The organism is Nocardia pseudovaccinii, from assembly GCF_050942345.1.
Classification (GTDB): Bacteria; Actinomycetota; Actinomycetes; order Mycobacteriales; family Mycobacteriaceae; genus Nocardia; species Nocardia pseudovaccinii.
The window spans coordinates 6,990,910-7,105,699 of record NZ_CP192074.1 but is presented as its reverse complement, the minus strand read 5'-3'; the positions used below and the strand labels follow the sequence as shown (position 1 = coordinate 7,105,699).

At 65.3% G+C, this 114,790-nt stretch carries 104 protein-coding genes, 1 tRNA gene, 3 rRNA genes and 3 pseudogenes (2 of these 111 running past the window's edge); 72 read left to right on the top strand and 39 right to left on the bottom strand.

The genetic code is table 11. From position 1 onward, the window contains the following. Both ACQPZ2_RS32000 and ACQPZ2_RS31995 read left to right on the top strand, forming a co-directional pair. Positions 1–986: the 3' portion of a penicillin-binding transpeptidase domain-containing protein gene (locus ACQPZ2_RS32000; RefSeq protein WP_433521845.1), read on the top strand. 757 nt of this gene lie to the left of the window's left edge; 986 of the gene's 1,743 nt are visible here — the last part of the coding sequence; its start codon lies beyond the left edge, outside the window; it ends in the stop codon at positions 984–986. A 115-nt stretch (positions 987–1,101) separates the two neighbouring features. Continuing rightward, the gene (locus tag ACQPZ2_RS31995) at positions 1,102–2,754 is read left to right on the top strand and encodes a protein kinase domain-containing protein (protein ID WP_433521844.1); all 1,653 of its coding nucleotides are present in this window, start codon (positions 1,102–1,104) and stop codon (positions 2,752–2,754) included. Positions 2,755–2,776: 22 nt separating this feature from the next. Here the strand turns inward: ACQPZ2_RS31995 and ACQPZ2_RS31990 are convergent. Together ACQPZ2_RS31990 and ACQPZ2_RS31985 are read right to left on the bottom strand one after the other, a co-directional pair. Further along, positions 2,777–3,544, bottom strand: a pseudogene (locus ACQPZ2_RS31990) (helix-turn-helix transcriptional regulator). 65 nt (positions 3,545–3,609) lie between these two features. Further along, positions 3,610–4,740: a PucR family transcriptional regulator gene (locus tag ACQPZ2_RS31985; protein WP_433521843.1), complete on the bottom strand. Its 1,131-nt coding sequence runs from the start codon at positions 4,738–4,740 to the stop codon at positions 3,610–3,612. On the opposite strand from ACQPZ2_RS31985, the gene ACQPZ2_RS31980 reads away from it, so the two are divergent. The 10 genes from ACQPZ2_RS31980 (at position 4,709) to rrf (ending at position 16,727) form a co-directional block, all read left to right on the top strand. Beyond that, positions 4,709–5,560, top strand: a complete 852-nt coding sequence (locus tag ACQPZ2_RS31980; protein WP_433521842.1) for a DUF3556 domain-containing protein — start codon at positions 4,709–4,711, stop codon at positions 5,558–5,560. The two genes, ACQPZ2_RS31985 and ACQPZ2_RS31980, sit on opposite strands and share 32 nt — an antisense overlap. Continuing rightward, complete coding sequence (locus ACQPZ2_RS31975; RefSeq protein WP_433521841.1) at positions 5,557–6,996, top strand: phytoene desaturase family protein; 1,440 nt, start codon at positions 5,557–5,559, stop codon at positions 6,994–6,996. Before ACQPZ2_RS31980 ends, ACQPZ2_RS31975 begins: the two co-directional genes overlap by 4 nt. After that, positions 6,966–7,172, top strand: coding sequence for a putative quinol monooxygenase (locus tag ACQPZ2_RS31970; protein ID WP_433521840.1), 207 nt, complete (start codon positions 6,966–6,968; stop codon positions 7,170–7,172). The genes ACQPZ2_RS31975 and ACQPZ2_RS31970 overlap by 31 nt, the downstream gene beginning before the upstream one ends. Positions 7,173–7,361: 189 nt before the next feature. After that, on the top strand, positions 7,362–8,699 hold the full coding sequence (hisD, locus tag ACQPZ2_RS31965) for a histidinol dehydrogenase (protein ID WP_433521839.1): 1,338 nt from the start codon (positions 7,362–7,364) through the stop codon (positions 8,697–8,699). Then, positions 8,696–9,829, top strand: coding sequence for a histidinol-phosphate transaminase (locus tag ACQPZ2_RS31960; protein WP_433521838.1), 1,134 nt, complete (start codon positions 8,696–8,698; stop codon positions 9,827–9,829). Before hisD ends, ACQPZ2_RS31960 begins: the two co-directional genes overlap by 4 nt. 23 nt (positions 9,830–9,852) lie before the next feature. Continuing rightward, entirely contained in the window at positions 9,853–10,467 is a 615-nt protein-coding gene (gene hisB, locus ACQPZ2_RS31955) for an imidazoleglycerol-phosphate dehydratase HisB (RefSeq protein WP_040688866.1), read from the top strand. Further along, the gene (hisH, locus tag ACQPZ2_RS31950) at positions 10,464–11,099 is read left to right on the top strand and encodes an imidazole glycerol phosphate synthase subunit HisH (RefSeq protein WP_063041819.1); all 636 of its coding nucleotides are present in this window, start codon (positions 10,464–10,466) and stop codon (positions 11,097–11,099) included. The genes hisB and hisH overlap by 4 nt, the downstream gene beginning before the upstream one ends. Positions 11,100–11,509: 410 nt before the next feature. Next, positions 11,510–13,028: ribosomal RNA gene (locus ACQPZ2_RS31945) — 16S ribosomal RNA — on the top strand. A 327-nt stretch (positions 13,029–13,355) separates the two neighbouring features. Next, positions 13,356–16,488 (top strand): 23S ribosomal RNA (locus ACQPZ2_RS31940). A gap of 122 nt (positions 16,489–16,610) precedes the next feature. Beyond that, a 5S ribosomal RNA gene (gene rrf / locus ACQPZ2_RS31935) occupies positions 16,611–16,727 on the top strand. Together the 16S, 23S and 5S rRNA genes form the textbook arrangement of a ribosomal RNA operon. A gap of 97 nt (positions 16,728–16,824) precedes the next feature. On the opposite strand, the gene ACQPZ2_RS31930 is transcribed toward rrf, so the two are convergent. Continuing rightward, positions 16,825–18,120: a DUF2786 domain-containing protein gene (locus ACQPZ2_RS31930; RefSeq protein WP_433521837.1), complete on the bottom strand. Its 1,296-nt coding sequence runs from the start codon at positions 18,118–18,120 to the stop codon at positions 16,825–16,827. A 227-nt stretch (positions 18,121–18,347) separates the two neighbouring features. Between ACQPZ2_RS31930 and ACQPZ2_RS31925 the strand changes: the two genes are divergently transcribed. After that, complete coding sequence (locus ACQPZ2_RS31925) at positions 18,348–18,875, top strand: hypothetical protein (RefSeq protein WP_433521836.1); 528 nt, start codon at positions 18,348–18,350, stop codon at positions 18,873–18,875. Here the strand turns inward: ACQPZ2_RS31925 and ACQPZ2_RS31920 are convergent. Continuing rightward, complete coding sequence (locus tag ACQPZ2_RS31920) at positions 18,872–19,381, bottom strand: nuclear transport factor 2 family protein (protein ID WP_433521835.1); 510 nt, start codon at positions 19,379–19,381, stop codon at positions 18,872–18,874. The two genes, ACQPZ2_RS31925 and ACQPZ2_RS31920, sit on opposite strands and share 4 nt — an antisense overlap. Positions 19,382–19,481: 100 nt before the next feature. On the opposite strand from ACQPZ2_RS31920, the gene ACQPZ2_RS31915 reads away from it, so the two are divergent. From ACQPZ2_RS31915 to hisI, 5 genes are all read left to right on the top strand, one after another. Then, entirely contained in the window at positions 19,482–19,934 is a 453-nt protein-coding gene (locus tag ACQPZ2_RS31915) for a MarR family winged helix-turn-helix transcriptional regulator (RefSeq protein ID WP_357475134.1), read from the top strand. A gap of 62 nt (positions 19,935–19,996) precedes the next feature. Next, positions 19,997–20,728 (top strand): bifunctional 1-(5-phosphoribosyl)-5-((5-phosphoribosylamino)methylideneamino)imidazole-4-carboxamide isomerase/phosphoribosylanthranilate isomerase PriA, encoded by a 732-nt coding sequence (gene priA, locus ACQPZ2_RS31910; RefSeq protein WP_040688875.1) that lies wholly within the window; start codon positions 19,997–19,999, stop codon positions 20,726–20,728. A gap of 7 nt (positions 20,729–20,735) precedes the next feature. Further along, positions 20,736–21,551, top strand: coding sequence for an inositol monophosphatase family protein (locus ACQPZ2_RS31905; protein ID WP_433521834.1), 816 nt, complete (start codon positions 20,736–20,738; stop codon positions 21,549–21,551). Positions 21,552–21,626: 75 nt separating this feature from the next. Further along, the gene (gene hisF / locus ACQPZ2_RS31900) at positions 21,627–22,400 is read left to right on the top strand and encodes an imidazole glycerol phosphate synthase subunit HisF (protein WP_063044172.1); all 774 of its coding nucleotides are present in this window, start codon (positions 21,627–21,629) and stop codon (positions 22,398–22,400) included. Between the two features lie 612 nt (positions 22,401–23,012). Continuing rightward, positions 23,013–23,357 carry a phosphoribosyl-AMP cyclohydrolase gene (hisI, locus tag ACQPZ2_RS31895; RefSeq protein WP_062993581.1) on the top strand — a complete coding sequence of 115 codons (345 nt, stop codon included), beginning with the start codon at positions 23,013–23,015 and terminating at the stop codon, positions 23,355–23,357. A gap of 10 nt (positions 23,358–23,367) precedes the next feature. Here the strand turns inward: hisI and ACQPZ2_RS31890 are convergent, their stop codons facing one another. The 4 genes from ACQPZ2_RS31890 to ACQPZ2_RS31875 form a co-directional block, all read right to left on the bottom strand. Continuing rightward, complete coding sequence (locus ACQPZ2_RS31890) at positions 23,368–23,820, bottom strand: MarR family winged helix-turn-helix transcriptional regulator (RefSeq protein ID WP_433521833.1); 453 nt, start codon at positions 23,818–23,820, stop codon at positions 23,368–23,370. A gap of 234 nt (positions 23,821–24,054) precedes the next feature. Then, positions 24,055–24,627, bottom strand: a complete 573-nt coding sequence (locus ACQPZ2_RS31885; protein ID WP_433521832.1) for a permease — start codon at positions 24,625–24,627, stop codon at positions 24,055–24,057. Positions 24,628–24,714: 87 nt separating this feature from the next. Next, positions 24,715–25,179, bottom strand: a complete 465-nt coding sequence (locus ACQPZ2_RS31880; protein ID WP_433521831.1) for a peroxiredoxin — start codon at positions 25,177–25,179, stop codon at positions 24,715–24,717. A gap of 92 nt (positions 25,180–25,271) precedes the next feature. Continuing rightward, entirely contained in the window at positions 25,272–25,580 is a 309-nt protein-coding gene (locus ACQPZ2_RS31875) for a hypothetical protein (protein WP_433521830.1), read from the bottom strand. Positions 25,581–25,740: 160 nt separating this feature from the next. On the opposite strand from ACQPZ2_RS31875, the gene ACQPZ2_RS31870 reads away from it, so the two are divergent. From ACQPZ2_RS31870 to ACQPZ2_RS31820, 11 genes are all read left to right on the top strand, one after another. Then, entirely contained in the window at positions 25,741–27,291 is a 1,551-nt protein-coding gene (locus tag ACQPZ2_RS31870; protein WP_433521829.1) for an anthranilate synthase component I, read from the top strand. Beyond that, a complete protein-coding gene (locus ACQPZ2_RS31865; protein WP_433521828.1) occupies positions 27,288–28,043 on the top strand; it encodes a TIGR02234 family membrane protein in 756 nt (251 codons plus the stop codon). Before ACQPZ2_RS31870 ends, ACQPZ2_RS31865 begins: the two co-directional genes overlap by 4 nt. 129 nt (positions 28,044–28,172) lie before the next feature. Further along, positions 28,173–28,991 (top strand): indole-3-glycerol phosphate synthase TrpC, encoded by an 819-nt coding sequence (gene trpC / locus ACQPZ2_RS31860; RefSeq protein ID WP_063044178.1) that lies wholly within the window; start codon positions 28,173–28,175, stop codon positions 28,989–28,991. Continuing rightward, complete coding sequence (gene trpB, locus ACQPZ2_RS31855; protein WP_433521827.1) at positions 28,988–30,262, top strand: tryptophan synthase subunit beta; 1,275 nt, start codon at positions 28,988–28,990, stop codon at positions 30,260–30,262. Before trpC ends, trpB begins: the two co-directional genes overlap by 4 nt. Positions 30,263–30,368: 106 nt before the next feature. Beyond that, positions 30,369–31,169: a tryptophan synthase subunit alpha gene (gene trpA / locus ACQPZ2_RS31850; RefSeq protein WP_063044186.1), complete on the top strand. Its 801-nt coding sequence runs from the start codon at positions 30,369–30,371 to the stop codon at positions 31,167–31,169. A gap of 67 nt (positions 31,170–31,236) precedes the next feature. Beyond that, on the top strand, positions 31,237–32,385 hold the full coding sequence (gene lgt, locus ACQPZ2_RS31845; RefSeq protein ID WP_433521826.1) for a prolipoprotein diacylglyceryl transferase: 1,149 nt from the start codon (positions 31,237–31,239) through the stop codon (positions 32,383–32,385). Between the two features lie 151 nt (positions 32,386–32,536). Beyond that, on the top strand, positions 32,537–33,034 hold the full coding sequence (locus tag ACQPZ2_RS31840; protein WP_063044180.1) for a TM2 domain-containing protein: 498 nt from the start codon (positions 32,537–32,539) through the stop codon (positions 33,032–33,034). A gap of 198 nt (positions 33,035–33,232) precedes the next feature. Next, positions 33,233–33,961 carry an amino acid ABC transporter substrate-binding protein gene (locus tag ACQPZ2_RS31835; protein WP_433521825.1) on the top strand — a complete coding sequence of 243 codons (729 nt, stop codon included), beginning with the start codon at positions 33,233–33,235 and terminating at the stop codon, positions 33,959–33,961. A 6-nt stretch (positions 33,962–33,967) separates the two neighbouring features. Next, on the top strand, positions 33,968–34,636 hold the full coding sequence (locus tag ACQPZ2_RS31830) for an amino acid ABC transporter permease (RefSeq protein WP_329406399.1): 669 nt from the start codon (positions 33,968–33,970) through the stop codon (positions 34,634–34,636). Positions 34,637–34,741: 105 nt separating this feature from the next. Then, positions 34,742–36,160: a pyruvate kinase gene (gene pyk, locus ACQPZ2_RS31825; protein ID WP_433521824.1), complete on the top strand. Its 1,419-nt coding sequence runs from the start codon at positions 34,742–34,744 to the stop codon at positions 36,158–36,160. A gap of 2 nt (positions 36,161–36,162) precedes the next feature. Continuing rightward, positions 36,163–37,068 (top strand): acyl-CoA thioesterase, encoded by a 906-nt coding sequence (locus ACQPZ2_RS31820; protein ID WP_433521823.1) that lies wholly within the window; start codon positions 36,163–36,165, stop codon positions 37,066–37,068. A gap of 21 nt (positions 37,069–37,089) precedes the next feature. On the opposite strand, the gene ACQPZ2_RS31815 is transcribed toward ACQPZ2_RS31820, so the two are convergent. The 4 genes from ACQPZ2_RS31815 to ACQPZ2_RS31800 all read right to left on the bottom strand — a co-directional run bounded on the left by ACQPZ2_RS31815 (position 37,090) and on the right by ACQPZ2_RS31800 (position 39,203). After that, positions 37,090–37,500: a hypothetical protein gene (locus ACQPZ2_RS31815; protein WP_387295598.1), complete on the bottom strand. Its 411-nt coding sequence runs from the start codon at positions 37,498–37,500 to the stop codon at positions 37,090–37,092. Positions 37,501–37,598: 98 nt separating this feature from the next. Continuing rightward, entirely contained in the window at positions 37,599–38,219 is a 621-nt protein-coding gene (locus ACQPZ2_RS31810; RefSeq protein WP_433521822.1) for a low molecular weight phosphatase family protein, read from the bottom strand. Positions 38,220–38,463: 244 nt separating this feature from the next. Then, a complete protein-coding gene (locus ACQPZ2_RS31805) occupies positions 38,464–38,976 on the bottom strand; it encodes a monooxygenase family protein (protein ID WP_433521821.1) in 513 nt (170 codons plus the stop codon). A 140-nt stretch (positions 38,977–39,116) separates the two neighbouring features. Then, positions 39,117–39,203 (bottom strand) — tRNA-Leu (locus ACQPZ2_RS31800). Between the two features lie 221 nt (positions 39,204–39,424). On the opposite strand from ACQPZ2_RS31800, the gene ACQPZ2_RS31795 reads away from it, so the two are divergent. The 8 genes and pseudogenes from ACQPZ2_RS31795 (at position 39,425) to ACQPZ2_RS31760 (ending at position 48,763) form a co-directional block, all read left to right on the top strand. After that, complete coding sequence (locus ACQPZ2_RS31795) at positions 39,425–40,042, top strand: ANTAR domain-containing response regulator (protein WP_040688928.1); 618 nt, start codon at positions 39,425–39,427, stop codon at positions 40,040–40,042. A gap of 232 nt (positions 40,043–40,274) precedes the next feature. After that, positions 40,275–41,486, top strand: coding sequence for a branched-chain amino acid ABC transporter substrate-binding protein (locus ACQPZ2_RS31790; RefSeq protein WP_364483917.1), 1,212 nt, complete (start codon positions 40,275–40,277; stop codon positions 41,484–41,486). Between the two features lie 96 nt (positions 41,487–41,582). Beyond that, positions 41,583–42,620 (top strand): branched-chain amino acid ABC transporter permease, encoded by a 1,038-nt coding sequence (locus ACQPZ2_RS31785; RefSeq protein ID WP_040688934.1) that lies wholly within the window; start codon positions 41,583–41,585, stop codon positions 42,618–42,620. Continuing rightward, on the top strand, positions 42,617–44,053 hold the full coding sequence (locus ACQPZ2_RS31780; RefSeq protein ID WP_433521820.1) for a branched-chain amino acid ABC transporter permease: 1,437 nt from the start codon (positions 42,617–42,619) through the stop codon (positions 44,051–44,053). Before ACQPZ2_RS31785 ends, ACQPZ2_RS31780 begins: the two co-directional genes overlap by 4 nt. Next, positions 44,050–45,000, top strand: a pseudogene (locus ACQPZ2_RS31775) (ABC transporter ATP-binding protein); the annotation flags it as partial. The gene ACQPZ2_RS31780 and the pseudogene ACQPZ2_RS31775, both read left to right, overlap by 4 nt. A gap of 147 nt (positions 45,001–45,147) precedes the next feature. Next, a complete protein-coding gene (locus tag ACQPZ2_RS31770; protein ID WP_433527574.1) occupies positions 45,148–45,843 on the top strand; it encodes an ABC transporter ATP-binding protein in 696 nt (231 codons plus the stop codon). A gap of 152 nt (positions 45,844–45,995) precedes the next feature. After that, positions 45,996–47,672, top strand: a complete 1,677-nt coding sequence (locus ACQPZ2_RS31765) for a DUF885 domain-containing protein (RefSeq protein WP_433521819.1) — start codon at positions 45,996–45,998, stop codon at positions 47,670–47,672. An 83-nt stretch (positions 47,673–47,755) separates the two neighbouring features. Further along, the gene (locus ACQPZ2_RS31760; RefSeq protein WP_433521818.1) at positions 47,756–48,763 is read left to right on the top strand and encodes a neutral zinc metallopeptidase; all 1,008 of its coding nucleotides are present in this window, start codon (positions 47,756–47,758) and stop codon (positions 48,761–48,763) included. A 13-nt stretch (positions 48,764–48,776) separates the two neighbouring features. On the opposite strand, the gene ACQPZ2_RS31755 is transcribed toward ACQPZ2_RS31760, so the two are convergent. Next, complete coding sequence (locus tag ACQPZ2_RS31755) at positions 48,777–49,193, bottom strand: nuclear transport factor 2 family protein (RefSeq protein ID WP_433521817.1); 417 nt, start codon at positions 49,191–49,193, stop codon at positions 48,777–48,779. Between the two features lie 121 nt (positions 49,194–49,314). Between ACQPZ2_RS31755 and polA the strand changes: the two genes are divergently transcribed. Then, positions 49,315–52,059 (top strand): DNA polymerase I, encoded by a 2,745-nt coding sequence (gene polA / locus ACQPZ2_RS31750; protein ID WP_433521816.1) that lies wholly within the window; start codon positions 49,315–49,317, stop codon positions 52,057–52,059. 46 nt (positions 52,060–52,105) lie between these two features. On the opposite strand, the gene ACQPZ2_RS31745 is transcribed toward polA, so the two are convergent. From ACQPZ2_RS31745 to ACQPZ2_RS31735, 3 genes are all read right to left on the bottom strand, one after another. Next, positions 52,106–53,293 carry a DUF7373 family lipoprotein gene (locus tag ACQPZ2_RS31745; protein WP_433521815.1) on the bottom strand — a complete coding sequence of 396 codons (1,188 nt, stop codon included), beginning with the start codon at positions 53,291–53,293 and terminating at the stop codon, positions 52,106–52,108. Between the two features lie 7 nt (positions 53,294–53,300). Beyond that, on the bottom strand, positions 53,301–54,527 hold the full coding sequence (locus ACQPZ2_RS31740) for a DUF7373 family lipoprotein (protein WP_433521814.1): 1,227 nt from the start codon (positions 54,525–54,527) through the stop codon (positions 53,301–53,303). 73 nt (positions 54,528–54,600) lie between these two features. Then, positions 54,601–54,912 (bottom strand): DUF6191 domain-containing protein, encoded by a 312-nt coding sequence (locus ACQPZ2_RS31735; RefSeq protein ID WP_433521813.1) that lies wholly within the window; start codon positions 54,910–54,912, stop codon positions 54,601–54,603. A 371-nt stretch (positions 54,913–55,283) separates the two neighbouring features. Between ACQPZ2_RS31735 and ACQPZ2_RS31730 the strand changes: the two genes are divergently transcribed. After that, the gene (locus ACQPZ2_RS31730) at positions 55,284–55,718 is read left to right on the top strand and encodes a 2-keto-3-deoxygluconate kinase (RefSeq protein ID WP_433521812.1); all 435 of its coding nucleotides are present in this window, start codon (positions 55,284–55,286) and stop codon (positions 55,716–55,718) included. A 62-nt stretch (positions 55,719–55,780) separates the two neighbouring features. Here ACQPZ2_RS31730 and trxA read toward each other — a convergent pair whose 3' ends face one another. Together trxA and ACQPZ2_RS31720 are read right to left on the bottom strand one after the other, a co-directional pair. Next, entirely contained in the window at positions 55,781–56,149 is a 369-nt protein-coding gene (gene trxA, locus ACQPZ2_RS31725; protein ID WP_433521811.1) for a thioredoxin, read from the bottom strand. Positions 56,150–56,217: 68 nt separating this feature from the next. Then, on the bottom strand, positions 56,218–56,739 hold the full coding sequence (locus tag ACQPZ2_RS31720) for a 2'-5' RNA ligase family protein (protein WP_433521810.1): 522 nt from the start codon (positions 56,737–56,739) through the stop codon (positions 56,218–56,220). Positions 56,740–56,855: 116 nt separating this feature from the next. On the opposite strand from ACQPZ2_RS31720, the gene ACQPZ2_RS31715 reads away from it, so the two are divergent. The 4 genes from ACQPZ2_RS31715 (at position 56,856) to ACQPZ2_RS31700 (ending at position 60,790) form a co-directional block, all read left to right on the top strand. After that, a complete protein-coding gene (locus tag ACQPZ2_RS31715; RefSeq protein ID WP_433527573.1) occupies positions 56,856–57,914 on the top strand; it encodes an isocitrate/isopropylmalate dehydrogenase family protein in 1,059 nt (352 codons plus the stop codon). A 201-nt stretch (positions 57,915–58,115) separates the two neighbouring features. Continuing rightward, on the top strand, positions 58,116–59,036 hold the full coding sequence (locus ACQPZ2_RS31710; protein WP_084508984.1) for an ABC transporter substrate-binding protein: 921 nt from the start codon (positions 58,116–58,118) through the stop codon (positions 59,034–59,036). 3 nt (positions 59,037–59,039) lie between these two features. Next, positions 59,040–60,002: an amino acid ABC transporter permease gene (locus ACQPZ2_RS31705; RefSeq protein ID WP_084508983.1), complete on the top strand. Its 963-nt coding sequence runs from the start codon at positions 59,040–59,042 to the stop codon at positions 60,000–60,002. Between the two features lie 35 nt (positions 60,003–60,037). Next, the gene (locus ACQPZ2_RS31700; RefSeq protein WP_433527572.1) at positions 60,038–60,790 is read left to right on the top strand and encodes an amino acid ABC transporter ATP-binding protein; all 753 of its coding nucleotides are present in this window, start codon (positions 60,038–60,040) and stop codon (positions 60,788–60,790) included. Between the two features lie 2 nt (positions 60,791–60,792). On the opposite strand, the gene ACQPZ2_RS31695 is transcribed toward ACQPZ2_RS31700, so the two are convergent. Beyond that, positions 60,793–61,686 (bottom strand): LysR family transcriptional regulator, encoded by an 894-nt coding sequence (locus ACQPZ2_RS31695; RefSeq protein ID WP_433521809.1) that lies wholly within the window; start codon positions 61,684–61,686, stop codon positions 60,793–60,795. 71 nt (positions 61,687–61,757) lie between these two features. Between ACQPZ2_RS31695 and ACQPZ2_RS31690 the strand changes: the two genes are divergently transcribed. The 3 genes from ACQPZ2_RS31690 (at position 61,758) to ACQPZ2_RS31680 (ending at position 64,261) form a co-directional block, all read left to right on the top strand. Beyond that, positions 61,758–63,122, top strand: coding sequence for an FAD-binding oxidoreductase (locus ACQPZ2_RS31690; RefSeq protein ID WP_433521808.1), 1,365 nt, complete (start codon positions 61,758–61,760; stop codon positions 63,120–63,122). Positions 63,123–63,197: 75 nt separating this feature from the next. Beyond that, the gene (locus ACQPZ2_RS31685; protein ID WP_433521807.1) at positions 63,198–64,082 is read left to right on the top strand and encodes an SPFH domain-containing protein; all 885 of its coding nucleotides are present in this window, start codon (positions 63,198–63,200) and stop codon (positions 64,080–64,082) included. 8 nt (positions 64,083–64,090) lie between these two features. Beyond that, positions 64,091–64,261 (top strand): toxin-antitoxin system HicB family antitoxin, encoded by a 171-nt coding sequence (locus ACQPZ2_RS31680; RefSeq protein ID WP_157124548.1) that lies wholly within the window; start codon positions 64,091–64,093, stop codon positions 64,259–64,261. 77 nt (positions 64,262–64,338) lie between these two features. Here the strand turns inward: ACQPZ2_RS31680 and ACQPZ2_RS31675 are convergent, their stop codons facing one another. Then, the gene (locus tag ACQPZ2_RS31675) at positions 64,339–65,235 is read right to left on the bottom strand and encodes an SDR family NAD(P)-dependent oxidoreductase (RefSeq protein WP_433521806.1); all 897 of its coding nucleotides are present in this window, start codon (positions 65,233–65,235) and stop codon (positions 64,339–64,341) included. Positions 65,236–65,278: 43 nt separating this feature from the next. Between ACQPZ2_RS31675 and ACQPZ2_RS31670 the strand changes: the two genes are divergently transcribed. Next, positions 65,279–65,866 carry a TetR/AcrR family transcriptional regulator gene (locus ACQPZ2_RS31670; protein WP_433521805.1) on the top strand — a complete coding sequence of 196 codons (588 nt, stop codon included), beginning with the start codon at positions 65,279–65,281 and terminating at the stop codon, positions 65,864–65,866. Positions 65,867–65,909: 43 nt separating this feature from the next. After that, entirely contained in the window at positions 65,910–66,491 is a 582-nt protein-coding gene (locus ACQPZ2_RS31665) for a hypothetical protein (RefSeq protein WP_433521804.1), read from the top strand. 4 nt (positions 66,492–66,495) lie between these two features. Here ACQPZ2_RS31665 and ACQPZ2_RS31660 read toward each other — a convergent pair whose 3' ends face one another. Beyond that, positions 66,496–67,350: a class I SAM-dependent methyltransferase gene (locus ACQPZ2_RS31660; protein WP_433521803.1), complete on the bottom strand. Its 855-nt coding sequence runs from the start codon at positions 67,348–67,350 to the stop codon at positions 66,496–66,498. A gap of 291 nt (positions 67,351–67,641) precedes the next feature. Here ACQPZ2_RS31660 and rpsA point away from each other — a divergent pair, with 291 nt between their 5' ends. The 4 genes from rpsA to ACQPZ2_RS31640 all read left to right on the top strand — a co-directional run bounded on the left by rpsA (position 67,642) and on the right by ACQPZ2_RS31640 (position 73,066). Beyond that, a complete protein-coding gene (gene rpsA / locus ACQPZ2_RS31655; RefSeq protein WP_040689126.1) occupies positions 67,642–69,111 on the top strand; it encodes a 30S ribosomal protein S1 in 1,470 nt (489 codons plus the stop codon). A 78-nt stretch (positions 69,112–69,189) separates the two neighbouring features. After that, complete coding sequence (locus tag ACQPZ2_RS31650) at positions 69,190–70,665, top strand: SPFH domain-containing protein (protein WP_433521802.1); 1,476 nt, start codon at positions 69,190–69,192, stop codon at positions 70,663–70,665. Between the two features lie 130 nt (positions 70,666–70,795). Then, positions 70,796–72,340, top strand: coding sequence for a phospholipase C (locus tag ACQPZ2_RS31645; RefSeq protein WP_433521801.1), 1,545 nt, complete (start codon positions 70,796–70,798; stop codon positions 72,338–72,340). Positions 72,341–72,433: 93 nt separating this feature from the next. Next, positions 72,434–73,066: a TetR/AcrR family transcriptional regulator gene (locus ACQPZ2_RS31640; RefSeq protein ID WP_433521800.1), complete on the top strand. Its 633-nt coding sequence runs from the start codon at positions 72,434–72,436 to the stop codon at positions 73,064–73,066. Here ACQPZ2_RS31640 and ACQPZ2_RS31635 read toward each other — a convergent pair. After that, entirely contained in the window at positions 73,053–74,105 is a 1,053-nt protein-coding gene (locus ACQPZ2_RS31635; protein WP_433521799.1) for an MMPL family transporter, read from the bottom strand. The genes ACQPZ2_RS31640 and ACQPZ2_RS31635 overlap by 14 nt on opposite strands. On the opposite strand from ACQPZ2_RS31635, the gene ACQPZ2_RS31630 reads away from it, so the two are divergent. Continuing rightward, complete coding sequence (locus ACQPZ2_RS31630; protein ID WP_433521798.1) at positions 74,104–74,463, top strand: hypothetical protein; 360 nt, start codon at positions 74,104–74,106, stop codon at positions 74,461–74,463. The two genes, ACQPZ2_RS31635 and ACQPZ2_RS31630, sit on opposite strands and share 2 nt — an antisense overlap. 406 nt (positions 74,464–74,869) lie before the next feature. Here the strand turns inward: ACQPZ2_RS31630 and ACQPZ2_RS31625 are convergent, their stop codons facing one another. After that, on the bottom strand, positions 74,870–75,082 hold the full coding sequence (locus tag ACQPZ2_RS31625; RefSeq protein ID WP_157124550.1) for a hypothetical protein: 213 nt from the start codon (positions 75,080–75,082) through the stop codon (positions 74,870–74,872). Positions 75,083–75,378: 296 nt separating this feature from the next. On the opposite strand from ACQPZ2_RS31625, the pseudogene coaE reads away from it, so the two are divergent. Further along, positions 75,379–76,584 (top strand): annotated as a pseudogene (gene coaE, locus ACQPZ2_RS31620) (dephospho-CoA kinase); the annotation flags it as partial. A 3-nt stretch (positions 76,585–76,587) separates the two neighbouring features. Here coaE and ACQPZ2_RS31615 read toward each other — a convergent pair. Together ACQPZ2_RS31615 and ACQPZ2_RS31610 are read right to left on the bottom strand one after the other, a co-directional pair. Then, complete coding sequence (locus tag ACQPZ2_RS31615; RefSeq protein WP_433521797.1) at positions 76,588–77,112, bottom strand: DUF402 domain-containing protein; 525 nt, start codon at positions 77,110–77,112, stop codon at positions 76,588–76,590. Positions 77,113–77,187: 75 nt separating this feature from the next. Continuing rightward, positions 77,188–77,832: a DUF402 domain-containing protein gene (locus tag ACQPZ2_RS31610; protein ID WP_433521796.1), complete on the bottom strand. Its 645-nt coding sequence runs from the start codon at positions 77,830–77,832 to the stop codon at positions 77,188–77,190. 274 nt (positions 77,833–78,106) lie between these two features. Here ACQPZ2_RS31610 and uvrB point away from each other — a divergent pair, with 274 nt between their 5' ends. Continuing rightward, complete coding sequence (gene uvrB / locus ACQPZ2_RS31605) at positions 78,107–80,290, top strand: excinuclease ABC subunit UvrB (RefSeq protein ID WP_433521795.1); 2,184 nt, start codon at positions 78,107–78,109, stop codon at positions 80,288–80,290. Positions 80,291–80,328: 38 nt separating this feature from the next. Here uvrB and ACQPZ2_RS31600 read toward each other — a convergent pair whose 3' ends face one another. Continuing rightward, on the bottom strand, positions 80,329–80,808 hold the full coding sequence (locus tag ACQPZ2_RS31600; protein WP_433521794.1) for a VOC family protein: 480 nt from the start codon (positions 80,806–80,808) through the stop codon (positions 80,329–80,331). Between the two features lie 53 nt (positions 80,809–80,861). Between ACQPZ2_RS31600 and ACQPZ2_RS31595 the strand changes: the two genes are divergently transcribed. The 3 genes from ACQPZ2_RS31595 (at position 80,862) to ACQPZ2_RS31585 (ending at position 83,158) form a co-directional block, all read left to right on the top strand. After that, positions 80,862–81,743 (top strand): AraC family transcriptional regulator, encoded by an 882-nt coding sequence (locus ACQPZ2_RS31595; protein ID WP_433521793.1) that lies wholly within the window; start codon positions 80,862–80,864, stop codon positions 81,741–81,743. A 79-nt stretch (positions 81,744–81,822) separates the two neighbouring features. Further along, positions 81,823–82,239 (top strand): DoxX family protein, encoded by a 417-nt coding sequence (locus ACQPZ2_RS31590; protein WP_433521792.1) that lies wholly within the window; start codon positions 81,823–81,825, stop codon positions 82,237–82,239. Between the two features lie 466 nt (positions 82,240–82,705). Continuing rightward, on the top strand, positions 82,706–83,158 hold the full coding sequence (locus ACQPZ2_RS31585) for a universal stress protein (RefSeq protein ID WP_433521791.1): 453 nt from the start codon (positions 82,706–82,708) through the stop codon (positions 83,156–83,158). Positions 83,159–83,219: 61 nt separating this feature from the next. On the opposite strand, the gene ACQPZ2_RS31580 is transcribed toward ACQPZ2_RS31585, so the two are convergent. The 3 genes from ACQPZ2_RS31580 to ACQPZ2_RS31570 form a co-directional block, all read right to left on the bottom strand. After that, positions 83,220–85,565 carry a HelD family protein gene (locus ACQPZ2_RS31580; protein ID WP_433521790.1) on the bottom strand — a complete coding sequence of 782 codons (2,346 nt, stop codon included), beginning with the start codon at positions 85,563–85,565 and terminating at the stop codon, positions 83,220–83,222. Positions 85,566–85,649: 84 nt separating this feature from the next. Then, the gene (locus ACQPZ2_RS31575; protein ID WP_433521789.1) at positions 85,650–85,988 is read right to left on the bottom strand and encodes an antibiotic biosynthesis monooxygenase family protein; all 339 of its coding nucleotides are present in this window, start codon (positions 85,986–85,988) and stop codon (positions 85,650–85,652) included. A gap of 7 nt (positions 85,989–85,995) precedes the next feature. Further along, entirely contained in the window at positions 85,996–87,339 is a 1,344-nt protein-coding gene (locus ACQPZ2_RS31570; RefSeq protein ID WP_433521788.1) for a diguanylate cyclase domain-containing protein, read from the bottom strand. A 261-nt stretch (positions 87,340–87,600) separates the two neighbouring features. Between ACQPZ2_RS31570 and ACQPZ2_RS31565 the strand changes: the two genes are divergently transcribed. Further along, entirely contained in the window at positions 87,601–88,746 is a 1,146-nt protein-coding gene (locus ACQPZ2_RS31565; protein ID WP_433521787.1) for a beta-ketoacyl synthase N-terminal-like domain-containing protein, read from the top strand. A 6-nt stretch (positions 88,747–88,752) separates the two neighbouring features. On the opposite strand, the gene ACQPZ2_RS31560 is transcribed toward ACQPZ2_RS31565, so the two are convergent. Next, complete coding sequence (locus ACQPZ2_RS31560) at positions 88,753–90,492, bottom strand: sensor histidine kinase (protein ID WP_433521786.1); 1,740 nt, start codon at positions 90,490–90,492, stop codon at positions 88,753–88,755. 150 nt (positions 90,493–90,642) lie between these two features. Here ACQPZ2_RS31560 and ACQPZ2_RS31555 point away from each other — a divergent pair, with 150 nt between their 5' ends. Next, a complete protein-coding gene (locus ACQPZ2_RS31555) occupies positions 90,643–91,419 on the top strand; it encodes a sigma 54 modulation/S30EA ribosomal C-terminal domain-containing protein (protein ID WP_433521785.1) in 777 nt (258 codons plus the stop codon). On the opposite strand, the gene ACQPZ2_RS31550 is transcribed toward ACQPZ2_RS31555, so the two are convergent. After that, on the bottom strand, positions 91,416–92,048 hold the full coding sequence (locus ACQPZ2_RS31550) for a response regulator (RefSeq protein WP_387295502.1): 633 nt from the start codon (positions 92,046–92,048) through the stop codon (positions 91,416–91,418). The two genes, ACQPZ2_RS31555 and ACQPZ2_RS31550, sit on opposite strands and share 4 nt — an antisense overlap. A gap of 780 nt (positions 92,049–92,828) precedes the next feature. Between ACQPZ2_RS31550 and ACQPZ2_RS31545 the strand changes: the two genes are divergently transcribed. Both ACQPZ2_RS31545 and uvrA read left to right on the top strand, forming a co-directional pair. Then, complete coding sequence (locus ACQPZ2_RS31545) at positions 92,829–94,925, top strand: amylo-alpha-1,6-glucosidase (RefSeq protein WP_433521784.1); 2,097 nt, start codon at positions 92,829–92,831, stop codon at positions 94,923–94,925. Between the two features lie 115 nt (positions 94,926–95,040). Then, a complete protein-coding gene (gene uvrA, locus ACQPZ2_RS31540; RefSeq protein ID WP_433521783.1) occupies positions 95,041–98,076 on the top strand; it encodes an excinuclease ABC subunit UvrA in 3,036 nt (1,011 codons plus the stop codon). A 72-nt stretch (positions 98,077–98,148) separates the two neighbouring features. On the opposite strand, the gene ACQPZ2_RS31535 is transcribed toward uvrA, so the two are convergent. The 4 genes from ACQPZ2_RS31535 to ACQPZ2_RS31520 all read right to left on the bottom strand — a co-directional run bounded on the left by ACQPZ2_RS31535 (position 98,149) and on the right by ACQPZ2_RS31520 (position 101,717). Next, complete coding sequence (locus tag ACQPZ2_RS31535) at positions 98,149–98,862, bottom strand: alpha/beta fold hydrolase (RefSeq protein ID WP_433521782.1); 714 nt, start codon at positions 98,860–98,862, stop codon at positions 98,149–98,151. Positions 98,863–99,094: 232 nt separating this feature from the next. Further along, a complete protein-coding gene (locus tag ACQPZ2_RS31530) occupies positions 99,095–100,636 on the bottom strand; it encodes an FAD-dependent monooxygenase (protein ID WP_433521781.1) in 1,542 nt (513 codons plus the stop codon). 46 nt (positions 100,637–100,682) lie between these two features. Further along, positions 100,683–101,303: a TetR/AcrR family transcriptional regulator gene (locus ACQPZ2_RS31525; RefSeq protein ID WP_433521780.1), complete on the bottom strand. Its 621-nt coding sequence runs from the start codon at positions 101,301–101,303 to the stop codon at positions 100,683–100,685. 60 nt (positions 101,304–101,363) lie between these two features. Further along, entirely contained in the window at positions 101,364–101,717 is a 354-nt protein-coding gene (locus ACQPZ2_RS31520; protein ID WP_063044273.1) for a DUF1844 domain-containing protein, read from the bottom strand. A gap of 340 nt (positions 101,718–102,057) precedes the next feature. Here ACQPZ2_RS31520 and infC point away from each other — a divergent pair, with 340 nt between their 5' ends. From infC to ACQPZ2_RS31500, 4 genes are all read left to right on the top strand, one after another. Further along, positions 102,058–102,750 (top strand): translation initiation factor IF-3, encoded by a 693-nt coding sequence (gene infC / locus ACQPZ2_RS31515; protein ID WP_433527571.1) that lies wholly within the window; start codon positions 102,058–102,060, stop codon positions 102,748–102,750. A gap of 61 nt (positions 102,751–102,811) precedes the next feature. Next, entirely contained in the window at positions 102,812–103,006 is a 195-nt protein-coding gene (rpmI, locus tag ACQPZ2_RS31510) for a 50S ribosomal protein L35 (RefSeq protein ID WP_040689021.1), read from the top strand. A 104-nt stretch (positions 103,007–103,110) separates the two neighbouring features. After that, entirely contained in the window at positions 103,111–103,491 is a 381-nt protein-coding gene (rplT, locus tag ACQPZ2_RS31505) for a 50S ribosomal protein L20 (RefSeq protein WP_040689024.1), read from the top strand. Positions 103,492–103,529: 38 nt separating this feature from the next. After that, on the top strand, positions 103,530–104,327 hold the full coding sequence (locus ACQPZ2_RS31500; RefSeq protein ID WP_433521779.1) for a TrmH family RNA methyltransferase: 798 nt from the start codon (positions 103,530–103,532) through the stop codon (positions 104,325–104,327). Positions 104,328–104,481: 154 nt separating this feature from the next. Here the strand turns inward: ACQPZ2_RS31500 and ACQPZ2_RS31495 are convergent, their stop codons facing one another. From ACQPZ2_RS31495 to ACQPZ2_RS31485, 3 genes are all read right to left on the bottom strand, one after another. After that, a complete protein-coding gene (locus ACQPZ2_RS31495) occupies positions 104,482–104,892 on the bottom strand; it encodes a rhodanese-like domain-containing protein (RefSeq protein ID WP_433521778.1) in 411 nt (136 codons plus the stop codon). 192 nt (positions 104,893–105,084) lie between these two features. Beyond that, on the bottom strand, positions 105,085–105,609 hold the full coding sequence (locus ACQPZ2_RS31490) for a cysteine dioxygenase (protein WP_433521777.1): 525 nt from the start codon (positions 105,607–105,609) through the stop codon (positions 105,085–105,087). Positions 105,610–105,776: 167 nt separating this feature from the next. After that, the gene (locus ACQPZ2_RS31485) at positions 105,777–106,355 is read right to left on the bottom strand and encodes a TetR/AcrR family transcriptional regulator (protein ID WP_433521776.1); all 579 of its coding nucleotides are present in this window, start codon (positions 106,353–106,355) and stop codon (positions 105,777–105,779) included. Between the two features lie 101 nt (positions 106,356–106,456). Between ACQPZ2_RS31485 and ACQPZ2_RS31480 the strand changes: the two genes are divergently transcribed. From ACQPZ2_RS31480 to pheT, 3 genes are all read left to right on the top strand, one after another. Then, the gene (locus ACQPZ2_RS31480; RefSeq protein WP_433521775.1) at positions 106,457–107,881 is read left to right on the top strand and encodes an MFS transporter; all 1,425 of its coding nucleotides are present in this window, start codon (positions 106,457–106,459) and stop codon (positions 107,879–107,881) included. A 409-nt stretch (positions 107,882–108,290) separates the two neighbouring features. Next, positions 108,291–109,349 (top strand): phenylalanine--tRNA ligase subunit alpha, encoded by a 1,059-nt coding sequence (pheS, locus tag ACQPZ2_RS31475; RefSeq protein ID WP_063044271.1) that lies wholly within the window; start codon positions 108,291–108,293, stop codon positions 109,347–109,349. A gap of 46 nt (positions 109,350–109,395) precedes the next feature. After that, positions 109,396–111,900: a phenylalanine--tRNA ligase subunit beta gene (gene pheT / locus ACQPZ2_RS31470; protein WP_433521774.1), complete on the top strand. Its 2,505-nt coding sequence runs from the start codon at positions 109,396–109,398 to the stop codon at positions 111,898–111,900. Between the two features lie 63 nt (positions 111,901–111,963). Here the strand turns inward: pheT and ACQPZ2_RS31465 are convergent, their stop codons facing one another. Beyond that, the gene (locus tag ACQPZ2_RS31465; protein WP_433521773.1) at positions 111,964–112,173 is read right to left on the bottom strand and encodes a hypothetical protein; all 210 of its coding nucleotides are present in this window, start codon (positions 112,171–112,173) and stop codon (positions 111,964–111,966) included. 363 nt (positions 112,174–112,536) lie between these two features. Between ACQPZ2_RS31465 and ACQPZ2_RS31460 the strand changes: the two genes are divergently transcribed. The 3 genes from ACQPZ2_RS31460 to ACQPZ2_RS31450 all read left to right on the top strand — a co-directional run. Next, positions 112,537–113,490: an alpha/beta hydrolase gene (locus ACQPZ2_RS31460; protein ID WP_433521772.1), complete on the top strand. Its 954-nt coding sequence runs from the start codon at positions 112,537–112,539 to the stop codon at positions 113,488–113,490. 358 nt (positions 113,491–113,848) lie between these two features. After that, positions 113,849–114,139: a DUF427 domain-containing protein gene (locus tag ACQPZ2_RS31455; RefSeq protein WP_433521771.1), complete on the top strand. Its 291-nt coding sequence runs from the start codon at positions 113,849–113,851 to the stop codon at positions 114,137–114,139. Between the two features lie 54 nt (positions 114,140–114,193). After that, positions 114,194–114,790, top strand: partial view of an alpha/beta hydrolase gene (locus ACQPZ2_RS31450; RefSeq protein WP_433521770.1) — the 5' portion only. 171 nt of this gene lie beyond the right edge of the window; only the first 597 of its 768 coding nucleotides appear in the window; the start codon lies at positions 114,194–114,196; its stop codon lies off the right edge, out of view.

Genomic DNA, 114,790 nt, shown 5'->3' with positions numbered 1-114,790 from the left:
ACGCGGCGGCAGGCTGGGCGGTGCGGGCGCAGACCGCCGACGGCACCGAACGCGTCGCCGGTCAGGATCCGAAACCCACCGCGGATATCGTGACCACACTCGACACCGATCTGCTGCGTTACGCGGAGAGCGCGTTGACGCCGATCACCCAGCCCGCCGCGATCGTCGCAATGCAACCTTCCACCGGAAAGGTGCTCGCCGTCGCACAGAACGCGGCCGCCGACGCCCAGGGACCGATCGCGCTCACCGGCCTGTATCCGCCGGGTTCGACCTTCAAGACCGTCACGGTCTCGGCCGCACTGCAATCCGGCGCTGTGACACCCGACACCGTGCTGCCGTGCCCGGCCACCGCGAATATCGAGGGCCGCCGCATCCCCAACGACAACAACTTCGACCTCGGCAACGTCGCGCTGCACACCGCCTTCGCCCAGTCCTGCAACACCACGATGGGCCAGCTCGCGGTGAATCTCGCACCGAACGGCCTGACCGACGCCGCGGCACAGCTCGGCCTCGGCATCGACTTCGTCACACCCGGTCTGACCACCGTCACCGGCAAGGTGCCGACCGCGGACACCCCGGCACTGCGGGTGGAGTCCGGTATCGGCCAGGGCAAGGTGACGGCGTCACCGTTCGGTATGGCGCTGGTCGCCGCATCCATCGCGCGCGGATCGATGCCGCTGCCGATGGTCGTAAACGGGCAGCCCGGCGTGGCCGATCACACCCCGGCGCCGCTGCCGCCGACCACCGATGAGCAGCTGAAAACCATGATGCGCGAAACCATTACCGGCGGCACCGCCACCGCACTGCGCGATATCCCGGGCCTGATCGGCAAGACCGGCACCGCCGAGTACATCGATGACAAGCACGCCCACGGCTGGTTCGTCGGCATCGACGGTGACCTGGCCTTCGCCGTATTCGTCAGCGATGCGAACAGCTCGGGTCCGGCCGTGGCGGCCGCAGGCCGTATGCTGCGTGCAAGACATTGAGCGTCACTGTCGAATCAGCACGGCATTAGCGTTCGGCGCGTGTGGGCGGCGAATATACCCCCGCTGCCGCGTGCCGAGGATTGCGCCCCGCTACACTCGTCGGCGGAACGCGTTGATGGTCAATACGCGTGATGTCACGATTTCGAGAAGGTTCGGAGTAGGCGCCATCGATACCGGTCAATTGATCGCGGAGCACTACCGCCTGGTCGAGCGGATTGGTAGCGGCGGCACGGGTGTGGTTTGGCGTGCCGTCGACGAACGCCTGCAGCGCTCGGTCGCGGTGAAGCAGATCCACATCAAACCCAGCCTGCCCGAAGCCGAGCGCGACGTGGTGCGACAGCGCGCGATCCGCGAAGCCCGCAATGCGGCGCGTTTCCAGCATCCGAATGCGATCGTCGTCTTCGATATCACCGAGCACAACGGCGACCCATGCCTGGTGATGGAGTACCTGAAGTCGAAGAGTCTGGCGGGAGTGATCTCCGCGCAGGGGATGCTGCCGCTGACCCAGGTCGCGCGGATCGGCGAGCAGGTCGCCGCGGCGCTCATCGCCGCACATCACGCCGGAATCGTGCACCGCGATGTCAAGCCGGGCAACATCCTGCTCGACGACACCGGCACGGTGAAGATCACCGACTTCGGCATCTCCCGCGCCACCGGTGACGTCACCCTCACCGAGACCGGTCTGATCTGCGGTACCGCCGCCTATCTCGCGCCGGAGGTCGCGCGCGGCGCCGACCCGACACCGGCCGCCGACGTATTCGCCTTGGGCGCAACACTTTTCCATGCTCTCGAGGGCGAACCACCGTACGGTGCCAGCGCCAACCCGCTCGCCGTGCTCTACGCCGCGGCGAACGGCCAGGTGAGCGAACCTCGGCACGCCGGCCCGGCAACCGACTTCCTGCTGGATCTGCTCAGCCCGGATCCCGCCGAGCGGCCGACCATGCGTGCGGCCCGCGAACATCTCTCCGCGCTCGCCGATTCCGGACCGGTGACCGCCGGATTCGTCCCGGCCAGTGAGGCTTTCGGTCGGCGCGGCGAATCCGCGACCCGTGCGCTGCGGCCACCCGCCAATCCGACGCCGGAGCACCAGCCGACCGCGCGGCAGCCACGCCCGGCGCCGCCGCCGCGAAATTCCGTCCGTCCCGCCAACTCCAGTGCATCGCATCCGACAACCGCCGCGCATCCGCGGACGGCGACGCAGCCGCGTCCGGCGCCGCGCAAGTCCGGTGGCAAGCGCAAGGCCGTACTGGTCGGTGCGACGATCGGTGCGGTAGTGGCCGTCGTGGCCATCCTGATCGGTGCGCTGAATCAGTCGGGCACCAATACGCCGTCGGTGCAAGCGAGTCCGCCTTCGTCGTCCGTGTCCAAGGGGACCACTTCCATGGCTGCCGCGGGCGCGCCAGGGCAAACGAAGAGCGTCGGCACGGCAGACTCGCGACAATCCATCGATCAAGTGGTGGACTTCTACAACAACCTCACCTACATGAGTTTCGCGGCCGCATGGAAACAGTTGACTCCCGCTGCCCAACGGGTCTACGGCAGTCAGTCGGCCTTCCAGGATTACTGGACGCAGAATCGGGTCACGGGCTTCAACACTGTTGATGCGGCCGGTAGTGGCACAGGTACCAACCCAGACGGTTCGGTGGAAATCAATGTGGCCAGCGTGACCTATGCGGGCCAGAACAGGTCGGTGACGTTGCGGTTGATCAACCCTGGCAGCGGCGCCCCACTCATTGACAGCGACACCCGCAGCGGCGACGCGCGCTAGTCACGGCGGCGGGTTCGGTGCGCTATCGGGCAACGGACCGCACCGAGGCCTGCGCCCAATTCGCCAGCAGCGCAAGGGCGGTGGCGCTCGGCGAATCCGTTTCGGCGGTGTGCGTGATCGGCGCCTGATCCGGATCGTCGGGCAGGCGCAGGGTTTCGAAGCCCAGATCGAGTCGGCCGACCACCGGGTGCAGGTATATGTAACGCCCATGGGTCTTGTCCTCGAGTTCGTGCCGCTGCCACATGGCGCGGAAGTCGGCGGAGTTCGCGCTCAATTCGTCCATGAGCGAAGCGATTCCGGCATCGCCGGGATTTCCCGCCATATCCAGGCGCAGATACGCGACCACATCCGTGGCCTTGGCCGTCCAATCCTCCTACAACTCCCGCATCCCCTCATCGAGGAAGACCAGTCGGGCCAGATTGCGTTCGCGGGCCGGTAGTGCGCCGAAATCGGTAATGAGCGCGGCGGCAAGGGAATTCCAGGCGAACACTGTGGTACCGCGGCCCACGATGTAGGCGGGGACGTCGGCGGCCGCGTCGAGCAGTCTGCGCAATCCGGAACGGACTTCCTGTTCGGCCGATGGCTCCTCGCCGGACCACGGCCGCGCCAGTCGATAAAGATGCTCGCGTTCCACCGGATTCAGCCGCAGCGCCTGCGCGACGGCATCCAGCACCGACTCGGAGAAGTGCAGGGTGCGGCCCTGTTCGAGACGCACATAGTGATCGACACTGACCCCGGTGAGCAAGGCCAGCTCTGCACTCCTAAAGCCCGGAGCAGCCCGCGCGGTCAGCGGCTATTATCGTGCGTTATCGCTCGAGGCCGAGGCCAAGCCGATCTGCGAATTCCTGCACTTGGTCAGATAGAGCCTTGTCCAGCGGGCCGCCGAGCATCGCTGAGGACTGCGGCACCTAGCCTCTCGCAGGCCACCAGCGCAAGCTCGAGGTCGACGCGATTGTTCTGCAGTGTACTGCCGCAGGCTTCGGTGATCTTGCCGAGCCGGTAGCCGACGGTGTTCTTGTGGATGTGCAGTCGCTTGGCCGTCGCGATGTGGCTGCTGCCTTCCTCCAGATACACCTTGAGGGTGAGCCGGAGGTCGGCGGCTGCGCGGGTGTCGGCGGCGAGGTCGCCCAGGGTGCTGCGGACGAGTCGGCGAGTGCCCTCGAGGTCGGTTGCCAGGAGAGCTGCCGCGCGGACTCCCTGATCGCTTGCGGCCACCAGGGCGGGGGCGCGGTCGCCAGCGACGCGCGCCACGTGCTCTGCCAGCAATGCGTCGCGCAGGCTCTCGCGAAAGCCCTCGACGCCGTGGCCCCGAGGGCCGACTGCCACGCGCAGGTGCGGGGCGAGGTCGGTGACTGCCGAGCGCAGGGCGGCCAGCATCTGGTCGCGGTCGCCGCTGGGCGAGATCCACCACCATGCTGTGGTCGGGTCCCGGAGCCAGAACAGTGGCTTGCTGGGCACGCCAACAGAGGTGGCCAGCTTACGTGCCGCGCTCTCGAGGCCGGCGATGTCGGCCGAGCCTGCGTGTCGTTCGTCGACCCAGATGACGCCCGCCACGTGAGTGGTGCGTAGCGGGTATCCCAGGGACTTCTCCGTGCTGGCCACGTCGATATCGCTGCCGTCGAGCAGCCGTGTGAGCGCCTCCGCCTTCACAGTGTTGCGGTGTGCGAGCCACCGGTCCCGCTCGGCTTGGTATTCAGCCAGGACGAGCTCCGAGACGTGGTCGATGTACCAGAAGTTGATCCCGGTGAGCTCCCGGAACGCGGTCACTTCTTCGACCGGGTCGCCGAGGATGCTGGTCAGGGTGTCGATGGCCCATTGGGTCTGCATGAATTGTCCCCAGCGATACGCCCGCGCCAGGGCGCTCGGTGGTGCTTCTCGGCGGGCGAGGTGACGGGCGTATTCGAAGGCGGGGGCAGGGGCGCCGAGTGTCTCGAGGTTCACTGCGCCCTGGTAGATGAGCGCGGCAGTCTCGATCTGGATCGTCACGCTGCTGGGCGTGGCGTCGATGGTGGTCTTCCATCTCTTCATCACCTCGACCTTTCCCCTGGCCGTACCCCTGGAGTGGAACATCCTGTTCGGGTTCATCGCGGTTGCGCTCTTCGCCGGGTATCCGAACGGCGACGGCTACAGCATCTTCGACTTCAGCGAGCCCTGGATGCTCCCGGTCTTCGCGGCGGCGCTGCTGTTCTTCCCGGTGCTGGGCAACCTGCGGCCCGACCTGGTCTCCTTCCTGCCCTCGATGCGACAGTACGCAGGCAATTGGGCGTCGGCGGTCTGGACTTTCAAGCCGGGGGCCGACCAGAAGCTCGAGGCAGCCGGTATGCCTGTCGGCCTGCACACCGAGCAGCTGGCGGCACTCGATATTCCCCGCGACGTCCGGAAGATCATGATCGACCTGTTCGTGGCCTGGCGTTCCATGCACAGCCAGGGCCGCGGCCTGATCTCGGTGTTGCGCACCTACCTCGGGGACGAAATAGATCGCCGCGAGGTTTGGGAGGGCGAGACCGGAGCCAATCTGCTGCTGGGCTGGAACTTCGGCGATGGTCACATCCACGGGATCCGCTTCCTCGAGGCACTCCGCGAACGGTGCGACTTCGAGCCCGGAGAGTTCGTCGTGGCGTGGGTCGAGTCCCAGCCGGTGCACAGGTCGCACCAGGAGTGGTTCGTATTCGACGGCGCGCTGGGTGTCACCCTGCGGGGCACCTGGCAAGTCGCGGACTGCGTCGCAGAACAGCCGTGGCTGCCCAATGGGCCGATTCCACTGGAAGTCACCTGGCAATCCGGACGGGCGGGAGCGACGAAGTGACGACAGCGCTCATAGTCGGCAGCGGACCCAACGGGCTCGCCGCAGCCGTGGAACTCGCGGCCGAAGGTGTCGACGTTACGGTTCTCGAAGCAGCCGACGAAATCGGCGGCGGCACGCGCAGCAGCGAGGCGATCGTTCCCGGCCTGCTGCACGACCACTGCGCCGCCTTTCATCCCATGGCCCCGTCCTCGGCCTTCTTCAAGCATCGGGCGCTCGACCGCTACGGGCTGCGCTGGGTGCGTTCCGAGATCGATTGCGTGCACCCGCTCGACGACGGATCGGCCGGTGTGCTGCGCACCTCGGTGGCGGAGACGGCTGTCGGGCTCGGCGCGGACGGCCCGCGCTGGCGGCGGCTCTTCGAACGCAACGCGGCGGAGTTCGACGAGCTGGCCGAGGACATCTTGCAGCCACTGGTCGGATTGCCCAGACACACGGTGAAGCTGGCCCGCTTCGGCTTGCCGACGTTGCTGCCGGCGACGGTTCTGGCGCGGTACTTCCGCACCGAGCAGGCCCGGGCGCTCTTCGCGGGCATCGCCGCGCACGCCTACCAGCCACTCAACCGGCCGCTCACCTCCGCGATCGGACTCGGCATCATCACCGGTGGACACCGCAACGGCTGGGTCGTCGCCGCGGGCTGCACACAGTCGATCCCGAACGCGATGGCAGCCCTGCTCTGCGACCTCGGTGCGAAGATCGAGACCGGTATCCGCATCGAACGGATCGAGCAGTTGCCCCCGGCCGACATCACGATCTTCGACCTCACCCCGCAGACCATCGCGAACATTCTCAGCGACCGTTTACCGGCCCGCACCGAACGCAGGTTCCGCAAGTTCCAGCGTAGCCCGGGTGCCTTCAAGGTCGACTTCGCTGTCGAAGGCGCAGTGCCCTGGACGAACCCCGACGCCCACGCGGCCGGGACCGTCCATCTGGCCGGGTCGTTCGCCGAAACAGTGGCCGCCGAGACGGCGATCGCCCAGGGGCGGATGCCCGAGCGTCCCTTCGTCCTGGTGGGTCAGCAATACCTCGCCGATCCTCAGCGATCGGCCGGTGATGTCCATCCGGTCTACAGCTACGCGCATGTGCCGCACGGGTACACCGGCGATGCGACGGAGGCGATCATCGCGCAGTTCGAGCGCTTCGCTCCCGGCTTCCGCGACCAGGTCATCGGGATGCGTGTTCGCAGCGCCACCGACATGGCGATCGACAACCAGAACTTCGTGGGCGGCGACATCATCACCGGCGCCAAGAACGTCCGCCAGCTCGTCTTCGGGCCGCGGATCTCGGCCTCGCCCTACACCTTCGGCGTGCCCGGCATGTACCAGTGCTCCGCCGCCACCGCGCCTGGCCCGGGCGCCCACGGCATGTGCGGATACAACGCCGCCCGTACCGCCCTCAACTGCCTCACGTGCCATCCCTCGCCGCGCCCGGCTGCCTGACCTACCACCCCTATACCGACCCCAACGACCCATCCCACATGGTGCTCGTCGAGGAGTGGACCACTGCCGAAGCTTTCGACGAACATTTCACGACGCCACATTTCTTCCATGTGCGCGATGTCCTCGACCAGATCCTCGCCGAACCGATGATCATCAAGCGCCTCGTCTCGGCCTGACACCCGTCGTGCCCCGGTCCACTATCGGACCGGGGCAGGCGGTCGTACTCCGCGCCACATCCGGCGACCGCAGCGGATAACGGGTGGCACCGGACCGATAGGCTGGTAGCTGGAGCGGAGCGGAGGATACCGACCGCTCGGCGTCGGGCACGGCGTCCAAGGATCAGGACAGACAGGATCGCAGACCTCATGACATCCCGCATCGAGCTCGCCCGCGTTGATCTGCGCGGCCGTACTCCCTCCGCTGCCGAGCTGCGCACCGCGCTGCCGCGCGGGGGAGTCGACGTGGACTCGGTGCTGCATCAGGTGCGACCGGTGGTGGAGGCGATCCGGGATCGCGGGGTCGCGGCGGCGCTGGAGTTCAGCGAGCAGTTCGACGGCGTGATTCCGGCGAGCGTGCGGGTGCCCGCGGCCGAGTTGGAAGCCGCGTTGGAGAAGCTGGATCCGGCCGTGCGCAGTGCACTCGAGGTCGCGATCGAACGGACCCGCAAGGTGCACGCCGATCAGCGACGCACCGATACCACCACCGAGGTCGTGCCCGGCGGCACGGTTACCGAGCGGTGGGTTCCGGTCGAGCGGGTGGGACTCTACGTGCCCGGCGGCAATGCCGTCTACCCGTCGAGCGTCGTGATGAATGTGGTGCCCGCACAGGCGGCCGGTGTCGACTCGCTGGTGGTGGCCTCGCCGCCGCAGGCACAGCACGGCGGGCTGCCGCACCCGACCATCCTGGCGGCCGCGAAGCTACTCGGGGTCGAGGAAGTGTGGGCCGTCGGCGGTGCGCAAGCCATCGCGCTGCTGTCCTACGGCGGTATCGATACCGATGGAGCGCAGCTCGAGCCGGTCGACCTGATCACCGGTCCCGGCAATATCTTCGTGACCGCCGCCAAGCGCCTGTGCCGCGGCCTGGTCGGCATCGATGCCGAGGCGGGCCCCACCGAAATCGCGATTCTGGCCGATGCCACCGCCGATCCGGTCCACGTCGCCGCCGATCTGATCAGCCAGGCCGAACACGATGTGCTCGCCGCCAGCGTGCTCGTCACCGACAGTGTCGAACTCGCCGATGCGGTGGACGCCGCGCTCACCACCCAGATGACGGTGGTCAAGCACGCGCACCGGGTGCGAGAGGCATTGTCCGGCAAGCAATCCGGCACCGTGCTCGTCGACGATATCGAGCAGGGCCTGCGGGTGGTGAATGCCTACGCCGCCGAACACCTGGAGATCCAGACCGCCGATGCGCCTGCCGTCGCGGCCCGAGTGCGCAGTGCCGGCGCGATCTTCGTCGGTGCGTACGCCCCGGTCAGCCTGGGCGACTACTGCGCGGGTTCCAATCACGTACTCCCGACGGCAGGTTGCGCGCGACACTCGTCGGGCCTGAGCGTGCAGACCTTCCTGCGCGGGATCCACGTCGTCGAATACACCGAGGCCGCACTCAAAGATGTCGCCGGTCACGTGGTCGCCTTGGCCAATGCCGAGGACCTGCCCGCACACGGCCAGGCCGTACAAGCGCGATTCGAGACACTGGCATGACCCCCGAGATCACCGTGCCCGGCTCCGACATCAGCCTGGACGACCTGCCGCTGCGCGAGAATCTGCGCGGCAAAAAGCCTTACGGCGCACCACAATTGACCGTTCCGGTGCAGCTGAACACCAATGAGAACCCGCACCCGCCGAGCCGGGCCCTCATCGACGACGTCGCCGAATCCATTCGCGCCGCCGCCACCGACCTGCATCGCTACCCGGACCGCGACGCCGTCGCCCTGCGCACCGACCTGGCCGAATACCTGACTCGCCAGACCGGCACCGCGGTGCACACCGCCAATGTCTGGGCGGCCAACGGCTCCAACGAAATCCTGCAGCAACTGCTGCAGGCCTTCGGCGGCCCCGGCCGCAGTGCACTCGGTTTCGTGCCGTCGTACTCGATGCACCCGATCATTTCCGAGGGCATCGATACCGAGTGGGTCGAGGCCAAGCGCAATGCCGAGTTCTCCCTCGATATCGACTACGCGCTCACCGTCATCGCCGAGCGCCGACCCGATGTGGTCTTCGTGACCAGCCCCAACAACCCGACCGGACACAGCATTCCGCAGGCCGACCTGGCCCGGATCCTGGCCGCCGCACCGGGCATCGTGGTCGTCGACGAGGCATACGGCGAATTCTCCGCCGAGCCGAGCGCGATCGCCCTGATCGACCGGTATCCGACGAAACTCGTGGTCAGCCGCACCATGAGCAAGGCCTTCGCCTTCGCGGGCGGTCGCCTCGGCTATCTGGTCGCCGCCCCCGCGGTGATCGACGCGATGCTGCTGGTGCGACTGCCCTATCACCTGTCGGTGGTAACCCAGGCCGCCGCCCGCGCGGCCCTGCGCCACGCCGACGAAACCCTCGCGAGCGTCGCCGAACTGGCGGCACAGCGAGACCGGGTCGCGGAAGCACTGGCCGCCATGGATTTCGAGGTGATCCCCAGCGACGCCAACTTCCTGCTCTTCGGTCGCTTCACCGACGCCCCCCGCGCCTGGCAGCACTATCTGGACCGCGGCGTGCTGATTCGCGACGTCGGCATTCCGGGATATCTGCGCGCCACCATCGGTCTCGCCGCCGAGAACGACGAATTCCTGCGCGTCAGCGGCACATTGGCCGATACCGACCTCACCATCCGATGAATCCGCCTGTGGAGGAAGCAAAGATGAATCGCACCGCGCGGGTGGAGCGCGTCACCAAGGAATCGAATATCGTCGTCGAACTGGACCTCGACGGCACCGGCAAGACCGACATCTCCACCGGTGTCCCGTTCTACGACCACATGCTGACCGCGCTCGGCGCACACGCCAGCTTCGATCTGACGGTGCGCGCCGAGGGCGATATCGAGATCGAGGCGCACCACACCGTCGAGGACACCGCCATCGTCTTCGGCCAAGCGCTGGGTAAGGCACTGGGCGACAAGTCCGGCATCCGTCGCTTCGGCGATGCGTTCATTCCGATGGACGAGACCATGGCGCACGCGGCGGTAGACGTCTCAGGGCGCCCGTACTGCGTACACACCGGCGAACCCGATCACCTGCTGCACGCGGTGATTCCCGGTTCCGGCCCCGGTGCCCCGTATTCGACAGTGCTCAACCGGCACGTTTTCGAGTCGATCGCGCTGAACGCCCGCATCGCCCTGCACGTGCGCGTGCTGTACGGCCGCGACCAGCATCACATCACCGAGGCCGAATTCAAGGCGGTCGCGCGGGCATTGCGCGCCGCCGTCGAACTGGATCCGCGGGTGAGCGGTGTGCCGTCGACGAAGGGGACACTGTGACAACGAAATCCGTCGCTCTGCTCGACTACGGCTCCGGCAATCTGCACTCCGCGCACCGCGCGCTGATCCGCGCGGGCGCGAACGTCGAGGTGACCGCCGATGCCGATATCGCGCTGGCCGCCGATGGCCTCGTCGTCCCCGGCGTCGGTGCGTTCGCCGCGTGCATGGCCGGACTGCGCGAGGTAAAGGGGGAGCGCATCATCGGTCAGCGGCTGGCCGGTGGTCGTCCGGTGCTCGGCATCTGCGTCGGCATGCAGATCCTGTTCGAGCGCGGAGTGGAATTCGGTGTGGAAACCGACGGGTGCGCGGAATGGCCGGGCGTGGTCGAGCGCCTGTCCGCACCTGTGCTCCCGCACATGGGCTGGAACACCGTGTCGGCTCCGACCGACAGTGTCCTGTTCGCTGGAATGGCCAGCGATACCCGCTTCTATTTCGTGCACTCCTATGCCGCGCAGACCTGGGACCTGCCGCCGAGCGAACACTTCGCCGCGCCGAAGCTCACCTGGGCCGAACACGGCGTCCCATTCCTGGCGGCCGTCGAGAACGGTCCGCTTTCGGCGACGCAGTTTCATCCCGAAAAGTCCGGTGATGCGGGCGCGCAGCTGCTCCGCAATTGGGTGAACTCGCTGTAAACACCCGCTGGGAGCGACACGGACACCGACCCGGAGCCCAAAGCGCAGCGGAAACGTTGAGCACAGTGGCCTGGGAAACGAGGTAGGACGAGGAGCGCCTGGCGATCACACTGGTTCAAAAGGTTCCTGATTTTGTGTCGGGAGTCGGCTGGGCTAAGCTTCACCAAGTTGCCTCACTGAAGCACCGGATTAACGCCGGAGTGAAGGTGTGTGCGTGTGTTCTTTGAGAACTCAATAGTGTGTCGATGAATGTCAGTGCCAATTATTTATTGGTTCCGGTCCTTTCATACCCCCGTGTGGTGAGGGCTGGACATTTAGTCAGCAAATTTTTTTGCTGGCGTTTGATTTGCTAGGTTTTCGGACTCTAGTTAGATATTTCTGATTCACTCTTCGGAGTGTTTCGTGAGTCTTCAACGGAGAGTTTGATCCTGGCTCAGGACGAACGCTGGCGGCGTGCTTAACACATGCAAGTCGAGCGGTAAGGCCCTTCGGGGTACACGAGCGGCGAACGGGTGAGTAACACGTGGGTGATCTGCCCTGTACTTCGGGATAAGCCTGGGAAACTGGGTCTAATACCGGATATGACCATGGGATGCATGTCTTGTGGTGGAAAGATTTATCGGTGCAGGATGGGCCCGCGGCCTATCAGCTTGTTGGTGGGGTAATGGCCTACCAAGGCGACGACGGGTAGCCGACCTGAGAGGGTGACCGGCCACACTGGGACTGAGACACGGCCCAGACTCCTACGGGAGGCAGCAGTGGGGAATATTGCACAATGGGCGGAAGCCTGATGCAGCGACGCCGCGTGAGGGATGACGGCCTTCGGGTTGTAAACCTCTTTCGACAGGGACGAAGCGTGAGTGACGGTACCTGTAGAAGAAGCACCGGCCAACTACGTGCCAGCAGCCGCGGTAATACGTAGGGTGCGAGCGTTGTCCGGAATTACTGGGCGTAAAGAGCTTGTAGGCGGTTCGTCGCGTCGATCGTGAAAACCTACCGCTCAACGGTGGGCTTGCGGTCGATACGGGCGGACTAGAGTACTTCAGGGGAGACTGGAATTCCTGGTGTAGCGGTGAAATGCGCAGATATCAGGAGGAACACCGGTGGCGAAGGCGGGTCTCTGGGAAGTAACTGACGCTGAGAAGCGAAAGCGTGGGTAGCGAACAGGATTAGATACCCTGGTAGTCCACGCCGTAAACGGTGGGTACTAGGTGTGGGTTTCCTTCCACGGGATCCGTGCCGTAGCTAACGCATTAAGTACCCCGCCTGGGGAGTACGGCCGCAAGGCTAAAACTCAAAGGAATTGACGGGGGCCCGCACAAGCGGCGGAGCATGTGGATTAATTCGATGCAACGCGAAGAACCTTACCTGGGTTTGACATACACCAGAAACACCTAGAGATAGGTGCCCCCTTGTGGTTGGTGTACAGGTGGTGCATGGCTGTCGTCAGCTCGTGTCGTGAGATGTTGGGTTAAGTCCCGCAACGAGCGCAACCCTTATCTTATGTTGCCAGCGCGTTATGGCGGGGACTCGTGAGAGACTGCCGGGGTCAACTCGGAGGAAGGTGGGGACGACGTCAAGTCATCATGCCCCTTATGTCCAGGGCTTCACACATGCTACAATGGCCGGTACAGAGGGCTGCGATACCGTGAGGTGGAGCGAATCCCTTAAAGCCGGTCTCAGTTCGGATCGGGGTCTGCAACTCGACCCCGTGAAGTTGGAGTCGCTAGTAATCGCAGATCAGCAACGCTGCGGTGAATACGTTCCCGGGCCTTGTACACACCGCCCGTCACGTCATGAAAGTCGGTAACACCCGAAGCCGGTGGCCTAACCCCTTGTGGGAGGGAGCCGTCGAAGGTGGGATTGGCGATTGGGACGAAGTCGTAACAAGGTAGCCGTACCGGAAGGTGCGGCTGGATCACCTCCTTTCTAAGGAGCACTTCTGCACGGCACCCCGAAGAGTCGGGGATGGTAAACGCTGGTGCCAGAGACCGTTTCGGAAACATATGTTTTCCGGCGGATGCTCATGGGTGGAACGCTGACAGGTTCATCGCATCAGATCGGAGCCGAGTCTTCGATCGCGGTGAATATATCGACACACTGTTGGGTCCTGAGAGAACAGACGTTCTTTCCAGGCAAGATAACGATCCGCTCGGGTTTTCTGTGAAACCGCCAGTGATTCTGGTCAGGTCCTGAAGTTCAATTCGGTGCGGGTGTGTTGTTTGAGAACTGCACAGTGGACGCGAGCATCTTTGTTTGTAAGTGTTTAAGAGCGTACGGTGGATGCCTTGGCACCAGGAGCCGATGAAGGACGTAGGAGGCTGCGATAAGCCTCGGGGAGCTGTCAACCGAGCTGAGATCCGAGGATTTCCGAATGGGGAAACCCAGCACGAGTGATGTCGTGTTACCCGCATCTGAATATATAGGGTGTGTGGAGGGAACGTGGGGAAGTGAAACATCTCAGTACCCACAGGAAGAGAAAACAATAGTGATTCCGTGAGTAGTGGCGAGCGAAAGCGGATGAGGCTAAACCAGGAGCATGTGATAGACGGCAGTTGTTGTGTTCTTGGGGTTGTGGGGCTCACTTTCTCGATTCTGCCGAGTCGAGCGACAGTCAGAAAAGTGCGTGTTAGTCGAAGTGGTCTGGAACGGCCCGCCATAGACGGTGATAGTCCGGTAGGTGAAAATGCGTGCTCTGTTGTAGTGGGTGCCCGAGTAGCAGCGGGCCCGTGAAATCTGCTGTGAATCTGCCGGGACCACCCGGTAAGCCTGAATACTCCCTGGTGACCGATAGCGGACTAGTACCGTGAGGGAAAGGTGAAAAGTACCCCGGGAGGGGAGTGAAATAGTACCTGAAACCGTGCGCTTACAATCCGTCAGGGCCTGCGAGTGACTTTGTTGCTGTGGGTGATGGCGTGCCTTTTGAAGAATGAGCCTGCGAGTTAGTGGCATGTGGCGAGGTTAACCCGTGTGGGGTAGCCGTAGCGAAAGCGAGTCCGAATAGGGCGTTTGAGTCGCGTGTTCTAGACCCGAAGCGGAGTGATCTACCCATGGCCAGGGTGAAGCGACGGTAAGACGTCGTGGAGGCCCGAACCCACTTAGGTTGAAAACTGAGGGGATGAGCTGTGGGTAGGGGTGAAAGGCCAATCAAACTCCGTGATAGCTGGTTCTCCCCGAAATGCATTTAGGTGCAGCGTCACGTGTTTCACACCGGAGGTAGAGCTACTGGATGGTCTAGGGGGCCTACAAGCTTACCGAAATCAGCCAAACTCCGAATGCCGGTGTGTGAGAGCGTGGCAGTGAGACTGCGGGGGATAAGCTTCGTAGTCGAGAGGGAAACAGCCCAGATCGCCGGCTAAGGCCCCTAAGCGTGTACTAAGTGGAAAAGGATGTGGAGTCGCGAAGACAACCAGGAGGTTGGCTTAGAAGCAGCCATCCTTGAAAGAGTGCGTAATAGCTCACTGGTCAAGTGATTCTGCGCCGACAATGTAGCGGGGCTCAAGTACACCGCCGAAGCCGCGGCATTCACACAATACATCCGCCATAGATTACGGTTTGTGGTGCAGTGGTGTGGATGGGTAGGGGAGCGTCCTACAGCCATGGAAGCAGCAGCGTGAGCTAGTTGTGGAGGCTGTGGGAGTGAGAATGCAGGCATGAGTAGCGAAAGACGAGTGAGAAACTCGTCCGCCGAATGACCAAGGGTTCCTGGGCCAGGTTAATCCGCCCAGGGTGAGTCGGGACCTAAGGCGAGGCCGACAGGCGTAGTCGATGGACAACGGGTTGATATTCCCGTACCCGTGTATCCGCGCCCAATGGCGAATCAGTGGTGCTAAGTATCCAAAAGCGGACCTATCACCTTCGGGTGAAGAGAAGTGGCTGCATACGACCCCTGCTGTAGTAGTCAAGCGATGGGGTGACGCAGGAAGGTAGCTGGGCCAGGTAATGGTTGTCCTGGTGTAAGCCTGTAGGGAGAACGGTAGGTAAATCCGCCGTTCATATATCCTGAGAGGTGATGCGTAGCCGATTGAGGTGAATTCAGTGATCCTATGCTGCCGAGAAAAGCCTCTAGTGAGTTGGTACACGGCCCGTACCCCAAACCGACACAGGTGGTCAGGTAGAGAATACTGAGGCGATCGAGAGAACTGTGGTTAAGGAACTCGGCAAAATGCCCCCGTAACTTCGGGAGAAGGGGGACCATGTCTGGTGAACGGATTTACTCCGGGAGCTGGGGGTGGTCGCAGAGACCAGAGAGAAGCGACTGTTTACTAAAAACACAGGTCCGTGCGAAGTCGTAAGACGATGTATACGGACTGACGCCTGCCCGGTGCCGGAAGGTTAAGAGGACCGGTTAGCCAGTAATGGCGAAGCTGAGAATTTAAGCCCCGGTAAACGGCGGTGGTAACTATAACCATCCTAAGGTAGCGAAATTCCTTGTCGGGTAAGTTCCGACCTGCACGAATGGCGTAACGACTTCTCTGCTGTCTCAACCACAGACTCGGCGAAATTGCATTACGAGTAAAGATGCTCGTTACGCGCGGCAGGACGAAAAGACCCCGGGACCTTCACTATAGCTTGGTATTGGTGTTCGGTACGGTTTGTGTAGGATAGGTGGGAGACTGTGAAGCGGGCACGCCAGTGTTTGTGGAGTCATCGTTGAAATACCACTCTGATCGTATTGGACCTCTAACCTCGGGCCATGATCTGGTTCAGGGACAGTGCCTGGTGGGTAGTTTAACTGGGGCGGTTGCCTCCTAAAATGTAACGGAGGCGCCCAAAGGTTCCCTCAGCCTGGTTGGCAATCAGGTGTCGAGTGCAAGTGCACAAGGGAGCTTGACTGTGAGAGTGACAGCTCGAGCAGGGACGAAAGTCGGGACTAGTGATCCGGCACCGGCAAGTGGAAGCGGTGTCGCTCAACGGATAAAAGGTACCCCGGGGATAACAGGCTGATCTTCCCCAAGAGTCCATATCGACGGGATGGTTTGGCACCTCGATGTCGGCTCGTCGCATCCTGGGGCTGGAGTAGGTCCCAAGGGTTGGGCTGTTCGCCCATTAAAGCGGCACGCGAGCTGGGTTTAGAACGTCGTGAGACAGTTCGGTCTCTATCCGCCGCGCGCGTCAGAAACTTGAGGAAGGCTGTCCCTAGTACGAGAGGACCGGGACGGACGAACCTCTGGTGTGCCAGTTGTCCTGCCAAGGGCACTGCTGGTTAGCTACGTTCGGAAGGGATAACCGCTGAAAGCATCTAAGCGGGAAGCCTGTTCCAAGATGAGGTTTCTCACCACCTTCGAGTGGTTAAGGCCCCCTACAGACCATGGGGTTGATAGGCCAGAACTGGAAGCCCGGTAACGGGTGTAGGTGACTGGTACTAATCGGCCGAGGACTTACCAACGAAGAAGCTACGCGTCCACTGTGCGGTATCTGAAACAACACACAGACACTGCAGCAGACGGTTCGTGAGGGTTTATGCCCTCGGGGACTCGTCGCGTTGTTGTGTGGATAGTTTCATAGAGTTACGGCGGCTATAGCGGTGGGGAAACGCCCGGTCCCATTCCGAACCCGGAAGCTAAGGCCACCAGCGCCGATGGTACTGCACTCGACAGGGTGTGGGAGAGTAGGACACCGCCGGAACATCCTTGCGAAAGGCCCCCAACACCAGTTGGGGGCCTTTTTGCGTATCAGCGCCCCCGCAATGTATTTCAGTGCATCGGGCCTGAGCTACTTTTTGCTACTTTTTGATCGGGCGGCGAGCCTGTAGCTGGGCGCTATCAGCTGCGGCACGACCCGCCGCCCAGCCATTGGCGTTGCCGATGGAAATCCCGCGGTCTCGGATAGTGGGGAACAACGCGTCGAACGCCTCATCAACTTTGTGTTGGTGGGAGCGGAGCGCCGGAAGCAAACGCGCCGGGTCCGGGGATTCCGCAATCGTCGTCTCATTCGCTTCTTCGAGTCGCTCACCGATGCGCGTTGCATAGGCGATAAGGAATGACTTGCGGTATGCGCGGCTTCTGGCATCGGCGCTGCGCTTGGATTCGTTGCCGCTGGCGATCATCGCTCTGGTGGCCTGAACGAGCAAGGAGGTCGTCAGCAATTCGACTGCCTCCAGGTCGCTTTCATCACCGACGACTGTCATGAATCCGAATGCCGAGGCGAAGATCGCGCGGCACCGGTTGGCCTTGGTGACCACATCGACCAGCAGCGCTTTCGCGTCGACATAGGGGGTTTCCAACCAGATCCGGCATGCGCCGGGCAGATCGGGCACAGCGTTGTCCACATCGACGAGTACCCGATCGAGCGCGTATTTGGTCATCAGCTCCTGGGCCTTGGCTGAAAGTGCCTCCGCCTCTTCGGGGTATGACGTCGACTCGGCCTTCGCGAGCAGTCCGCGGACTCGGCTCAGGACCTTGGCGTCGACGGCGTGGTGGTGCGCTGCCGCTTGCGGTCGGGCAGTGCCGGGCAAGGGCCGGATCAGTTCGAGCTTGGGCAGTCGGATCAGCATCGCAAGTGCCTCGACTACAGTCGTGACCGCCTCGGCCGCAGTCAGCAGTTGCTTCGCGGCCCACTGGCCGAGGTGCGGTTCGGGCCCGGACCACCAGATGTCTGCTCCCAGCTCGGCGAGTTGCAACTGCCAGGTCTCATCGATCGATTCCGGCGCGAAAGGCCGGACGTGGGCGGCCATGACGTCGATGAGTAGCGCGATCGCGAACTGGTCCACGCGTCGCCGCGCGACCTGGTGGATGTCTTCCGGCAGCCAGCCGTATTGAAAGATTCGGCCGATGATGTGCTGTGCCGCCAGGTGCGCACCGTCCGCCTGCTCGCGGGTCAGCGGCTCGCGACCGACGAGCTGGTGCGCGAATTGCTCAGCGGCGCGGGCATTCCCCTGCGCGGCCTCCATGGCCGTGGCCATGATCGCATTCGCGATCTGCTCGGAATCCTGCGGTCCACTGGACTGCGCAGACCAGAATGCGGAGCCCGTGGCGGCGTGGTGCTCTCCCGAGTGCCGTCGACGATTTTGCTTGCTCACGACCGATCCCCCTCACATAGTCCGGCGGCAACTGTGCCCACAACCGTATAGGTCGGGGGAGTTGACGTGTATCCGATGCGGCGCGTATCGGAAGCCGTCGAATGCGGGGCACACAGATAGTCGGCGGCTCTCCGGGGAGACCCTGAGCTGGAGGCCGGGGATATGGGGGATGCATCCTGATCTGCCATGGCGGAGTTCGGACCTACGGTTGTGGTGAGGAGGTCGCAATGAAGTCCGTCACGGTTCCGTTGACCGTCATCGGGGTCTATGCCGCGGTTGCGAGCTTCGCGTTCGCGGCCGCTCTCACCGAGACGATTATGCTGTATCCCAATATCTTTCGTGATGTACCCGAATCGCTGGCACAGACCCAGCAGTTCATGAGTGAGGTCGCGGTCGGTGATGTGATGCGCCCGCTCGGTGGGGTGCTGACGGTGTGCGCGCTGGTCGCCTGTGCTGCAGCGTTCCGGTATCGCCTCGCACGGGGATGGGTTGGCGCATCGATGCTTTCTCTCATCAGTGGCCAGTTCTTGCTGTCGATCCTGTACCTGTGGCCCCGTGCGACGATTCTGTTCGACGAACGCTCCCGGCACAGTCTCGCCGAAGTCGAGAGTGCGGCCACCGAATTCCAGGCAGGCGAGTGGGTTCGGATTGCGGCAGCGCTGGCGACCGCGGTATGTGCGGTCGCCGCCACGCTGAGTTGCTACCGCACACGGGTTCTCGCCGCGGTCGACGTGCGGTTCGAAAAGGTGGCTTAGGGACAGGTGCCCGTGGACCATAGCGGCGTCGTCTCCACCCGTGACAGTCGCCAGCCCTCCGCCGTACGAACCGCGTCGAAGCGGTAGACCTCGCCGAGGGTGTACTGCGGCTCCGCCACGGCGGTCGTGGCCGGCGCGAAGGTGGCGATGAGATTCGCGCGCACCTCGGCGGCATCGCCGTGCAGGTCGATCATCACGTTGGTGATGAAGTGCTGAATGCGCTTGTCATCGGAGTGATTCCGGCTCGCCTGCGCGATGAGCGCATCACGACCTTCGGCCCGGCCGCCGGGGGTTTTCGCGGTCGCGTCGGCGGTGTAGATCGTGCGGAAGTCATCGAAGCGGCCCTCGTCCAAGGCGCGGCCCAATTGGTCGACCAGTCCGGTGATCTCGTTGCGGTCCACCAGTTCGCGGAGTTGGTGCGTGTCGTCCTTGCTGGCAGTGGTGCAGGCGGCGAGTAGCGCCAACGGCAGTGCGGTGAGGGGGAGGAAGCGGCGGAACTTGCTCATCGGTCGAACCTTTCGAACTGAATGTTGGTCACTCCAACGTTGGCATGCCCAACGATAGCGGATCGTGGGTTACACCAACAAGTCTTGCTACATTGCTCTCATGGAGATCGCGCACGAGGACACCCCGGGCAGGCTGCGCGCTCTGCCCACCCGGCTGGTGAACCAGGTGGCCATCCTCGCCAACCGGGCGACCGAACGCGCCTTCGAAGCAACCGGATCCCGCCGCTACCACTACGCCCTGCTCGCCACGCTCGGCGAGTTCGGCCCGGCCAGTCAGGCCGATCTCGGCCGTCGCACCCGCATCGACCGCAGCGATATCGTCGCCGCGCTGAACGATCTGGCCGAGCGCGGCCTGATCGAACGCACCCCGGATCCGAGCGACCGCCGCCGCAATATCGTCACCATCACCAAGGCGGGCACCCGCCACCTGGACGAACTGGACCAACGAATCGAAGGCGCCCAGGATGATCTATTAACCGCCCTCTCCGCCGCCGAGCGCCGCGAACTGGTCCGGCTGCTGACCCGGATCCTCGATGATCATGTGCAAGGGTGATCGGGCCCCTATTTCCGCAGGCCGGGGGTAGGGCGCGCGAAGCGAGCAACTAAACTGCATCCGTGAGTCTTGTGCTGCTACCTGCTGTCGATGTCGCCAATGGAGAGGCTGTGCGCCTGGTTCAGGGGGAGGCGGGCAGCGAAACCAATTACGGCTCCCCGCGCGACGCGGCACTCGCCTGGCAGGAAGCCGGTGCGGAGTGGGTGCATCTGGTCGATCTGGACGCGGCATTCGGCCGTGGTTCGAATCGTGAACTGCTGGCCAAGGTCGTCGGCGAACTGGATGTCAAGGTGGAGTTGTCCGGCGGCATCCGCGACGACGAATCCCTGGAGGCCGCGCTGGGTACCGGCTGTGCCCGGGTGAACCTCGGTACCGCTGCGCTGGAGGATCCGCAGTGGTGTGCCCGCGCCATCGCCAAACACGGTGAGCGCATCGCCGTCGGCCTGGATGTACGGATCATCGATGGCGAACACCGGCTGCGCGGCCGCGGCTGGGTCAGCGACGGCGGTGATCTGTGGGAGGTGCTCGAACGCCTCGAGCGTGACGGTTGCTCGCGCTACGTGGTCACCGATGTGACCAAGGACGGCACCCTCACCGGCCCCAACCTGGATCTGCTGCGCGAGGTCTGCGCCGCCACCGATGCGCCGGTCATCGCCTCCGGCGGTGTTTCCACCATCGAGGATCTGATCGCCATCGCCGAACTGGTGCCGGAGGGTGTCGAGGGTTCGATCGTCGGTAAGGCGCTGTACGCGGGCCGCTTCACGCTGCCCGAGGCGCTGGCCGCGGTCCGCTGACGATTCGATGACCGCCAACCGCCTCGATACCGAACTACCGGCTCTGCTCGACGTCGCCGGTGAAATCCTCGACGCGGCGAGCCCGCGTTTCGTCGAGGGGGTCGGCGCGCCGAGCGCGGTGGCCAAGGGCCGCAACGACTTCGCGACCGAACTCGACCTGGAGTTGGAGCGCACCATCTCCGCACAGCTCGAGCAGCGCAGCGGAATCGAGGTGCACGGTGAGGAATTCGGCGGTCCGCAGCTCACATCGGGGACGGCGTGGGTGCTCGATCCGATCGACGGCACCTTCAATTACTCATCGGGACATCCCCTTTCGGGCATGCTGCTGGCACTGGTGCACGAAGGGGAGCCGCTGCTCGGGCTGACCTGGCTGCCACTGCTCGGCCAGCGCTATTCGGCGGCCGTCGACGGTCCGGTGCTGCTCAACGGCGAACCGCTGCCGCGCCTGCCGCACGGGAAGCTCGGCGAGGCGATGATCGGCTTCGGTGCGTTCAATGTGGACTCCGCCGGACGCATTCCCGGCCGGTTCCGTTTCGACCTGCTCGGTCCGCTGAGCAGGCTGTCGTCACGGGTGCGCATGCACGGCTCCACCGGCATCGACCTCGCGTTCACCGCATCGGGCGTGCTCGGCGGCGCGATCGTCTTCGGGCACCATCCATGGGACAACGCCGCGGGCGTTGCACTGGTGCGCGCGGCGGGCGGGGTGGTCACCGACCTGGCGGGGGATCCGTGGACCATCACCTCCGGTTCGGTGCTGGCTGCCGCGCCGGGGGTGCACGAGGAACTGCTCGAAATGATTTGCACGGTCGCCGACGATGCGTGACGCTGCGCACGAAACACAGGGGATGGCAGTCGGCGGGGTGCGTGGATACAGCAAGATTCGAAGAAGGGTGAGCCGATGACGTTGGCGGTACGCGTTATTCCGTGCCTGGATGTCGACGCGGGCCGGGTGGTCAAGGGCGTCAACTTCGAAAACCTGCGTGACGCGGGCGATCCCGTCGAACTCGCCGCCGCCTACGACCTGCAGGGTGCCGACGAGCTGACCTTCCTCGATGTCACGGCCTCCACCGGCGACCGCGGCACCATGATCGATGTGGTGACCCGCACGGCCGAACAGATCTTCATCCCGCTGACCGTCGGCGGCGGTGTGCGCACGGTTGAGGATGTCGACCGGCTGCTGCGCGCGGGCGCGGACAAGGTCTCGGTGAATACCGCCGCCATCGCGCGGCCCGAAGTCTTGCGGGAAATGTCGGAGCGCTTCGGGTCCCAATGCATCGTGCTGTCGGTGGACGCCCGCACCGTTCCGGACGGCCAGCCCGACACTCCGTCCGGCTGGGAGGTCACCACACACGGCGGCAAGCGCGGCACCGGCATCGACGCCATCGAATGGGCCGTGCGCGGAGCCGAACTCGGCGTCGGTGAGATCCTGCTCAACTCGATGGATGCCGACGGCACCAAGACAGGCTTCGACCTGCCCATGATCAAGGCCGTCCGCGAAGTGGTCTCGATACCGGTGATCGCCAGCGGCGGCGCGGGCGCCGTCGAACACTTCGCCCCCGCCGTCCAGGCTGGCGCAGACGCGGTTCTGGCCGCCAGCGTCTTCCACTTCGGCGACCTCACCATCCCCCAGGTAAAAGCCGCCATGCGCGCCGAACAAATCATCGTCCGCTAGCCCGCGCCCCGGCGCACACGAAGCTGACGCAGAACTGGTGACTGCCTCGCACAAGGTGCATAGCCTCTGCGAAGTTCTCAGCAGATATGCGACAGCGTCCGGTGGAATTCGGCGGCGAAACCCTCAGTGCCGTAACGCTGATGCCTGGTGCGGTCGAGGGTTCGCCGATGTTGTTGTGGCCCAGACGGATTTGGTTTCCGAGGCTGATTGTCGGCGTGCCCGGCAGGTTCTCGGGGAGCCGAATCGCATTCGCGCGGCTTGAATTTCTTCGGAGAGTTCGGCCGCCACGCCGGGGCGGTGATTGCTATCTGCTCGACAGTTACCCAGGCTTAGCGACCATGTCCGCCACGTGTCCCGCATGCTCATGGTCATCGCCGATGCTGGTGTCGGCACATGGTTCGGTTCGCTATCTGCGTTGTGTCTGTGGCAAATGGCTGGTTGCCCACCGGGGCGGGGTGAACTTGGTCACCGGCAGGGCCGCCTGCGCCAAAAAGCCTGTGGCCGAACATCTCGAACTGATTCCGCTGCCGGAGGAGTAGGAACTGTCGCGGCGGGTGGTGTTTCGGCACTACAGGATGTGTTCCGGCGGGGAGCCCCCTGTATAACGGTGATATGACTCTCGACCCCGCCATCGCCGCCCGGCTCAAGCGCAATGACGCCGGACTCGTCGCCGCGGTCGCGCAGGAGCGCGGCACCGGCGATGTGCTGATGGTTGCCTGGATGGATGACGAGGCGCTGGCCCGCACGCTGGAAACCCGTAAGGCGACCTACTATTCGCGTTCGCGCCAGCAGTACTGGGTCAAGGGCGAAACCTCCGGCCACACGCAGTACGTGCACGAGGTCCGTCTCGACTGCGACGGCGACACCATCCTGCTCGTCGTCGACCAAGAGGGCGCGGCCTGCCACACCGGCACGCACACCTGCTTCGACTCCGACCTGCTGCTCGCCGACAGCTGAGCCCGAGCTGCTAGGAATTCGGCTGGTCGTCGCGCTCCTCGACCGGCGCCGACCTGCCGTTGGACTGGCTCAGAGTGTCGCTGAGCTGTCTGACGAGCAGTTCGCTGAGGTCGGCGAGTTGCGCGGTCTGTTCGGCGTCGAGACCGTCGAATACCAACTGCCGCACCGCATCCAGATAACCGGGCGCGGCCTCGACGACCTTCGAGTAGCCGTCGTCGGTGAGCACCGCCTGCACGCCGCGGCGGCCGGTGGTTGCTGACCGTTGCGCCCAGCCCATTCGCTCCAGCTTCGACACCACATGGGACAGTCGCGATAGCGATGCATTTGCTTTGTGGGCAAGCTCACTCATCTGCAGCCGATGGCCGGGCTCCTCGGATAACAGCGTGAGCACCCAGTATTCGAAATGCGTCACCCCGGATTCGCGCTGCAGGTGGGTATCCAAAGCGCCTGGTAGACGTGTCATCAGCGCTACGATCGCGCGCCAAGCTCGTTGTTCGTCCGGGTCGAGCCACTTCGTCACTGGGTGCCTTCTTTCGAGCCAAGTGACGTCTTATTGTTAGCGAACCTAGCGATTAACGAAAAGCATGTTCACGGTCACTCGCGTGAATGAGTTTGCCACGACTTCGCTCGACCGTCATGGACTTGGTCCGCGACGTGAGGTCACTCACAGGGCCAGATAGCGTGTCGGCTATGTGTCCTAGGTGACCGTCGGCGTTTGCGGAGTGGCGGCGGGCGGCGTCGGTGCCGGTTGCTTGCCGGGATGCCTGCGCCGCCACCATCGACGGCTGATCAGGGCGGACGCGGCGAGGAAAATCGCGACCGCCACGATGGCGCCGACCAGTGACGCGCCACGGAAGGCGGGCGCGTCGACGTCCAGAATTCGTTGGCCGGCATGTGCGGCATTACTCCCGCCGAGCACGATCGACAGTGTCATCAGATTCGGAATCGCGACGATCACCGCGAGCAACGCGGCAGCACCCGCGAGGAACTTCCCGGCTCGCCGCTTCCAGATCAACGCAGCGAACAACAGGAGGAACAGCGGGATGGCGGTGCCGAGCAAGCCGTACGCCAGCCCCCAGCCGATGCCCTTGCTGAAACTGCCGCTCACCAGCTCGGCGATGCGCTGCGCCCACCAGCGTGGAATGAACGCCGCCAGAATGAAGTAGGCGATGATCAGTAGAGCGATGACCGCCAGTGCGCCGATGATCCGGGTGCGCCACGTGGCCAGCGTGGATTTCTGCCCGTCCGGCCGAACCTCGCTCGAAGTCATGAAACCAGCGTATGCCGGGCAACCAGGAGATCAACGGCGATAGACCTGGTGTTTTTCGCGGTGGTTACCGCGTGTTCGCGAACCGGGCTACTGCAGAGCGCGCTCGCGGAGGAACTTCAGCGCCTCGTCCGCGTGCACATCGGACCGGAACTCGCCGGTGATCACCTTGGCGACCTTGCGATCCCGGTCGATCACGAAAGTCTGCCGCTTGACCGGTGCGAGCTTGCCGAGCAGCCCGCGCTTCACCCCGAATGCGGATGCGACCTTGCCGTCGGCATCGGACAGCAAGGGGTATCCGAGGTTCTGCTTGGAGGCGAATCCGGCCTGGGTATCGACGCCGTCGGTGCTGATGCCGACGCACGATGCGCCCAGCGCCGTGAATTCGGCGGACAGATCGCGGAAGTGGCACGCCTCCGCCGTGCAGATCGGCGTATTCGCGGCGGGGTAGAAGAACAGCACCAGCGGACCGTTCGCGAGCAGCGCATCGAGCGAACGCGGGGTGCCGGATTGATCGGGAAGCTCGAATTCGGGAGCGAGCTGACCTGTCTGCATAGTGGGGACAGTACCGGGCGCGAGGTCGGTTTGCCGCCCCCGCGCTCGGTTCCCGTCACGCCGGAGACCGGAATGACGGGTTCTTATCGCGACTAAGCGCCGATGAGAGCGGCGACCTCGGGATTTTTGATCTCCATGACATCGAGAATTCCGTGCGCACGCAGGAGCGGCCTGAGTTCCCTGATCCGGTCGCTGTGTGTGGCGTATTCATCCGGAAAGTGGTGCTTGTCCAGGGCTTCCAGCGCCTTCACATAGGTGACGAAGGAAGCTAGGGCGTTCACTTGGTTGGAACTCGGTGATCCGCCCGTCGAATGCAGGCCGACCATCCGCGGGGGTTGACCGAGCAGGCCGGAGCCGGCGGCGCGCCGCCCGTCCGGCGCACCAGGTTGCGAGGGGTACATCAGTTGTCTCCTCCCGAAATGGATACCGCGTATGAGATCGAACGGGGCGAGTGTAGTGACGGCAGTCACCAGCGCCCGCAGCACGTCAGAACCGGACAGTCGGTTCAGGAGGATGGGACGCGCCGACAAGGCTGTCGGTGCCGCCTGGGATGATGGACATATGCCTGGCGCGTCCACTCCCACCACCACGACCCGTGAACAGTTCCACCAACTGGCCGCGGAGCACCGGGTGGTCCCCGTGACCCGAAAGGTGCTGGCGGACTCCGAAACTCCGCTGTCGGCCTACCGCAAGTTGGCCGCCGATCGGGCCGGTACCTTCCTGTTCGAGTCCGCGGAGACCGGGCGGTCCTGGTCGCGCTGGTCGTTCATCGGCGCGGGCAGTCCATCCGCGCTGACGGTTGTCGACGGTGAAGCGGCCTGGCTCGGGCACACCCCCGTGGACGCGCCCTCCGGTGGCGATCCACTGGTTGCGCTGCGCGAAACCCTGCAGTTGCTGCAGACCGAGCGGCTGCCCGGCTTACCCCCGCTGACCGGCGGCATGGTCGGCTATCTCGGCTACGACGCGGTACGCCGGATCGAGCGGCTGCCCACCCTCGCCGCCGACGATCTGCGGCTGCCCGAGATGGTGCTGATGCTCGCCACCGATCTCGCCGCCTTCGATCACCATGAGGGCGCGATAACGCTCATCGCCAATGCGGTCAACTGGAACGGCACCGCCGAACGGGTCGACGAGGCCTATGACGATGCGGTGGCCCGGCTGGACCGGATGACCGCCGCGCTGGCCGCGTCCTCGGAGTCGACCGTGTCGGTCTTCGATCAGCCCGACCCGGAGTACATCCGACGCCGCACAACCGAAGAATTCGGTGCGGGCGTGCGGCGCCTGGTCAAGGAGATCGAGGCGGGCGAGGCCTTCCAGGTCGTGCTCTCGCAACGCTTCGAAATGGATTACGACGGTGCGCCTTTGGACCTCTACCGGATGCTGCGCGCCTCCAATCCGAGCCCGTACATGTACCTGATCCACATCCCGGACGGCGACGGCGGCACGGCATTCTCCATCGTCGGCTCCAGCCCGGAATCGCTGGTGACCGTGAAGGATGGTGTGGCGACGACACATCCCATCGCGGGCACCCGGTGGCGCGGCGCCACCGAGGAGGACGACCTGCTGCTGGAGAAGGGGCTGCTGGCCGACGAGAAGGAGAACGCCGAGCATCTGATGCTCGTCGATCTCGGGCGCAACGATCTGGGCCGGGTCTGCCAGCCGGGCACGGTGCGGGTCACGGAGTATCGGCATATCGAGCGCTACAGCCACGTCATGCATCTGGTCTCGACGGTCTCCGGCCGCCTCGCGCCGGGCAAGATCGCGCTCGACGCGGTCAATGCCTGCTTCCCCGCGGGCACGCTGTCCGGTGCGCCGAAGGTGCGCGCGATGGAACTCATCGAGGAACTCGAGCCCACCCGCCGCGGCGTCTACGGCGGTGTCGTCGGCTATCTCGACTTCGCGGGCGATGCGGATACCGCGATCGCCATCCGCACCGCACTGCTGAAGGACGGCACCGCCTATGTGCAGGCGGGTGCCGGCATCGTCGCGGATTCGGATCCGGACTACGAGGACGTCGAATCCCGTAACAAGGCCATGGCGGTGCTGCGGGCGGTGGCGGCCGCGAAAACCGTTCGTGCGTACAGCGCACCTGCGGACGGCGGCGCGGAATGACCGATTCGGAACCCGTCGATACCGATCCGGCCATGCCAGCGGACACACAGACCCCGAGGCGTAGGTATCCGGTCGGCGCGATCGTCCTGCTCGCCGTCGCCGCTGCGGCGCTGTGGGGCTCCTCCCGGATGACGTGGGTGACTGTCTCGTCCACCGACGGCCTGACCGAACCGCGCACCGACAAACTGAACGGCGGTGTCTGGTTCGGTGCGCTCACTCCGTTGGCGCTGGTGCTGCTCGCCGCCATCGCCGCGGTGCTGGCGACTCGCGGCTGGCTGCGACGCATGTTCGGCGTCCTGATCGGTGTGGTCGCCGCGGTGACGGCCGTTCCGGCCTTCGCTCTGCTGACCAGATCCGGCGCGACCGCGGCCCGTGCCGCCACCCTGGCGGAGCTGCCTGGCCGCGCAACCGTCACCGAGGTGGTCACTTCCCAGTTCCCAGCCGTACTTTCGCTGCTGGGAGCGCTGGCTGCCTTTGTGGCCGGTGTCCTGCTGGCCCGTATGCCCGAGGACGCCGCCCGCCTGTCCGGCAAGTACGACAATCCGGTCTTCCGCAGGGCCGCCGCCACCGAACAGGTGACGCGTCAGCGCACCGACGAGGCGGCCGGCGATACGGGTCAGCTCTCCGAGCGCGTGCTCTGGGATGCGCTGGACGCGGGGACCGACCCGACCGAGGAAGCGAGTCGGCCCGCTTCGGCGGCCGACGATTCCGCCGATCATGATCAGGGGAAACAAGGGCATCGAGGTGTCTGAGCAGGTGACTACAAACCCCGGCGCAGTTGCGCCACAAGCAGCCATTTATTCTTTGTCAGCATCGGTGAGACAGCGCCTGGGGGGATTCTCAGGCAGCAAGTCCGTCTCCCCAGAAAGGATTCGAGCCAGATGACGGTACTCGACTCGATTCTCGACGGGGTCCGCGCGGATGTGGCCGCTCGGGAAGCCCTTCTGGACTTCCAGGCGATCAAGGCGGCCGCGGCCGCGGTTCCCGCGCCGCTGGACGCCCGCGCCGCGCTCCTCGAAGACGGCATCGGCGTCATTGCCGAGGTCAAGCGGGCCAGCCCCTCCAAGGGGGAGCTCGCGGATATCCCGGACCCGGCGAGTCTGGCCAAGTCCTACGAGGACGGCGGAGCGCGCATCATCAGCGTGCTCACCGAGGGGCGCCGCTTCCACGGGTCGCTCGACGATCTGGACGCGGTCCGCGCCACTGTGCACATCCCGATCCTGCGCAAGGATTTCGTCGTCGGGCCCTACCAGATCCACGAGGCCCGTGCGCACGGTGCCGACGTCATCCTGCTCATCGTGGCCGCCCTGGAACAGGACGTGCTGAGCTCGCTGATCGACCGCACCGAATCGCTCGGCATGACCGCCCTGGTCGAGGTGCACACCGAGGAAGAGGCCGACCGCGCCCTCGAGGCCGGCGCCTCCGTGATCGGCGTGAACGCAAGAAACCTCAAGACCCTCGAGGTGGATCGCGATGTCTTCGCGCGCATTGCGCCCGGCCTGCCCACCGAGGTCATCCGCATCGCCGAATCCGGTATCCGCGGCACCGCCGACCTGCTGGCTTATGCCGGTGCTGGCGCGGATGCCGTGCTCGTCGGCGAGGGGCTGGTCACCAGCGGCGACCCGCGCGCGGCCGTCTCCGAACTGGTGACCGCGGGCACCCATCCGTCCTGCCCGAAGCCCGCGCGGCGGGGTCGGTGACGACGGTGGCGGCACTGCCCAAGGCTTCCGACGGTATCCACGAGCGCAGCGACCACGAGCCGGATCAGGGCGGCCACTTCGGCGTCTATGGCGGCAGGCATGTGCCCGAGGCGCTGATGGCGGTGATCGAGGAGGTCACCGCCGAATACGAAAAATGCCGCCTCGATCCTGCCTTCCTCGACGAACTAGACCGGCTGCAGCGCGACTACACCGGTCGCCCGTCGCCGATCTTCGAATGCCGGCGGCTCGCCGAGCACGCCGGTGGTGCGCGCATCATTCTCAAGCGCGAGGATCTGAACCACACCGGTTCACACAAGATCAATAACGTGCTCGGCCAGGCACTGCTCGCCAAGCGCATGGGCAAGTCCCGGGTCATCGCGGAGACCGGAGCCGGTCAGCACGGTGTCGCCACCGCGACCGCATGCGCATTGCTCGGCCTCGAATGCGTCGTCTATATGGGTGCGGTCGATACCGCCCGCCAAGCGCTGAACGTGGCCCGCATGCGGCTGCTCGGCGCAGAGGTGATCTCGGTGCGCACCGGTTCGCAGACCCTCAAGGATGCGATCAACGAGGCGCTGCGCGACTGGGTCACCAACGCCGATGCCACCTACTACTGCTTCGGCACCGCCGCGGGCCCGCATCCGTTCCCGATGATGGTGCGCGATCTCCAGCGCATCGTCGGGTTGGAGGCCCGCGCCCAGGTGCAGGCGCTCACCGGGCGGCTGCCCGATGCGGTCACGGCCTGCGTCGGCGGCGGCTCCAACGCCATCGGCATCTTCCACCCCTTCATCGACGATCCCGGCGTGCGGCTGATCGGTTACGAAGCGGCTGGCGACGGCGTCGAAACCGGAAGGCACGCCGCGACTTTCACCGGTGGCACCCCCGGCGCGTTCCAGGGCGCGTACTCGTATCTGCTGCAGGACGAGGACGGACAGACCATCGAATCGCATTCGATCTCGGCCGGTTTGGACTATCCCGGCGTCGGTCCCGAACACGCCTACCTCAAGGACATCGGTCGCGCCGAATACCAGCCGATCACCGATACCGAGGCGATGGACGCGCTGCTGCTGCTCAGCCGTGCCGAGGGCATCATCCCGGCGATCGAATCCGCACACGCGGTGGCCGGTGCGATGAAGCTCGGCAAGGAACTCGGCAAGGGCGCGATCATCCTGGTGAACCTGTCCGGCCGCGGTGACAAGGATATGGACACGGCGGCACGATGGTTCGGGCTGTTCGACGACCACGCCGCCGACAAGGAGAGCCGCCAGTGAGCGAGCGCAGCGAGCGAACCATGAACACAGGGGGATGGCAGCCGGTGGGGTGGGTGAGTGCGGCGTCCATGACGTCGACGGAGCCGAGCGCCAGCGAGGTGCAGTCGTGAGTCAGCAGTCACGCCTTGCGAACACCTTCGCCGCGTGTCGCGCGGAGGGCCGGGCCGCGCTGATCGGCTACCTGCCCGCGGGCTATCCGGATCTGTCCGGTTCGATCGAGGTGTGCCGCACCATGGTCGAATCCGGTTGCGACATAGTCGAAGTCGGCGTCGCCTACTCCGATCCGGTGATGGACGGACCCACCATCCAGGCCGCCGCCGATCAGGCGCTGCGCGGCGGTGTCCGGGTGCGCGATGTGTTCTCGGTGGTCGAGGCGATCACCGCGGCGGGCGGTAAGGCCGTCGTGATGAGTTACTGGAATCCGGTGCTGCAGTACGGCGTCGATCGTTTCTCGCGCGATCTGGCCGCCGCGGGCGGGTCCGGCATCATCACCCCCAACCTCATCCCGGAAGAGGCCGACAGCTGGTTCGTCGCCTCGGCCGCACACGATCTGGACCGCATCTTCCTGGTCGCGCCGTCGTCCACCGAGGAGCGTCTGGTCAAGACGCTGGAGGCCAGTCGCGGCTTCGTCTATGCGGCCTCGACCATGGGTGTCACCGGCGCCCGAGATGTGGTCTCGTCCGCGGCCCCGGCGTTGTGTGCGCGCGTCCGCGCCCACTCCGATATCCCGATCGGTGTCGGCCTCGGCGTGCGCAACGGTGTGCAGGCGGCCGAAATCGCCTCCTACGCAGACGGAGTCATCGTCGGCTCAGCCCTGGTGACGGCCGCGGCCGAGGGACTCGACGCGGTACGCGCCCTCACGGCCGAACTGGCCGAGGGTGTTCGTTCCGCGACCGTCGTCTCCTAGGCGCCTGCGAGAGGGCACGCCGACCGCGAATCTCGCGATGTGGCCGTGCTCCGCTACGGTTGGGGCCGTGACCTTACGAGTCCTCGCAGACAGCGTCCTGAGCAACGGTGCCGTCACCGCTGATGTGCTGGCCTACATTCCCAGCCCGTCTCAGGGCGTATGGCATATCGGTCCGTTCCCGCTACGGGCCTATGCCCTGTGCATCATCGTCGGCATCGTCGTCGCCATCTGGTGGGGTGAGCGGCGCTGGCAGGCGCGCGGCGGGCAGAAGGGCGCGATTCTCGATGTCGCGATGTTCGCGGTGCCATTCGGTCTGGTCGGCGGGCGGCTGTATCACGTTGCCACCGACTGGCAGAAGTATTTCGGCGCCGACGGTCATCCGATCGATGCGCTGAAGATCTACCAGGGTGGCCTCGGCATCTGGGGTGCGGTCTTCCTCGGCGGCGTCGGCGCCTGGATCGGCTGCCGGGTCTACCGAATTCCACTGCCCGCATTGGGCGATGCGATCGCGCCGCCGATTCTGCTGGCCCAGGCCATCGGCCGGCTCGGCAATTACTTCAACCAGGAGCTCTACGGCCGCAAGACCGATCTCCCGTGGGGTCTGGAGATCTACCTGCGCTTCGACGATCAGGGCAAGCTCGACATGATGAACGGCGTCTCCACCGGCATCGTCGACAAGGTCGTGCAGCCGACCTTCCTGTACGAGATGATCTGGAACCTGCTGATCGTGGTGCTGCTGGTACAGATCGATAAGCGCTTCCGCATCGGGCACGGCCGCCTGTTCGCGCTCTACGTCGCCGGGTACTGCCTCGGCCGCTTCGTCGTCGAACTGCTGCGGGACGACGAGGCGACCAAGATCGCGGGTATCCGCATCAACTCGTTCACCTCGGCACTCGTATTCCTCGCCGCCGTCGCCTATTTCGTCTTCGCGACCAAGGGCAGGGAGACCGCCGATCAACTGCAACCGTCGACGGTCTCGCGGCCGTGGCCGTGGCAGATCGGGGCCCTGCGGGCGGCGGGCGCCGAATCCGAGGCCGCGTCGAAGGCGGCCGCGGTGGCCGAAGCAGCGCCGCCGAAGCACAGTGCCGAGAATCCGGATCCGACAAAATCGGAGAACTCCGGCAACGAACCGGATACCGACGGCGATAACTCAACGGAGTCCGAAACCTCGGACGCCGAGCGGGGCAAGGTCGATACCTCGAAAAAGGACGCCTGATCCCATAACGACTTGGGCAACACGTCGGTGCACCGAGTAGACACGCGAACGCGTGTCCGCGACGATACCTGCGGGCGCCCAATTGCCCGGCTAAATACGCGGGGAGGCGGGTGAGCGCCCGTCGAAATGCACGAATGATGGAGGACATTTAGTGACCGACCCCTACCAGAACCAGCCAGGCTTCGGCGGCCCCCAGTACGGTCCGCCCGGGACGGGGCCGGACCTGAACAAGCAGCCCGATGCACCGGGGCAGCAGTACCCGTCGGATCCGTACAACCAGCAGCAGCCGCAGTACGGTCAGCCGCAGTACGGTCAGCCCGATCCCTACGGTCAGCAGCCGGGCGGCTACCCGCCCGCGCCGTACCCGGGCGGCGGCTACAACCCGAACGATCCGGAAGCGCCCTACGGTCGCGACCCGTTCGGCGTGCCGTTCTCGGATAAGCAGAAGCTGACCGCGGGTCTGCTACAGATCTTCCTCGGCGGCTTCGGTATCGGCCGTTTCTACACCGGCCACACCGGCATCGCGATTGCCCAGATCGCGGTCACCTGGTTGACCTGCGGTATCGGCGGCATCTGGCCGCTGATCGACGGCATCATGATGCTGACCGGCAAGGTGCCCGACAGCCTCGGGCGGCCACTGCGCGACTGACCGCGCGACAATCGACCGACGGGCCCCTCGCATCGGATGACGATGTGACGGGGCCCGTCGCCATTTCCGGCGGGCTGTGCGAGGATTCGGCGCACCGTGATCGCAATACTGTCGGTCGGTATCTTCCTGGCGTAGCCTGAGCCGGGTTTTTGTGTCGAGAGAGGGACTTCCGTGCGCCGCAAGCTATTCGCCGCCGCTATGCTCGCCATCGTCGCAGCCACCGGGCTCACCGCCTGCGGCAGCAGCAGCGATCCGAACGTGCTGAAGGTCGGCACCGAAGGCACCTACTCGCCGTTCAGCTACCAGGGCTCCGACGGCAAGCTCACCGGCTACGACATCGAGGTGATCCAGGCGGTCGGCGACAAAATCGGCAAGAAGATCGAGTTCGTGCAGACGCCGTGGGACGCGATCTTCGCCGGTCTCGAGTCCAAGCGCTTCGACCTGGTCGCCAACCAGGTGTCGATCACCGACGAGCGCAAGGCCAAGTACGCCCTGTCGCAGTCCTACACCACCTCCGAGGGCGTGATCCTCACCCGCGCGGACAGCAACAACATCACTTCGCTCGGGGACCTGAACGGCAAGACCAGCGCGCAGTCGGCGACCAGTAACTGGGCCAAGGTCGCCCAGGGCGCGGGCGCGAAGGTCGAGGCGGTGGAGGGCTTCGTGCAGGCGGTCCAGTTGCTGAAGACCGGCCGCGTCGACGCGACCGTCAACGACAGCCTGGTCGCGCTCGACTACATCAAGAAGAACGGCGACACCGGCGTCAAGATCGCCGCCAAGGCCGGTGAGGTCAGCAACCAGGCGTTCGCCGCCCGCAAGAACGACGCGCTGATCGGCCAGGTGAACACCGCGCTGGACCAGCTGCGCGCGGACGGCACGCTGGCCAAGATCTCGGAAAAGTACTTCGGCACCGACGTCAGCAAGTAACCGTCCGTGGATCCCGCAACCAGGGAGCTGATCTGGCACAACCTGTGGCCGATGTTGCAGGCCACGATCGACAAGACCATCCCGCTCACCGCCATCAGCTTCGTCATCGGTCTGGTCATCGCGTTGTTCGTGGCGCTGGCGCGGATGTCACCGCTGTGGTTCCTCTCGGCGCCCGCCAGGTTCTACATCTCGATCATTCGGGGCACGCCGCTGCTGGTGCAGCTGTTCATCGTGTTCTATGCGCTGCCGCAGTTCGATATCGTCATCGATCCGTTCCCGGCAGCGGTGATCGCCTTCAGCCTCAATGTCGGCGGTTACGCCGCCGAGGTGGTGCGCGCCGCCATCCTGAGCGTCGCGGAAGGGCAGTGGGAGGCGGCCAAGGCGCTCGGCATGTCGTATGCGCAGGAGTTGCGGCTGATCATCCTGCCGCAGGCCGCGCGCATCGCCGTGCCGCCGCTGTCCAACACCCTCATCTCTCTGGTGAAGGACACCTCGCTGGCCTCGACCATCCTGGTGACCGAACTCCTGCGCACCGCGCAGCTGGCCGCGGCGCCCACCTTCGACTTCTTCGCTCTGTACGGCGTCGCCGCGTTGTATTACTGGGTGATCTGTCTGGTCCTCGGCTTCGGCCAGACCCGGCTGGAAACTCGGCTGTCCCGGCATGTCGCCCGCTGACGAGGCCCGTTTGTACTTTCCACTAAGCCTTCGTACATATTTTTCACCTAGCTTTCACCGAGGCCACAGCAGGCTAGGGGCACTACACGGGACTAGGCTCTACTCGTGATGCGACGGACGAAGATTGTGTGCACTCTCGGCCCAGCGACCGCTACCGAGGAACGTATTCGGGAACTCGTCGAGAGCGGCATGGATGTGGCGCGGCTGAATTTCAGCCATGGCGAGCACTCCGACCATGCCGAGAACTACAAGAAGGTGCGGCAGGCCTCGGACCATGTCGGCCGGGCGGTCGGCATTCTCGCGGACCTGCAGGGGCCGAAGATCCGGCTGGGCCGCTTCACAGAGGGCAAGACCGTATGGGCCAACGGTGAAGAGGTCCGCATAACCGTCGACGAGATCGATGGCACCCACGATCGCGTCTCCACTACCTACAAAGAGCTGGCCAAGGACGCCAAACCGGGCGACCGCCTGCTCATCGACGACGGCAAGGTCGGCGTCACCGTCATTCGGGTCGAGGGCAACGATGTCGTCTGCCGGGTGACCGAGGGCGGACCGGTCAGCAATAACAAGGGTGTCTCGCTGCCGGGGATGGACGTCTCCGTGCCCGCGCTGTCGGAGAAGGACATCGAGGACCTCGAATTCGCGCTCAAGCTCGGCGTGGACTTCATCGCGCTGTCCTTCGTGCGTTCACCCTCGGATGTCGAGTTGGTGCACGACGTGATGGACCGGGTCGGCCGCCGCGTTCCGGTGATCGGCAAGTTGGAGAAGCCGGAGGCCATCGACAATCTCGAGGCCATCGTGCTGGCCTTCGACGCGGTCATGGTCGCCCGCGGCGACCTCGGCGTCGAACTCCCGCTCGAGCAGGTGCCGATCGTGCAGAAGCGGGCCATCCAGATGGCTCGCGAGAATGCCAAGCCGGTCATCGTCGCCACCCAGATGCTGGAGTCGATGATCGAGAACTCCCGCCCGACCCGCGCCGAAGCCTCCGATGTTGCCAATGCGGTGCTCGACGGCGCCGATGCGGTGATGCTGTCGGGCGAGACCTCGGTCGGCGCGTATCCGATCGAGACGGTTCGCACCATGGCGCGCATCGTGCACGCGGTGGAGACCGAATCCACCCGGGTGCCACCGCTGACCCACGTGCCGCGCACCAAGCGCGGTGTCATCTCCTACGCCGCCCGCGATATCGGCGAGCGGCTCAATGCCAAGGCGCTGGTCGCCTTCACCCAGTCCGGCGATACGGTTCGCCGACTGGCGCGTCTGCACACCCCGCTGCCGTTGCTGGCGTTCACCCCCCTTCCCGAAGTGCGCAGCCAGCTGTCGCTCACCTGGGGCACCGAAACCTTCATCGTCCCGACGGTGGACAGCACCGATGCGATGATCCACCAGGTGGATGTAGCACTTCTGTCCATGGAGCGATACCAAAAAGGTGATCTGGTGGTAATCGTGGCAGGCTCCCCGCCCGGTACTGTCGGCTCCACCAATCTGATCCATGTGCACCGTATCGGTGAGGAGGACCATTAGCCGTGAGTGCTTCGCTAGGTGGTGCTGTCGGCCTTCGGGCCGCAGCGGGTACCGACCTCGGCGTGCTGCTCGGACTGCTCGATCTGGAACAGGTCGACGAGGATGTCTTCGTCGGCCAGCATCCGGAGAAGGTCTGGAGCCGCACGTTCGGCGGTCAGCTGGTTTCGCAGGCGATCATGGCGGCGGGACGGACGGTCGACGGCGACCGTCCGTTGCACGCCGTCAACGCGCATTTCGTGCGTGGTGGCGATGTGAAGAAGCCGATCGAATATCAGGTCGACCGCCACCGCGACGGACGCTCGCTGGCCAACCGCACGGTCACCGCGACCCAGGACGGTCAGGAGCTGTTCGTCATGCTCGCCGCGTTCCAGGATTGGGGCAAGGGGCTCGAGCACGCGCACGCCCAGCCGGAAGTGCCGGACCCGGAGACGCTGCCGCGCGTCGAGGAGAGCTTCGCGGGCTTGGAAGACAAGCTGGAAATGTTCGTCAAGGCGCCGCATCCGATCGATATGCGGTACACCAATGACCCGGCCTGGATCCTGAAGGGCACGGGGGAGCGGCTCAATCACAACCGCGTGTGGATGCGGGCCGATGGCAGGCTGCCCGACGATCCGCTGATTCACGTTGCGACGCTTGGCTATTCGTCCGACACCACGGTGCTCGATTCGATCATCACCACGCACGGCCTGTCCTGGGGTCTGGACCGCATCGTGGCCGCGACGATCAACCATTCGATCTGGTTCCACCGTCCGTTCCGCTTCGACGATTGGGCGCTCTACGCCACCGAATCCCCGGTGGCCGCTGGTTCGCGTGGGCTGGCCACGGGCCGATTCTTCTCCCGCAGCGGCGAATTGCTCGCCACCACGGTCCAGGAAGGCATTATCCGCCACTTCCCCGCACGGCGCTGATACCGCGAAACCGAGCGCAAATCATAGGGATTCGCGCTCGGTTTCGAAGTCGAAGCTGTCGCGGCGCTGCACTCGGATGGTTCGCGGGATCTCCGGATCCATTGGGCAGCTTGCTGTTTCCAACATCAGGCGCTTTTCCAGCGCGCTCAGGCTCGGTGCGGTCAGATCGCGCGGCGCGCCGACCAGGCTGAGTGCGATCTCATAGGTGCGTCTGGCGCCCTGCTCCTGGCCGGGATGCTCTACCCGCCACTGGGTTTCGAGTAGTAGGTGTTCCGGTGCGTCGGGCTCGACGGGCAGTGTGAAGCGCCAGGCGAAGACATCGCGGTCTTGGAGGTGGTCGTCCACCACCTCCCGCACCGAATCGACGACGCGATCGAGGGTTTCCGGTGTCACATAAACATGGAGCGAAACATCCGAAATTCGTTTCGGCATGTCTGATTCCTGTCGTGTGTCGAACCATCAACGGCGGAAGTTATTCCGCGCGCGAGTGTAATCCCTTTACCCGCTGATCGGACACCGGGCCCTGCGTGTCACCGGATCCGCTGGGCGGCAAGGAAGGCGGCCAGCGGCGCGGGACGCGCTCCGGGGGCCACCACGAGGCCGGGGCGTTCGTCCTCGTCCGGCCTTTGCTGTTCGTGCGGCGCCAACGCCAGCAGCAGCGGCACCAATGCCTCGGCGATGCGGTCGCCCACCTCGCAGAACGCGGCCTCCGACAGTCCGACCGGGTCGGCGATATTCTCCCGGCCGACGAGTGCGAGATCGTGGCGGGCGCTGTGCAGATCGGCGATCGTCTCGGCGCCGGTGACCTTGGCGATGCGATGCGCCTCCAAGAGGGTGAAGGTGCGCGATCCGGCACCGAACGCCATCTGCGCCGCCTGATCCCGGATCTGCTCGGTCATGGCGAGCACCAGATCCGCGCGGTCGATCAGCTCCGGCTTGAGTTTGCGTGCCCGGAAATGGTCGGCGCCCGCGCCGAGCCCCTCGATCGTCCGCGCGGCGAGCGGTTCGATCGGAAAGCCAACCAGCGCACGGGTTCCCGCACTCTCCGCGGTGAGCCCGGGCAGGTTGTATTCGACCGCTACGGCGCGGGTGAGCCGCTCGGCGATTACCGAACGGCAGACATTGCCGTTGCAGACGAACAGGACGTGCATGCGGATACGGTAGGCCGCGCACGGGCCGACCAGAAGGCTGTCCAGATCGAATCACAGCCCGCGGAACATATATTCATCTGCTGGTCAAGTGCCGTACACGAAGTACGCCCCGCTATTCGGATAGACGCTCGATACGCGTTGCCGCTAGGTGGTCGATCGGTAATCGAGGTCTGGGCGTCCTGCTGAAGGTACCCGGCGCGCGCGGTTTCAACCATCACAGTATTGCCACGGTTGGGGATCGGATTTACTCGGACTCCCCACGGTAGTAAGCGGATTCGGCGACGACCGGCGCCGTCTTGTCCGCTTCACCGTGTACCCGCCCTCGGGTCGTGAACATCCGGCCGCGCGAGGCCACGACGGGTGCGAACCGCGGTAGGCCGGAGGCGGCTTCCATATCGTCGTACATCGCGTCGATACCGCCACGCATGAAGTAGGCCTCGTGCCAGAACCCGGTCCCGCCGGAGTCGCGCAAGAACTTCTGCCACCAATCCCGATGCGGCGCAGAGCGTGTCCACTGTTCCAGCGAATCCAGATCGCGCCAATACTGCCGCGCCCCCCAATGCGGCGGAAACAGCGCCCAGATCACGTCCTCGTGCAGCAGCAGCCCGTCGGGCCGATCCTTGTGCGACCGATACAGTTTCGGGCCAAGACCGAGCAATCGCAGGATCCCGCGAGGCTTGCGCACGCGCATCCCGAGATAGATGACGACCAGATCCGGATATCCGGACAGATCGACAGTGGTCCTGTTCACCCGCATCGAGGCACCTCCGCATCGGGCCGCCCACTGCAAACCCTACGCCGGAAAAACGAGACAGCCCGCGCCCTAGTTCGATCGCCACCCGGGCGGGCCTCAGAGCGACGGCCCATGCTCTCCAACAGCATAGGCCGTCTGCCACTTGGTGCCGATTGTGGGACTCGAACCCACACGTCCTTTCGGACAACGGTTTTTGAGACCGTCGCGTCTGCCAGTTCCGCCAAATCGGCGCACCGGTGGAAAAGCATAGCGGGTCACTGTCGAAAATCACGAATGGGCTGGGTCAGAAGTGATCGACGCCCGGTTTGCGCAGGGTATATGGGTTGTATGCGGAACTGAAAGGTACTCTTTACATCACTCGACGGCGATTGTTGGGCGTTGGACCGGTGCCCGGACCGCGGCCACTCATTCGCATGTCGGGACACGGCATCGGAACCAGAGGGGTCTACCTATGAGCAACACAGCAGGGGGCGCCGGCACGAAGCGGGACGCCGGGGCGAAGCGGGTCGTCGTCGCGGAAGACGAAGCGCTCATCCGCATGGATCTGGTGGAGATGCTGACCGAAGAGGGCTATCAGGTCGTCGGTGAGGCGGGCGACGGCCAGCAGGCGGTGGATCTGGCGGTGGAGCATCGGCCGGATCTGGTCATCATGGATGTGAAGATGCCGCGACGCGACGGCATCGATGCCGCGGCCGAGATCGCATCGAAACGCGTTGCGCCGGTTGTGATTTTGACCGCATTCAGTCAGCGCGATCTGGTCGAGCGGGCGCGCGACGCCGGTGCGATGGCGTATCTGGTCAAGCCGTTCACGAAGTCGGATCTGGTGCCTGCCATCGAATTGGCGGCCAGCCGCTTCCACGAAATCACGGCACTGGAGAGCGAGGTCGCCAACCTGGCCGACCGCCTCGAGACGCGCAAGCTGGTCGAGCGGGCCAAGGGCGTGCTCATGCAGACCCAGGGGTTGTCGGAGCCGCAGGCATTCAAGTGGATTCAGCGCACGGCGATGGACCGCCGCACTACCATGAAGGCGGTAGCCGAGGTCGTGCTGGAAAATCTCGCCCCGAAGTAGGCCCGTCCTTGCGCCTCGGCCGTTCAAGGCCGGAAATTTTACTTTCCGGAAACCCGATCGCGATGAAAAATTCGAAACGAAGTCGATCGGATGATCCGAATGTGATGCGCAGCTAACGTACCAACGCTATGTTCTGACCGGGCTGACGTGGTCGGCCTCCTCGGAGGAGAGCCCGGGGGAGCACAGGACGTAGAGGTGAAACGTGCTTAGTTCGACATGGCGCAGTCGTTCGATGCGGGGCGCATTGGCCATCGGTGCCGCCGCCGCGCTCGTGCTGACGGGGTGTAGCGATAAATCGACCGACGGTGGTTCGGGCACCTCCGGCACCAGCGGCGCGGGCGGTCTGAAGATCCAGCCGGTCATGCAGATCGACGCCAACGGCAAGCAGGTGCCGAAGTCGGACAGCGCCTCGGCCGCCGACCCGGCGGGCGACGGTAAGGCCACCTGCCCTGCGGGCACCGCGATCGCCATGGCGGGCGCGCTCACCGGTCCGGACGCGGCCCTCGGCATCAATATCGTCGACGGCGTGAAGCTCGCGCTGGACAAGCACAACAAGGCCAACCCGGGCTGCAAGATCGAGCTCAAGCAGTTCGACACCGAGGGCGACCCGCAGAAGGCCACCCAGGTCATCCCGCAGATCGTCAACGACAAGTCGATCATCGGCCTGGTCGGTCCGGCGTTCTCCGGTGAGACGAAGGCGACCGGCAAGATCCTCAGCGACGCCGGCCTGGTCTCGACGACCGCCTCGGCCACCAATGAGACGCTGACCCAGAACGGCTGGACCAGCTTCTTCCGCGGCCTGGCCAATGACGGTGTGCAGGGTCCGTCGGTGGGCAAGTACCTGGTCAACACCGCAGGCTACAAGAAGGTCTGCGTCATCCAGGACAACACCGATTACGGCACCGGTCTGGCCAAGACGATCATCGAGGGCCTCGGTTCGGCCAACGACGCGTCCTGCAATGCCAGCATCAAGAAGGGCGACAAGGACTTCTCCGCCACGGTCACCAAGATCGCGAGCGCCGCGCCGGACGCCGTCTTCTACTCCGGCTACTACTCCGAGGGCGCCCCGCTGGCCCAGCAGCTGAAGTCCGGTGGCGTGAAGGCGGTCTTCGTCTCAGCCGACGGCACCAACGATCCGCAGTTCGTCGCCCAGGCCGGCAGCTCGGCCAAGGGTGCGGTGCTGTCCTGCCCGTGTGGTCCGGCGCCGGATAAGTTCACGGCGGATTACAAGGCGCTCAACGGCGCGGAGCCCGGTGTTTACTCGGTCGAGGGCTACGATCTGACCACGATCCTGGCCAAGGGCATCGATGGCGGCAAGCTGACCCGTCCCGACCTGCTGGAGTACGTGCGGTCCTACGACGGCCCCGGTCTTGCGCGGCAGTACAAGTGGAACGCGACCGGTGAACTGTCCAACGCACTGATCTGGATCTACGAGGTCAAGTAGCCCTAGACAATCCGCGCGGCGGCACGTACGGGGGTTCGTGGAATCCCCGTACGTGCCGCCGTGTCGGGTGGGCGAATGAATGAGGGCAAAAGACGAATGACATCAACGGCATTGGCCGGTGTAGCACAACTCGCCGGCGGTTCGATCGACTTCAACTACCACGGAGTGATCGATAACTTCTGGCGACTGACCGTCGACGGGGTGACCTACGGCTCAATCTATGCCTTGGTCGCCGTGGGCTATACCCTGGTCTACGGCGTATTGCGGCTGATCAACTTCGCCCATTCGGAAATATTCATGCTCGGCATGTTCGGCCAATTGGTCGGACTCATGCTGTTCGGATTCGTGGCGAATCCCGATGTGTACACCCAGGGCATCATCCTCACGGTCACCTATCTCGCGTTGGCGATGATCATCGGCATGCTGGTATCCGGTGGCGCCGCGGTCGGATTGGAGCGCGTGGCCTATCGGCCATTGCGCAAACGCGGGGCCAAACCGCTCAGCTTCCTCATCACGGCGATCGGTATGTCGTTCGTGATCCAGGAATTCGTGCACTTCATCCTGCCGAAGATCAATCCCAAACTCGGCGGCACCAATGCGCAGCAGCCGATCAAGCTGGTCGAGCCGAGCGTGCAGTTCAGTTTCTTCGGCGCCGAAGTCGACAACATCAAACTTCTGATCGTGCTCGCGGCGATCGCGCTGGCGATCGTGACCGAGGTGCTGATCAACCGGACCAAATTCGGACGCGGCATCCGTGCCGTCGCCCAGGATCCCGATACCGCGACGCTGATGGGCGTTTCGCGGGAGCGGGTCATCATGTTGACCTTCTTCATCGGCGGTGTACTCGCCGGTGCGGCAGCGCTGCTGTATGCGATCAAGATCCCGCAGGGCATCATCTACTCCGGCGGATTCATCCTGGGCATCAAGGCATTCAGCGCCGCGGTGCTCGGCGGCATCGGCAATCTGCGCGGTGCACTGCTCGGCGGCATCCTGCTCGGTGTGGTGGAACAGTACGGCCAGTCGCTGCTCGGGTCGGAGTGGCGCGATGTCGTCGCGTTCGTCGTGCTGGTGCTGGTGCTGATGGTGCGCCCGACCGGCATCCTCGGTGAGAGTCTCGGGAGGGCCCGCGCATGACCGACTCGACCAAAACCCCGGACTCGGTACCCGAGACGACCAAGGCGGCCCCGCCCAAACACGGTGTCGGAGACGCGATTCGGACCTGGTGGGACGGCCTGAGCCGCCCCGCGCAATGGGGTGTCGGCGTGCCGATCCTCATTCTGCTCGCACTGCTTCCACTGTTCCCGCCGCCGCTGCTGGATACTCCCGGCTACAACTTCGGTCTGGTCATGGCGCAGGTCGCGATGTACGCGCTGATCGCCATCGGCCTGAATGTCGTTGTCGGGCAAGCGGGTCTGCTCGACCTCGGCTATGTCGGCTTCTACGCCATCGGCGCGTATACGGTCGGCCTGCTCACCAGTCCGAACAGTCCGTGGAATCAGACCGACGGCGGCTGGCTGAATCCGACCTGGGCCTGGATGGCCTGTCTGCCGATCGCGGTCGCGGTGACGGCCATCTCCGGCATCATCCTCGGCACCCCGACGCTGCGGCTGCGCGGTGACTATCTGGCGATCGTGACCCTGGGCTTCGGTGAGATCGTGCGGCTGCTCGCCGACAATCTCTCCGATATCACCAATGGCAGCCTGGGTTTGTCCGGTGTCGCCTTCCCGCATGTCGGCGAATCCGCCAGCAAGCCGGAGGGTGTGTTCTCCGGGGGTAACAGCGGCAATGCCGACAGCGCCAATCTGCTCGACCGAGCCAGTTACGGCACCTGGTGGTACTGGTTCGCGATGGTGCTGGTGATCATCGTGCTGCTGATCGTCGGCAATCTGGAACGCAGCCGGGTCGGGCGCGCCTGGGTGGCCATTCGCGAGGACGAGGACGCCGCCGAGATCATGGGCGTGCCGACCTTCAAATTCAAGCTGTGGGCCTTCCTGATCGGTGCTGCCGTCGGCGGCATGTCCGGTGCGATCTACGCCGGTCAGGTGCAGTTCATCAATCCGACCGGGTTCAACATCATCAACTCGATGCTGTTCCTGTGCGCGGTCGTCATCGGCGGTCAGGGCAATAAGCTCGGAGTCATCTTCGGCGCGTTCATCATCGCCTATCTGCCCGCGCGGCTGCAGTCGGTGAAATTGGTGAGCAACGAATCCACCGGGTACATCCTGTTGGCGATCGACGTGCTGGTCTTCGTCGGATTGGTCCTCGTGTGGAAGTACAAGGGCGACAGTCTGAGTGCGTGGCCGCGGCGCGGCTGCATCCTCGGCATGGTGGTTACCGGCGTCTTGGGTGCACTGTTGCTCGGCAGCGTGCTGCTGTTCCGGGTCGGCGGTGCGCAGTCCCTCGGTGACCTCAAGTACATGTACTTCGGAATTACCTTGGTGGTCATGATGATTCTGCGGCCACAGGGTCTGTTCCCGGTGCGGCAGAAGCTGCTGACCTTCGGTAGGCAGGTGTATCAGGCCGTGCGCAAACCGGGTGAGCGCGAATTGATCGGAGCAGGACGATGACCGGGCCAGGCGCGGGTGACGCCCTGTTCGACAACGAGGATATGGCCGCCGGTTACGCGGCACCACCCGAGGTCGAGAGCGCGGGCGAGGTCGATGTCACCGCCGTGATCCCGGTGCTCGCCGATGCCGATGTGGTCGCGGATGTGGTTGCGCCGCACCGCGATATCGAGACCGCGGTGGGCGCGCCGCTACTGCGGACCGATGAGCTCACGGTGCAGTTCGGCGGTCTGACCGCATTGGACAAGGTCAGTTTCGAGATTCGCCGCGGTGAAATCCTCGGACTGATCGGACCGAATGGCGCGGGCAAGACCACCTGCTTCAACGCGATCACCGGTGTCTACAAACCGGCCTCGGGTCTGGTGTATTTCGACGGCAAACCGCTGACGAAGACCAAGCGCAATGAGATCACCCGGCTCGGTATCGCCCGCACCTTCCAGAATGTGCGGCTCTTCGGCGAGATGACCGCGCTGGAGAACGTGGTGGTAGGCACCGACGCCAGACATAAGACCTCGGTACCCGGTGCGATCTTTCGCACCCCGCGGCACCGCAGCGAGGAGAAGGACGCGATCGAGCGCGGCATGGCCCTGCTCGAATTCGTCGGAATCGCGCCGCGTGCGGTGGAGAAGGCGCGCAATCTCTCCTACGGCGATCAGCGCCGATTGGAGATCGCCCGCGCGCTGGCCACCGAGCCGAAACTGCTCTGCCTGGACGAACCCGCCGCCGGGTTCAATCCGAGCGAGAAATCGGCGCTGATGGATCTGATCCGCAAGATCCGCGACGACGGGTTCACCGTGCTGTTGATCGAGCACGATATGCGCCTTGTCATGGGTGTCACGGACCGGATCGTGGTGCTGGAGTTCGGTCGCAAGATCGCCGATGGGCTGCCCGCGGATATCCGCGACAACCCGGATGTGATCGCGGCGTATCTCGGCGTGCCCGATGCCGAGGCCGCGGCGGCCGAAAAGGCCACCGCGGTAACCGAGGTGATCGAACCGGAACAGCCCGTCGGCGAATCGACTCCGGCCGGTGGCGAGCATCGCAAAGCGGAGCCGCGCGACTTCAGTGCGGCGCCGCCGCTGCTCGAGGTCGACGATATGGTCGTCAACTACGGCAGAATCCAAGCGCTGCACGGGGTTTCGCTCCGTGTCGCCGAAGGTGAGCTGGTAACCCTGCTCGGCGCCAACGGCGCGGGGAAGACCACCACCATGCGCGCGCTGTCCGGGTTGCTGCCGCTGATCCGCGGCAAGATCAGGTTCGAGGGTCGCGACATCACCCAGATGAAGGCACACGAGCGGGTGACGCACGGGTTGATCCAGGCGCCGGAGGGCCGGGGTGTCTTCCCTGGTATGACGGTCCAGGAAAACCTCGATATGGGTTGCTACGGAAGGGCTTTCAAGCAGAAGGCGGAGTACGGCCAGACGCTGGAGTGGGTCTTCGAGCTGTTCCCGCGGTTGTCCGAGCGGCGCAAGCAGGTCGGCGGCACGCTCTCCGGCGGTGAGCAGCAGATGCTGGCCATCGGCCGCTCGCTCATGGCCCGTCCGCGTCTGCTGCTGCTCGATGAACCCTCGATGGGCTTGGCGCCCATGGTGATTCAGCAGATCTTCCGGATCATCAGCGAGATCAACCAGCAGGGCACAACGGTGCTGTTGGTCGAGCAGAATGCCCAGCAGGCGCTCACCCGCAGCGATCGCGCCTACATCCTGGAAACCGGTGAGGTCACCAAGAGCGGTATCGGTGGGGATCTGCTCACCGACCCCGCCGTGAAGTCGGCTTACCTCGGCGTGGGCTGAAAAGTCGGACCTGTCCGTGGCCGCCTTCAGGCATGATGACGGGATGTGCACGGCGAAGGCCGAGCTGGCGCTCGGTCTTCGCCATGCACCTCAGACGCTGGCCTGCGTTGGGCGCTGGCGCGCCCATTGACCACTACAGGAGGAATGGCGCTGTGGACGGGCATGACGAACTGACGAATCTGGCCGACCGCTACTGGGACAGTGTGCTGGCGGCAGCACCGAGCACAGCCACCTTGCTGGGCGACCACCGCTTCGACGACCGCGTCGAGGATCGCTCGCCCGAGGCCGAACAGCGATTGCTCGCGACCTTGCGCGAGTTGCGTGATCAGGTCGTCGATCTCGACGCCGCAGAGCTCGACGGAACCGACCGGGTCACCCGCGGTCTGCTGCGCACCGAACTGGATACGGCCATCGATAATCTGGCGTGGCGACCGACCGAACTGGCATCGGACCAGATGGACGGTGTGCACGCGGGCATGCTCATGATGGCCACCCAGACCAAGGCGCCGGAGCCCGAACACGCGCACGCCCTGGTCCGGCGATATCGCCAGTTCGGCACGCTGTTCGACCAGGCGGTCCAGCAGTTCCGCAACGGCCTGGCCGCAGGCCGCGCGCCCGCGCGCATCACCATCGAACGCTCGCTCAACCAGCTGGATGGCTACCTGGCCTCCGATATCGCCGCCGATCCGTTCGTCACCTTCGCCGGACCGGCGGACTGGGACGGGGCAGCCGCCTGGCGTGCCGACCTCACCGAGGTTGCCCGCGAGGTGATTCGCCCGGCCTTCCAGCGCTATCGAAACGTACTGGCCGACGAATTGCGGCCCGCCGCCCGTCCGGATGACAAATGTGGCCTGTGCTGGCTCGGTGCCGACGGCGAGGACATCTACCAGCGGCAGCTGCGCCGCCACACCACCCTGCCCGATCTCGGCGCGAACGAGATCCACGAACTCGGTCTCTCCGAATTGGCGCTGTTGCGTGCGGAATACGCCGCGGTCGGGACCCGGCTTTTCGGTACTGCCGATACCGCCGAAATCTTCACTCGCCTGCGCCGGGATACCGAACTGCGTTACGCCAATGGCGAGGAGATCATGGCCGATGCGCAGCGCGCGCTCGGCGCGGCGGTCGCGGAGATGGGCAACTGGTTCGGCCGCCTGCCCAAGGAATCCTGCGATATCGTCCCGGTGCCGGAATTCCTGGCCGCGGATGCGCCTGCGGCCTACTACTTTCCGCCCGCCGCGGACGGATCCAGGCCCGGCACCTACTTCGTGAACCAGCACGAACCCACCGGCCGCAGCCGCTACGAGACGGCGGCGGTGGCCTATCACGAGGCGATTCCGGGGCATCACCTGCAACTCACCATCGCCAATGAACTCGATCAGCTGCCGCGATTCCAACGGCAGTCCTTCGCGAATACCGCCTTCGTCGAGGGCTGGGCGCTCTACACCGAACGACTTGCCGACGAAATGGGTTTGTACGAAGACGATTTGGCGCGCGTCGGCATGCTGGCCGCCGATTCGTGGCGCTCGTGCCGACTCGTCGTCGACACCGGAATCCACGCCAAGGGCTGGAGTCGTCAGCAAGCCATCGACTTCATGGTGGCCAACGCACCGGTCGGGCTGACCGAGATCGAGGTCGAGATCGACCGCTATATCGCGATCCCCGGTCAGGCCGTGGCCTATAAGGTCGGTCAGCTCGAGATTCGTCGGCAACGTCGGCAGGCCGCCGAGCGGCTCGGTGCCGCTTTCGACATCAAGGCCTTCCACGATGTGGTGCTCGGCTCCGGCTCGGTCAGCCTGCCGGTGCTGCGCGAACTTGTGGCCACACTGTGACCCGCTGAGCGGCTCCTCGAGTTGCGTACCGATGTGGGCGGAGTTCCAATGAATGTGCGGTGATCGAGCTCTCTAGGTAGGTCATGAACAGCACGTTCAGCTCTCGGCTCGGTCTGTTGCGCGGCAATCGCATCATGCTGATCTGGGCGGTGCTCGGTGTGATCGGGGCGCTCACCGCGACAGGTCTGCTCGTGACCGGACGCTCCGCCGACGCGGGCGAAATGCGTACCGCGCGTACGATTTCCGATTCGACGACACCGGGATTCGCGGGCGCCCTACCCGACTCGGCGAATCCGATCGGCGACGCCGCGCCTCCGGTCGCCTTCGCGCCGTTGGCGGGTTTGTCACCGGCCGGGATGCCGGTGGCGTCGAGCCGCGCGGTGCAGGCGCTGGCCGATCATCCGCTCTTCGCCCAGCACGTCGGACTCGGCAGGGTCGATTGCAAATTGCCCGCCTGGCATGACGATCCGGAGACGGCGCGGGCCTTTTATCGGTCCGCGATCGCCTGCCTGGACGCGTCATGGGAACCGACACTGCGCGGCGCCGGACTGCCGTTCCATCCGCCGCGGCTGCTCGCCCCCACCGAATCCCGTGAGGTGGCCAGCCAATGCGTGCAGCGACTGCGCAACGGCCCGACAACCTTCTACTGCGCCCTCGACGAAACCCTGGTTCTGCCGTACGACGCCATGCGGCCATTGTCCAGCGGCTCGCGTCGCGGCGCCCAATTGGCCGTCCTCAGTACCGAATACGGCCACCACGTGCAGAACCTGATCGGCGTCATGCAGGCCTACAACGAGAAACGTGCGACCGTCGGCAAGGAAACCACCGCCGGTCGCGAGCAGAGCCGCCGCATGGAACTGCAGGCCCGCTGCTTCTCCGGCATGTTCCTCGGCACCAACTTCGGTCGCGCCGATATCGATGAACAAACCTGGACCGAAGCCTCCCACACCGTCCAGAGCGGCCACGCCACCCGCGATCCCCGCATGCAAGGCACCGAGGAAAACGTGTGGGGCTGGTGGAAATGGGGCTCCGACAAAGGCGACACCTGGGAGTGCAACACCTGGTACAGCTCCCCGGCCCACGTGGAATGAGTGCGTTCTTCGATCAGCGGTGCGCTTCGGTCAGCACCTCGACGACGGCCGCGGTATCCAGGTAGAAGGGCCGGATCTCGGCGATCAGCCCGTCGCGGAATGTCATCAGCTGCATTACCGAGGTCTCCAGCATCCGGCCGGTGGCACGGGCCAGCATGCGGCCGCGGTTGTAGATGACCACCGCGTCGCCGTCCACCACGAATCGCTGCTCGAGGAACTCCAGCGAGGCCCAGGTCCGGCTCATTGCCGCCATGAAGTTCTCGATGCCGTCGGGGCCGTGCCATTCGCCGCCGTAGGGGAGGTGCTCGGCCTGATACATGACGACATCGGGGGCCAAGCAGGCGGCCATCGCATCGAAGTTCGCGCCCTCGGTGATGTAGGCGGCTTCGGCGGCGAAGAAGTTCTGCAGTGCTGCGCGGGTTGTGGTCACCGGGAAATCATGGTCGCCGCGGCGTACCGCCTCCGGCGGAAATCGGACGGCTCGCTGGACTCGCACAACAAGGGGGTGCCGCGGCTGTGGATTGTCGGTGGGGCTCCCTAGACTCTTGCACGTGACCCCAGCGACTACTGATCAGCGTTCCAGCGTCGTGCCTACGGCAGCCAGTGATGCGGGTGGTGAGCGGCCGACGTTGTTGCTGTTGGACGGGCATTCGATTGCCTATCGCGCGTTCTTCGCGCTGCCCGCGGAGAACTTCAAGACGGTCACCGGGCAGACCACGAATGCGGTGTACGGATTCACCGCGATGCTGATCAATCTGTTGCGGGACGAGAAGCCGACGCATATCGCGGCCGCTTTCGACGTCAGCCGCAAGACCTTCCGTACCGAGGCGTATCCGGAGTACAAGGCGGGCCGCAATGCCACGCCCGATGAGTTCCGCGGTCAGGTCGAACTCACCAAGGATGTGCTCGGCGCCATGGGTATCCCGGTGATGGCGATCGACGGTTTCGAGGCCGACGACCTGATCGCCACTATCGCGACCCAGGCCGTTGGCGAGGGTTTCCGCGTTCTGATCGTCTCCGGTGACCGTGATGCCATCCAGTTGGTCAGCGATGAGGTCACACTGCTCTACCCGCGCAAGGGCGTCTCCGATCTCACCCGGTTCACCCCGGATGAGGTGATGGCCAAATATCAGCTCACCCCGGCCCAGTACCCGGATTACGCGGCCCTGCGCGGCGACCCGAGCGACAACCTGCCCGGCATTCCGGGCGTCGGGGAGAAGACCGCCGCCAAGTGGATTCGCGAGTACGGCGATCTGACCACCCTCGTCGACAAGGTGGACGAGGTGAAGGGCAAGGTCGGCGACGCACTGCGCGCCAACCTCAGCAGTGTCGTGCTCAACCGCCAGCTCACCGAGATGGTCCGCGACGTTCCGCTGCCCTACACCCCCGATCAGCTGGCCCAGCAGCCGTGGGATCGCAACAAGATCCACCAGCTCTTCGACGACCTGGAGTTCCGGGTGCTGCGCGACCGGCTCTTCGAAACCCTCGCCCCGCCGGAGCCCGAGGCCGAATCCGGCTTCGAGATCAGCGGCGGCGCGCTCGAGGTCGGCGCGGTCACCGGGTGGCTCGCCGAACACGCGAAAGTCGGTGTCCGACACGGTATTTCGGCGGTCGGCACGAGTGCCCCAGGTAATGGTGACGCGCGCGCGCTCGCCATCGCCGCCGCGGACGGCGAGAGCGGCTACATCGATGTCGCCGTGCTGACCCCGGAAGACGAAGCCGCGCTCGGCGCTTGGCTGGCCGATCCGGCCGTGCCGAAGGCCCTGCACGAGGCCAAGGCCGCCATGCACGCGCTGCGTGGTCGCGGCTGGACCCTGGCCGGTCTCACCAGCGATACCGCCCTGGCCGCCTACCTGGTCCGCCCCGGTCAGCGCAGCTTCAACCTCGATGATCTCTCGCTGCGCTACCTGCACCGCGAACTGCGCGCCGAAACCGACGAGACCCCGCAGCTGTCTCTGCTCGACGATGCCGACACCGTGGACGCCGAGCTGGCGCAGACCGAAATGCTGCGCGCGAGGGCGGTTCTCGACCTGGCCGAGGCGCTCGACGGCGAACTGCGCCAGATCGAATCCAGCGCACTGCTCGACGATATGGAACTGCCGCTGCTCAGCGTGCTCGCCGAATTGGAGAACGCCGGTATCGCGGTCGATATCGAGCAGCTCGAGAACCTGCAGCGCCAATTCGCCGATAAGGTCGCCGATGCGGCCAACGCCGCCTATGGCGTGATCGGCAAGCAGATCAACCTCGGCTCCCCCAAACAGCTGCAGGTGGTGCTCTTCGACGAACTCGATATGCCGAAGACCAAGCGCACCAAGACCGGCTACACCACCGACGCCGATGCGCTGGAGTCGCTGTTCGAGAAGACCGAGCATCCGTTCCTGCGGCATCTGCTCGAGCACCGCGACGCCACCCGGCTCAAGGTCACCGTGGACGGTCTGCTCAAATCCGTCGCCGACGACGGCCGCATCCACACCACCTTCAACCAGACCATCGCCGCCACCGGCCGACTGTCCTCGACCGAGCCGAATCTGCAGAACATCCCGATCCGCACCGACACCGGCCGCCAGATCCGCGATACCTTCGTGGTCGGCCCGGGCTACCAGTCGCTGATGACCGCGGATTACAGCCAGATCGAAATGCGCATCATGGCCCACCTTTCCGGTGACGAGGGCCTGATCGAGGCCTTCAACTCCGGCGAGGATCTGCACACCTTCGTCGCCTCCAAGGCCTTCGACATCCCGCTGTCGGAGGTGACGCCCGAGATGCGCCGCCGGATCAAGGCGATGTCCTACGGTCTCGCGTACGGCCTTAGCTCCTATGGCCTTTCGACGCAGCTGAAGATCAGCACGCAGGAGGCCAAGGAGCAGATGGAGGTCTACTTCGACCGCTTCGGCGGCATTCGCGACTACCTCTACGAGGTCGTCGAACAGGCACGCAAGGTCGGCTATACCGAAACCCTCTTCGGCCGCCGCCGCTACCTGCCCGATCTGGATTCCAGTAACCGCCAGCGCCGCGAGGCCGCCGAACGCATGGCCCTCAACGCGCCCATCCAGGGCACCGCCGCCGACATCATCAAGGTCGCGATGATCAACGTGCACAAGGCGATCAAGGAAGCAGGTCTGCGCTCGCGCATGCTGCTGCAGATCCACGACGAACTGGTCTTCGAGGTCGCCGAGGGGGAGAAGGACACCCTGGACGCACTGGCCCGCGAACAGATGTCCTCGGCGATCACGCTGTCGGTCCCGTTGGACGTCTCAGTCGGCACCGGCCGCAGTTGGGACTCCGCCGCGCACTGAGCGTTGGGGCGCGGCACGCCGGAAATCCGGTGTGCCGCACCGTAACTCAGTGCCCGGCCGCCAGCAATTTGTACTGCGCGGCGGCCTGCTGATAGAGATCCTGGACCTGGGACGCTCCGACGTTTCCCACGTAGCGGTCAAAGGCGATGTAGCACTGATAGTCGGCGGACAGATCGACGACGACCGGATCGTCCAGCTTCTTCAAACATTTCGCATCGGGCAATCCGGGCGGCGGATCGATGACCGCGAAACTGTCGGTCGCCTGGTCGACGAATCCCGCGACGAGTCGAGCCGCCGCCGCGGCGTCGGCGGTTCGATAGACACCCGAATCGTCCAGCGCGAACGCATCGACCTTCGTATCGGTGAACAGCCGACTGGTCAGGTCCGATCGACCGTGCACATGCAGGGCGGCATGCGGGGTGTAGACACCGGGCGTCCAATTGATCGCCGCCTTACTCGGGATGGTTCGCCCGAGCAGTCCATCGACATCGACGGGGAGCTCCGCCAGCTTGTCGGGCGGTGTCGGCCGGTAGTCGCGCAACATCTCGAACTGCTTATCCAGGACCCGCTTGGTGAATTCGGCGAGCGGCACAGGGTCGGGCGGTGTGGCGAGCGGATTATTGGTCCAGATCCGCAGCAGGTATTCGCCTCTGGTCAGCCAGGTGGTCAGCGAATCCAGTTCGCTGACCCGGGTACGGGCTTGCGGGTAGCCGGGGATGGTCGCTGTCGCCTTGGACGGATACTCCTTGTCGTCCTCGGCGGCCAGATAGTTCATCGCCGCGCTGGCTTGATCGGCAGTCGAGAAGCGCAGAATAGCCATCTCCACACTCGAGCCGAGCGAAAACTCCTGGCGGCGCTGCGCGTAGGTGCCGAATCCAGCGATCAATCCCGGCACCGGCCCGAAGAATTCCTCGACATTGCCGACACCGCTATTGGCTGGCGGCGGATGCTTCTGCGTGAAGGCCCGATTGCCGCTTCTGGTGATATTGAAGACCATTCGACTATCGACGTCCATCAGCAGCGGCACGTGTTCGCCGAGGCTCAGTGCCTCCTGAATCGCACCCTGCTCCTCGGACTGCTCGATCGTGCGCGGGGTGGTCGGGTAGTTGCCCGAGTCGAGTTTCGAGATATCGACGGCGGGTGGTGCCGTCGATCCCGATTCCCCACAGCCGCTGGTAATCGTGAGCGCCGCGACCAGCAGCACACCGCCGAATGCGATCCGTGCGGACTTCATCGGCTGCTCACCCGTTCTTGGCCAGGATCGAATACTGGGCGGCGGCACGCTGATAGAAGGCCGCTTCCGGGGTATTACCGCTGAACGCGGCATTCGCGCCGATAACCGCGACGTAGCGGCCATAGACCATGGCGCACAGGTACTTATCGTTGCGAATGGGCTCGGCCTCGTCGAGTTCGATGCACCGAGCATCGGTCACGCCGGGGGGATTGGTGACCTCCTCGTCGTTTTTGCCGAGCACCGTGAGTGCGGTCTGCAGGCGGAAGGCGGCGGCGAGATCCCTTGTCCGATAGACAGTTCCGTCGTTCTGCCCGACCAGATCGACACCCGCGTCGGCGAATACCTTCGTCGCGACCGCGGCGTCACGCTCGAAATGCAGTTGTCCGGCCGCACTGTAGATGCCGATGTTTTCTTCTCGCAGGAAGATGCCGGGCGATCCCTTCGCCGTGCGCAGCGCCAGGCTCATGATCCGGTCGGTATCGAGCGGCAGATCCAGGATGTCATCGACCGGTGTCGGATTCAGCTCCGTGAGCCGCGCGTCCTGCAGTTGCAGCATCTTTTTCAATGGCGTGGCAATCGCATTCGGATCCGGTTTCGGCACGGTCACCATGCTGAGCACAACGTACGGGCCACGCCAGGCATACACCCAGCCCTTGGCATCGGTGACCGAGGATGCCGTTGCGTTCGCGACGCCGTCCAGTGCGATGCTGTGGCGGCCGGGCAGGGAATTCGCACTGTCCTGGTCGAATTCGGTCGCCGCTGCGCGGGCGGCGGCATCGCTCGGGAATCGCATGATCGAGATCGTCATGAACTTCCGGTTGCGCAGATCGCCATTGGACCGCGTGGTCAGCGCACCGCCGATGAGATGGTTGCGTTCGGCGATCGGCGCATAGCTCTCCGGGAATTCGCCGGTAATACTGCGGAAGCTGCTCTGGTCGATGACCCGCACCGCCTCCAGCAACTTCATCTCCGGATCGATCTGGTAGGGCGAGACGAGATAGCCCATCATGCGGCGGGACTCGATATGGAAGACCTGGGTGTTGTAACTGATCTTCGGCCGGTAGACCTGCGGTGCGGACTGGTACGGCCCGGTATTGAGAGCAGTCAGGTTCGCCGGGGTCATGCCGGGCTCGGCCTGTCCGGAAATCGCTGAGCCACAACCGGTTACACCGATCGCCAGGGTCACGGCGGCAACCAGCGCACATCCGGCTCGAGCCAAGACCGATACCGACATCAACGTCCCCCGGGACAGCTTTCCGATGGTGCGGATACTACGTCAGACCGCCGGATCGTTCACGTTCGAATGATCACTGCTCGCGCCGCGCCAGTCTCGCCGATCCCGCTCGCAGATCGATCTCATCGTGTGGCGGCGCTCCATCGGACTTATCTTCTTTATGCATCAGTGCCGTCTGTCGCTGCTCGAACTCGTAATGCTTCGAACCTTGAAAGGTCGCGGCAACCTGTTCGAATCCGGTTGCGGCGACCGGCGTGTGCTTGCGGTGCTTGAACCACGGCAGTATCCGACTGCCGGTGAGCCGATTCCACAGCACCTCGACGAATGCGAGTCCGATCAGCAGGATGGCCAATCCGGGAATGGTCATGGCGACAAGGGCACCCATGTGACCGAAAGTACCGCCCCGGCGACGGCTTGCCATCCGTCCTCGGTGCTATGCCTCTGAGCTGCGCGAATGGTACTCGTGAGTAGGCGCGACGGGACAAGAAATGTGGTTGCTATTGCGTCGAGATCGACCTATTCTGGTCGGCGTGCCGAATCCCGTCGACCGCCACAGCGCCGCGCTCCATGTCGCAGACCGCGACAGCGCAGTGCTAATTCCGCTTACCGCGATGGTGGCAACCCGGCGACTTCTCGTAGTAACCCGCCGTAGCGGGGTCTGATTCGGACCGGCCCCCTCGCTGCGGGCTACTGATTACTTACTGCTGGTCCCCTCTGTCAATTGAGAAGACAATCCTCGGGAAGACCTCCGCACAAATGACCATCCTGACTCTTGACCCCAACATGTTCATCGCCGCCGCCCCCAAGGCGCTGCGCGCCGAATGCGCCGATCTGACACCCGCGCAATTCCACCACCGCTATTGCGAGCACGCCGGCCCGATTCGGGTCGGCGACTGGTCGCCCGCGGGCAATCGGAGCGCGGAATTCACGGCCACCCTGGAATTCGCCGACCACCTGCGCACGGTGATCGCCACCGGCAGCCCGGTCGCCGCGATGACCTCGGCCCTCTACGACGAGGGCTATCCGGTCGAAATCCTGCAATTCCACCAGCGCCGCACCGCTGCGGGCACCGCGACGTTCGTGCAGTGCGAATGCAATGGCAGGCGCGGCTGGGGTGCGGCCCTGGCCGACGACGGCGCCGAATCGACGGTCCGCGCCATGATCGCGGGCGTCAATAAGCTGGGCGCCTGAGCGTACGAAAACGCAACGGGCCGTTCACATTCCGCGGAATGCGAACGGCCCGTCGGCGCGGTTTACTGACCGGGCTGCTGCTCGGCGAGTTGCTTGCGCACCTCGTCCATATCCAGCGCTTTCACCTGGGTGACCAGATCCTCCAGCGCGGCGGGCGGCAGGGCGCCCGGCTGCGCGAAGACCAGCACACCCTCGCGGAACGCCATGATGGTCGGAATCGAGCGGATGTTGGCGGCGGCGGCCAAGCCCTGTTCGGCCTCGGTGTCGACCTTGCCGTGCACGACATCGGGATGCTTGTCCGAGGAGGCCTCGAAGGTGGGTGCGAAGCTCTTGCACGGACCGCACCAGTCGGCCCAGAAATCGACGAGTACCACGTCGTTTCCTGTGACGATCTCATCGAAATTCTGTTGGTTCAGCGTCTGGGTGGCCATGACGTCCTCTCGTGTCGATTGTCGCCAGCTATAACGTCCGGCGCGGTACATATCTTCCGGCGGTGCCGCTATCTTCCTCGGGCGACCGGCCACTCGCGCCGTTGATCGCCGTCCCAACGCCGGATACCCACGACTGTCGCGGGAAAATCACGGTCCCTGGCGACGGCGTGGATCGCCTCGCCCAAATGCTGCGTCGGCACCCGTCTGGCCAGGGTGATATGCGGCGTCCACTCGTCGGGTTGCACATTCGACGGTATGCCGGGACACGGCGAAACGACGGCGAAAATACGACGCTGCAGTGCGAGCAGGTGTTCGGAGGGCACTACCGACCGAACCAGGATCGGATGGCGCGCACCGAAGACCAGCACGCCGCCCAGTCGTATCGGAATCGGCCGGAAGCTGAGTTGGTCCAGTGCGTGATCGATGCGCGGCCAGATCTGCCTGGCCACCGCGACTGTGATATGCGGCCGGTTGGTTTCGGCATGCTTGCCGGCCAAACTCGGAATGCCCGCGTCGGCGAGCAACTGCCACTGCCGCCGGATCTCCGCATCGGCCACATCGTCCAATAACAATTCGACCGACTGCACCATAGTTCACGAGAGGTTAGCCGCCCGCGCGGCCCGATGGGCGGCGAACACGCGGCCCAGTTGTCGGCGTACGAACCGTCTCGCGGGAGGATGGCCAGGTGAACCGTGATACGTCGCCCATGCGACTCGGCCTCATCGAAGGTGACGGCATCGGCCCCGAGGTGGTCCGCGCCACCCGCGCGGTGGTCGACGAAGCGCTCGCCGCAGCCGGTGCGGCCTCGGTCGACTGGGTTGGGTTGCCGATGGGCAGGCACGCCATCGCGGAATTCGGCAATCCGCTGCCGGAGCAGACCCTCGCGGCACTCGACGAACTCGATGCCTGGATCCTCGGCCCGCACGACAATGCCGCCTATCCGCCCGAACATCGAATCGCGCCCGGCGGCGCCATCCGCAAACGCTTCGGCCTCTACGCGAATATCCGCCCCGCCCGTGCCTTCGCCGGAGTCAAGGCGAGCGCTCCCGATATCGACCTGGTGATCGTCCGGGAGAACAGCGAGGGGTTCTACGCCGACCGCAATATGTTCGCCGGGTCGGGAGAGTTCCGGCCCACCCCCGACGTGGCGATGGCGGTCGGCTTGATCACCCGGCAGGCCTGCGAGCGGATCGCGCACGATGCCTTCCGGCTCGCGGCCGCGCGACGCAAGCGGGTCACCATCGTGCACAAGGCCAATGTTCTGCCCATGACCATGGGCCTGTTCCGCGACGTCTGCTATGACGTCGCCCACGCCTATCCGGGCGTCGAGGTCGACGACGAACACGTCGACGCGGTCGCCGCCCATCTGGTCCGCGCCGCCCACGACTACGACGTGGTGGTGACCGAGAACCTCTTCGGCGATATCCTTTCCGATCTCGCGGGTGAGCTGAGCGGCTCGCTCGGCATCGCCGCATCGCTCAACTGCTCGGCGACCAAGGCGATGGCACAGGCGGTGCACGGCGCCGCGCCGACACTGGCCGGACACAACCGCGCAAACCCGGCGGCGCTCCAACTCTCGGCGGCAATGTTGTTGCACTGGCTGGGAATTCGCGACAACAACCGCGCGATGTCGAACGCGGGTGAACGCATCGAACGCGCCGTCGCTGGCGCGTTCGCCGCGGGCATTGCCACCGCCGACCTGGGCGGTCTCGCCTCGACGAGCGAATTCACCGAGCAGGTCTGCGCCAGGGTGCACCGGCGCTGACCCGCACCGGCGGGGCGACCGGGAACCCAACTCGTTCGAACATCGGACCGTCCGGTAGGGTCCACCGCCGGTACCTGAGTGTTTGCTGTGCCCGGAGTGTTCCGCACAGAACGGATAATCTTCCGTTACTGTCCAGCACGAAACGCCACGATCGCTTAGATTGCCAAACGGGTGGTGACACCCGGGTTTCTCGAATCCGAAATGTGGAGGGCTGCTGTGTCTGTTCGATCGGTTCTTGGCAGGCGCGCCCTGCAAGCGATGTGCGTACTAGCCGGTGGTGCACTGGTGTTGACGGGCTGTAGTAACTCCGAAGACAACTCGCCCGCGGTGGCAAAGGTACAGGGTATCGACAAGCTCGACACGGCCGCCGCACTGCTCCCGGACAAGATCAAGCAGTCGGGCAAGCTCGTCGTCGGAGTCAATATCCCCTATCAGCCCAACGAGTACAAGGATCCGAGCGGCAAGATCGTCGGCTTCGATGTCGACCTGATGGACGCGGTCGCCGCGACCCTCGGCCTGAAGGCCGAATACCTCGAGTCCTCCTTCGAGAAGATCATTCCCGCGATCCAGGCGGGCACCTACGACGTCGGCATGTCCTCCATCACCGACTCGAAGGAACGCGAACAGAGCGTCGACTTCACCACCTACTTCAACGCGGGCAGCCAGTGGGCGCAGCAGACGGGTAAGCCGATCGACCCGGACAATGCCTGCGGTAAGCGGGTCGCCGTGCAGGCCACCACGGTTCAGGACACCGACGAGATTCCGGCGCGCAGCAAGAAGTGTGAAGAGGCGGGCAAGCCCGCCATCGATAAGAAGCCATTCGACGAGCAGAGCGCGGCGACCAACGCGCTGGTGCTCGGCCAGGTCGACGCGATGTCGGCGGATTCGCCGGTGACCGCGTACGCGATCAAGAAGAGCGACGGCAAGATCGAGGCGGCGGGCAAGGTCTTCGATTCCGCACCCTACGGTTGGGCCATCCCCAAGGGGTCGGCGCTCGGCAAGGCGCTGCAGGCGGCCGTCCAGCACCTGATCGACAATGGCAAGTACCTCGAGATCACCAAGAACTGGGGTGTGCAGGAAGGCGCGATCACCAAGTCGGTCATCAACGGCGCCGCGGGCTGATCGATGTCGTCATCCGAAACCACGTCGGCGCCCGGCGACAACACCGGGCCCGGCGGGCCGATCGACGCGGCAGAACCGGAGCCGATCAAGGCCGTTCCATTACGTAGGCCGGGCCGCATGATCGCCGCGGCGATCATCCTCGCCCTGCTCGGGTTGTTCATCTACGGCGCGGCCACCAATCCCGCGTACGGATGGGGAACCTATCGAAAGTATTTGTTCGACAGCCGGATCGCCTCCGGCGCGGCGGTCACCCTCGAGCTGACTGTGCTCGCGATGGCGATCGCCATCGTGCTCGGCGCGTTGCTCGCGGTGATGCGGCTGTCGCCGAATCCGGTGTTGCGCGCCGTGGCGTGGGTGTATCTCTGGATCTTCCGTGGCACACCGGTTTTCGTGCAGTTGGTTTTCTGGGGTCTGTTCCCGTCGCTGTACAAGTCGATCCAGCTCGGTGTGCCGTTCGGGCCCGAGTTCGTGCGGATCGACGTGCAGGGGCTGCAGGCCGCGTTCGCCTTCGCGGTGATCGGCCTCGCACTGAACGAAGCCGCGTACATGGCCGAAATCGTCCGTGCCGGAATCAATTCCGTCGGCGAGGGGCAGCGCGAGGCCTCGACGGCGCTCGGCATGTCGTGGTCGCAGACCATGCGCAGGACCGTGCTGCCGCAGGCCATGCGGGTGATCATCCCGCCCACCGGCAATGAGCTGATCGGAATGCTCAAGACCACCGCGCTCGTCACCGCGATCCCGTTGAGCACCGACCTGTACGGCCGGGCCCGGGATATCTACGGCGTGAACTTCCAGCCGATTCCATTGCTATTGGTCACCGCCACTTGGTATCTCGCGGTCACCAGCGTGCTGATGATCGGGCAGTACTACCTGGAGCGCTACTACTCGCGGGGCGCCTCGCGGCAGCTGACCGCCAAGCAGCTGCAGGAACTGGCCGACGCTCAGACGATTGTGAAGGCGAAATGAGCGCAGACAAGGTAGAGCCCGCAGGCGTACAGCCGATGATCCGTGCGGATCGGGTGTGCAAGAACTTCGGTGCGCTGCAGGTGCTCAAGGGCATTTCGCTCGAGGTCGGGCGTGGCGATGTGCTCTGCATGATCGGGCCGTCGGGTTCGGGTAAGTCGACCTTCCTGCGCTGTATCAACCACCTCGAGCAGGTGAATGCGGGTCGGCTCTATGTCGACGGCGATCTGATCGGCTATCGCGAAAAGGGCGGCAAACTCTACGAATTGCACCCGCGCGATGCGGCCAAGCAGCGCCGCGATATCGGCATGGTGTTCCAGCATTTCAACCTGTTCCCACATCGGACGGCGCTGGAGAACATCGTCGAAGCGCCTATCCAGGTGAAGGGCATCCGCAAGGCGGACGCGACGGCTCGTGCGCTCGAGTTGCTGGACCGAGTCGGCATGGGGGACAAGGCGAATGCCTATCCGGCCCAGCTCTCCGGCGGCCAGCAGCAGCGCGTCGCGATCGCCCGTGCGCTGGCGATGGATCCCAAGCTGATGCTCTTCGACGAGCCCACCTCGGCGCTGGATCCGGAATTGGTCGGCGAGGTGCTCGGGGTCATGCGCGAACTCGCCGCCGACGGTATGACCATGGTGGTCGTGACCCACGAAATGGGTTTCGCCCGTGAGGTTGCCGACCAACTGGTGTTCATGGACGGCGGTGTGGTCGTGGAGGCGGGTAATCCGCGCGAGGTGCTCGCCGACCCGAAACATGAACGTACCAAGGCGTTCCTGTCGCGGTTGCTCTGAATTCAGCGGCTGCCCAAAGCGATACGGAGTTGTCCGAGTAGGACTTTCGCGGCCGGACTGCCCGGGCGATCGCGCCGCCACGCCAGCGCGAGTTGTCCGCGCAGCTCCGGATCGGTGATCGGCAGCACCCGCACCCCGAATGCCGCGGCCTCCTCGGCGCTCAGCGCGGGCACCACCGCGATGCCGAGGCCACGGGCGGCGAGTCGCAGCAATAGCGGGGGAGCAGCGGCCTCGAATGCGATATCGGGTTCGAATCCCGCTGCGGCACAGGCGCGATCGAAGACACCCCGGATGCCGGTGCCGCGCGGTAGACAGATCAGCGGGTGCTCACGCAACTCGTCGAGCGTGATCGATGCACGTTTCTTACCGCCCAGCGCGACCGCCGCGACCACCGGCGTATCGAGCACAACATCTGTGCCGATATCGGCGCCGATCTCCGCACCGGTCAATCCGACCAGGGCGATATCCAGCTCGCCGCTGCGCACCGCCGCGAGCATCCGTTCAGAGGTGTCCTCGGTCAGGCTGATGCCGACCTGCGGGTGATCGTCGTGAAAGTCCGCGAGCACCGAGGCGATATCGAATTCCTCATCGCCCGCGCCGGAGATACAGCCGAGGCGGACGTGTCCGCGCAGTAGTCCGGTGAATTCGTCCACCGTCGTGGTAATCCGCTCGGCCGCCGCCAGCGCGGCCCTGGCATGCGGCAGCACCGCCGCGCCCACCTCGGTCAAGCTCACCGAGCGGCCGCCGCGATCCAGAAGTTGTTGTCCCAGTTCGTGTTCGAGCTGGCGGATCTGGGCGCTGAGTCCGGGTTGAGCCAGGTGTAATCGGGCGGCGGCGCGGGTGAAGTTGGCCTCCTCGACCACGGTCACGAAGTAGCGGAGTTGGCGCAGTTCCATAACTATTGATTATAGATCCAAGCAGAACTATCTGTTGTACTTCTGACTCAGCACGCGGCATTGTCTAAGGCATGGGAAACACCGCAGAGATCATCGACACCTTCACCGGCCCGGTCTTCCGCCCCGGTGACGCCGGATTCGTCGAAGAGATCGCTGGCTTCCAGGCCGCTTACCACCACCGCCCCGCACTGGTCGTCGGCGCGGTGCACACAGAGGATGTGCGCGGTGCGGTGGAATACGCCGCGCGCCACGGACTTCCGGTTGCGGTCCAGGCCACCGGGCACGGACTCTCGGTCGCGGCCGACGGCGGTGTGCTGATCAACACCCGCCGGATGACCGATATCCGGATCGACCCGCGGGCGCGCACCGCCCGTGTCGGCGCCGGAGTGCGGGCGGGCGCGCTGGTCGAGGCCGCCGCACCGTACGGGCTGGCGCCGCTGAACGGGTCCTCGCCGTCGGTCGGGGTCGTCGGCTACAGCCTCGGCGGCGGATTGGGCCTGCTGGCACGGCAATTCGGTTACGCCGCCGAATATGTGCGGGTCATCGAGATCGTCACGGCGGACGGTCGAGTCCGCACGCTGACCCCCGGCGACGAACTCTTCGGCGCGGTGCTCGGCAGCGGTGGCAACTTCGGCGTGGTGACCGCGCTGGAACTGGAACTCGTGCCGGTCGCGACCGTCTACGGCGGTCAGTTGGTCTTCGATACCCCACTGGTCGAACAGGCCTTGGAAGCCTGGAAGGACTGGACCGCGACGCTGCCCGACGAGGTGACCTCGACGGTGACCGTGATGACCTTCCCGCCCATTCCGCAGATTCCGGAACCGCTGCGCGGGCGCTATGTCGCGTCGATACGGATCGCCTACAACGGATCCGCCGCGGACGGCGAGCTTCTGGTCGCGCCGTTGCGCGCGGTCGGGGATCGTTTGAAGGACGATTTGCGGCTCATGCCGTACACCGAATCGCACACCATCCACAGTGATCCGGACCACCCGCATGCCTACGCCGCCACCAACGCCTTGCTCGGTGAGCTCACCGGAGAAACGTTGTCGGCCTTGCTCACTGCCACCGGACCCGAATCGACGATTCAAGCGGTGGTCGATATCCGGCACCTCGGCGGTGCGCTCGGCAGGCGTGGTCCTGCGGGGATTGCCGTGGACAACCGGGATGCCGAGTACATCGTTCGCGTCATCACCATGCCCGGGCCCGATGCGGGTGACGCCGCGCCCGAGGATCATGCGGTGGTTCGCACGGCACTCGCGCCGTGGACCGTCGGCCACAGCCTGAACTTCCTCTACGGTGCGGGTGCCGCGGCCGACGAGGCGCAGACCCGAGGTGGCTACGCGCCGGACACCTATGCCCGGCTGGCCGCGCTGAAGGCGAAGTACGACTCCCGCAACATGTTCCGCTTCAACCGCAACATCACACCTGCGAACTGATCGCCGCGACCGCCCTATCGCCGGACGCGGCCTGGTGCTATCTTCGTGATATCACTTTGATACTCGGAGGATGTCATGAAGCTTCGGTCGGCGTTCCACGTCAACGGCTTTCTCGTGCTGGTGTCGTGGTTTGTCCTCACGCTCCTGATCGGTGGCGGCGCCATTGCCGGATACGCCGTGGCCGCGCACAACGACAATGTGCTCGCCCTCGTGGGCGCGGTCATCGCGACCGTGGTCGTGGTCGTGCTCCTGCTGCTGGCCACCGGGCTCACCGTGGTGAATCCCAACGAGGCCAAGGTCGTTCAGTTCTTCGGCCGCTACATCGGCTCGCTGAGCGAACCCGGCTTCTACTCGGTGGTGCCGCTCACCGACCGGCGCAGCATCTCGCTGAAGGTGCGTAACTTCGAAACCCAGAAGCTCAAGGTCAACGATGCCGACGGCAATCCGGTGGAGATCGCCGCCGTCGTGGTCTACCGGGTGGTCGACAGCTTCAAGGCCGCCTTCTCGGTCGACGACTACGAGGAGTACGTGGAGACCCAGTCCGAGGCAGCGGTGCGGCATCTGGCCACGACGCACCCCTACGACGCGCACGACCAGAACACCACCAGCCTGCGCGACGGCGCCGAGGTGGCCGAGGAATTGACCATCGAATTGCGCGACCGCACCGATCTGGCGGGCATCGAGGTCATCGAGGCCAGGATCACTCACCTCGCCTACGCGCCGGAGATCGCCCAGGCCATGCTCGTTCGGCAGCAGGCGGCCCAAGTGGTCGCCGCGCGCACCCGCATTGTCGAGGGCGCGGTGGGTATGGTCCGCCTCGCGCTGGACCGGCTCGCCGAACAGGGCGTCGTCGAACTCGACGAGGAACGCAAGGCCGCGATGGTCTCGAACCTGCTGGTCGTGCTCTGCGGTGATCGCGCCACCCAACCCGTCGTCAATACCGGCTCGCTCTACTCCTGAGTCGCCTCATGGCCGAGCGCAAGAAGATCCTGCTACGCCTGGACCCGGCGATACACGAGGCGGTTGCCCAATGGGCCGCCGACGACCTGCGCAGTATCAATGCTCAGATCGAGTACGCACTGCGCCTCGCGTTGAAACAGGCGGGCCGAAGCCCGAAGGCGAAACCGGCCGAGGAGTAGCCGGAATAAGCTCTGCCGCAACGATGCCGAATGCCCCACGGGTATTCGGCATCGTCGGTATTCGGTCCGACGATGTATCAGCGCGCGAGTTCGCCGAGGAGTTTCAGACTGTCGGTGTACAGCGCGTGTTGCGCGTCGCGGTCATAGGACGCCTTCGACGACGGTTTCGCGGTGCGGCCCACGAAATACCGGCCGGACACCTCGTCGAGCGACGGATCCGTGACCAGCCACGCGAGGTCCTCGCCGGATCGGCGCGGTGTATTGACACCGGGCAATAGCACCAGACCCCGAGCGACCGTGCGCCACAACAGTTGTGCCGCCGACCCGGCATCCCTGGCGAGTCCGGTGCCCGGCATCAGTCCGGGATCGAAGGCATTCACCGTGATGCCGCGCGCCTCGAACTGCCGCGCCAATTCGTAGGTGGTCTGCAGGTTCGCCAACTTCGACGTGCTGTAGCGGCGACGGCCGTCGCGCTGCGCGGATTCGGTCGACTCGGGTGGGTAGGCGAGTGCGCGGACATTGGTATCCAGCGGATCGGGCATGCCGGTGAACTGATCCGGATTGTGCGTGCCCGAGCTGACGAAGACGATGCGCGCGGGCGCGATCAGGTCGTCGAGCAGTGCTTGGACCAGTGCGACGTGTCCGAGATGGTTGACGCCGAAGGTGGCCTCGATGCCGTCCTCGGTGTAGCTGCGGCGGGTGAATTGCAGTCCGGCATTGCACACCAGCGCATGCAACGGGGGCAGTCCGCTCCTGCGGAATTCGTCGGCGAAATGGGCGACGGAGGCGAGTGCGCCGAGGTCGAGTGTTGCCGCACGCGCGCCGATCGCGGCGGCCTCCGTCCGGGCCCGGTCGGCGTCGCGCCCGGTCACGACGACCGTCCATCGTGGATCGGCGGCGAGCGCCCTCGCGCATTCACGGCCGAGTCCGCCGGTGCCGCCGGTGATCACAACAGTTCTGTCACTTGTTGTCATATGGCAGAGTCTGCCATATGGCGCGCTGTGCGACAATATTCCGATGTCATTGCGGGATCGGAAAAAGGAGCGGACCAGGCGAGCGATCGCCGATGCCGCGCTGCGATTGTTCGTCGAGCGCGGGTATGACGCCGTGACCGTCGCGGATATCGCCGCCGAGGCCGAAGTCGGGACGCGCACCCTGCACCGCTACTACGCGAGCAAGGACGAATTGCTGTTCGCCGAGGACGACGAGCATCGCGCGGAGCTGGCTCGGCTATTGGCCGACCGTCCGGCGGACGAATCGCCGGAGGAAACCATGGCAGCGGTCATCGGACCGCTGGTCGAGCGTTTCGCCGACCGCATCGCGGACGCGCGTGCCCGAGATGGGCTGATCGCGGGCAATCCGGCACTGCAGGCCCGCGAGCTGGCCAAGCGAAATGCGGTCGAATCCCTTGTCGCCGAACACCTTGCGCGCCGATTGGGCGTAGCGTCGGGCACCGATGTGCGGCCCCTGCTGTGGGCCAAAGTCGGCATGGCCTGTTTCTTCGCGGGCTACGAGATCTGGCTGCACACCGGCGGCGACCTCGGCTCGCACATCGGCGACGCGCGAACCGCATTGCTCGAGGAATTTCGTTCGGCCGGTATCTGACCCGGCACTTCAGGCGATGCCGAGTCCGCAGTAGCGTGATCGCGTGCCAATTTCGTTCGACACCAGTGGATTACAGCAGCTCGACAGCAACGCGTGGCGGGACCCCGCCACGGGCGACATTGTCCAGTTGAGTTACTTCGATCTGGTACCAGATCTGCCCGCGCCACTGACGGACCTGGCTACGCTGCGCCGCGGGCTCGCCGAGATGCATGCCGAAAGCGGTTGTCTCATCGAGGCTTTCGTCGTCGGTATCGATTCGCAGCCCGCGCTGCTGCGGCTGCAGAAGATGCGACAGCCGGGTCAGCCGACGGGCCTGGTCTTCGCCGCCTCGCTCACCGTGCCGAAAGCGAATTGCAGTGCGGTGCTACAGATCCTCTGCCCGGAGACCGGCACCACCGGAATCCGTGAGGCGGTACTCGCACTGGAAATCGGCTTCGACAATATGTACCCGCCCCATCCGTACGCACCCGGTCTGCAAGGCGCGCTGCCCTACAACATGGCCGATGACCTGCGCTGGGACGAGCGCTTCCCCGATCATCCGCTCTCGCGTGCCCGCCGCTGGGTGGCGTATACCTGCCCCGCCGCCCGTCTCGATCCGAATTTCGCGGCCCTCCCGGCGTTCTGAGAAATCAGACGGCGGCCGGTTTGTGGGTGACGAAGATGGCGGTGCCGGGGAACAACTCACCCCGCAGCGGACTCCACTGTCCCCACTCCCGCTCGAGCCATTCCGGCCAGTCCGGTTCGACGATGTCATCGAGCACCAGCCCCGAGGCGACGATCTCGCGCACCCGATCCCCGATGGTGCGGTGGTGTTCGACGTAGGTCGGCGCGCCGTCGCTGTCGACCTCTACATACGGCGTGCGGTCGAAATAGGGGATCGAGGCGGTCAGACCGGCGGGTCCGGGGTCGTCCGGAAATATCCAGCGCATCGGATGGTTCACCGAGAACACCCAGCGACCGCCCGGCCGCAACACTCGCGCAACCTCGCGCATCACCAGTTCGGAGTCCGCGACGAACGGGACCGCGCCGAAGGACGAACACGCCAGATCGAAGGATTCATCCGCGAACGGCAATGCCTCCGCCCCGGCCTGCACCAATGGCACCCGCGGTCCGCCGCGCGCCATCGCGGCGAGTCCGCGCGTGAGCATCCCCATGGACAGATCGAGCCCGACCGGCTGTGCCCCCTGCCCGGCCAGCCAGCGCGAACACGGTGCGGATCCGCATCCGATCTCCAGGATCTGCTTACCGGCGACCTCGCCGAGGAAATGCATATCGCCCTCGTGTAAGCCCTCCGGGCACCAGATGAATTCGCCCTCGGGCGAGTCGACGCCGAGAAAGTCGGCGTGGGTTTCGTGATACTGGTCCGCATCGGCATCCCACCAGCGCCGACTGGCCTGCTGACTGGCGGCCGAGCCGATTCTGGTCCGCGCGGTCGCGGTGGTCCCTAGCAGTGCATTTGCCTGCGCATGGCGATCTTCCGACACGCCGTCAGACTATCCCGGCGTGGCGTCGGGACCGGTTTGCCCGGCTGGACCAAGGTCGCGTACGCTGAACGCGCGAGTGTCTTGGGTACTGCCCGTACCGGTGTCATTGCAGTAACAATCTGCGGGGGCAACTGTACAGAAGTAACGCCAACACCCGTGCTGAGTTTCACAAGCGTTTGCGTGCGGTACGTTCAATATGTCCGTCACGTCGCGTCATCGCGGTGAGATCGCAGCGTAGCGAAAGTTCCAATGTCCGCAACCGACCACAATCCGTCCGGAGCAAACCGACACATGCCCACCACCGTCACCTCGCCGCAGGTAGCCGTCAACGACATCGGCTCCGCCGAGGACTTCCTCGCCGCCATCGACGCCACGATCAAGTACTTCAACGATGGCGACATCGTCGAAGGAACCATCGTCAAGGTCGATCGCGACGAGGTCCTGCTCGACATCGGTTACAAGACCGAAGGCGTCATCCCCTCTCGCGAACTCTCCATCAAGCACGATGTCGACCCCAACGAGGTCGTTTCCGTGGGCGATGAGGTCGAGGCTCTTGTTCTCACCAAGGAGGACAAGGAAGGCCGCCTGATCCTGTCGAAGAAGCGGGCGCAGTACGAGCGGGCCTGGGGGACCATCGAGGAGCTCAAGGAGAAGGACGAGGCCGTCAAGGGCACCGTCATCGAGGTCGTCAAGGGCGGTCTGATCCTGGACATCGGCCTGCGCGGCTTCCTCCCCGCCTCCCTGGTCGAGATGCGCCGGGTCCGCGACCTCCAGCCGTACGTCGGCAAGGAGATCGAGGCCAAGATCATCGAGCTGGACAAGAACCGCAACAATGTGGTCCTGTCCCGCCGCGCCTGGCTCGAGCAGACCCAGTCCGAGGTCCGCAGCGAGTTCCTGCACCAGCTGCAGAAGGGCCAGGTCCGCAAGGGTGTGGTCTCCTCGATCGTCAACTTCGGCGCGTTCGTCGATCTCGGCGGCGTCGACGGTCTGGTGCACGTCTCCGAGCTGTCCTGGAAGCACATCGACCACCCGTCCGAGGTTGTCGAGGTCGGCAACGAGGTCACCGTCGAGGTCCTCGACGTCGACCTGGACCGCGAGCGGGTTTCGCTGTCGCTCAAGGCGACCCAGGAAGACCCGTGGCGCCAGTTCGCCCGCACCCACGCGATCGGCCAGATCGTGCCGGGCAAGGTCACCAAGCTGGTTCCGTTCGGTGCTTTCGTGCGCGTCGAAGAGGGCATCGAGGGTCTGGTGCACATCTCCGAGCTGGCCGAGCGCCACGTGGAGGTTCCGGACCAGGTTGTCGCGGTCGGCGACGACGCGATGGTCAAGGTCATCGACATCGACCTGGAGCGTCGCCGGATCTCGCTGTCGCTGAAGCAGGCGAACGAGGACTACCACGCCGAGTTCGACCCGTCGAAGTACGGCATGGCCGACAGCTACGACGACCAGGGCAACTACATCTTCCCCGAGGGCTTCGACCCCGACACCAACGAGTGGCTCGAGGGCTTCGACAAGCAGCGCGAAGAGTGGGAAGGCCGCTACGCCGAGGCGGAGCGTCGCCACAAGATGCACACCGCGCAGATGGAGAAGATGGCGGCCGACGCCGCGGCCGAGGCCGCGAACGGCGGCGGCGCGTCGGGCAACTACTCCTCCGAGAGTGGTTCGCAGGCGTCCTCCGGCCAGGCCGAGCCCGCCGGCGGTTCGCTCGCCAGCGACGCCCAGCTCGCGGCCCTGCGTGAGAAGCTCTCCGGCAACGCCTGATTCGTAGAGTTGTAGCGAAGGCCCCGGTCCGATCGGACCGGGGCCTTTGTGTTGCGGCAAGCGGTAGTGTGCCCGGACATGGGGAGCAATCCGGGCAAGAACGATTATCTCGACCACGTGGTGGCGCAACAGGCGGCGCTCGAGGGTGACCTGCGCAGCCGCAAACCCGTCGCCCCGGCCCCGGCCCCGGCCCCGGCGCCGGTGGCGGCGGCCGCGGCGCCGGCGGCACCGGGCGGTCCGGTGCGACGCGGTGCGATCGCCAAGCGGTCCGAACGGGTCGGGCCCACACCACAGGGCAGTGGTCCGGGGCCGGTGGAGGTCCGGGTCACCGGATTCTGGCGCTGGCAAACGGTTTTGGTGCCGCCCAATGCCTTCGTCGTACACACCCGTCGCGGTCGTGGCGCACCGCTGCACATCGGCCTCGGGGTGTCGTTCCGGTTCAACCCCGCGACAGATTCGTATCTCGTTGTGCCGGGCGCGATGCAGACGATTCTCATCAATGCCTACTGCATCTGCAGTGAACTGCAGGGTGTGCTGGTGCAGGGCTATGTGCAGTGGATCATCGAGGATTTCGCCACCGCCTACCGCAAGCTGGACTTCTCCGATGCCGAAGATCCCATGCGGCTGGTCAACATTCAGCTGCGCGAGCAGGCCGAGGCGGCCATCAAGGACAAGGTCTCCACGATGGGTGTGCGCGATGTGCTCAGCGATAAGCAGCCGATCATCGAAGAGTTGACCGCGCGGCTGCGGGCGGTCGCCGAGGGCAGCGCCGATCGAAATGCCGAGGCGGACAGCGATCGTGGGCTCGGCCTGCGCATTGTCACGGTGCAGATCAAGGAGGCGGTGGTCAGCTCTTCGACGCTGTGGGAGAACCTGCAGAAGCCCTACCGCAGCGAACAGAATCAGATCGCCCGCCTCGCGGAACTCGCCGCGCAGGAAGTGCTTTCGGCCCGCGAGACGGACGCGAATCGGGTTGCCGAGGAACGCAGGATCGAGAACGAGCGGGAATTGGCCGAACTGCGGGCGCGCAACGAGGCCGCGCAGTTCGACCGGGAGACCGCGGAACGGTTGCGGCGCACCACCCGTGAGCACGACGATCAACGCGCGGTCGCCGATCTGGCCAAGGAGACCGCACTGCACGCGCTGCGGTTGGAGCGCGAGCAACATGGCGAACAGGCCGAAAACCTGCGCAGGAAGCTGGAATTGCGGGAGCTGGAACTCGACGGTGAGATCGCCGTCGGGGCCCGGCGCTCGCGTGCGGCGCATGATGATGCCCTGCTCGATCTGGAGCGGGATCGGATTCGCATCGACAATACGAACCACCGCTCGGCCGCCGCTACGCAGGCGCAGCTGGTCGATTCGCTCCCGCAGATCGTCGCGCAGTTGCCGACGCCCGGTGAGTTGACGACGTATCAGCTCGGCGGGGATCTGTCCGGGCTGTCTGCGCTCATCGGGCAGCTGACGCGGGTGCTCGAAACATGGTCGGCGGCACGGCCGGTGAGCGAGAGCGGGGCCGGTTTCGACGAGTCTGGGGATCAGGTGAACCGCCGATAGCGACAAGTCGGACAATTGACCAACTTTGCCGGAATGTGTGCCCGCCTCAGCGATAGGGTGCAGGCTGGTCGGCAGCCTGCTGGCAAGATCAACACCGACCGATCAGCCCGGATGAGAAGGAACACCACGCATGTGCGCAGCGAGTCCGTTCAGCGGTCTCAACCGTAGGCAGTTCCTGGCCAAGGCCGCCGCGGCGGGAGCCGTGGGCGCATTGGCGTCCTGGGCCGACCCGATCATCGAACGCGCCTATGCCGCCGATCCGGCCGGGACCGGCGGCCTCGGCGATATCGAGCATTTCGTGCTGCTCATGCAGGAAAACCGTTCCTTCGACCACTATTTCGGCACCATGTCCGGTGTGCGCGGCTTCGGCGAGGCGTCAAAGGCGTGGCAGCAGTACGGATGGACGCCAGGTGTCGGTCCGGCCCCGGACGGCTTCCTGAATCCGTTCCGCCTCGACACCACCCGCGGCGCGACCCTGGACGGTGAATGCATCAACGATCCGGACCACACCTGGGGCGGTATGCACCGGGCCTGGAACGGCGGCGCCAACGATCAGTGGATGCCGATGTCCATTGCCAGCGTCGGCCCGGCCAACGCACCCGCGGCCATGGGCTACTACCTGCGCGAGGACATTCCGATCCACCACGAACTCGCCGATGCGTTCACCATCTGCGACAACTACCACTGCTCGGTCCTCGGCCCGACGGACCCGAACCGGCTGTACTGGATCAGCGCCAGCATCGACCCGGACGGCGTGGCCGGTGGGCCGCTGCTGGAGACGCCCACGCTGATTCCGCAGCACGTCTACAGTTGGCGCACCTTCCCGGAGAACCTCTCCGAGGCGAGCGTCAGCTGGAAGGTCTACAACAATCGCGATGTCGGCCCGCTGTCCTCGGTGATTCTGGACGGCATGCTCGGCTGTTTCACCCAATCCTCGGATCCGAATTCCGAATTGGCTCGGCGCGGTCTTGCGCCGGTGTATCCCAACGACTTTCAGGCCGATGTCGCCAACGACACGCTACCCGCCGTGTCCTGGGTGATTCCGTCGTTGATCAACTGCGAACATCCCGCGTTGCCCGCGGCGTTCGGCGCGTTCGGCATCGTGCAACTGCTCGATATCCTCACCTCCAATCCGAAGGTGTGGGAGAAGACCGCGCTGATCATCAGCTACGACGAGAACGGCGGCTTCTTCGACCACGTCACCCCGCCGACCGCGCCCGCGGGGACACCGGGCGAATTCGTCACCGTGCCGCTGGATCGGGTAAAGGCTTCGAACGGTATCGCGGGTCCGATCGGTTTGGGGTATCGCGTTCCCGGCCTGGTGATTTCGCCGTACAGCCGCGGCGGGCTGGTCGCCTCGGAGACCTTCGATCACACCTCCCAGCTGCGGCTGCTGGAAACTCGCTTCGGCGTCGAGGTGCCGAATCTGACGCGGTGGCGGCGCGGCGTCACCGGCGATATGACCTCGGCCTTCGATTTCGGCTCGACCCCGGATACGGCGAAACCGGTGCTGAGTGATCCGAAGCCGAAGATGGATGCCGCGATCGCCCAGTGCGGCCCGAATATCGCACTGGGCACCGCGACCAAGGGTGTTCCATATCCGGTGCCGCCCAACCAGATGCCGACCCAGCAGCCCGGCTCGCGACGCCGTCCGAGTGGCATCGTGCGGGGCTAGGTGGTGGCCTCGCCTGCGCTCGTCCAAGCGCAAGGGACTAGTGACGGACGAAGTCCGGCTGCGCCCGATCAGGTCGCGAGTATTCTTGCCCTGATGTCCGAGTCCGCCGTCGAGTTCACCGGGACCGCCTGGGAACGCAGGAAGATCGAGGCGATGAGCCGTATCCAGCGTGTCGCGCTGGATCTGTTCGATGTGCACGGATATCGCGATGTGACGGTGGAGCGGGTCGCGGCGGCGGCCGGGGTGTCGCCGAGTTCGGTGTACCGGTACTTCGGCACCAAGGAGATGCTCGTTCTCTACGACGAGGCCGATCCGCGGGTGCTCGATGTGCTGCGGACGGCTGGTGGCGGCGATACCGTCGAACCCGCCGAGTTGATCCGCGTCGCGCGTTTGATCGTCCCGATGCTGATCGAATCGCTGCTGACCGCCGAATCGGAGCGGCGGATCCGCAGGCGGCTGCGGTATGTCGCGACGATCCCGGAGATCAAGGACGGGCAGACCAGGCAGATGCGGGATATGGCCGACCAATTCCGGGTGCTGTTCGCCGAACGGATCGGCCGCCGGGCCGACGACCTGACGATCGGGATCGCCGCGGCCTTCGGTGTGTGGGGATGTGTTGCGGCCCTGGACCATTGGGCCGCCGAGGATTTCACCGAACCGCTGAAGGATGTCTACACCAAGGCGATCGGCTCGATCATCGATTCGATCGAGGTCATGTTCCGGTAGTCGCGGCCGTTTCCGTCGTGCGCCCGCCGACACGCGGCAGCCACCAGTTCCAGCGGCCGAACAACTGCATGAAGGCGGGCACCAGCACCAGCCGGACCAGGAGTGCGTCGATGGTGATGGCCACGGCGAGCGCGAAACCGATCTGCTTCAGCTCCAACACATTCGCGGTCAGGAAGCTCGCGAAAACTGCGACCATGATGGCGGCCGCCGCGGTGATCGGCCGGGCGGTGCGTTGCAGTCCATCCGCGATCGCGGCGGCATTGTCGCCGGTTTCATCCCAGTGTTCCTTCATCCGCCGGATCAGGAATACCTCGTAATCCATGGATAGGCCGAACAATACGGCGAATACCAGCATCGGCAGATACACCTGCAGGAATCCGGTGCTGTGGAAGCCGAGTGCGGATTCGCCGACGCCGTACTGGAATACCGCGACGGTCAGTCCGAGTGCGGCGCCGGTGGCCAGCAGGTTGAGCAGTATTGCCTCGAGTGCCAGGACGATGCTGCGGAATGCCACGATCAGGAATGCCAGCGATACCGTCAATACGAGCGTGATCACCCAGGGAAAGCGGGCGGTAATCCGGTGTGACACATCGGCGAACGCCGCAGACGTGCCGCCGACTCGAATTTCGACACCGTCGAGAGCCGTTGCACGAGAACGGATATCGGCGACCATGTCGGTGGCAGCGGTGGAGTCGAAGGCGGCCTTCGGCACCACGACGGCCAGTATCCGGCCGTCGGACTGCTGCGGCAGCACCGTGGCGATGCGCGGGTCGAGGGACAGTTCGGCGATGAATCGGTTGACGTCGGAACGGGTTTCGTCACCGAGCGGCCCGCTGTCCGAGCCGGTGCCGACGACCTCGATCGGCGCGAGCAGCCCGGGCGCGAAGTTGTCCTCGACGAGTTCGGTCGCCTGCCCAGTCGGTCGATCCGCGAGTGAGGTGAGGCCCATATCGACGCCGTAGCGGATGCCGGTGATCGGTGCTGCCGCGGTCAGTAGCAGACCGACCCCGATCGCGCCGAAGAGGACAGGGCGTCCCATGACGGTATGCGCCCACCGCGCCCACGCGCTCGAGGCCGTCACGGACCGGACCTCGGCGGGCCGCAGCCGGAGCGGCAGCCAATTCGGACTTCAGCTGTCGGGCGACCGCGACGCGCTCCGGTGTTTCGCCATCGACGCCGACGATGCCGAAGGCGGTGTGCCGGTCGGCCGAGATCTGGGCGGCGGCATTGCCTTCGAACGGGCCGATCGCACCTGCCACGCCAGCGGCGGCACGGGTGGTGCCCAGCGCCCGATCGATCACCGACCGGAACTCCGGCGTGTCGACGGTGCGCTGCTCGGAATGGAAGACGATGAGGTCCTGTTCGGTGCCGAAGCGCGTGAAGTGTTCGGCGACTAGGTGATCGACGGTCACCGATTCGGATCCGGGGACCGAATAATCGGGCGTGCTGAGGCGGTCGTGGAGTGCCGGATAGGCCGATCCGCAGGCGATCGCGAAGAGCAGCCAGGCGCCGAGCACGGCACGGCGATGGCGGGCCATCAGTGCGCCCCAGCGGCCGACCGCGCCCAGTTTTCCGGTGCCCGTGGACTCGGGTGAGTCCGTCTTGGTCGCGGTCAGCTGCGTCATCGCCCCTCCACAGACAACCTGAGAGTCACTCTCAGGTATTTTCCGCCATCCTAAGGAGGCTCGCGGATAAAGTGCAAGTGACTGTCACAAATTCGACGGTACTGACGGCAGCACGAAGCGACCCAACCCCTGATGGGGCTGGGTCACTGGAAGTTTATGGCCGGATAGGCGGCTGAAATCAGCTGGCGGTCGCAGGCGCCCAGTACGCGGTCGCGGCAGCGGAGCGTTTTCGCATGGCCGCGAAGCTGTGCCGGGCGGGGCTGATCAAAGCGGTGAACCACGAGCGGCGGTGCTCGGCGAGCGCGGCCGCGACGGCGGGGTGCTTGATGCAGTGCATGCCCCCCGCCTTGCCCAGGCGGTGGCGACCCACCTGGTTGATTTTGGTGCCCAATGATGTTCCTTTGCTTGCTGGTGCTGGCCTGGATCGCCACGGCGAAGATTAGTCGAACGAAAGTGTTCGGCACAGTATTTTGCACGAGTAATTGCCTCGGCGTGTCGGAAAGTTGTGGTCCACGGGCGAGAATCGACCGGAAATGTTGCGAGATGGTCTCGGCCTAGTCACGGATCGGGCAAATGGTGTTTCAGACGGTGGAATGCGCGGCGCGAGTGGGTATTCCGGCCGATTGGGTGGATTGCGCGCACAGGGGGTTGCGTTCGGCGCGACATCGCGGATGCGAGACTGGTCGAATGTTGCGGATCGGCCTCACCGGAGGCATGGGAGCGGGCAAGTCGACGGTGGCGCGGATTCTCGCCGAGCTCGGTGCGGTGATCGTCGATTCCGATGTGATCGCCAGGGAGGTCGTCGAGCCGGGTACCGAGGGTCTCACGGCGTTGGCGGCGGCGTTCGGTCCCGATATCCTCGCCGCCGACGGCAGCCTGGACCGGCCGGCGCTGGCGGCCAAGGCATTCGGCAACGACGACGCCCGCGCGACGTTGAATTCCATTGTCCATCCATTGGTCGGTAAACGAACGACGGAATTGATTTCCGCCGCGCCATCGGATGCGATTCTCGTTCAAGATATTCCACTTCTGGTGGAAAACGGTCTCGCGCCGCTGATGAATCTCGTATTGATCGTCGATGTTCCCGCGGAAACTCGGATACGGCGATTGGTGGAATTCCGTGAAGTTTCCGAAACGGATGCACGGGCGCGTATTTCGGCGCAGGCCACCGATGAACAGCGCCACGCCGTCGCGGATGTGCTGTTGGACAATAGCGGTGAACCGGGTGCCATCGATCCGGTTGTCCGGCAGTTGTGGGCGCAACGATTGGTGCCGTTCGAGGAGAACCTGCGCACCGCGACACCGGCGCGGCGCAAGGAGCTGCGCGTCGTGCCCTCGAATCCGGAGTGGGCGGCGCAGGCGCAGCGGCTCATCGCCCGGCTGTGGGTGGCGTGTGGTCCGGCGGCATCGCGAATCGACCACATCGGCTCGACCGCGGTGCCGGGATTGCCCGCCAAGGATGTGATCGATGTGCAGATCACCGTCGCGGATCTGGCAGCCGCCGATGGGCTGCGAGATGCATTGGGGGCGGCCGGTTTTCCGGTTCGGCCCGATGTCATCCGCGACAATCCGAAGCCGACGGCCGCAGATCCCGCGGGCAGCGATACGGCGTTGTGGGCCAAGCGTTTTCACCAGAGTGCCGATCCGGGGCGGTTGGCGAATGTACATATCCGGGTGGCGGGCTCGCCGGGGCAGGAGTTCGCGCTGCTGTTCCGGGACTGGCTGATCGCCGATGCGGCGGTGCGCGCGGAGTATCTGGAGGTCAAGCGCGAGGGTGAGGCCAAGGCGGCCGGGCTGACCGGTGCGGCGGCGACGCTAGCGTATCTGGATGTGAAGGAACCATGGTTCGATGCTGCCTACCCGCGAGCCGCGGCCTGGCGCGACAGCGCCGGGGTGCTACAGCCAGGTCAGGGTGATGTCCAGGGTGGCGAGCCAGCGGTCGAGCGAGTAGCCGTTGGCGGCGATGCCATCGATCGCGATGGACGCGTGTTCGATGGCGGCCTGGGCTTCGGGGAGGGCGATGAATCCCGCGGTGTGCGCGGCGAGTAACTCGTCCACGTCGAGCAGTTCGATCTCGCGTCCCGAGCGCACCACTATGTCGAGGTAGTGGTCCACCGACTTCCACTTCTTCGGACCGACCTGGGCGAAGTGGCCGAGGTCGATGTAGTAGTCCTCATCCCGCCGATGCGCGGGGTGGAAGTGGAAGATCGTCACGCGAATGGCGAGTCCGGGTAACAGCCACGATTCGATGTAGTGGAACTGCGGATGATCCGAGGTGCGCGCCATGTACAGGCCCCACGGCTCGGTCCAATAGCGCTCGACCGGCCGGACGAAGCCCTTCGGGTCCGTATTGGTCAGGTCCGCGAGATTGAAGTACTCGACTTTGGGTTTGTGCACGTCCACTGATGGTGCCTGTGTCATGCACATAGAATCTACCGCCGCTGCCGCGCCGTCGAGTGGTACGGCAGCGGTTGGGCAGATCGTCCGGCGGATCGGCTACATCCAGGTCAGTGTGATCTCCTTGGTGGCAAGCCAGGGCTCGACCTCATGTCCGTGCGCGGCCAAGCCCTCCAGCGCCTTGGTCGCCCGGTCCAGCGCGTGATGCGCATGCGTCGTGTCGATCAGACCGGCCGAATGGGCGGCCAGCAGATCGTCCACCCCGCGCAATTCGGCCGCGCGGGAGTGGCGCACCGCGATCTCGAGGTACTGGTCCATCGACTTCCAGCGCTTGGGCTCGACCCGGGCGTACTCGCCGATATGCAGGCAATAGTCCAAGTCGCGGTGGTGTCCGGGCTGGTAGTGCACGATCGTCACGCGCAACCAGAGTTCGGGCAGCAGCCAGGTCTCCATGTATTGGATCCGTGGACCGCCGACGGTGCGTGCCACATATAGACCCCACGGCTCGACGTGCACACGGTCGATCGGGCGCACGAAACCCTTGGGATCGGTCATGGTCAGCTCGGCGATATTGAAATGTTCGATCTTCGGTCTTAGCTGGGTGGTAGTCATCGGCGATCCCGGTGCGGCGTCGGTGGTGGTTGGCTGGATCAGGGGCGCGACCCCCCGAAAGTCACGCGCAACGTAACCGGCGATACCGGTCACAGCGGGCGCGGCGGCAAGCAATGGAATCAGAGCGCTCATTGGCCTCATCCTCATGTCCGACAACCAAATCAGGCTACACCTGCTGCGGCCGGTTCGCCGATGCCGAGAAAACGCCGAATCTCGTTGCGGCAACGGACATTAATGTCCGTTTACCTGTCCTATAGGGCAGGTAACAGATTGCGCATCAGCCCTGGGGCGTGATGATGCTTCAGATCGCGAAAGGATACGCCGATCGTGATTCGGTGACGAGCCCGTCGGCACCGTATCCGCCGGGCCGCGGAATCTGTCGGTGCCTGCGCCTAGGCTGGTGACCATGGCATTCGCAACCGAAATCCCGGCGGAAGGATACGAGGACCGGGGTACCCCGCTGGCGCATTCGGAGTTCCGGCCGGTCGGGGAGATCGAGCGGGCCGATGGGCAGTTCCAGGTGGTCAGCGAACATCGCCCGGCCGGTGATCAGCCCGCGGCCATCGCTGAACTCGAGCGTCGCATCAATGCGGGCGAGCGTGACGTGGTGTTGCTCGGCGCGACCGGCACCGGTAAATCGGCCACCACCGCCTGGCTGATCGAGCGGCTGCAGCGGCCGACGCTGGTGATGGCGCCGAATAAGACCCTCGCCGCGCAGCTGGCCAATGAGCTGCGAGAGATGTTGCCCAACAACGCCGTCGAGTACTTCGTCTCGTACTACGACTACTACCAGCCCGAGGCCTATATCGCGCAGACCGATACCTATATCGAGAAGGACAGCTCGATCAACGACGATGTCGAGCGGCTGCGGCATTCGGCGACCTCGAGTCTGCTGTCGCGTCGCGATGTCGTAGTGGTCGCGTCGGTGTCGTGCATCTACGGCCTCGGTACACCGCAGTCCTATCTGGATCGGTCGGTGCAGCTGGATGTCGGCACCGAAATCGATCGCGACGCATTCCTGCGGCTGCTGGTCGACGTGCAATACACGCGCAACGACATGTCCTTCACTCGCGGTTCGTTCCGGGTGCGTGGTGACACCGTCGAGATCATCCCGTCCTACGAGGAACTCGCGGTGCGCATCGAATTCTTCGGCGACGAGATCGAGGCGCTCTACTACCTGCATCCGCTCACCGGCGATGTGGTGCGGCAGGTCGATACCGTCCGAATCTTCCCGGCCACACACTACGTCGCGGGTCCGGACCGGATGGAGCGTGCGGTTCGCGAGATCGAAGCCGAACTCGAGCAGCGGCTGGCCGAGCTCGATCGCCAGGGCAAACTGCTGGAGGCGCAGCGGCTGCGTATGCGCACCCAGTACGACCTGGAAATGATTCGCCAGGTCGGATTCTGCTCGGGCATCGAGAACTACTCGCGTCATATCGACGGACGCCCGGCCGGATCCGCACCCGCGACGCTGCTGGATTACTTCCCGGAGGACTTCCTGCTCGTCATCGACGAGTCGCACAACACGGTGCCGCAGATCGGCGGCATGTACGAGGGCGATATGTCCCGTAAGCGCAATCTCGTCGAGTACGGCTTCCGTCTGCCGTCTGCCATCGACAACCGCCCGCTCACCTGGGAGGAATTCGCCGACCGGATCGGGCAGACGGTATACCTGTCCGCAACGCCAGGACCGTACGAACTCGGACAGTCCGGCGGTGAGGTCGTCGAACAGGTCATCCGCCCGACCGGTCTCGTCGATCCAAAGGTCGTGGTCAAGCCGACCAAGGGCCAGATCGACGATCTGATCCACGAGATCCGTCAGCGCACCGAACGTGACGAACGGGTCCTGGTCACCACACTGACGAAGAAGATGGCCGAGGATCTGACCGATTATCTGCTCGGACTCGGCGTCCGGGTGCGCTATCTGCACTCCGAGATCGACACCCTGCGCCGGGTGGAGTTGCTGCGACAGCTGCGGCTCGGCGAATACGACGTGCTGGTCGGCATCAACCTGCTGCGTGAGGGCCTCGACCTGCCCGAGGTATCGCTGGTCGCGATCCTCGACGCCGATAAGGAGGGCTTCCTTCGCAGCACTACCGCACTGATCCAGACCATCGGCCGTGCGGCGCGCAATGTCTCCGGCGAGGTACACATGTACGCGGACAAGGTCACCGCGTCGATGCAGTTCGCCATCGACGAGACCGAACGCCGCCGGGCCAAGCAGGTCGCTTACAACGAATCGATGGGCCTCGACCCACAGCCGCTGCGCAAGAAGATCGCCGACATCCTGGATCAGGTGTATCAGGAGGCCGACGACAGCGAGGTGGCCGTCGGTGGCTCCGGTCGCAATGCCAGCCGCGGCCGTCGCGCTCAGGGCGAGCCGGGGCGGGCTGTCAGCGCGGGCGTGTACGAGGGCCGCGACGTCAAGTCCATGCCGCGGGCCGAATTGGCCGATCTGGTCAAGGAACTCACCGCGCAGATGATGAATGCGGCCCGCGAGCTGCAGTTCGAATTGGCCGGTCGGTTGCGGGACGAAATCGCGGATCTGAAGAAGGAGCTGCGCGGGATGGATGCCGCGGGGTTGAGTTGAGCGGCGGCGTCTTTCGACGCCGCCGGACTCGGCATGGCTCAGCTCTGGGTGGCCATCCATTCGTTCACGCGGCGCTCGGCCTCTTCGCGCGAGACATTCTCTACCTTGGTCAGCACCGCCCAGCGGTGGCCGAAGGGGTCGAGGATCACGCCGAAGCGGTCGCCGGTGACGAATGTCTGCGGCTCCTCCGCACTGCGGGCGCCGTTTTCGATGGCCCGCTTGACGACCGCGTCGACATCGGGGCAGTAGTGCACGATCGAGGTGTGCACCCATTCGCCATTGGGAGCCAGGACATTGTTGTCCGGAATGGGCATGCCCAGTTGCAGGGTCGAGTCGCCGATCTTCAGTTCGGCGTGTGCGGGCTGGCCGTCGGGGAGATCGTTGCGGCTGATCACCTCGGCCTCGAAGACGTTGGTATAGAACTCGATTGCTTTATTGGCGTCGGGGACGGCCAGGAAGCAGGTGATGGAGTGGTAGCCGTCGGCGATGGGGTTGACGGTGTTCGCTGTTTCACTCATGCCGATAAGCCTCGTCGAGCGCGGCGAAGTGGTCTTGTAAGAAAGCGACAGCCGTGACCGGCGCAGCCGACGGGCCGGTTCCGGTGCCCGCGCTCGACAATGTGAAGGGCATTCTGCATCCCGACGAGCAGGCACGACATCGCTCGTTGGCGCGGTTGTCGGCCGGGCCGGAGGTCGGGCGGTTCGTCGAGTGGTATTGGTCGGTGCGCTGGGATCTGACCGGTCGGCCGCCGTACTACGCCGAGGTGCTGCCGTTCCCGTGCGTGAATGTCACCTTCGAACACACCGAAACCCGCACCGGCGGTTTCGTCAACGGCGTCTGCACCACGAAGTTCGTCCGGGAACTCAGCGGTGCGGGGGAGACGTTCGGCGCCCGTTTTCGCGCCGGTGGATTCGGTGCGTTCACCGGATTGGATGTCGGTGCGTTCCGGGACACCGCCGTACCGCTCACGGACGTGCTGCCCGAGGCGGCGGGCTTGGCCGACCGAGTATTGGCGGAATCCTCGGATATCAAGCGCCGCAGCACAATCGAGGATTTCCTGATCGGCCGAAAGGCAGCGACGGATCCCAACTATCGACTGGTGCTGCGCATCGTCGACGCCATGGAACGGGACCAAGAACTGACCAGGGTCGATCAGGTCACTGATCGGTTCGATATCCCGATCCGCACATTGCAGCGGATGTTCCGGCGCTATGTCGGCGCCGGACCGAAATGGGTGCTGCGCCGATACCGGCTCCAGGACGGTGCAGATCTACTCGCGCGCGGGCGCATCGAAGATCTGGCCGCACTGGCCACGGAGTTGGGTTATTTCGATCAAGCGCATTTCTCGCGTGAGTTCACCGCGGAAGTCGGAATGGCTCCACTGGAATACGCCAAGAATTCGCTACGCTCCCGTAACGAGGTGACTTCGAAGGTCGTCTCGACCAGAATGTAGTTTGCATGATCGCTCGCGTTCGACCCATTCGAGCACGAATCGGAATCGGCCCTCCACATCGGCGAATGAGGAGTTCGTGATGGATGTCTTGGTCCTGACAGGGCGAGTACTTTTCGTGGTGTTGTTCTTCAGTTCCGCGTTCGGGCATTTCACGCAGACCGACGCGATGACCGATTATGCGCGGAGTCGCGGCCTGCCGCGGCCGCGGGCCGCGGTGCTGGCGGGTGGCGTCGTTCTCGCCGTGGGCGGCCTCAGCGTGCTGCTCGGCGTATGGGCCGACCTCGGGGCGTTGCTGCTGGTGATCATGCTGGTGCCGACCGCATTCCTGATGCACCAGTTCTGGAAGGAGACCGATCCGCAGGCCAAGCAGGGCGAGATGATCCATTTCAACAAAGATCTCGCGCTGGCCGGCGCATCGCTGATGTTGTTCGCCTTCTTCGCGCATGTCGACGAACTCGGATCGACCATCACCGAACCGCTTTTCACCGGTCTGTAGATACGACCGGATTTGTGCCGTTCGCGCCGATATTGTGAGCCGTATAGACGTCGTCGGCATTTTCGGGTCGACGAAGCTCCATCGCGGTAACTGCGGAACCGGGTGGATGGTGTCGGCCCGGTCGGGTACGTTCTTCCCGGTCCCGGTCGGGCCGACATTGCCGTCGTATAGCGGCCGCGGTCGGGTATATGTGATGAATATCCCAGGGGGACAAGAGCGTTCGCGCCGGTTGTGATGGATCACAAGTCGCGGAACCGGAAATTAGATCCGCCCAGGTCGCAAAGGTCCTGCGGCATTCGCCGGATGAACCTGTGTCGGTAAACCCAGAACACCCGAAGTGTGATGTGTTGCGATTTCTGCTATTTCCGGCCGATTTGCCGCTATGGTCGACCCCAGTCGCCGCGCTGGTGCCCCGACTGCACGTGGCACCGGCGCAGGCACCCGACACCACATAGTTGGAGGAGAAATGACCACCTACCGGACCATTGTCGTCGGTACCGATGGCTCGGACTCGTCGTACGTCGCCGTCGACAAGGCCGCTTCGCTGGCCGCGGCCGCGGGTGCGACCCTGGTCGTGGCCTGCGCGTACTACCCGACCGACGATCGCGATGTGGCCGCCGCCGCCGATGTGCTCAAGGACGAGGCCTACCAGGTGCGCGGCTCCGCGCCCACCAACGAGATCCTGCGCACCGCCCGCGACCGCGCGACCGCCGCGGGCGCCGAGGAGATCGTCGAGCGTGCCATCGTGGGTGAGCCCGTCGAATCCCTGCTCGCCCTCATCAAGGAGGTCGAGGGCGATCTGCTGGTCGTCGGTAACCGCGGCCTGAACACCCTGGCCGGCCGGTTGCTGGGTTCGGTGCCCTCGGATGTGGCGCGCAAGTCCCGCTCCGATGTGCTGATCGTGCACACCGTCAGGTAAGCAGTAAAGCCGAAGCGACAGCCGCACATTCCCCGGGAATGTGCGGCTGTCGTCGTTCTCGTCAATCCAGTGCGCTGAGCACCGGTGGCAGGTCGCCGGTGTGCAGCACGCCGAGTCGCTGGGTCGCTCGGGTCAGTGCCACGTACAGGTCGTTCATCCCGCGCGGCGATTCGTCGAGGATCCCCTGGGGTTCCACCAGATAGACCGCGTCGAATTCCAGGCCCTTGACCTCGTGCACCGTGAGCACACGGACGGATTCGCCCGCCAACTCGGCGAAGTCCGCGACCATCTCATGCGGTGTGATGACGGCCGTGGTACCGGGGCCCGTCTCCGCGGCGACCAATTGCGCTACCGCACTGCGCAATTCGCTCGCATCGACGGCATGGGCGCGGGGCCGCACATCCGTCTCCCGCACCGACCGCGGCACCGACGCGGCCGGATCGATCTCGGCGAGCACATCCGCCGCGACCGCCATGATCTCCGCCGGTGTCCGGTAGTTCACGGTCAACTCGGTGAGCTTCCACCGTTGTGCCACGTAGGGTTCCAGCATCCGCTGCCAGGACGAGGCGCCCGCCGGATCGCCGGTCTGCGCGACATCGCCGACCACCGTCACCCATCGGTTCGGTATGCGGCGCATCACCATTCGCCAGGCCATCTCCGAAAGTTCCTGCGCCTCATCGACGATCACATGGCCGTAGGTCCAATTGCGGTCACCCGCCGCGCGTTCCGCGGTGGTCTGCCGATTGCGCACATCCTGACGTTCGGCCAGCTGGCCCGCGTCGATCAGGTCGTAGGCCATCAGGATCTCCGGATCGAGGTCGTCCTCGAGATCCTGTGGCGCGGAACCGGTCAGGATGTCGAGCGCGTCCTGCGCCTCGGCCAATTGGGCCCGCCAGCGACGGCGGGCGCGTTCGCGTTCCTCGGTGTCGTCGATGCCGAGAAGTTCGGCCAGTTCGTCGAGCAGTGGCGCGTCCGGCGCGCTGAACTCGCCGTTGTCCGAGCGTGCGAGTTCGGCTCGGTCGGCCGGATCCAGGCTGCTCGCGGCCCGGTCGAGTCGCTTCGGATCGGCAAGCAGATCCGCGAGCACCTCCTGCGGCGACAGGATCGGCCAGAGCTTGCCGATGGCCGCCTGGATCTCAGGATCGGCGCGCATTTCGTCCCGGATCTCGGCGAGATCGGTTCGGCTGAGCAGACTTTCCTTACCCGCCCCGTCGGCTGCGCCTCCTGCCATCCCCCGGTGGCCGCCGGACAGATCCGCGCCCATGGTCTGGGCCAGTTGTTCGGTGAGTGCGTCGATGACCGAGGAAGCGAAGATCGGCCGGGCCAGATTGTGCGGGCGCCGCGAGGAGCGGGCGCGACCGCGCGCCTTGGTGGCGATCTTGCGATCGAGTGTGACCGGGTAGCCGTCGAAGGCGAGGCGGACCGGCTCGGAGGGCACCTCCTGACGGTCGCGCACCGCCTGCTTGAGCACCTCCAGCATGGCCAGCGAGCCCTTGACCTCTCCGGCGCGCAGCGAATCCTCGCGGGTGGCCTTCACTCCCGGATACAGATCGCCGATGGTGGACAGCAGCACGCCGGTCTCACCGAGCGATGGCAGCACCTGACCGATGTAGTCGAGGAAGGTGGCGTTAGGACCGATGATCAGCACACCACTCTTGGCCAATTGCTGACGGTAGGTGTAGAGCAGATACGCCGCGCGGTGCAGTGCGACGGCGGTCTTGCCGGTGCCCGGACCGCCCTGGACCACCAGCACGCTCTTGTGCTCGGAGCGAATGATCGCGTCCTGCTCGCTCTGGATCGTCTCGACGATGTCGTTCATATGGCCGGTGCGTGCGGCATTGAGCGCCGAGAGCAATGCGCTCTCGCTGCCGACCCCGCCTCCACCATCGGTCACACCCGCGGTCCGAGCGGCGTCGAGGTCCAGGTACTCGTCATTGACGGCCGTGACCCGCCGATTGCGGGACCGGATATGTCGGCGCCGGATCACCCCGTCCGGGGCGGCGGTCGTCGCGAGATAGAACGGACGGGCCAGGGGCGCGCGCCAATCCAGCAGCAGCGTCTCGTAATCGTCCTTCTCGTCGAGGATGCCGAGCCTGCCGATGTAGCGATATTCGCCTTCCAGCTCACCGTCGAGGTCGATGCGGCCGAAACACAGGCCGTGTTCGGCGGCGTCGTATTTGGCCAGATCCTCGGAATAGAGCTGGCTGAAGGATTCGCGTTCGGTGCGCGCCTGCGGGGTGCCACCGGTTTCCAGCAGCACGGTGCGCAGCCGTTTCGTGGCGTATTCGCGCATATCGTCGAGTCGTTCATAGAGCACGGACAGGTAGGCCTGCTCCAGGTCGATCTCGCGGTTCCGCTCGGGTGTGCCGTCGTGCGCGGCACGATCCTGAGTGAGGCGGTCGGGCAAACTGAACTCCTTGTCACCGCGATGAGCCGGTGCACACGCAGGTCACGGTGCACGCGAACGCCATTGAAAACAGAGTTGTCGAGTCTACTGCCGGTTCGGCGGGCTCGCTGTAACCGCAGGTAGCGGGTCCGTGGCCAGGACCGGCGTGAAGTGTTGGACGACGGGGAACGGTTCGTAGAAGTGATGCAGTAGTTGCTTCCAGCGCTGATATCCGGCGGACCCGCGGAAGCCATCAACATGGTCGCTCAACTGTTCCCATCCCACCAACAGCAAATATGTGTCGGGCGTCTCGACGCACCGCGACAGCGACAGCGACCGGAAGCCCGGCATACTCTCGATGATCGGCCTGGCCTCGGCGAACGCCGCCTCGAAGGCCGCCGACTCGGCGGGGCGGACGGGCAACAGCGCGTGTTCGATGATCATGGAACCCTCAGGAAGCGTGCGTGTTATTCGGTCTGCGGCTCAGGCTGGTGCCTTCCCGATGGCCGGTCGGCTTGGCGCGGTACATCGCCAGATCGGCGTCGTGCAGCACCGCCTCGGGCGTGCGGTTGTCGCCCTCTGCGAGTTCGGTCACGCCGATCGATGCGTTCACCTCGATCCGGTGCCCGCGCGCGATGATCGGCTCGGCCATGGTCGAGCGCAGCCGCTCGACCAGCGAGTCGAGATCGACGCGTCGGGTCCGGCCGGACAGCAGCACCAGGAATTCGTCACCGCCGAGCCGGCCGACCAGATCGGTGCCGCGCAGTGCGCGCTGCAACCGCTGGGCCACGATCTGCAGCACGGTATCGCCGATCGCGTGGCCGAGGGTGTCGTTGATCGCCTTGAAGCCGTCAAGGTCGATGAACAGCACCGTCGAGACGGGCAGATCCTCGCTGGCGGCCAGCGCATTGGCGAGCTGGGACAGGATCAGTGAGCGGTTGGCCAGTCCGGTCAGTGAGTCGTGTGTGGCCTGGAACTCCAATTGCCTTCGACTGGCGCGGAATTCGGTGATGTCGGCGAAGGAGGACACCGCGGGGGAATCCGGATCGCCCGGATTGAGCAGCCGCGAACTGCCGGAGAGCCAGCGGCGCTGACCATCGTGACGGTCGACGCCGAAGATGTATCCGGTGATCGTTTCGCCGGTCGCCAGGGTGCGTGCGACCGGATGGCGGCTCGGCGGCAGCGGTTGGGCATTGGCGTCGAGCAGGATCAGCGGCAGTTCGTCGATGGTGGCGCCGATGAGTTCGCCGGTGCGTTCGTCGGTGCCGAAGATTCGCACGGCCGCGGGATTGGCGGATTCGATGCGGCCGTTCCGGTCGATCACCACCACCCCCTCCTCCAACTGCGAGACCACCGTGGTGAAGTGCTGTTCGGCCCGGCGCTGCGCGGCCTCGGCGGCGCGCTGGGCGGTGAGATCGCGGATGACCACCTGATAGGCGAGGTGGTCGTGCCATGCGGTGAGCACTGAAACCGTCTCGACCGGGACTATCTCGCCGTCGACCCGGATCAGGTCCATTTCGGTGGGATCGGAGGCGGCGCCCGCAGTGGTCAGCTGGCTGATGCGGTCCACCATGCCGGGCACCGAATCGGGATGGACGAACCGGGTCAGCGGTTGGCCGATCACCTCGTCGGCGCTGTCGGCGGCCAGCATGCGCGCGGTGGCCTGATTGGCGTAGACGACGGTGCCGCGCTCGTGCACGACGATCCCGTCCGGGGTGTGTTCGACCAGGGACCGGTAGCGCTGAGCCAGCTGCTCGGCGTCGACCCCGACGTCGACTGCCTTGTCCTGATCCACTCCGAACCCCCGATCATCGACCCGATCATGGCCATTGGAACATGGGATTATTCTGGTCTCGACGTGTACAAGATCACATCGTCGACGCTATTGCTTCGCTCACAGTCCGGGCACTCCATCCGCCGCTATCTGGTGATCATTACAGAACCCGGATTTGTGAACATTTCTCGAGCCGAACGTCGCTTCGGCCCCGGGAGCCGGTGAAGGAGCGATGCCATGCCGGGTACCAACCCGAACAGTGAAAAGCACCATCAAGATCATATGACGATCGCCGGAATCGGGGCGGTCAGCGGGTACGGCTGGGGTCGGGAGACGCTCTGGCAGGGGCTGCTGAGCGGGAAATCCGCGGCCTCGCTACAACCAGGCTACGGCTTCGGCCGCGATGAGCATGCCTGGGTTTCGCTGATTCCCGATGGTGGCGATCCGATGGTGAGCACCAGCCGCTATGGGCGAGCCATGCAGGAGGCGGGTCGCGAGGCGATCGCCGACGCGTCCGCGCGCGGTTGGCGACCCGGCCGCACCGTCGGCCTGCTGCACGCCATCGTGCTCGGCGACGTCGCCAATTGGCGCGACTTCTATCTGGTCGATGAGGGGCACCGGCGCTCACGCGACTACATGCGACTATTGCCCTCCACGCCGATCTCGGTACTACAGCAGGAATTCGGCTTCCACGGGCCATCGATGAATGTCTCGGCGGCGTGCAGTTCGGCGAATGTCGCGCTGATCACCGCCAAACTCTGGCTGCAGTGCGGTGTCGCCGACGACGTGATCTGCATCGCCACCGATATGTCGGCCACCCCCGAAATGCTCGAGCACTTCGTCCGGCTCGGCGCCGCGGTCGGCGATGCCGAACCACTGGCCGCATGCCGCCCCTTTCAGGAGGGCAGCCGCGGTTTCAGCATGGGTGAGGCGTCGGTCGCCTTCGTCCTCACGCGCTCGGTCGAGCGGCCCTATGCCGCGGTGCTCGGTGGCGGCATGACCAATGACGCCTATCACGTGGTTTCGGTCGATCCGGGGCACACCCAGATTTTCAACTGTGTGCGCCACGCGCTCGCGGACGCTGCAGTCGCCCCCGCGGACGTGCGGTATTTCAACGCGCACGGCACCGGCACCCGGCAGTGCGATGTGGCCGAGCGGGATCTGCTGCGGCGGATGTTCGACGACCGGCCGCACGTCTATTCGGTCAAGCCGCTGGCCGGGCACTGCCAAGGGGCAGCGGCCGGTGTCGAGGTGGCGGCCGCGGCACTGGCCTACGACCGCGGCATCGTGCCCGCCGCACCGATCGTCGCACCCGCCTACGAGCGACTATTGGACGGTCCCACGCCTTTCGAGGGCGGGATCACGGTCAAGTTGTCGCTCGGCATGGGCGGCAATAATTCGATGGTCGTGCTCGGTCCCGTCGGCTGAGCTCACTTACGGAAGCGGCACCGACCAGGACAATTTCGTGCCCGGCATGCCCTCTGGTTCGTGCATACCCGCCACCGCGGGTCCGATGGTGAATTGCCCGTCCGACTTCTCGGCCCGCTGCTCCAGATTCCGCAATCCGCTGCGGATCACGTGATTCGGGATGCCCCAGCCGTCATCGGTGACCACGATGGTCAGATCATCGGCCACACTGATCTCCACCGAGACGGTCGCCGCGCCGGAATGTCGCACCGCATTGCTCACCGCCTCGCGCACCACCGCCTCCGTGTGATCGGCCAACTCGGCCTCCAGCACCGAAAGCGGTCCGGTCACCTGCACGGTGGCCCGCAGCGGCGAATCGGTGGTCTGCTGGCGCACCGCATCCTCGATCCGCTGCTGCAATTCGATACTGCCGCCATTGCCGCCGTGCAGATCGAAGATCGAGGTGCGGATCTCCTGGACCACCTCCTGCAGATCATTGATGACCGTCGAAAGATGTTGGCGCACTTCGGGCACCTCGGCGCGCGATACCGCGCTCTGCATGGTGAGCCCGATGGCGAACAGCCGCTGGATCACATGGTCGTGCAGGTCGCGGGCGATGCGGTCGCGGTCGGCGAGAATATCGAGTTCGCGCATTCTGCGCTGGGTTTCGGCCAGCTGCATGGCCAGCGCGGCCTGGTCGGTGAAGGCGTTGGTCAGCTCGACGAGTTCGTCGGGGTAGGGCGGTGAGCCGACGGGACGCACGGTGACCAGCGCGCCGAGGGTGGCGTCGGGTGTGCACAGCGGCAGGATCAGCGCGGGCCCGACATCGTGCAGTGGGACGCCGAGGTCGATCACTGCGGCATCGTCGAAGCGCAGTGGTGTGCGGCGGGTGAAGGCCTCGCCGAGTGCGGTGCCGTCGGCGTCCACGATCAGTCCGTCGAATCCGCTACCCGGACCCGACCATTGGGTAATGACGAGTTCGGAGACCGCGGCGAGTTGGAGTTGCGGTACCGCGGTGCTGGCCAGGAACGATTGATGTGAGCCGGTCAGGGTGCGCGCATGGTCGACGACGTGGGCGAGCACCAGATCGGGTTCGGTGCCCGCGAGGAATTCGGTGGCGATGTCGCGGGTGGCCTCGATCCAGGCCTGTCTGGTGCGCGCCGACTCGTAGAGCCTGGCGTTGTCGACCGCGATACCGGCGGCGGCCGCCAGCGCCTGCACGAGTACATCGTCGTCCTCGGTGAACGGCTGGCCGTTGGCTTTCTCGGTCAGGTAGAGACTGCCGAAGACCTCGTCGCGAATGCGCACCGGGACGCCGAGGAAGGTGTGCATCGGCGGGTGGTGTTCTGGAAAACCCACGGACGCAGGGTGTTTCGAGAGTTCGTCGAGGCGCAGCGGTTTGGGTTGGGTGAATACCTCGCCGAGTACGCCGTGTCCGGCGGGAAGCCGGCCGATGCGCGCCCGGATGGTGTCGTCCATGCCCTCGTCGAGGAACTGGGTGACCTGCTGCTCGTGCCCGCGCACCGCCAGCGCGCCGTAGCGGGCGTCGACCAGGCTGGTGGCGGTGTGCACGATGGCGCGCAGCGTTTCATCGAGGTCGAGGCCGGAGGTGACGGTCAGCATCGCCTCGACCAAGCCGTCCATCCGGTCGCGTGAATCGATGATCAGCTCGACGCGTTCCTTGACCTCCGACAGCAGCTCCCGGAGCCGAAGTTGCGACAGCGTGTCGCGTACCGAATAGAGGCCGCTGCCCAGCTCTTCGGTCATGACGGCATCCTGTTCTGGCAAGCGCGTAACAGCGCCTACGCCAGTCTAGTTGGTCGATCGAGGACTTTCGGCCCTGTTCGCGGTGGCGTAGCGGTGATGGCATAGTCGCACACCGGGAATAGAAAGTAGGGATGTCCTATGAATTCGCCGATGCGCTCTTCGGAACTGTGGGCCACTGCCGCCGATCCCGAAATGGCCGTGACCACCCGGGGTGCGGTGCCGCCCGCGGATGTGACCAGGGCGGTGCGGGGGATCGGTCGCGTCCTGCGTCGGCACCACCTCGACGCGGCGGCGCGGGTGCGGGTGACGGCACCGGTGGATTCGGACGAACCCACGTTGGTACAGGCCAACATTCGCATACACGACACCCCGACCCGCGTGCAGGTCACCGGTCCGCGCGGCTTCGCGGTGACCTTCGCGGTGGAACGGCTGGACCGTCAGATCGCCCGGCTGGCGACCAAACAGTCACGCGAGTGGCCCGATCCGGCGCGTCCGCCCCTGGCCAGGGTCACCGAGCCGCGCCCGATCGTGCGGAGGAAGCGCTGCGCGTTGCTGACAGGTACGCCCGCCGAGGCGTCGGCGGTGATGGATGCGATGGATTACGACTCGTACCTGTTCATCGATGCCGAGACCGGTGAGGATGCCCTGGTGGGCTGGGCGGATCCGTTCGGCGTCCGGCTGACCAGGCAGCGCACCACGCAGCCGCCGCAGGCTCCGGCGCAGCGGCCGCTCACGGTGAATTCCCTACCCCTGATCATGGATTCGGATCCGGCGCCGGTCCTGATCGATGAGGCGGCGGTGACCCGGCTGTGCCGCAACGGGTTGCCGTTCCTGTTCTTCACCGATGCCGACAGCGGCCGCGGCCGCCTGCTGTACCGCCGCTACGACGGGGATCTCACCATCGTCGTTCCGGTCGAAATCCGCTAGCTCTCGCGCAGTTTGGAGGCCAGCACCGCGGCTTGGGTGCGCCGTTCCATCCCGAGTTTGGCCAAAAGCCGGGAGACGTAATTCTTGACGGTCTTCTCCGCCAGGAACATTCGCGCCGCGATTTGTCGATTGGTCAATCCCTCGCCGAGCAGTGCGAGCAGTCGGCGTTCCTGTTCGGTGAGGCCGGCCAGCGGCCCGTCTTTTTCGGTGCTGGAACGTAGCCGGGCCTTGAGAGCGGCCGCCGCGCGGTTATCCAATAGCGAACGTCCGGCACCGACCTGTTTGATCGCCGCGGCCAATTCCATGCCCTTGATGTTCTTGACGACATAGCCGCTCGCGCCCGCCAATATCGCGTCCAGCATGGCGTGTTCGTCGGTGTAGGACGTCAGGATGAGGCAATGCAAATCGTCGATTTCGGCGAGCAGGTCGCGGCACAGTTCGATGCCGTTGCCGTCGGGAAGTCGGACGTCCAGTACAGCGACATCGGGTCGCAGGGCGTGAATGCCCGCCATGGCGTCCGCGACATCGCCTGCCTGGCCGATCACGGTGAGTTCCGGATCGCTCTCCAGCAGGTCGACGAGGCCGCGCCGGACGATCTCGTGGTCGTCGACGAGGAACACTGTGATCACGCGACCTCCTGTGCGGTGCAGGGGATCTCGTCCGCCCCCGGCGTTTGGTCCTACCCGACAAGGTATCCCTCGGCGGGCCGCAGCGGTATGCCGGAACGACAATTTCGAGTAATGGCGACTCGAATTTACCGACGAGCGCTATCGAAACACCGAAAGAAACCGACCGCTTGAATGGCATTGTGCGAATCGGGGTTCCGGGTATGCTGAGGCCGAAGTCATTCATAGCGGTCTTCGGTAGCGTGGCCTTGGAGGGCCCCATGCATAGTTATGTCGAACAATGACATATTCAGCGACGCTCGATTTCGGCAATATTTTCGGTCCGCCGCGGAGCTGTCCCGATTGTGGTTCGCATGCTATCGGTACCTTCGTCGACCACCGGGACGCCCTGTTCCGGTGCGGAGAATGCGGCGTGCAATGGCGGTTCGCACATGGCCGGGCCATTCGAGAGCTCCCGGTTATCGATCCGCAGCCGGGACCCGAAGAAGCGTGGACGTGTCCATGATGATCGGGTTGATCGTGCCGCCGTGAATGCCCGCACCGGTGGCTACATCGTCTTGGTCGGCCGGATGAATGCGGAGAACGGGTGCATCGGGCGGTCCGGATGGGCCGGTCGGCGCGCCGAAAACCGGTGATGATCACCAAGATCCGCGAACCGGAGCAGTGGCGCTACTACACTGAGCCGGTGCGTCCACTGATGGGAGCCGACGACCCTGAACCGCGCGAGGAGCCACTGGCGCCTCGGGTAGCGACGAGCCGGGCCATTCCGCCCACGCCGGTAGCTTGACGAGCCCCTGGGGTGACGGTGCCGATCCCGGGGCGCCCCGAGCGGTCGCCGGGGTCACCTTGGTCGAGGGCTCGACCTTCTGCATCAGCGAGGACGGCGGTGTCATCAGCCCGAATCGTGCCGAGGGATTGTTCGTGCGCGACACCAGGGTGCTGTCGCGGTGGCGGCTGACCGTCGACGGGTTGGCGCCGCAACCGCTCACCGTCCAGCACACCGAGCCCTACAGTGCGACGCTGCTGGCCAGGACGCCGCCGCGGCCAGGACGCGCCGACAGCACGGCACTGGTGACCGTCGCGCGCTATGTCGGCGACGGTATGCGCGATGACGTGACCGTCCGCAATCTCTCCGGCGCGGCGATCAGCTGTGTGGTGGTGCTGGAACTCGATGCCGATTTCGCCGATCTGTTCGAGGTGAAGGAGGGGCGGATCGGCGACAGCGTGGTGGTCACCGAGAGCAAGGCGACGGCGGGCACGGTCGAGATCAGCCGGACCGATCTGCCGCTGGCGGTGACGGTGACCGCAGCGGGGGCGACCGCGGTCGATCGCGAATTGCGGTGGCAGGTCGAGCTGCCCGGGCGCGGGGAATGGTCGGTGTGCATCCAGTACCAGCCGACGCTCGGCTCGGTGGTGACCCCGCGGCATCAGTGTGGGAATCCGATCTCGCACAGTGCGCCCGCAGTGCGGATGCGCGAATGGTACGAGAATTCGCCGTCGGTACAGACCGACGATCAGACGCTCGCCGCGGTACTGCGCCGCGCTGTCGTCGATCTCGGTGCGCTGCGCATCTTCGATCCCGGTCATCCGGAACGGGCGGTGGTCGCCGCGGGCGCGCCGTGGTTCATGGCGCTGTTCGGGCGGGACTCGCTGCTCACCTCGTGGATGGTGTTGCCGCTGGACCGGCGGCTCGCCGTCGGCACGCTGCAGAGTCTGGCGGGTCTGCAGGGCAGCGAGGTTCGCGCCATGACCGAGGAGGAGCCGGGAAAGATACCGCACGAGGTACGGTTCGGACGGGCGGCGACGTCGCTGCTCGGCGGTGACACCGTGTACTACGGAACCGCCGATGCCACACCGCTTTTCGTGATGTTGCTCGGTGAGTTGCATCGCTGGGGACTGGATGCCGAGACCAGGGACGAGCTGCTGCCGCATGCCGATCGGGCGCTGGAGTGGATCGAACACTTCGGTGACGCGGACGGCGACGGATTCGTCGAGTATCAGCGCGGGGCTGAGCACGGTTTGGCGAATCAGGGGTGGAAGGACTCCTGGGACGGGGTGAACTTCGCCGACGGCAGGCTGCCCGAGGCGCCGATCGCGCTGGCCGAGGTGCAGGGATATGTGTATGCCGCGTATGTGGCGCGGGCGGCGCTCGCGGCGGATGTGGGTGATCACCCGACCGCGGATCGGTTCCGGGTCAAGGCGGCCGCATTGAAGGAAGCGTTCAACAGGGCGTTCTGGCTGCCCGAGCACGGTTGGTTCGCCCTCGGTCTGGACGGGGACAAGCGGCCGATCGACGCGCTGACCTCGAATATCGGGCACTGCCTGTGGACCGGGATCATCGACGAGAACAAGGCGCGATCGGTCGCGGATCACTTGCTGTCGCCGGAGATGTTCAGTGGGTGGGGCATCCGCACATTGGCCACCAATATGGGTGCCTACAACCCGGTGAGCTATCACAACGGATCGGTGTGGCCGCATGACAACGCGATCTGCGCAGCCGGGCTGATGCGCTACGGCTTCACCGAACACGCCAACCGTGTGATCGACGGGGTGCTCGACGCGTCCACCCGCTTCGGCTATCGACTGCCCGAGCTGTTCAGCGGTTTCGACCGCGCGGAATTCGACGCTCCGGTGCCGTATCCGACCTCCTGCTCACCGCAGGCGTGGGCGTCGGCGGCGCCGCTGCTTTTCATGCGGAGCATGTTGCGGTTGGAGCCGGGTACCGGGTCGGCATCGGTCGCGCCCGCGGTGCCGGATCGGTACCTGCCGCTGCGGGTGAGCGGGGTGCGGGTGGGGTCGGATGTGCTCACCGTCACCGTGGACAATGGGGGCTGGCAGCTCAGCGGATTGGCTGGAAAGCTGCGTCGATCCGACTCCTGACCTGGACCGATGACCGGGGAACCCGGCGTGCGACGAAACTTGTCGGTGGGTCGGCCTAGCATGGCGCTGGGGGTATCACGTCTGTTGGACCGACACGATCGAGAAGGGACACCTGGTGGCGGAACGCCTCACTGTGCGCGGAGCTCGGGAGCACAATCTCAAGAGCATCGACCTCGATCTGCCCCGCGACAGTCTCATCGTGTTCACCGGTCTATCCGGTTCGGGCAAATCCAGCCTCGCCTTCGACACGATCTTCGCCGAGGGGCAGCGCCGCTATGTCGAATCGCTGTCGGCCTACGCGCGCCAGTTCCTCGGGCAGATGGACAAGCCGGACGTCGACTTCATCGAGGGACTTTCGCCTGCCGTTTCGATCGATCAGAAGTCGACCAACCGCAACCCCCGGTCGACGGTCGGCACCATCACCGAGGTCTACGACTACCTGCGCCTGCTGTATGCGCGCGCCGGTACTCCGCACTGCCCGGTCTGCGGTGAGCTGATCGCCAAGCAGAGTCCGCAGCAGATCGTGGATCAGGTGCTCGCCATGGAGGAGGGCATCAAATTCCAGGTGCTCGCGCCGGTGGTGCGCACCCGCAAGGGCGAATTCGTCGATCTGTTCGACCAACTGAACAGCCAGGGCTATTCGCGCGTCCGGGTCGACGGTGTGGTGTATCCGCTCACCGATCCGCCGAAGCTGAAGAAGCAGGAGAAGCACGACGTCGAGGTCGTGGTGGACCGGCTCCAGGTGAAGTCGAGTTCCAAACAGCGGCTTACCGATTCGATCGAGACCGCGCTGCGGCTGGCCGACGGCATCGTGGTACTGGACTTCGTCGACCGCGACGAGCACGCCCACGATCGGGAGCGCCGTTTCTCCGAACGCCTGGCCTGCCCCAACGGTCACCCTCTGGATATCGAGGATCTCGAACCGCGCTCGTTCTCGTTCAACTCGCCCTACGGCGCGTGCCCGGACTGCACCGGACTCGGCATCCGCAAGGAGGTCGATCCGGATCTGGTGGTGCCCGATCCCGAATTGAGCCTGGCCGAGGGCGCGATCGCACCGTGGTCGCGTGGGCAGACCGCGGAATACTTCACCCGGCTGCTGTCGGGGCTGGCCGAATCCATCGGATTCTCCATGGATACACCGTGGCAGGACCTGCCGCCGAAGGCACGCAAGGCGGTGCTGGAGGGCAGTTCGGATCAAGTGCACGTCTCCTACACCAACCGGTACGGCCGGAAGCGTTCGTACTACGCCGATTTCGAGGGCGTGATGCCGTTCCTGCAGCGGCGCATGGAGAGCACCGAATCCGAGCAGATGAAGGAGCATTACGACGGGTACATGCGCGATGTGCCGTGCCCGGTGTGCAACGGTGCTCGGCTGCGGCCGGAAATTCTGGCCGTCACCATCGCCTCAGGCGGTGAGAAGAAGTCCATCGCCGATGTGAGCGAATTGTCGATCGGTGATTGCTCGGCATTCCTGAACGCCTTGACGCTGGGGGAGCGCGAGACCGCCATTGCCGGGCAGGTGCTCAAGGAAGTGCAGGCGCGCCTCGGCTTCCTGCTCGATGTCGGACTGGAGTATCTGAGCCTGTCGCGGGCCGCGGCGACGCTGTCCGGTGGTGAGGCGCAGCGCATCCGGCTGGCGACCCAGATCGGATCCGGGCTGGTCGGTGTGCTGTATGTGCTCGACGAACCCTCGATCGGTCTGCATCAGCGCGACAACCGGCGGCTCATCGAAACGCTCACGCGGCTGCGGAATCTCGGCAATACGCTGATCGTGGTCGAACACGACGAGGACACCATTCGGGCCTCGGACTGGGTGGTCGATATCGGTCCGCTGGCCGGTGAGCACGGTGGTGAAGTCGTGCACAGCGGTCCGTATCAGGAACTGCTCACCGACCCGAAATCGCTGACCGGCGCATATCTTTCGGGCCGCGAGCGCATCGAGGTGCCGATGGTGCGGCGGCCGGTCAGCAAGAAGCGCCAGCTCACCGTGGTCGGTGCGAACGAGCACAACCTGCGCGATATCGATGTCAGCTTTCCGCTCGGTGTGCTCACCGCGGTCACCGGTGTTTCCGGTTCCGGTAAGTCCACGCTGGTCAACGACATTCTGGCGACCGTGCTCGCGAACAAGCTGAACGGTGCGCGGCAGGTGCCGGGCCGGCACACCCGGATCAACGGCCTCGATCATCTGGACAAGCTCGTGCAGGTGGACCAGTCGCCGATCGGCCGGACGCCACGCTCGAATCCGGCCACCTATACCGGCGTATTCGACAAGATCCGGACCCTGTTCGCGGCAACCACCGAGGCGAAGGTCCGCGGCTACCAGCCCGGCCGGTTCTCGTTCAATGTCAAGGGCGGCCGCTGCGAAGCATGCTCGGGTGACGGCACTTTGAAGATCGAGATGAACTTCCTGCCGGATGTGTATGTTCCGTGCGAGGTCTGCCACGGCGCCCGGTACAACCGGGAGACGCTCGAGGTGCATTACAAGGGCAAGACCATTGCCGAGGTGCTCGATATGTCGATCGAGGAGGCCGCGGGGTTCTTCGAGCCGGTCACCTCGATCCACCGCTACCTCAAGACCCTGGTCGACGTCGGCCTGGGTTATGTGCGACTCGGCCAGAGTGCGCCCACCCTCTCCGGCGGTGAGGCACAGCGCGTCAAACTGGCGGCCGAACTGCAGAAGCGCTCCACCGGACGCACCGTCTACATCCTCGACGAGCCGACCACTGGCCTGCACTTCGAGGACATCCGCAAGCTGCTGCTCGTCATCAACGGCTTGGTGGACAAGGGCAATACGGTCATCGTCATCGAACACAATCTGGACGTCATCAAGACCTCCGACTGGGTGGTCGATATGGGTCCCGAGGGCGGCTCCGGCGGCGGTACGGTCGTCGCCGAGGGCGCCCCGGAAGATGTCGCGTCAGTGGGCGACAGCTACACCGGCCAGTTCCTGAAGGAGGTCCTGGCACTGCCCGCCGCGACCGAGCCCAAGGCTCCCGTCAAAAAGGCGGCGAAGAAGGCCCCCGCCAAGAAAGCCACGACCAAAGCCGCGGCGAACAACTCTTCGACAACGAAGGCGACGACGACGAAAATTCCGGCACCCAACCCCGCCGCCGCAAAGCGCGCCGCACGAAAAGCCGCCGCACTGCGCTGATCTCGCCTTCTTCTCGCCCGACACCGGCTACTCGGTGTCGGGCGAGACAACGGGTGCGGGCACGAGGTGTCGCTAGCCCGGGCGGTTCGCGATGCAGTGGATCAGTTCGGCGAGTTCCTTGTATCGGGACCACATCGGCCAATGGCCGGTGGGCAGATCGACGTATTCGGCGTCGATCTCGGCCAACTCGGCGAACATTGGTTCCTGACCCGCGTCGCGGAGTTTTTTGACCAGGTCCGCGGTGATGCTGTTACAGATCACCGTCGTGGGGATGGCACGGCGCGCCGGTGAATCGCTCAGTCGCAGGGGAGCGGCGGCGACTCCAGCGGGTTCGGAAACCGCACATTCGCGGAACCGGGCCAGGGACACCTCGTCCAGTCCGGTGAGGCTATTGCCGTCGGCCTCCAACTGATCCCAATCCGGCAGCGCGAGTTCGCGAACGGTCGCATCCAGTGCGGAATTGAGGATGAAGCCATTCGGTAGCGGAGCGGCGTCGACATAAATGCCGCGGCTGAAGCGTTCCGGGGCGATATCGGTGGCGAGATAGGCGGCCGCCGCGCCGCCCGAGTGCGCGACGACCACCACGGCTTCATCGGGGGCGATTTCGTCGAGGATGGCCTGCGCCTGCATTTCCAGGGTCGCGCCGAGCCGGTCGTCATCGTCCGGGTCGAGTCCGGGCAGCGTCAGCGCCAACACGTCGTCACCCCGGCCGCGCAGATCGGCCGCGACGTCGTCCCATGCCCACGCGCCGAGCCAGAATCCGGGGATCAGAAGTATCCGTGCCATGCAGTGAGCATCGCACGCCGAACCTGGCGCAACGCAAATCCGCAGTAATATGTCCGGGTCACCGAGATAGCCACGCGCGCAAAGCGTTTCATTGTTCACAAGATGAACTACTTCGGGTCGAGTGGGATCGACCCGTGAGATCGACGGGCAGCGGCGGCACGGATCGCCCCGCATCGCTTGTGGCCCACCCGGGTGGCATCTCCGCGATTCCGGGCGGGCCACATCGGCGTGCCTACGAGCTTCGAGCTGGACCGAACCACCGCGTCAATGCGTTCCGGAGTCGGTCATGTTCGGTACCGACTTCACTTGCCCAAGCGACATACCCGTCCGGTCGGACGAGTAGCGCGTCAGCGGGCGCGTCGGGACAGGTCGCGATCACGGTGTCGACCCGGTCGTTCCAGTCGCCCGCGATATCGGCGAACCCGCTGTTCTCGGTCAATTGGATCAGTACAGCTCGTGCCGAGTGCAGCAGATCGGCGATACGCGTTCGGCCGTCCGAGGTTTCGAGGGTGAGGTCAGGGACCATGCGTCCGGACAGTGGATGCGGATCGCCGATGTCGTAGCGGATATCGGATCCGGCGAGCAGATGTGCGATATGTCCAGCGTTTTCAGGCGCTTTGAGTAGTTCGCCCATGAACTCGCGAAGCGCGGTGACCTCCGGACCGGGCGCCATCAGTGCGAGCTGGGACAGTGAGTGCATCATGACGCGCTCGCCGACCGGGTATCGCTCGGAGTGATAGGTGTCCAGCAGGCCCTCGGGTGCCCAACCGTTCACCTGTGCGGCGAGCTTCCAACCGAGATTGGCCGCGTCCTGCAAACCGAGGTTGAGGCCCGGGCCGCCCATCGCCGAGTGCACGTGGGCGGAATCGCCGAGCAGGAAAACATTTCCGTCGCGATAGCGTTCGGCCAGTCGAGTGTTCTGGCCTTCGGTCCGGCGCAAGGCGTGCGGGCCGGATCCGGGCGGTGGCGCGATCGGCAGGTCGACACCGAGCACCCGCCGCAGACTCGTGCGTAGTTCGTCGAGCGTCATCGGCGTGTCCTCCGGTACCGGATCGCCGTCGAACTCCATGGTCGCGACCAACGGGCGGCCGCGTTCGAGCTCTGCGAAGATGAACATGCCCCGTTCGAGCCGGTTATGTCCGAAGGGAAGTCGCCCGAGGCCGGGAATCAGGATGCCGCCGTCTCCGGTTCGCAGTTCCTCCGGCACGCTCACATGTGCCATCCGGACCAACTTCGATGCGTTTGTGCTGCCGGGGAATTCGATTCCGGCGTGTTTGCGGACGAAGCTCTTGCCGCCGTCGGCCGCGACCAAGTATGTGGTGGTCAGGTCGTACTCGCGGTCGGGACCCGTCACTGTGACGGTCACGCTCCCGTCCTGCTGGACCAGATCGGTCAACTCATGGCCCCAACGGATTTCGATACCGAGTTCGCGTGCCCTCTTCTCCAACAGGCGAACCAGTTTCGGCTGGGGGATGAGCAGCGCGTACATCGGATTGTTCGCGACCTCGGCGAAGGACACCGGCATCCCGCTGAACAGATAGCCGGGCACGGGCTGCGGAGCGCCCGGTGCGCCGCCGAATTCGTGGTACAGGCCGCGCATATCCAGCAGCCGAATCACCTGGCCGACAAGGCCGTTCGCTTTCGGCTCGGCGCTGGGCTCGCTCAGTTTCTCCAGCACGATGGGACGCACGCCGAGCAGTGCGAGTTCGCAGGCGAGCATGAGCCCGTTGGGGCCGGCACCGGAAATGACTACGTCGTAAGAGTTTTCGGGCATGACAAATACACCTCTTGTTGCCTTCGAAAAGTGCGTGTGCGGTGAGTCAGTCGTCGACGGAAGGCGCGGGAAGTCCCGCGGCTACCTTGTCGATGGCTTGTCGTAGCAGTGTGGTGAGCAATACCGGCGGATCCGCGTACACATAGGTCGCGGTGGCGGCCTGGTAGATCGCGCCGATCGCGCCGACGACGAGGCGTGGATACAGATCGCGGGCCGCGTCGGTTCCGGTGCGTTCCGCGATCGCCTGGATCCAGTCGTCGGATACCGCCTTGGACACCGCGGTGCGGGTCTCGGGCGCCTCGAGCAATTCGCGAATGACCGCCAGTTGGCGCGCGGTCGGCGGGTGGTCTCCGGCGCCGTCGGCCTCGAGTGGTTCGAGGACCGCCGTGGTGATCGCGGTCCAGAGCGGCTCGTGCACGGGCCGGTTCCGCAGTGCGATCAGACTGCGCTGGATCCGCTCGGTCTGCCGGTAGGCCAGTGCCTCGTGCTTACCGGTGAAGTAGTTGTTGAAGGTCCGGACCGACACGCCCGCGCGGGCGGCGATGTCCTCTCTGGTGATATTGGCCAGTCCGCGTTCGAATGCCAGCTCGAGCGTCGCATCGCTGAGTGCCTTTCGGGTGTCGAGCTTCTTGCGCTCGCGAAGGCCGAGGATTTGCTCATCTGGCATGACACCAGGGTACGACGAAACTTGCCCAGCAGGCAATGTTTCCCGCTGGGCAAAATTTAGCTAGGCGTAGACCGGGCCGGTGTACTTCTCGCCCGGACCCTTGCCCGGCTCGTCCGGATGTGCCGAGGACTCGCGGAAGGCGAGCTGCAACGACTTCAGGCCGTCGCGATACGGACCGGCATGTGGACCGAAGTATTCGATAGACGAGGTGATCAGCCCGGCGAGTGCGGTGATCAGGCGGCGCGCCTCGTCCAGATCGCGGCGCGGACTGTTGTCCGGATCCTCGTCGGCGAGTCCGAGCTTCTCCGCCGCCGCGCTCATCAGCATCATCGCGGCGCGGCTGATGATCTCGACCGCGGGGATCTCGGCCAACTCGCGGACGTCGGTCGCATCGGATACTGCCTCGTCACTCATAGGCACGAGGATGGCACCGTGGTGGTCGGGCGCGCTCGCCGGGGCGGGGCGATTCGGCGATAGCGAGTGGGAATGTTAGACTTTCCGCTGACGACCGCCCCGGGCTTGCCCGGGGCTGATAAGTGGAGCCCGACTCCCACCGTTGCCGACGAGCAATCGTACTGGTCAAACGGTCCGGTCCCCCGCCCTGCCTGGGCGGGTTTCTTGTGCGGAGGGTCCTCGGCGAGGATCATCACGGACAAGGTCGACCACGAGCATGCTCGTGGTCGAAGGCCGGTCGACTCGGGCCCCGTGGCGGAATACCGCACCGGGGCCTTTGCGTTGAAAAGGGGTTGCCGTTATTGCGTGCGGTCGTCTGACGACACCGCTTGACCTAGGAGGCCCCATCAGCACTGAGACCCGCATCAACGATCGCATCCGCGTTCCCGAGGTCCGACTTATCGGACCGGGTGGTGAACAGGTTGGGATCGTGCGTGTTGAAGATGCACTACGCGTCGCCCTCGAGGCGGATCTCGACTTGGTCGAGGTCGCGCCGGATGCCCGTCCACCGGTCTGCAAGATCATGGACTACGGCAAGTTCAAGTACGAGACGGCGCAGAAGGCGCGCGAGTCTCGCAAGAACCAGGTGCAGACCGTGATCAAGGAGCAGAAGCTCCGTCCCAAGATCGACGACCACGACTATGAGACCAAGAAGCGCAACGTTGTTCGCTTCCTCGAGGCCGGCTCGAAGGTCAAGGTCACGATCATGTTCCGCGGTCGTGAGCAGTCGCGTCCCGAATTGGGCTTCCGGCTGCTGCAGCGTCTGGCCTCCGACGTCGCCGAATTGGGTTTCGTCGAGACCTCCGCCAAGCAGGACGGTCGCAATATGACCATGGTCCTCGCACCACATAAGGGTGCGAAGACGCGGGTGAAGGCGCAGGAGGATTCGCGGGCACCGCGTCCCACCGCCACCGAGGCGCCTTCCGCTCCCGCTCCCGCACCTGCCGCGGGCGCACCGGTCGCCGAACAGGCCGCGCCGGCCGATCCGCAGTAATACCGATCAGAAAACCGGTGGTCCGACGAGGACCACCGGTACGAGACAGATAGAGGAATCCATGCCGAAGATGAAGAGCCACAGCGGCGCCTCGAAGCGATTCAAGGTTTCGGGCCGTGGCAAGCTGCTGCGTCAGCAGGCGAACCGTCGCCACCTGCTCGAGCACAAGTCCACTCGCCGGACTCGTCGTCTGGACGGCACGGAAGCCGTCGCGTCTGTCGACGTCCCTCGCGTCAAGCGTCTCCTGGGTCTCTAAGACCCCAGGTAGCAGCACCCGCGCGACCGGGATTCCGGACGCGACCACCGACCAATTCCGGGGCCGCCACGCATGCGCCCCCTAGATCTAAAAAGGACTGACCCATGGCACGCGTCAAAAGGGCCGTCAACGCGCAGAAGAAGCGCCGTTCCGTTCTCGAGGCCTCCAAGGGCTACCGCGGCCAGCGCTCGCGGCTGTACCGCAAGGCCAAGGAACAGCAGCTGCACTCGCTCACCTACGCCTACCGGGACCGCCGGGCGCGCAAGGGTGACTTCCGCAAGCTCTGGATCGCCCGCATCAACGCCGCGGCGCGCCTGAACGACATCACCTACAACCGCTTCATCCAGGGCCTGAAGGCCGCCGGTGTCGAGGTGGACCGCAAGATCCTCGCCGAGCTCGCCGTCTCCGACGCGGAGGCGTTCGCCGGTCTGGTCGCCGTCGCCAAGGCCGCTCTGCCGCAGGACGTCAACGCCCCGGCTGCCTGATCCGCACCTGCGTGACGACACAGCATTCGGAACGACCCGTGGATGCGCTCTCCGAGCATAATCCGCGGGTCGTTTCCGCTGTAAAGCTGCAGCGCGCTGCAGCCCGCCGCAAGCACGGGCAGTTTCTGGCCGAGGGCGCGAATTCCGTTGCGGCGGCGCTGGAAACCGGTCGGGTACGGGAGCTGTTCTATTCGATGCACGCCGCGGTTCGGGAGAATCAGCTGATCGCCGGGGCCGCCGCCGCGGGCGTGCGCACCACGTTGGTGAGTGAGCGCGCCGCCGAACACCTCGGTGAAACCGTCACCGCGCCGGGGCTTGTCGCGGTGTGCGACCACATCGACGTGCCGCTGGCGGACGTGCTGGCCGAGCGGCCGACACTGCTCGCCGTCCCGGTCGAGATCGCCGAGCCCGGCAATGCGGGCACTCTCATTCGAGTCGCCGATGCGGTGGGCGCGAATGGCGTTGTGCTGGCGGGGGATGCGGTCGATCCGCACAATGGCAAATGCGTCCGCGCGAGTGCGGGCAGTCTGTTCCATGTGCCGATCGCGCGGCATCGCGATGTGGGCGAGGTGCTCGATGCCGTTGCGGCAGCGGGCATTACGGTGCTGGCCACGGCCGCCAAGGGCGAGGTCGACCTGGACGACGCCGATGAACTGCTAGCTGGTCCGGTGGCTTGGCTGTTCGGTAATGAGGCGCACGGCCTGGACCCCGCCGTCGCCGCGCGCGCGAATCATCGCGTGCGAATTCCCATTCACGGTCGCGCCGAAAGTCTGAATCTCGCCGCCGCGGCCGCGATCTGCCTCTACGCCAGCGCTCGGGTCCAGCACGCGAAATAGGACGCGAGGTGCCGACCGAAATAGGCATCGCGGTGCCGCGTATCCGGCGGCGGTCTCGCACCGGTCCCGACCTCCGCAAGCCGATACCGGATATGCGACAGCCGCCCGGAAAGCATTGCCGCTCTGGGTGTTTCGAGCCTTGCAACGCGACGCGCTAGGGGACGGCTGGTGTGCCGCCGGGAGCTACGGGTAGGCCAGCTGCTTGCCAGGCGCGGAAGCCGCCGATGAGGTCGGTGGCTTGGTGGAGGCCGAGTTCGAGGACGTCGGCGGCGGCGAGGCTGGACGCGTAGCCCTCATTGCAGACCAGTACCACTGGAGTGTTCGTGGTGAGACCGGGCAGCCGGTGCGTGCCGGTCGGGTCGAGACGCCATTCCAGCACTATTCGTTCCACCACGACCGAACCGGGGATTTCGCCCTCGGCGAGCCGGTTGGCGTGCGGGCGGATATCGACGACCAACGCGCCGTCGGCCAGTAGTGCCGCCGCCTGCTCCGGGTCGACGCGATTCAGCTTGGCTCGTGCCCGGTCGAGCCTGTCCTCGGTGCTGATAGCACTACCTTCTTTCATGGCTGGGACCTGCAGGAAATGCTTTCGGCGCTTGTCCTTCGAGGACTGAAATGGGCCGGCGGACCCGGAGGTTTTAGCTGGAGGCAGGTTGTGTTGGAGGGTAGCGTCCCGGCGAGGACTGGGCTCATGCCTGCGCCTCGCCGGCGCTCGGCTGCGGCATGACCGCTCGGGGCGGCCGTGTTGACTGTTCGCTCATACGCCCACGAAATCCGTGAGGGCACGGTACTCGCGGACCGGTCGCAGCGGTGGTGAATACGCGTGCACCGAGGCGGCCGGGCGGGTGCTGTGATTGCGCAGCCGATGCGCGCGTTCCGGTCCGAAGGCGACAGTTTCGCCCGCCCGCCATTGCGTCGTGCGGACCGGGCCGTCTGGATGACGGTATTCCTCGCCGAGTTCACCGATGGACACCGTGAACGAGCCGGAGGCGCCGCCGTGATCATGCGGTTCGGTGCCCTGCCCCGGTGCCCACGACAGCAGCCACACCTCGACGCCCATGGTCAGCGCCAGCCGGGTCCACCAACGTCGCTGCGTATCGAACCGCACGATGTCCAGTAGTGGTGTCGCCATGGCATCGGCCACCGACCTGGTCAACTCCCGCAATTCCGCGGGTGACCACAGCGTCCGCTCCGGACACACCGCCTCGCGCATCAGCGGTCCATCGACCGCGGGATGAATATCGTTGGTGTACTCGAGATTCACCGGCAGTGATGTGGTCAAGCGAGATACTCCTGACAAGGTCGTTGGGACAATCGACTGCGCTGCCAAACCGCGACGAAGCGGTCTCGCGATTGTCCAGCACCACGACGCCGTTGCCACCGGTCACAATCACCATGAGCAAAACTGCGCACCCGCAGCCCCTGTCGTCACCGCACGGGAAAGACCGCTTACTCCTCCTCGGCGAGGCTTTCGAGCATTTCGGCGGCCCAGCAGACGTCGACCGAATCGGGCCCGGCGACACCCATCGCGGCCATCACGGTCAGCAGCATGCCGGTGCCGAGAAAGTTGCACATCTCCGGGATGGATGCGCCGGTGAGTTCCTTGACCACACCGTAAATGCCGCCGAATCGGGCGCGGACATCCGGACCGATGGCCGGATCGGAGGCGGCGGCGAAGGACTGCAACAGGACTCGGAGTAGTTCGCGTTCGTTGAGAAAGGTTTGGTAGCCCTTGCCGAGCGCGCGCATCTTCTCCTCCTCGGTGGAGTCCGGCGTGGTGCCTTCGGCGGCGGCCGTGCGGAAGACCTCCTCGATGCGATCGCAGACCTGATGGGTCGCGGCCAGGAACAGTTGCTGTTTGGTGCCGAACAGGCGGATCACATACGGCTGCGAAACCCCGGCCAGCCGCGCGATCTCATCGGTTTTCGTTGCGGCATAACCGGATTCGGCGAATGCGGTGACGGCCGCGCGCAGTACTTCCTCGCTGCGTTCGGTCGCGGTCATTCGGGTTCGGGTTGAACTCGCCATCGTGCTCCACTTCGTCGTCGGCCGCTCGCCATTGACATGTTATCAGCCGATGCATACTCTTCGGGCAGTTAGTTATCAGTCGATTACAACAAAGGCTGGATATGTCCGAGACACTCGTAACCGCCGCTCCGCAGGCGTCCGTCGAACCACGCGTGGGCGGGCGGGCGCTGGCCGCCGTGCTGGCCGCGGTCGGCATCCCGATGTTCATGGTCACGCTGGACAACCTGGTGGTGACCAACGCACTGCCGGTGATCCGCACCGAACTCGGCGCCTCCCTCGCCGATCTGCAATGGTTCGTCAACGCCTACACACTGGCCTTCGCATCGCTGCTGCTCACCGCCACGTCCATCGGGGACCGGCTGGGCCGCCGCCGGATCTTCCTGGCCGGTATCGCGCTCTTCACGGCGGCATCCGCGGCCTGCGCGCTGGCCACCGAGCCCTGGATGCTGATCGCCGCCAGGGCGATTCAGGGTTTCGGTGCGGCCGCGGTGATGCCGCTTTCGCTGACCCTGCTGTCATCGGCGGTCCCGGAGAAGATGCGCAGTGCCGCCATCGGCATCTGGGGTGGCATCTCCGGACTCGGTGTCGCGCTCGGCCCGCTGATCGGCGGCGCGGTGGTCGAGGGGCTGAGCTGGCAGTGGATCTTCTGGGTGAATGTGCCGATCGGTGTGCTGGTGCTGCCCTTCGCGGCGCGGGTGTTGACCGAATCGCACGGGCGGGCCAAGCGGCTGGATCCGCTCGGGCTGGTGCTGTCCGCGGGCGGCGTACTCGCGGTGGTGTGGGGCGTGATCCACGGCGCCGATGACGGCTGGACCTCGACTGGCGTGCTTACCGCGCTGATCGGCGGTGCGTTGCTGCTCGGACTGCTGATCGCCTGGGAGTTGCGGACGCCGGATCCGATGCTGCCGCTGCGGTTGTTCCGGTCCCGGGCATTCCGGGTGAGCAATACGACCGTCTTCACCTTCTCGGTCGGCGTATTCGGTTCGATCTTCCTGCTGGCGCAGTACTTCCAGGTGGTGCAGGGCTTCGGGCCGCTGCAATCCGGCATCCGGACGATGCCGTGGACGATGGCGCCGATGGTGGTCGCACCGCTGGCCGGATTGATCGTGGACCGGGTCGGTGCGCGGAATCTGCTGACGGCCGGACAGTTTTCGCTGGCAGCTGCGCTGGCCTGGATGGCGGCGGTGGCCTCGGTCGACGCGAGCTATCTCGCATTCGTCGGGCCGTTCCTGCTCGGTGGCATCGGCATGGGGCTGACCTTCGCACCCGGCGCGACCGTGGTGATGGCCAGTGCGAGTCCGGAGGATCGGGCGATGGCCTCGGGTACCAACAGCACGATCCGTGAGGTGGGTGTCGCGATGGGTGTCGCGGTACTGGCCTCGGTCTTCGCCTCACACGGCTCCTATGCGGACCCACAGAGTTTCGTCGACGGTCTGATACCCGCCGTGTGGGTCGGCGCCGCGGTCGTCGCGGTGGGCGCAGTGTTTTCCAGGCTCCTGCCCAGCCGCGTCACCGCTGTGGACTGATCGTCCGGCACTGATCGGTAGGTATGCGCCCGCTCCATGTTCACTCGCGTGGGCCGGGCGCACGGCTGTGTTGTGGCAAGGCCGCTGTGGCAGGGGGGTGCGTCGCTGCTGGGTCGACGTGGTGGGCGGATATGCGGTGCGGGTGCGGCTGCCGGTGTCGGCCTCGGTCCGCTGTGCGTCCCGTCCGCTTGCTGATAGCTGGGACGCTCGTTGTCGACCGTGTGGTGCGCCGAGCCGCTCTGGCCTGGGTGAACTGCGCAACTTCGAGACCGGCACACACTCGGCAAGCGTGTCAGCGGTAATCCGGATGAATCGGCCCTCGCGCATCTAATACGATTCGACCAGGAGCAATGTGGGTCGGCAATACTGCGGACCCGCGAACCGATCCCCAGGGGAGAGACGAACGATCGTGGCCGACGACAACGATGGAGTCGAGAACGCAGCGCTGAGTGAGGAGGCATTGGCCGCCGCCGCGGCAGAGGCCGAGAAGGCGTTTGCGGCGGCCGCCGATCTGGATGCGCTCGCGGTCGCCAAGACCGAGCATCTCGGCGGTAAGGCGCCGCTGGCGTTGGCACAGCGCGCGCTCGGCAGCCTGCCGAAGTCGGAGAAGGCGGACGCGGGCAAGCGCGTGAACGTCGCGCGGGCGCGGGTATCGGAGGCTTTCGAATCGCGCCGCACGGTGCTGCTCGCCGAACGCGACGCGGCCGTGTTGGTCGCCGAGACGATCGATGTGACGCTGCCCGCGCGCCGGGACGCCGTCGGTGCACGGCATCCGATCACGGTTATCTCCGAGCAGATCGCCGACGTCTTCGTCGCGATGGGCTGGGAGGTCGCCGAAGGGCCCGAGGTCGAGACCGAGCACTTCAACTTCGACGCGCTGAATTTCCTGCCCGACCATCCGGCCCGCACGATGCAGGACACCTTCCATATCGCGCCCGAGGGTTCGCGACAGGTGCTGCGCACGCACACCTCGCCGGTCCAGGTGCGTTCGCTGCTCGAGCGCGAACTGCCGATATATGTGGTGTGCCCCGGTCGGACCTTCCGCACCGATGAGCTCGACGCCACCCACACCCCGGTCTTCTCCCAGGTGGAGGGACTGGCGGTGGACAAGGGTCTGACCATGGCGCATCTACGCGGCACCTTGGACGCGTTCGCGCGCGCCCTGTTCGGGCCGGATACCCGGACGCGCATGCGTCCCAACTACTTTCCGTTCACCGAGCCCTCCGCCGAGGTCGACGTGTGGTTCCCGGACAAGAAGGGCGGCGCGGGCTGGGTCGAATGGGGCGGCTGCGGCATGGTGAACCCCAAGGTGCTGATCGCCAGTGGGATCGATCCCGAGGTGTACAGCGGGTTCGCGTTCGGCATGGGGCTGGAGCGGACGCTGCAGTTCCGCAACGGCATCCCGGACATGCGGGACATCGTCGAGGGCGACGTGCGTTTCACGCTGCCCTTCGGTGTCCGGTCCTGAGCTTGCCGATTTCAACGACCCTTCGATCGAGAGAGCGAAACGTCAAGTGCGAGTAGCGCAGTCCTGGCTGACCGAAATCCTGCGGCGGACCACCCCAGACTGGTCGGTGACGCCGGAGGAGCTCGATGCCGGATTCGTCCGCGTCGGGCTGGAGGTCGAAGAGGTCGACAAGCTCCAGCGGGTGAGCGGTGATATCGACAAGCCCCTGGTGGTCGGTCGAGTCGCCGAGATCACCGAGCTGAGCGAGTTCAAGAAGCCGATCCGGTTCTGCAAGGTGGACGTGGGCAACCCGGAGCTGCAGGAGATCGTCTGCGGTGCAACGAATTTCGCCGTCGGCGACCTGGTGGTCGTGGTGCTGCCGGGCGGGGTGCTGCCCGGCGGATTCCAGATCTCCTCGCGCAAGACCTACGGGCATGTGTCCAACGGCATGATCTGCTCGGTCGCCGAACTCGGTATCGGCAAGGACCATTCGGGGATTCTGGTGCTCGAGCCGGGTACCGCCGAACCGGGCACCGACGCCAATGAGCTCCTGGGGCTCGACGATACGGTCATCGAGCTGAACATCACGCCGGATCGCGGGTACTGCTTCTCGACCCGCGGTCTGGCGCGCGAGCTGGCGTGCGGATTCGATCTCGAATACGCGGATCCGGCGGTGCGGACACTGCCCGATGACGAGCAGGACGCGTGGTCGGTCCGGCTCGAGCCGGAGTCGAAGTGCACCCGTTTCGCGGTGCGCCGGGTCACCGGTATCGACCCGAATGCGGTGAGCCCCTGGTGGTTACAGCGTCGGCTGCTGCTGTCGGGGGTGCGCCCGATTTCACCCGCGGTCGATGTCACCAACTATGTGATGCTCGAGCTCGGCCAGCCGCTGCACGCCTTCGATGCGGCCAAGCTCAACGGCGGTCTCGTCGTGCGCACGGCCAATAGGGGCGAGACGCTGCGCACGCTGGACGAGGTCGAGCGGGTGCTCGATGCCGAGGATGTGGTGATCGCCGACGATAGCGGCGTGGTCTCCCTCGCGGGCGTAATGGGCGGTGCGACAACGGAAGTCGGCGCGGAGTCGACCGATATCGTGCTAGAGGCCGCCACCTGGAATCCGCTGCTGGTCTATCGGACCGCGCGCAGGCACAAGCTGGTCTCCGAGGCAGGTAAGCGGTACGAGCGGGTCGTCGATCCGGAGATCAATGTCGCCGCGGTCGATCGCGCGGCCACGCTGCTGGCCGAAATCGCCGGTGGCACTGTGGAATCGGCGCTCACCGATGTTCGGGTGCCGGTGCCCGCCGCGCCGCCGATCCGGATCGATATCGATCTCGCCGATCGGGTGGCGGGCGTGGTGTATCCGACCGGCACGTCGGCACGTCGGCTCGCGCAGATCGGCTGCACGGTCGAGGTGGGCGTCAACGAGGCCACCGGGCACGGACAACTCGTCGTCACGCCACCGAGCTGGCGGCCCGACCTGGCCCAGCCCGCCGACCTCGTCGAAGAGGTGCTGCGGCTGGAGGGGCTGGAGCAGATCCCCTCCGTCATTCCGACCGCGCCGGCCGGGCGTGGGCTGACCACCGCGCAGCGCCGCCGTCGCGCGGTGAGCCGGGCGCTGGCCTTCGCCGGATGCGTCGAGGTGCTGCCGCCGCTGTTCCTCGCCGCCGGGGTTTTCGACATCTGGGGTCTGGACGCCGACGATCCGCGCCGCACCACCACGCGGGTGCTGAACCCGCTCGATGTGGAGCGCGCGGAATTGGCGACCACGCTGCTGCCGGGGCTGCTGGAAGTGGCCGCGCGCAATATCTCTCGTGGTGCCCGCGATCTCGCGATCTTCGGGATCGCGCAGGTGGTGCTGCCCGGTCCGAACGTGCGGGCGGTGGCGGCGCTGCCGGTGGATCGACGTCCGACCGATGCGCAGATCGAGGAACTGCTCGATTCGCTGCCTGCCCAGCCGGTGCACATCGGTGCGGTCCTGACGGGGCGGCGGGAACCGCGTGGGCCGTGGGGTGCCGGGCGTCCGGCGGAGGCCGCCGATGCCTTCGCGCTCGCCGATGCCGTCGCCGATGCGGCGGGCGTGAGCATCGAGCGTCGTCCAGCGGTCCACCTGCCGTGGCATCCGGGGCGGTGCGCCGAGCTGGTGGTCGATGGTCAGGTCATCGGGCACGCGGGTGAACTGCATCCTGCCGTGCTGGAGCGGGCGGGCCTGCCGCCGCGCACCTGCGCCGTCGAACTCGATCTCGATGCCCTGCCGCTGCGCGAATCCCGGCCTGTCCCAGTGGTTTCCCCGTTCCCGGCGGTACTGCAGGACGTTTCGGTGAGTGTCGCGAAGTCCGTGCCCGCCGCCTCGGTCGAATCGGCGCTGCGCACCGGCGGCGGTGCGTTGCTGGAGGATATCGCCCTGTTCGACGTGTACGAGGGCACGCAGGCGGGTGAAGGTCGCAAATCGCTGACCTACGCACTGCGTTTCCGCGCCAGTGACCGGACACTGACCGAGGACGAAGCGAGTGCCGCGCGTGATTCGGCGGTCGCGGCCGCTTCCGGCGCGGTCGGCGCGGTACTGCGCGGCTGATGAGCTGATATCGGCCCCGGGCGTCACTGCGTCCGGGGTCGATTTGTGTTGTGGCTCAGTGTCTTACGTGTTGCCCGCGGCCCTGCGATTTTCGGTGTGGTCGGCGCGGTGCTGCGCGGCTGGTGAGCTGATATCGGGGCCCGGGGTGTCCGCGATCGCGTCGGACTCGCCGTCGACCTCGAGATCGGCGAAATGGTCGTATGCGCCCACCGCGGTCGGGAACAGCTCAGGCGCTACTGTCCCCGGGGCCGATTGTGTTGCGGCTAAGTGCATTATGTTTTCCCGCGACCATGCGATCGGCGACGCAGGTATCGGCCGATTTGTTGTGCGCCGGTTTCGTGCTGCCGCCGATGCATTCACCGCCCACTCCCGTACGAAATCCGCGATATTGCTGAGAATTGGCGCTACGGCGATAGGAGCACGGATGTCGCAGGCGCCCGGCTGTCGTCACACGGTGAGGGTGGCGGATTGCAACGTTGCCCGATAGTTACCGACGGTGGGAAGTCTGCGTGCGCGTTCCATGGCATTGTCGACGCGAATCAGCCACGGGCCCCGAAAGGGCCGACTGTCGATGAGAGGGTGCACATGGGTTTGCGCATGTCGGTGTTGCGAGAACGTCGAGGGTTCCGTCGAATTGTGGCCGTCGCTGCGGCCATGGCGATCGCGCCGCTGATCGTCGCGGCTCCGCAGGCGAACGCGGCCGCCACCGTCGAGCGGATCGAGCACACCTCCGCGCAGCAATGGCAGATGTATGTCCGCTCGCCCGCGATGAATCGGACCATCCACCTCGACGTGCTGGTACCGGCGAACCAGTCGGCATCCCGGCCGACCCTGCTGCTACTGGACGGAAACGGGGCGTCGGAATCCCAGCCGGCGAGCACCTGGACGCTGCGTGGCGGCGCCAAGGAGTTCTTCGCCGACAAGCCGGTCAATGTGGTGATGCCGGTCGGTGGCGGGGGCACCTACTACACCGACTGGTTGAAGGATGACCCGAAACTGGGACACCAGAAGTGGGAGACCTTCCTGACCTCGGAGCTGCCGCCGTTGATCGACCGTGAGCTGAAGGGCAACGGGGTCTACGCCGTGGGCGGACTTTCGATGGGGGCGGGAGCGGCAGCCATTCTGGCCGTTCGGCACCCCGATATGTTCCGTGCGCTGGCGGCCTTCAGCGGTTGCTACTCCACCGACGGTGTCGGGCAATTATCGGTGCGCCCCGTGGTCGAATCCAAGGGCGGGGACCCGGACAACATGTGGGGCAAGGTGGGCAACCCGGAGTGGGCGGCGCACGATCCGAGCAAACACCTCGACGCGCTGCGCGGCAAACCGGTCCACCTGTACGTCGGCACCGGTGTGCCCGGCCCCGACGATGCCCCGTTCGACGATCGCTGGTCGTGGCCCAACGACCCGATCCGGTCGAACGAGATCGAAAACATCTCGCACGACTGCACCCTCGCCATCTCACCCGCCATGAAACTGTTCGGCGCCGACCTCTCCATCGACTACGCCGCTGTCGGAGTCCACTCGTGGCCGTACTGGAAGGCCGCGCTGCCCAAGTCCTGGCCGGCGCTGAAAGCGGGCCTCGGCGTATAGGAGGCCGCGAACACAGGTGGCAGGTGCAAGTGCCGCGTCCAGCTGGCTTCTGAGGTAATCGAGATCCGTCGAGCGCAGTCACATGGCGATGCCCCGGGGCGTGTCGCGCCGCGTTTCGACTGCGCTTGGCGAGCGAGCCGGACCGGATAGCGCGGCGGCGCGGTAACGGATCGGGGCTATCGGCCGCTGCGCACCTTTGTCGCGCCGCGCCGCGATTTTCTGGGCAAATCGGTGCGCGGCGTAAAGATCGTGCGCGGTGTCACTGAGCATGATCGGGAATAGGGCGGGTGTGGGTTGGGTTACACCCGCTAGCCGTGGTTTGTGCGCGGCGGAATCCGGTGCGACGGCGGGAGATTCGATGAGTATGCGAGCCATTTGGAACGGCACGGTGTTGGCCGAGAGCGACGACACCGTGGTGGTCGAGGGTAATCATTACTTTCCGGCGGGAGCGCTGAAGACGGAGTACTTCCGGGACAGCGATACGCATACCGTGTGCGGGTGGAAGGGGCTCGCGTCGTATTACACGGTCGAGGTCGAGGGCGCGAAGAATTCGGATGCCGCCTGGTACTACCCGGATCCGAAGCCGGAGGCCGAGCAGGTGCGTGACCGGGTCGCGTTCTGGAAGGGCGTCGACGTCGTCGAGGTGTAATGCATTCGGGGAGTCGGCGCGCGTCGGCGGCGGGTTCCGGGTAAGAACGATGGCATGCGACATCCGGCCAGTCCGATCCTCAATGCGCTGACCTTCATGCCCGATCGCCAGGTCGTGCAGACGCCGTCGATCCTCGAGATGGATTACACCGAGTTGTCCATCCGCACGACCGATGGCGAGACGCTGCAGGGTTGGTGGCTGCCCGCCGCACGCTCGATCGGACATGTCCTGTTCGCGCACGGCAATGCGGGCAATATCGGCGACCGGGTGCCGATCTACGCGCTGCTCACCCAAATCGGTTTGGACGTACTGACTTTCGACTATCGCGGCTACGGACGTAGCACCGGGCGACCCACCGAGCACGGCACCTATCTCGACGCCCACGCGGCCCGGCGGGTGCTATTGAAACAGCCCGGCGTCGATCCGGATCGCATACTCTACCTGGGCAAATCGCTCGGCGGCGGTGTCCTGCTCGAACTGGCGACCGAGCATCCGCCCACCGGACTGATACTGATGTCCACCTTCACCGGCCTGCGCGACGCGGCCCGCTCGGTATATCCCTTCCTGCCCAGCCCGTTCGTCCCGGACGCCTACCCGAGCCTGCGCCGGATCAGCAAGCTGCGCGCACCCGTCTTGATCATGCACGGCGAT

Bases quoted from the DNA above. Each gene is read 5' to 3' on its own strand.
- ACQPZ2_RS31740 (WP_433521814.1), bottom strand. From the start codon at position 54,527: ATGTCGGTATCGGTCTTGGCTCGAGCCGGATGTGCGCTGGTTGCCGCC.
- ACQPZ2_RS31455 (WP_433521771.1), top strand. From the start codon at position 113,849: ATGAGTATGCGAGCCATTTGGAACGGCACGGTGTTGGCCGAGAGCGAC.
- ACQPZ2_RS31555 (WP_433521785.1), top strand. From the start codon at position 90,643: ATGCGCTCTTCGGAACTGTGGGCCACTGCCGCCGATCCCGAAATGGCC.
- rplT (WP_040689024.1), top strand. From the start codon at position 103,111: ATGGCACGCGTCAAAAGGGCCGTCAACGCGCAGAAGAAGCGCCGTTCC.
- ACQPZ2_RS31720 (WP_433521810.1), bottom strand. From the start codon at position 56,739: ATGGTGCAGTCGGTCGAATTGTTATTGGACGATGTGGCCGATGCGGAG.
- ACQPZ2_RS31650 (WP_433521802.1), top strand. From the start codon at position 69,190: ATGGGGAGCAATCCGGGCAAGAACGATTATCTCGACCACGTGGTGGCG.
- ACQPZ2_RS31525 (WP_433521780.1), bottom strand. From the start codon at position 101,303: ATGCCAGATGAGCAAATCCTCGGCCTTCGCGAGCGCAAGAAGCTCGAC.
- hisI (WP_062993581.1), top strand. From the start codon at position 23,013: ATGACTCTCGACCCCGCCATCGCCGCCCGGCTCAAGCGCAATGACGCC.
- trxA (WP_433521811.1), bottom strand. From the start codon at position 56,149: ATGGCCACCCAGACGCTGAACCAACAGAATTTCGATGAGATCGTCACA.
- ACQPZ2_RS31535 (WP_433521782.1), bottom strand. From the start codon at position 98,862: ATGGCACGGATACTTCTGATCCCCGGATTCTGGCTCGGCGCGTGGGCA.
- ACQPZ2_RS31465 (WP_433521773.1), bottom strand. From the start codon at position 112,173: ATGCACTTAGCCGCAACACAATCGGCCCCGGGGACAGTAGCGCCTGAG.
- ACQPZ2_RS31815 (WP_387295598.1), bottom strand. From the start codon at position 37,500: ATGCCGAAACGAATTTCGGATGTTTCGCTCCATGTTTATGTGACACCG.
- ACQPZ2_RS31795 (WP_040688928.1), top strand. From the start codon at position 39,425: ATGAGCAACACAGCAGGGGGCGCCGGCACGAAGCGGGACGCCGGGGCG.
- hisB (WP_040688866.1), top strand. From the start codon at position 9,853: ATGAATCGCACCGCGCGGGTGGAGCGCGTCACCAAGGAATCGAATATC.
- ACQPZ2_RS31730 (WP_433521812.1), top strand. From the start codon at position 55,284: ATGACCATCCTGACTCTTGACCCCAACATGTTCATCGCCGCCGCCCCC.
- ACQPZ2_RS31480 (WP_433521775.1), top strand. From the start codon at position 106,457: ATGTCCGAGACACTCGTAACCGCCGCTCCGCAGGCGTCCGTCGAACCA.
- uvrB (WP_433521795.1), top strand. From the start codon at position 78,107: ATGGCATTCGCAACCGAAATCCCGGCGGAAGGATACGAGGACCGGGGT.
- ACQPZ2_RS31835 (WP_433521825.1), top strand. From the start codon at position 33,233: ATGCTCGCCATCGTCGCAGCCACCGGGCTCACCGCCTGCGGCAGCAGC.
- ACQPZ2_RS31715 (WP_433527573.1), top strand. From the start codon at position 56,856: ATGCGACTCGGCCTCATCGAAGGTGACGGCATCGGCCCCGAGGTGGTC.
- ACQPZ2_RS31920 (WP_433521835.1), bottom strand. From the start codon at position 19,381: ATGAGCAAGTTCCGCCGCTTCCTCCCCCTCACCGCACTGCCGTTGGCG.
- ACQPZ2_RS31680 (WP_157124548.1), top strand. From the start codon at position 64,091: ATGGCCGAGCGCAAGAAGATCCTGCTACGCCTGGACCCGGCGATACAC.
- ACQPZ2_RS31630 (WP_433521798.1), top strand. From the start codon at position 74,104: ATGACGGTATGCGCCCACCGCGCCCACGCGCTCGAGGCCGTCACGGAC.
- ACQPZ2_RS31905 (WP_433521834.1), top strand. From the start codon at position 20,736: ATGACCGCCAACCGCCTCGATACCGAACTACCGGCTCTGCTCGACGTC.
- ACQPZ2_RS31735 (WP_433521813.1), bottom strand. From the start codon at position 54,912: ATGGGTGCCCTTGTCGCCATGACCATTCCCGGATTGGCCATCCTGCTG.
- ACQPZ2_RS31615 (WP_433521797.1), bottom strand. From the start codon at position 77,112: ATGACACAGGCACCATCAGTGGACGTGCACAAACCCAAAGTCGAGTAC.
- ACQPZ2_RS31810 (WP_433521822.1), bottom strand. From the start codon at position 38,219: ATGCACGTCCTGTTCGTCTGCAACGGCAATGTCTGCCGTTCGGTAATC.
- ACQPZ2_RS31710 (WP_084508984.1), top strand. From the start codon at position 58,116: ATGTGGAGGGCTGCTGTGTCTGTTCGATCGGTTCTTGGCAGGCGCGCC.
- ACQPZ2_RS31590 (WP_433521792.1), top strand. From the start codon at position 81,823: ATGGATGTCTTGGTCCTGACAGGGCGAGTACTTTTCGTGGTGTTGTTC.
- ACQPZ2_RS31560 (WP_433521786.1), bottom strand. From the start codon at position 90,492: ATGACCGAAGAGCTGGGCAGCGGCCTCTATTCGGTACGCGACACGCTG.
- ACQPZ2_RS31805 (WP_433521821.1), bottom strand. From the start codon at position 38,976: ATGCGGGTGAACAGGACCACTGTCGATCTGTCCGGATATCCGGATCTG.
- ACQPZ2_RS31675 (WP_433521806.1), bottom strand. From the start codon at position 65,235: ATGACAACAAGTGACAGAACTGTTGTGATCACCGGCGGCACCGGCGGA.
- ACQPZ2_RS31670 (WP_433521805.1), top strand. From the start codon at position 65,279: ATGTCATTGCGGGATCGGAAAAAGGAGCGGACCAGGCGAGCGATCGCC.
- ACQPZ2_RS31980 (WP_433521842.1), top strand. From the start codon at position 4,709: ATGAGCGCGGCAGTCTCGATCTGGATCGTCACGCTGCTGGGCGTGGCG.
- ACQPZ2_RS31890 (WP_433521833.1), bottom strand. From the start codon at position 23,820: ATGACACGTCTACCAGGCGCTTTGGATACCCACCTGCAGCGCGAATCC.
- ACQPZ2_RS31705 (WP_084508983.1), top strand. From the start codon at position 59,040: ATGTCGTCATCCGAAACCACGTCGGCGCCCGGCGACAACACCGGGCCC.
- ACQPZ2_RS31960 (WP_433521838.1), top strand. From the start codon at position 8,696: ATGACCCCCGAGATCACCGTGCCCGGCTCCGACATCAGCCTGGACGAC.
- ACQPZ2_RS31700 (WP_433527572.1), top strand. From the start codon at position 60,038: ATGATCCGTGCGGATCGGGTGTGCAAGAACTTCGGTGCGCTGCAGGTG.
- ACQPZ2_RS31685 (WP_433521807.1), top strand. From the start codon at position 63,198: ATGAAGCTTCGGTCGGCGTTCCACGTCAACGGCTTTCTCGTGCTGGTG.
- ACQPZ2_RS31770 (WP_433527574.1), top strand. From the start codon at position 45,148: ATGGTCGTCAACTACGGCAGAATCCAAGCGCTGCACGGGGTTTCGCTC.
- ACQPZ2_RS31610 (WP_433521796.1), bottom strand. From the start codon at position 77,832: ATGAGCGCTCTGATTCCATTGCTTGCCGCCGCGCCCGCTGTGACCGGT.
- ACQPZ2_RS31785 (WP_040688934.1), top strand. From the start codon at position 41,583: ATGACATCAACGGCATTGGCCGGTGTAGCACAACTCGCCGGCGGTTCG.
- ACQPZ2_RS31690 (WP_433521808.1), top strand. From the start codon at position 61,758: ATGGGAAACACCGCAGAGATCATCGACACCTTCACCGGCCCGGTCTTC.
- ACQPZ2_RS31640 (WP_433521800.1), top strand. From the start codon at position 72,434: ATGTCCGAGTCCGCCGTCGAGTTCACCGGGACCGCCTGGGAACGCAGG.
- rpmI (WP_040689021.1), top strand. From the start codon at position 102,812: ATGCCGAAGATGAAGAGCCACAGCGGCGCCTCGAAGCGATTCAAGGTT.
- ACQPZ2_RS31645 (WP_433521801.1), top strand. From the start codon at position 70,796: ATGTGCGCAGCGAGTCCGTTCAGCGGTCTCAACCGTAGGCAGTTCCTG.
- ACQPZ2_RS31925 (WP_433521836.1), top strand. From the start codon at position 18,348: ATGAAGTCCGTCACGGTTCCGTTGACCGTCATCGGGGTCTATGCCGCG.
- ACQPZ2_RS31520 (WP_063044273.1), bottom strand. From the start codon at position 101,717: ATGAGTGACGAGGCAGTATCCGATGCGACCGACGTCCGCGAGTTGGCC.
- ACQPZ2_RS31485 (WP_433521776.1), bottom strand. From the start codon at position 106,355: ATGGCGAGTTCAACCCGAACCCGAATGACCGCGACCGAACGCAGCGAG.
- ACQPZ2_RS31870 (WP_433521829.1), top strand. From the start codon at position 25,741: ATGCCTGGCGCGTCCACTCCCACCACCACGACCCGTGAACAGTTCCAC.
- ACQPZ2_RS31790 (WP_364483917.1), top strand. From the start codon at position 40,275: ATGCGGGGCGCATTGGCCATCGGTGCCGCCGCCGCGCTCGTGCTGACG.
- rpsA (WP_040689126.1), top strand. From the start codon at position 67,642: ATGCCCACCACCGTCACCTCGCCGCAGGTAGCCGTCAACGACATCGGC.
- ACQPZ2_RS31495 (WP_433521778.1), bottom strand. From the start codon at position 104,892: ATGAAAGAAGGTAGTGCTATCAGCACCGAGGACAGGCTCGACCGGGCA.
- ACQPZ2_RS31635 (WP_433521799.1), bottom strand. From the start codon at position 74,105: ATGGGACGCCCTGTCCTCTTCGGCGCGATCGGGGTCGGTCTGCTACTG.
- ACQPZ2_RS31915 (WP_357475134.1), top strand. From the start codon at position 19,482: ATGGAGATCGCGCACGAGGACACCCCGGGCAGGCTGCGCGCTCTGCCC.
- ACQPZ2_RS31885 (WP_433521832.1), bottom strand. From the start codon at position 24,627: ATGACTTCGAGCGAGGTTCGGCCGGACGGGCAGAAATCCACGCTGGCC.
- ACQPZ2_RS31565 (WP_433521787.1), top strand. From the start codon at position 87,601: ATGACGATCGCCGGAATCGGGGCGGTCAGCGGGTACGGCTGGGGTCGG.
- trpC (WP_063044178.1), top strand. From the start codon at position 28,173: ATGACGGTACTCGACTCGATTCTCGACGGGGTCCGCGCGGATGTGGCC.
- ACQPZ2_RS31575 (WP_433521789.1), bottom strand. From the start codon at position 85,988: ATGATCATCGAACACGCGCTGTTGCCCGTCCGCCCCGCCGAGTCGGCG.
- ACQPZ2_RS31530 (WP_433521781.1), bottom strand. From the start codon at position 100,636: ATGCCCGAAAACTCTTACGACGTAGTCATTTCCGGTGCCGGCCCCAAC.
- ACQPZ2_RS31875 (WP_433521830.1), bottom strand. From the start codon at position 25,580: ATGTACCCCTCGCAACCTGGTGCGCCGGACGGGCGGCGCGCCGCCGGC.
- ACQPZ2_RS31745 (WP_433521815.1), bottom strand. From the start codon at position 53,293: ATGAAGTCCGCACGGATCGCATTCGGCGGTGTGCTGCTGGTCGCGGCG.
- ACQPZ2_RS31585 (WP_433521791.1), top strand. From the start codon at position 82,706: ATGACCACCTACCGGACCATTGTCGTCGGTACCGATGGCTCGGACTCG.
- ACQPZ2_RS31600 (WP_433521794.1), bottom strand. From the start codon at position 80,808: ATGAGTGAAACAGCGAACACCGTCAACCCCATCGCCGACGGCTACCAC.
- hisF (WP_063044172.1), top strand. From the start codon at position 21,627: ATGACGTTGGCGGTACGCGTTATTCCGTGCCTGGATGTCGACGCGGGC.
- ACQPZ2_RS31695 (WP_433521809.1), bottom strand. From the start codon at position 61,686: ATGGAACTGCGCCAACTCCGCTACTTCGTGACCGTGGTCGAGGAGGCC.
- ACQPZ2_RS31880 (WP_433521831.1), bottom strand. From the start codon at position 25,179: ATGCAGACAGGTCAGCTCGCTCCCGAATTCGAGCTTCCCGATCAATCC.
- ACQPZ2_RS31995 (WP_433521844.1), top strand. From the start codon at position 1,102: ATGGTCAATACGCGTGATGTCACGATTTCGAGAAGGTTCGGAGTAGGC.
- ACQPZ2_RS31760 (WP_433521818.1), top strand. From the start codon at position 47,756: ATGAACAGCACGTTCAGCTCTCGGCTCGGTCTGTTGCGCGGCAATCGC.
- hisD (WP_433521839.1), top strand. From the start codon at position 7,362: ATGACATCCCGCATCGAGCTCGCCCGCGTTGATCTGCGCGGCCGTACT.
- ACQPZ2_RS31865 (WP_433521828.1), top strand. From the start codon at position 27,288: ATGACCGATTCGGAACCCGTCGATACCGATCCGGCCATGCCAGCGGAC.
- ACQPZ2_RS31780 (WP_433521820.1), top strand. From the start codon at position 42,617: ATGACCGACTCGACCAAAACCCCGGACTCGGTACCCGAGACGACCAAG.